Source organism: Verrucomicrobiota bacterium, assembly GCA_016871535.1.
Classification (GTDB): domain Bacteria; phylum Verrucomicrobiota; class Verrucomicrobiia; order Limisphaerales; family SIBE01; genus VHCZ01.
Window position 1 is genome coordinate 1 of record VHCZ01000002.1, and the last position, 93,139, is coordinate 93,139.

Annotated in this window: 75 protein-coding genes and 4 pseudogenes; 36 read left to right on the forward strand and 43 right to left on the reverse strand. The window is 59.2% G+C overall.

Annotated features, from left to right (window positions below; translation table 11 throughout):
- The first annotated feature begins 828 nt into the window (after positions 1–828).
- The 3 genes from FJ398_00405 to FJ398_00415 are packed head-to-tail and all read left to right on the forward strand — an operon-like array spanning position 829 to position 6,880.
- On the forward strand, positions 829–4,029 hold the full coding sequence (locus tag FJ398_00405) for an efflux RND transporter permease subunit (protein MBM3836418.1): 3,201 nt from the start codon (positions 829–831) through the stop codon (positions 4,027–4,029).
- Between the two features lie 17 nt (positions 4,030–4,046).
- The gene (locus FJ398_00410) at positions 4,047–5,498 is read left to right on the forward strand and encodes an efflux RND transporter periplasmic adaptor subunit (GenBank protein ID MBM3836419.1); all 1,452 of its coding nucleotides are present in this window, start codon (positions 4,047–4,049) and stop codon (positions 5,496–5,498) included.
- Positions 5,495–6,880 carry a TolC family protein gene (locus FJ398_00415; protein MBM3836420.1) on the forward strand — a complete coding sequence of 462 codons (1,386 nt, stop codon included), beginning with the start codon at positions 5,495–5,497 and terminating at the stop codon, positions 6,878–6,880. Before FJ398_00410 ends, FJ398_00415 begins: the two co-directional genes overlap by 4 nt.
- A gap of 3 nt (positions 6,881–6,883) precedes the next feature.
- Here the strand turns inward: FJ398_00415 and FJ398_00420 are convergent, their stop codons facing one another.
- Positions 6,884–7,276 (reverse strand): ACT domain-containing protein, encoded by a 393-nt coding sequence (locus tag FJ398_00420; protein ID MBM3836421.1) that lies wholly within the window; start codon positions 7,274–7,276, stop codon positions 6,884–6,886.
- 444 nt (positions 7,277–7,720) lie between these two features.
- On the opposite strand from FJ398_00420, the gene FJ398_00425 reads away from it, so the two are divergent.
- Positions 7,721–8,032 (forward strand): hypothetical protein, encoded by a 312-nt coding sequence (locus FJ398_00425; protein MBM3836422.1) that lies wholly within the window; start codon positions 7,721–7,723, stop codon positions 8,030–8,032.
- Between the two features lie 228 nt (positions 8,033–8,260).
- On the opposite strand, the gene FJ398_00430 is transcribed toward FJ398_00425, so the two are convergent.
- Complete coding sequence (locus FJ398_00430; GenBank protein MBM3836423.1) at positions 8,261–9,628, reverse strand: Gfo/Idh/MocA family oxidoreductase; 1,368 nt, start codon at positions 9,626–9,628, stop codon at positions 8,261–8,263.
- Between the two features lie 305 nt (positions 9,629–9,933).
- On the opposite strand from FJ398_00430, the gene FJ398_00435 reads away from it, so the two are divergent.
- The 15 genes from FJ398_00435 to FJ398_00505 all read left to right on the forward strand — a co-directional run bounded on the left by FJ398_00435 (position 9,934) and on the right by FJ398_00505 (position 24,156).
- On the forward strand, positions 9,934–10,689 hold the full coding sequence (locus FJ398_00435; GenBank protein ID MBM3836424.1) for a DUF1559 domain-containing protein: 756 nt from the start codon (positions 9,934–9,936) through the stop codon (positions 10,687–10,689).
- A 12-nt stretch (positions 10,690–10,701) separates the two neighbouring features.
- Positions 10,702–11,529 (forward strand): molybdate ABC transporter substrate-binding protein, encoded by an 828-nt coding sequence (gene modA, locus FJ398_00440; GenBank protein ID MBM3836425.1) that lies wholly within the window; start codon positions 10,702–10,704, stop codon positions 11,527–11,529.
- A gap of 9 nt (positions 11,530–11,538) precedes the next feature.
- Positions 11,539–12,216: a molybdate ABC transporter permease subunit gene (gene modB / locus FJ398_00445; protein MBM3836426.1), complete on the forward strand. Its 678-nt coding sequence runs from the start codon at positions 11,539–11,541 to the stop codon at positions 12,214–12,216.
- Positions 12,198–13,292, forward strand: coding sequence for an ABC transporter ATP-binding protein (locus FJ398_00450; protein MBM3836427.1), 1,095 nt, complete (start codon positions 12,198–12,200; stop codon positions 13,290–13,292). The genes modB and FJ398_00450 overlap by 19 nt, the downstream gene beginning before the upstream one ends.
- Before the next feature lie 94 nt (positions 13,293–13,386).
- Complete coding sequence (locus FJ398_00455; GenBank protein MBM3836428.1) at positions 13,387–13,941, forward strand: Rrf2 family transcriptional regulator; 555 nt, start codon at positions 13,387–13,389, stop codon at positions 13,939–13,941.
- Between the two features lie 2 nt (positions 13,942–13,943).
- Complete coding sequence (locus tag FJ398_00460) at positions 13,944–15,044, forward strand: ABC transporter substrate-binding protein (GenBank protein MBM3836429.1); 1,101 nt, start codon at positions 13,944–13,946, stop codon at positions 15,042–15,044.
- Entirely contained in the window at positions 15,041–15,853 is an 813-nt protein-coding gene (locus FJ398_00465; protein MBM3836430.1) for an ABC transporter ATP-binding protein, read from the forward strand. The genes FJ398_00460 and FJ398_00465 overlap by 4 nt, the downstream gene beginning before the upstream one ends.
- Positions 15,850–16,614, forward strand: a complete 765-nt coding sequence (locus tag FJ398_00470; GenBank protein MBM3836431.1) for an ABC transporter permease — start codon at positions 15,850–15,852, stop codon at positions 16,612–16,614. Before FJ398_00465 ends, FJ398_00470 begins: the two co-directional genes overlap by 4 nt.
- A gap of 28 nt (positions 16,615–16,642) precedes the next feature.
- Positions 16,643–17,227, forward strand: a complete 585-nt coding sequence (locus FJ398_00475; GenBank protein ID MBM3836432.1) for a TIGR00730 family Rossman fold protein — start codon at positions 16,643–16,645, stop codon at positions 17,225–17,227.
- An 86-nt stretch (positions 17,228–17,313) separates the two neighbouring features.
- Positions 17,314–17,643: a type II toxin-antitoxin system prevent-host-death family antitoxin gene (locus tag FJ398_00480; protein ID MBM3836433.1), complete on the forward strand. Its 330-nt coding sequence runs from the start codon at positions 17,314–17,316 to the stop codon at positions 17,641–17,643.
- Positions 17,644–17,648: 5 nt separating this feature from the next.
- Positions 17,649–18,083 (forward strand): type II toxin-antitoxin system VapC family toxin, encoded by a 435-nt coding sequence (locus FJ398_00485; GenBank protein ID MBM3836434.1) that lies wholly within the window; start codon positions 17,649–17,651, stop codon positions 18,081–18,083.
- Between the two features lie 441 nt (positions 18,084–18,524).
- Positions 18,525–21,371: a tetratricopeptide repeat protein gene (locus tag FJ398_00490; protein ID MBM3836435.1), complete on the forward strand. Its 2,847-nt coding sequence runs from the start codon at positions 18,525–18,527 to the stop codon at positions 21,369–21,371.
- Positions 21,372–21,625: 254 nt separating this feature from the next.
- Positions 21,626–22,249, forward strand: a complete 624-nt coding sequence (locus tag FJ398_00495; GenBank protein ID MBM3836436.1) for a response regulator — start codon at positions 21,626–21,628, stop codon at positions 22,247–22,249.
- A 6-nt stretch (positions 22,250–22,255) separates the two neighbouring features.
- Entirely contained in the window at positions 22,256–22,633 is a 378-nt protein-coding gene (locus FJ398_00500) for a response regulator (GenBank protein MBM3836437.1), read from the forward strand.
- Positions 22,630–24,156: a response regulator gene (locus tag FJ398_00505; protein MBM3836438.1), complete on the forward strand. Its 1,527-nt coding sequence runs from the start codon at positions 22,630–22,632 to the stop codon at positions 24,154–24,156. The genes FJ398_00500 and FJ398_00505 overlap by 4 nt, the downstream gene beginning before the upstream one ends.
- Positions 24,157–24,241: 85 nt before the next feature.
- Here the strand turns inward: FJ398_00505 and FJ398_00510 are convergent, their stop codons facing one another.
- On the reverse strand, positions 24,242–24,913 hold the full coding sequence (locus FJ398_00510) for a VCBS repeat-containing protein (protein MBM3836439.1): 672 nt from the start codon (positions 24,911–24,913) through the stop codon (positions 24,242–24,244).
- A 137-nt stretch (positions 24,914–25,050) separates the two neighbouring features.
- Positions 25,051–25,753: pseudogene (locus FJ398_00515) on the reverse strand (hypothetical protein).
- 234 nt (positions 25,754–25,987) lie between these two features.
- On the opposite strand from FJ398_00515, the gene FJ398_00520 reads away from it, so the two are divergent.
- Together FJ398_00520 and rnc are read left to right on the forward strand one after the other, a co-directional pair.
- Positions 25,988–26,632, forward strand: a complete 645-nt coding sequence (locus FJ398_00520; protein MBM3836440.1) for a hypothetical protein — start codon at positions 25,988–25,990, stop codon at positions 26,630–26,632.
- Positions 26,633–26,642: 10 nt separating this feature from the next.
- Positions 26,643–27,380 carry a ribonuclease III gene (gene rnc, locus FJ398_00525; protein MBM3836441.1) on the forward strand — a complete coding sequence of 246 codons (738 nt, stop codon included), beginning with the start codon at positions 26,643–26,645 and terminating at the stop codon, positions 27,378–27,380.
- Positions 27,381–27,794: 414 nt separating this feature from the next.
- On the opposite strand, the gene dgoD is transcribed toward rnc, so the two are convergent.
- From dgoD to FJ398_00550, 5 genes and pseudogenes are all read right to left on the reverse strand, one after another.
- Positions 27,795–28,973, reverse strand: a complete 1,179-nt coding sequence (gene dgoD, locus FJ398_00530; GenBank protein MBM3836442.1) for a galactonate dehydratase — start codon at positions 28,971–28,973, stop codon at positions 27,795–27,797.
- Complete coding sequence (locus tag FJ398_00535; GenBank protein MBM3836443.1) at positions 28,970–30,406, reverse strand: DUF1501 domain-containing protein; 1,437 nt, start codon at positions 30,404–30,406, stop codon at positions 28,970–28,972. The genes dgoD and FJ398_00535 overlap by 4 nt, the downstream gene beginning before the upstream one ends.
- Positions 30,407–30,459: 53 nt before the next feature.
- Entirely contained in the window at positions 30,460–32,598 is a 2,139-nt protein-coding gene (locus FJ398_00540; protein ID MBM3836444.1) for a DUF1553 domain-containing protein, read from the reverse strand.
- Positions 32,599–32,691: 93 nt separating this feature from the next.
- Positions 32,692–33,879, reverse strand: a pseudogene (locus tag FJ398_00545) (DUF1549 domain-containing protein).
- Positions 33,880–34,024: 145 nt separating this feature from the next.
- The gene (locus FJ398_00550; protein MBM3836445.1) at positions 34,025–34,684 is read right to left on the reverse strand and encodes an SAM-dependent methyltransferase; all 660 of its coding nucleotides are present in this window, start codon (positions 34,682–34,684) and stop codon (positions 34,025–34,027) included.
- A 399-nt stretch (positions 34,685–35,083) separates the two neighbouring features.
- On the opposite strand from FJ398_00550, the gene FJ398_00555 reads away from it, so the two are divergent.
- The gene (locus tag FJ398_00555; protein MBM3836446.1) at positions 35,084–35,701 is read left to right on the forward strand and encodes a hypothetical protein; all 618 of its coding nucleotides are present in this window, start codon (positions 35,084–35,086) and stop codon (positions 35,699–35,701) included.
- Between the two features lie 81 nt (positions 35,702–35,782).
- Here FJ398_00555 and FJ398_00560 read toward each other — a convergent pair whose 3' ends face one another.
- The 6 genes from FJ398_00560 to FJ398_00585 form a co-directional block, all read right to left on the reverse strand.
- Positions 35,783–37,342, reverse strand: a complete 1,560-nt coding sequence (locus FJ398_00560; protein ID MBM3836447.1) for an AAA family ATPase — start codon at positions 37,340–37,342, stop codon at positions 35,783–35,785.
- 70 nt (positions 37,343–37,412) lie between these two features.
- Complete coding sequence (locus FJ398_00565) at positions 37,413–38,033, reverse strand: dephospho-CoA kinase (protein MBM3836448.1); 621 nt, start codon at positions 38,031–38,033, stop codon at positions 37,413–37,415.
- A gap of 2 nt (positions 38,034–38,035) precedes the next feature.
- Positions 38,036–41,845: a hypothetical protein gene (locus tag FJ398_00570; protein ID MBM3836449.1), complete on the reverse strand. Its 3,810-nt coding sequence runs from the start codon at positions 41,843–41,845 to the stop codon at positions 38,036–38,038.
- Between the two features lie 2,771 nt (positions 41,846–44,616).
- Positions 44,617–46,176, reverse strand: coding sequence for a hypothetical protein (locus FJ398_00575; GenBank protein MBM3836450.1), 1,560 nt, complete (start codon positions 46,174–46,176; stop codon positions 44,617–44,619).
- A gap of 13 nt (positions 46,177–46,189) precedes the next feature.
- Positions 46,190–48,049 (reverse strand): hypothetical protein, encoded by a 1,860-nt coding sequence (locus tag FJ398_00580; protein MBM3836451.1) that lies wholly within the window; start codon positions 48,047–48,049, stop codon positions 46,190–46,192.
- 44 nt (positions 48,050–48,093) lie between these two features.
- Complete coding sequence (locus tag FJ398_00585) at positions 48,094–49,242, reverse strand: hypothetical protein (GenBank protein ID MBM3836452.1); 1,149 nt, start codon at positions 49,240–49,242, stop codon at positions 48,094–48,096.
- A gap of 106 nt (positions 49,243–49,348) precedes the next feature.
- Between FJ398_00585 and FJ398_00590 the strand changes: the two are divergent.
- A pseudogene (locus FJ398_00590) lies at positions 49,349–49,873 on the forward strand (hypothetical protein).
- A 1,258-nt stretch (positions 49,874–51,131) separates the two neighbouring features.
- Here FJ398_00590 and FJ398_00595 read toward each other — a convergent pair.
- From FJ398_00595 to FJ398_00625, 7 genes are all read right to left on the reverse strand, one after another.
- Complete coding sequence (locus FJ398_00595) at positions 51,132–51,938, reverse strand: hypothetical protein (protein ID MBM3836453.1); 807 nt, start codon at positions 51,936–51,938, stop codon at positions 51,132–51,134.
- A 6-nt stretch (positions 51,939–51,944) separates the two neighbouring features.
- Entirely contained in the window at positions 51,945–52,982 is a 1,038-nt protein-coding gene (locus FJ398_00600) for a hypothetical protein (GenBank protein MBM3836454.1), read from the reverse strand.
- A gap of 1 nt (position 52,983) precedes the next feature.
- Positions 52,984–54,870, reverse strand: a complete 1,887-nt coding sequence (gene pilM, locus FJ398_00605; protein MBM3836455.1) for a type IV pilus assembly protein PilM — start codon at positions 54,868–54,870, stop codon at positions 52,984–52,986.
- 128 nt (positions 54,871–54,998) lie between these two features.
- Entirely contained in the window at positions 54,999–56,006 is a 1,008-nt protein-coding gene (locus FJ398_00610; GenBank protein ID MBM3836456.1) for an SDR family oxidoreductase, read from the reverse strand.
- 326 nt (positions 56,007–56,332) lie between these two features.
- Positions 56,333–57,721, reverse strand: coding sequence for a sugar transferase (locus tag FJ398_00615; protein ID MBM3836457.1), 1,389 nt, complete (start codon positions 57,719–57,721; stop codon positions 56,333–56,335).
- Positions 57,722–57,796: 75 nt separating this feature from the next.
- On the reverse strand, positions 57,797–58,576 hold the full coding sequence (locus FJ398_00620) for an exosortase-associated EpsI family protein (GenBank protein ID MBM3836458.1): 780 nt from the start codon (positions 58,574–58,576) through the stop codon (positions 57,797–57,799).
- A 210-nt stretch (positions 58,577–58,786) separates the two neighbouring features.
- Positions 58,787–59,734 carry an exosortase/archaeosortase family protein gene (locus FJ398_00625; protein MBM3836459.1) on the reverse strand — a complete coding sequence of 316 codons (948 nt, stop codon included), beginning with the start codon at positions 59,732–59,734 and terminating at the stop codon, positions 58,787–58,789.
- A 53-nt stretch (positions 59,735–59,787) separates the two neighbouring features.
- On the opposite strand from FJ398_00625, the gene FJ398_00630 reads away from it, so the two are divergent.
- On the forward strand, positions 59,788–60,948 hold the full coding sequence (locus FJ398_00630) for a glycosyltransferase (GenBank protein ID MBM3836460.1): 1,161 nt from the start codon (positions 59,788–59,790) through the stop codon (positions 60,946–60,948).
- A 537-nt stretch (positions 60,949–61,485) separates the two neighbouring features.
- Positions 61,486–61,863, forward strand: a complete 378-nt coding sequence (locus tag FJ398_00635; protein MBM3836461.1) for a hypothetical protein — start codon at positions 61,486–61,488, stop codon at positions 61,861–61,863.
- A gap of 258 nt (positions 61,864–62,121) precedes the next feature.
- Here the strand turns inward: FJ398_00635 and FJ398_00640 are convergent, their stop codons facing one another.
- From FJ398_00640 to atpB, 10 genes are all read right to left on the reverse strand, one after another.
- Positions 62,122–63,168, reverse strand: coding sequence for a cobalamin-independent methionine synthase II family protein (locus FJ398_00640; GenBank protein MBM3836462.1), 1,047 nt, complete (start codon positions 63,166–63,168; stop codon positions 62,122–62,124).
- A 69-nt stretch (positions 63,169–63,237) separates the two neighbouring features.
- On the reverse strand, positions 63,238–63,492 hold the full coding sequence (locus FJ398_00645; GenBank protein ID MBM3836463.1) for a hypothetical protein: 255 nt from the start codon (positions 63,490–63,492) through the stop codon (positions 63,238–63,240).
- Positions 63,493–63,556: 64 nt separating this feature from the next.
- The gene (gene atpC / locus FJ398_00650; GenBank protein MBM3836464.1) at positions 63,557–63,970 is read right to left on the reverse strand and encodes an ATP synthase F1 subunit epsilon; all 414 of its coding nucleotides are present in this window, start codon (positions 63,968–63,970) and stop codon (positions 63,557–63,559) included.
- Entirely contained in the window at positions 63,970–65,379 is a 1,410-nt protein-coding gene (atpD, locus tag FJ398_00655; GenBank protein ID MBM3836465.1) for a F0F1 ATP synthase subunit beta, read from the reverse strand. Before atpD ends, atpC begins: the two co-directional genes overlap by 1 nt.
- Positions 65,380–65,392: 13 nt before the next feature.
- Positions 65,393–66,271: an ATP synthase F1 subunit gamma gene (atpG, locus tag FJ398_00660; GenBank protein ID MBM3836466.1), complete on the reverse strand. Its 879-nt coding sequence runs from the start codon at positions 66,269–66,271 to the stop codon at positions 65,393–65,395.
- Between the two features lie 3 nt (positions 66,272–66,274).
- Positions 66,275–67,807 carry a F0F1 ATP synthase subunit alpha gene (locus FJ398_00665; GenBank protein MBM3836467.1) on the reverse strand — a complete coding sequence of 511 codons (1,533 nt, stop codon included), beginning with the start codon at positions 67,805–67,807 and terminating at the stop codon, positions 66,275–66,277.
- A 140-nt stretch (positions 67,808–67,947) separates the two neighbouring features.
- Positions 67,948–68,340 carry a F0F1 ATP synthase subunit delta gene (locus FJ398_00670; protein ID MBM3836468.1) on the reverse strand — a complete coding sequence of 131 codons (393 nt, stop codon included), beginning with the start codon at positions 68,338–68,340 and terminating at the stop codon, positions 67,948–67,950.
- A gap of 227 nt (positions 68,341–68,567) precedes the next feature.
- A complete protein-coding gene (gene atpF / locus FJ398_00675) occupies positions 68,568–69,098 on the reverse strand; it encodes a F0F1 ATP synthase subunit B (GenBank protein ID MBM3836469.1) in 531 nt (176 codons plus the stop codon).
- 63 nt (positions 69,099–69,161) lie between these two features.
- Positions 69,162–69,395, reverse strand: a complete 234-nt coding sequence (locus FJ398_00680) for an ATP synthase F0 subunit C (protein MBM3836470.1) — start codon at positions 69,393–69,395, stop codon at positions 69,162–69,164.
- A gap of 113 nt (positions 69,396–69,508) precedes the next feature.
- Positions 69,509–70,450 carry a F0F1 ATP synthase subunit A gene (gene atpB / locus FJ398_00685; GenBank protein MBM3836471.1) on the reverse strand — a complete coding sequence of 314 codons (942 nt, stop codon included), beginning with the start codon at positions 70,448–70,450 and terminating at the stop codon, positions 69,509–69,511.
- A gap of 259 nt (positions 70,451–70,709) precedes the next feature.
- On the opposite strand from atpB, the gene mntR reads away from it, so the two are divergent.
- Positions 70,710–71,138: a transcriptional regulator MntR gene (gene mntR / locus FJ398_00690; protein MBM3836472.1), complete on the forward strand. Its 429-nt coding sequence runs from the start codon at positions 70,710–70,712 to the stop codon at positions 71,136–71,138.
- A gap of 45 nt (positions 71,139–71,183) precedes the next feature.
- Here mntR and FJ398_00695 read toward each other — a convergent pair whose 3' ends face one another.
- The 4 genes from FJ398_00695 to FJ398_00710 form a co-directional block, all read right to left on the reverse strand.
- Positions 71,184–72,056: a hypothetical protein gene (locus tag FJ398_00695; GenBank protein MBM3836473.1), complete on the reverse strand. Its 873-nt coding sequence runs from the start codon at positions 72,054–72,056 to the stop codon at positions 71,184–71,186.
- 263 nt (positions 72,057–72,319) lie between these two features.
- On the reverse strand, positions 72,320–74,074 hold the full coding sequence (locus FJ398_00700) for a formylglycine-generating enzyme family protein (protein MBM3836474.1): 1,755 nt from the start codon (positions 74,072–74,074) through the stop codon (positions 72,320–72,322).
- A gap of 428 nt (positions 74,075–74,502) precedes the next feature.
- The gene (locus tag FJ398_00705; protein ID MBM3836475.1) at positions 74,503–75,366 is read right to left on the reverse strand and encodes a type II secretion system protein; all 864 of its coding nucleotides are present in this window, start codon (positions 75,364–75,366) and stop codon (positions 74,503–74,505) included.
- A gap of 230 nt (positions 75,367–75,596) precedes the next feature.
- On the reverse strand, positions 75,597–75,896 hold the full coding sequence (locus tag FJ398_00710) for a hypothetical protein (GenBank protein ID MBM3836476.1): 300 nt from the start codon (positions 75,894–75,896) through the stop codon (positions 75,597–75,599).
- Positions 75,897–76,125: 229 nt separating this feature from the next.
- On the opposite strand from FJ398_00710, the gene FJ398_00715 reads away from it, so the two are divergent.
- The gene (locus FJ398_00715; GenBank protein ID MBM3836477.1) at positions 76,126–77,952 is read left to right on the forward strand and encodes a hypothetical protein; all 1,827 of its coding nucleotides are present in this window, start codon (positions 76,126–76,128) and stop codon (positions 77,950–77,952) included.
- A gap of 52 nt (positions 77,953–78,004) precedes the next feature.
- On the opposite strand, the gene FJ398_00720 is transcribed toward FJ398_00715, so the two are convergent.
- From FJ398_00720 to FJ398_00730, 3 genes are all read right to left on the reverse strand, one after another.
- Positions 78,005–80,659: a tetratricopeptide repeat protein gene (locus tag FJ398_00720; protein ID MBM3836478.1), complete on the reverse strand. Its 2,655-nt coding sequence runs from the start codon at positions 80,657–80,659 to the stop codon at positions 78,005–78,007.
- A 295-nt stretch (positions 80,660–80,954) separates the two neighbouring features.
- Positions 80,955–81,827 (reverse strand): hypothetical protein, encoded by an 873-nt coding sequence (locus FJ398_00725; protein MBM3836479.1) that lies wholly within the window; start codon positions 81,825–81,827, stop codon positions 80,955–80,957.
- A gap of 328 nt (positions 81,828–82,155) precedes the next feature.
- The gene (locus FJ398_00730; GenBank protein ID MBM3836480.1) at positions 82,156–82,356 is read right to left on the reverse strand and encodes a hypothetical protein; all 201 of its coding nucleotides are present in this window, start codon (positions 82,354–82,356) and stop codon (positions 82,156–82,158) included.
- A gap of 134 nt (positions 82,357–82,490) precedes the next feature.
- On the opposite strand from FJ398_00730, the gene FJ398_00735 reads away from it, so the two are divergent.
- Positions 82,491–83,273, forward strand: a complete 783-nt coding sequence (locus FJ398_00735) for a DUF4058 family protein (GenBank protein MBM3836481.1) — start codon at positions 82,491–82,493, stop codon at positions 83,271–83,273.
- A gap of 131 nt (positions 83,274–83,404) precedes the next feature.
- On the opposite strand, the gene FJ398_00740 is transcribed toward FJ398_00735, so the two are convergent.
- On the reverse strand, positions 83,405–84,268 hold the full coding sequence (locus FJ398_00740; protein MBM3836482.1) for a hypothetical protein: 864 nt from the start codon (positions 84,266–84,268) through the stop codon (positions 83,405–83,407).
- A gap of 81 nt (positions 84,269–84,349) precedes the next feature.
- On the opposite strand from FJ398_00740, the gene FJ398_00745 reads away from it, so the two are divergent.
- The 6 genes from FJ398_00745 (at position 84,350) to FJ398_00770 (ending at position 88,841) form a co-directional block, all read left to right on the forward strand.
- Entirely contained in the window at positions 84,350–84,961 is a 612-nt protein-coding gene (locus FJ398_00745) for a hypothetical protein (GenBank protein MBM3836483.1), read from the forward strand.
- A gap of 55 nt (positions 84,962–85,016) precedes the next feature.
- Positions 85,017–85,673 (forward strand): penicillin-binding protein activator LpoB, encoded by a 657-nt coding sequence (locus FJ398_00750; protein MBM3836484.1) that lies wholly within the window; start codon positions 85,017–85,019, stop codon positions 85,671–85,673.
- Positions 85,674–85,691: 18 nt separating this feature from the next.
- The gene (locus tag FJ398_00755; GenBank protein MBM3836485.1) at positions 85,692–86,126 is read left to right on the forward strand and encodes a hypothetical protein; all 435 of its coding nucleotides are present in this window, start codon (positions 85,692–85,694) and stop codon (positions 86,124–86,126) included.
- Entirely contained in the window at positions 86,056–87,189 is a 1,134-nt protein-coding gene (locus tag FJ398_00760) for a hypothetical protein (GenBank protein MBM3836486.1), read from the forward strand. Before FJ398_00755 ends, FJ398_00760 begins: the two co-directional genes overlap by 71 nt.
- A gap of 296 nt (positions 87,190–87,485) precedes the next feature.
- The gene (locus FJ398_00765) at positions 87,486–87,764 is read left to right on the forward strand and encodes a DUF1425 domain-containing protein (protein MBM3836487.1); all 279 of its coding nucleotides are present in this window, start codon (positions 87,486–87,488) and stop codon (positions 87,762–87,764) included.
- Between the two features lie 78 nt (positions 87,765–87,842).
- Complete coding sequence (locus FJ398_00770; GenBank protein MBM3836488.1) at positions 87,843–88,841, forward strand: hypothetical protein; 999 nt, start codon at positions 87,843–87,845, stop codon at positions 88,839–88,841.
- A gap of 152 nt (positions 88,842–88,993) precedes the next feature.
- On the opposite strand, the gene FJ398_00775 is transcribed toward FJ398_00770, so the two are convergent.
- A complete protein-coding gene (locus FJ398_00775; GenBank protein MBM3836489.1) occupies positions 88,994–89,245 on the reverse strand; it encodes a DUF4926 domain-containing protein in 252 nt (83 codons plus the stop codon).
- Positions 89,242–89,575: pseudogene (locus FJ398_00780) on the reverse strand (hypothetical protein). Before FJ398_00780 ends, FJ398_00775 begins: the two are co-directional and overlap by 4 nt.
- Positions 89,576–89,776: 201 nt before the next feature.
- Between FJ398_00780 and FJ398_00785 the strand changes: the two are divergent.
- On the forward strand, positions 89,777–91,045 hold the full coding sequence (locus FJ398_00785) for a serine/threonine protein kinase (protein MBM3836490.1): 1,269 nt from the start codon (positions 89,777–89,779) through the stop codon (positions 91,043–91,045).
- An 8-nt stretch (positions 91,046–91,053) separates the two neighbouring features.
- Here FJ398_00785 and FJ398_00790 read toward each other — a convergent pair whose 3' ends face one another.
- A complete protein-coding gene (locus tag FJ398_00790) occupies positions 91,054–91,941 on the reverse strand; it encodes a methyltransferase domain-containing protein (protein MBM3836491.1) in 888 nt (295 codons plus the stop codon).
- 369 nt (positions 91,942–92,310) lie between these two features.
- On the opposite strand from FJ398_00790, the gene FJ398_00795 reads away from it, so the two are divergent.
- Positions 92,311–93,139: hypothetical protein (locus FJ398_00795; protein MBM3836492.1), on the forward strand; the 829-nt coding region annotated here is incomplete at its 3' end.

Here is a 93,139-nt window from a genome sequence, read left to right on the forward strand (position 1 = left end):
GCGTAGTGCACCAGCGAGGCGCTGTCCTTCAAATCCAGTTTCCTTTTGATATTGGCGCGGTGGAATCGCTCCCGCCAAAACCGCAATTTATTTTTGCACAGACCCTAAGACCTCGGAAACCGAGTGCGCGCCAGGTCTTCCGCCAGCCCGCTGTAGGCGTTGTCGAAGGCGGAATAGGCGCTTTCCCAGGACGCGCTGATTCTACGGAGATGGCCCTTCATATCCTATACCTCGAAGAAGGCCAACCAGCTCCTGGGGCGCGCCGGGCACTTCTGGCAGGATGAATACTTCGACCGCTACATCCGCGACGAAGCGCATTTCCGCAAGACCGTCCGATACACCGAGAGTAATCCGGTTAAAGCGGGCCTTGCGCGCGAACCGGCCGAATGGCCATGGAGCAGCGCTCGTTGGGGAGACGAGTATTGCCGCTTGCGATTGGACGAAAGGAGCGCGGGCGGGCCGCCCGCGGGTCCCTGCTCAACGTGAAGATGTTCTTCGGAATCGGAATCACACGTTCTCGCGGGCGGGCCGCCCGCGCTCCTGGTGGCATGATTCACAGCACTTTTTCCAGGAATTTGACTGCGGTTGCGCCGCACTGCGAGAATTGCGGCCGAACTGAATGGTTGCAGCCCAGTTCAGCCAGTCGCGAGCTGCGTCGCATGCCGCACCAAACCCTGCTCGTCTTTGTCCAGGGACTGAACCGACAAGTTCTTTTCCGGAATTCCGTTGAGGCCCGTTGAGGCCCGTTGAGGCTTCGCCGCCGGATTATCCTTTGCCAGAAACCTCACGGGTTGAGACTCTGCCCGAAAGTTTTGTTCCGCCGTTGCCATGAATCTCGTTCAACCGGCCATGCGCCGACCGCTGACGGTCATCGTGCTCATCATTGCGGTGGTTCTGGGCGCAGGGCTGGCGCTGCAGAAGATGGCGCGGGACATCTTTCCGCCGCTGGGCATTCCCACGATTTATGTGGCGCAACCTTACGGCGGGATGGACCCGGCGCAGATGGAGGGTTACCTCACGTATTACTACGAGTACCACTTCCTCTACATCACGGGCATCGAGCACGTCGAATCGAAGTCCATTCAGGGCGCGTCCATCATCAAGCTGCAATTCCATCCGGGCACCGACATGTCGCAGGCGGTGTCCGAAACCGTGGCGCAGGTGAATCGTTCGCGCGCTTTCATGCCGCCGGGCACGGTGCCGCCGTTCGTCATGCGTTTCGATGCCGGAAGCGTGCCCGTGGGCAATCTGGTGTTCTCGACGGACAATCCAAACCACACCGTCGGCCAGATGCAGGACGCGGCGCTGAATTTGGTCCGGCCTTTGTTCGCCACGCTCCCAGGTGTCTCCGCGCCACCGCCCTTCGGCGGCAGCGCGCGCAGCATTGTCGTGAACGTCAAACCGGAACGCCTGCGCGCTTACAACATGTCGCCTGACGAAGTCGTCGGCGCCATCGCGGCCGCGAACACGATCAGCCCTTCGGGCAATATCATCCTGGGCGACAAATACCCGATGGTGCCGCTGAATTCAGTGGTGCGAAACATCAAGGACCTCGAAGCGGTGCCGGTGCGCACTGGCGTTTACCCCGCGATCTTTATCCGTGACGTGGCCGAAGTGCTGGACGCGTCGGACATCGTGACCTGTTTCGCGCTCGTGAATGGGCGCCGCACGGTCTATATCCCGGTCACCAAGCGCGCCGATGCTTCCACGCTTTCGGTGGTCAATCTTGTCAAAGCCAACATTCCAAAGTTCCAAAGCGTGCTGCCCGAAGACGTGAAGGTGAGCTATGAATTCGACCAATCGCCGTATGTGACGCGCGCTATCGCCGGACTGACGACGGAAGGCGCGCTGGGCGCGGTGCTGGCCGGCGCGATGGTGCTGCTGTTTCTTCGCGATTGGCGAAGCGCGGTGGTGGTGGTGGTCAACATTCCGCTGTCGCTCTTGGCCGCCGTGTTCGCGTTGTGGCTCACCGGCCAAACCATCAATCTCATGACGTTGGGCGGACTGGCCCTGGCGGTGGGCATTCTCGTCGATATGTCCACGGTGGCGATCGAAAACATCCACACGCACCTGGCTGGGCAAGGCATCCGTCCAAGACAACCAGTCAGTGTCGCGCGGGCTGTCGCCGACTCGGGAAAAGAAATCGCCTTGCCGTTGCTGATCGCGATGCTTTGCGTGCTGGCGGTGTTCATTCCCTCCTTTTTCATGGAAGGCGCGGCCAGGGCGTTGTTCACGCCGCTGTCGCTCGCAGTCGGTTTTTCGATGGTCGCGTCGTACCTCCTGGCGAGCACCTTCGTCCCGGTGATCGCGGTCTGGATTATCCGCGCTCATCGCCCCGAAGGAATCCGAACTGCCGCCACGACCTATTTTGCATTCCAGCGTTTTCAGGATTTCTACATCGCGTTGGGGAGAAAAGCAGTCGCGCTGCGCGGGATAATCACGGCCCTTTACCTGGTGATGGCGCTGGCCGCAATCAAAGTGGTGGGGGATCGCCTGGGAACGGAGATCTTCCCGAAAGTCGATGCCGGGCAGCTTCTGTTGCGGTTGCGCGCGCCCAGCGGAACACGCGTCGAGACGACCGAAGCTCTCGCGCTGGATGTGCTCAAGCTGATTGAAGACGAGGTCGGCAAAGAAAATGTGGCGCTGACGCTGGGGTTTGTGGGCGTTCACCCTCCGAGCTACCCGATCAACCTCGTCTATCATTGGAACGGCGGCCCCGAAGAAGGCGTCGTGCAGGTCCAGTTAAAGCGGGGCGCGCCGGTGCGGATCGATGACTTAAAGGAGCGCCTGCGCGAGAAGCTCCGGCAGCGGATGCCGGATGTGGGGTTCTCGTTCGAGCCCAGCGACATTGTCAGCCGCGTGATGAGCCTGGGTTCGCCCACACCGATTGAAGTGGCCGTGAGCGGCCCGAACCTCGCGGCCAACCAAGCCTTCGCCGAAAAGATTCGCGAAAAACTGGAAAAGATTCCGGCGCTCCGCGACATCCAGTACGGCCAGTCGCTCGATTACCCGACGGTCGATGTGGCGGTCAACCGCGAGCGCGCGGGATTGATGGGCGTCAAAACGATCGACGTGTCGCGTTCGCTTGTGGCGGCGACGGCTTCCAGCCGCTTCACGCAACCGGTGTATTGGGCGGACCCGAACAGCGGCGTGGCCTATCAAATCCAGGTGCAGATTCCCCAACTCCAACTGGCATCGGCGGAAGAACTGAAAAACGTCCCGGTCTTGCACCGGGACGGCAAGCCCATCCTGTTGCGCAACGTGGCCAGCGTCAACAACGGCACGGCTGTAGGCCAATACGAACGCTACAACATGGCGCGGCAGGTCACGTTGACCGCCAACATTCATGAGACGGATCTGGGCCGGGTCTCGACTGAGATCACGCGCGCGCTCAACGAAGTGGGCGATCCGCCGCCGCGCATCAACGTGGCGTTGCGCGGCCAGGTCAAGCCGATGGAACAGATGCTGAACGGGCTCCGCACGGGTCTGCTCCTCGCGGTGGTGGTGATCTTCCTTTTGCTCGCCGCCAACTTTCAGTCCTTCCAACTTTCCCTGGTCGTGGTTTCGACGGTGCCCGCAGTGATCGCCGGCGTCGTGCTCATGCTCTGGCTCACTGGCACCACGGCCAACCTGCAATCGTTCATGGGCGCCATCATGGCCATCGGCGTGGCGGTGGCGAACGCGATTCTGCTGGTGACTTTCGCCGAACGCAGCCGCATCGCCGGCATGACTGCGGTGGACGCCGCCCTGGACGGCGCGCGGAGCCGCTTGCGTCCGATCCTGATGACGAGCCTGGCCATGATGGCGGGCATGGTGCCGATGGCGCTGGGCCTGGGCGAAGGCGGCGAACAAACCGCGCCGCTAGGCCGGGCGGTGATTGGCGGGCTGGCGGCGGCGACGGTGGCGACCTTGCTGGTCTTGCCGTGGGTCTTCGCCATTGTGCGGGTGCGGTCGAGCACCAAATCCCGGTCGCTTGATCCCGACGATCCGCTCAGTGGCCATTACGTTTCGCCTGTGGGACACGATTAGTTGAAGAACTTTGATCTATGTTGAAAAAACTGTTTGCCCTCGCCGACGCCAATGCCAGGCGAGGCGGGAGGGGACTCTCCAACTTGGCCAAATTCCAGAGATTCCCCAGGGTAGCTCGCGCCTCGCAACTCTGGGCTTTGGGGCAGAATCTCGTTCGATGCATCCACAAGTTGGCGGTGAAGCGTAGCGCAGATTTTCAATCTGCCGTATCGCCGACTTGTAGTCGGCTGCGCGACCAACTCACCCGACCGCACCAGATTGGCCGGCGTGCCGCAGATTCCAAATCTGCGATACGGCAGAGTGCAACTCTGCGCCACGTGGACGGCGATCACCGACAACTCGTGGATGCACTGAATCCCGTTGGGATTCCATCCAGACTCGACGCGCACCAAGTGAGGCATCCTGCCTCTGCGCGGTCCTTCTGGTCATGCTGGATCGCGCTGCACATTGTCTGCGGTGTTGTTCCGCTTCACGGGGCCGAAAACAAACCCGCCCCGCCGCTGGAAGTCAAAGTGGTCCATCCGAAAACCGGCGAGATCACTCGCAGCATTACCTTGCCCGGCAACGTCAAGGCGTATCAGCACTCGACGCTTTATGCGAAAGTCGCGGGCTATCTCAAGACCATCCACGTGGACAAAGGCGACGCGGTCAAGGAAGGCGACCTGCTCGCGGACATCGAAGTGCCGGAGTTGATCGCGGACCTTGCCAGGTTCAAAACTGAAGTGGAGGTGGCGAAGCTTGATTTTGAACGCACGGTCGAGGCGCAGAAAAAGGCGCCGGATCTGGTCGTTCCGCAAACCGTGGATAATGCCCGAGGCAAATACGAAGTCGCCCGGGCGAACCTGGACCGAATCGAGAAACTGCTTGGCTTCGCCCGGATCACGGCGCCGTTTTCGGGCGTCATCACGACGCGTTACGTCGATCCCGGCGCGTTTATTCCAGCGGCGACTTCCGGAAGCGCCGCCAACACGGCCGCGATTCTCACGCTTATGGACTTCAGCAAAGTGCGGATCCAGGTGGCGGTCCCTGAACCTGAAGTGCCGCGCACCGCCAAAGGCCAGCCCGCCGCGGTCGCGGTCGAAGAACTTCCGGGACGCATTTTCCGCGGCGAAGTCACGCGGATTGCCTATGCGCTCGACGAAGCGAGCAAGACGATGCTGGTCGAAGCCGAGCTGCCGAATCCGAAATGGGAACTTCGTCCGGGCATGTTCGCGCAGGTGAAGATCGGCGTCGAAAAGAAGCATGGCGCGCTGTTGGTTCCGGTGGAGGCGTTGGTCGTCGAGCGTGGCGGCAATTCGGTCTTCACGGTCGTGGACGGCAAAGTGAAGAAGGTTGCGGTCAAGACCGGTTTCAATGACGGAACCAACGTGGAGATCGTGTCCGGCGCCAGCGCGGAAGACCAGGTGATTCTGGCCGGCAAACAGACATTCGCCGCGGGACAACCGGTGAACGCCGTGGAGGCCCGGTGAAATTGGCCATTGGCGATTGGCGATTGGCGATTGGGGCGGCGGCTTTAACCCGAATTGTGGTCCTGGGCTGGTCTCAAGAGCAACCTGTTCAGAAGACAGCAGAAGTGTCCGCGGTCCTGCGTGCTCCTGGCGTCGCGAACACCAGTATTCACGCGATCGACCTGGCGACCGTTTTGCGCCTGGCCGGGGCGCAAAATCTGGATGTCCAGATCGCGCGGGAACGCCTGGCGGAGGCGAAAGCAAATCACTCGATCGCGATGTCGCAGTTTTTTCCCTGGCTCGCGCCCGGGGTTGGATACCGGCGCCATGAAGACCGGCTTCAAGACGTGGTCGGGAACGTGTTCGACGCCGACAAGCAATCCTACGTGGCGGGCGGAACTCTTGCCGCGCAATGGGATTTTGGGGAAGCGCTCTACCGGACGCTGGCCGCGAAGCAACTGGCGAATGCTGCCGCCCACGGCCTGGATGCGCAACGGCAAGAAAGCGCGTTCGCCGCAGTCCAGGGCTACTTTGAATTGCTCTACGCCCAGGCGTCGGTCAGCGTGGCGGAAGACACGGTCCGAATCTCTGAGAATTATCTGGATCAGGTCCAGCGCGCGGTCGAGGCGGGTATCGCCTTCAAGGGAGACGAATTGAGAGTCCAGGTTCAGGCCGAGCGCAACCGGTTGATTCGCCAACAATCGCGGGAGCAACATCGATTCGCGGCCGCGCGCCTCGCGCAAATCTTGCACCTCGATCCGGCGGTCGAACTCCGCGGCGCCGATGGCGAACTTGTGCCGCTTGGACTCATCGCCACGAACACGGTTCTGAGCTCGCTGGTTCAGGAGGCCATCGTGAATCGACCGGACGCAAAGCAAAGCCAATCGCTGATCGCCGCGGCGGAGAAATCCCGGAGCGGAGTGACCTACGGTCCGTGGATTCCGTCGGTCGGCGCACAGGCTTTCGTGGGCGGGTTGGGCGGAGGACGCGGAAGCGGCTCCGGGAATTTCGGGGCCACGGAGGATTACGCGCTGACGCTCGGCTGGCGGATTGGCCCGGGCGGGCTTTTCGATCAGGGAAGGAAACGGTCGGCTGAATCGCGGTTGAACGTGGCCAAGCTTGGCCAGGAGAAACTCCGCGATGAAATCGTCCGGCAAGTCATCGAGGCGCACACCCGGTTCGTCTCGCTCGCCGACCAGATCGCGATCGTGGAGCGCGCTCTGAAAGCGGCTGAGAGGAGCCAGCAACTCGCGCAGGATCGAAAACAGTTCGGCGTCGGCGCGGTGTTGGAAACCATCCAGGCGGAACAGGACCTGACGCGCGCCCGGCTGGATTATGCCAAAGCGATTGCCGATTTCGACCGCGCGCAGTACGCGTTAAGCAAAGCGATCGGAAAGCTTTAGTGTTCAGCTATTCAGGATTTTCAACGCTTTGTGCGGATTCGACACGCGGAGGATCAGGAGCCCCTTTTTGGCGTCCGGAGTAGTGGCGCAGTAAGCGTATTCGATGTTCATGCCGGCGTCCGCCAGTTTGTGGGCCATGGCCGCCAGGGAACCGGGTTTATTGCTGCCTTCGATCATCAACACGTCGGTGGCAAGGACCAGCGAGCCGTGATCCTCGAAAATCCGGAGAGCCTCTTTGGGATCACTGAGCACCATCCGGACGACGATATGGTCCACGGTGTCGCTGGTTGAAATCGCGTAGATATTGATCTTTGCCGCTCCCAGGACGTCGCACACGCGGGCCAGCGTGCCGGGCCGATTAGCCAGGAATAAAACAAGTTGTTTGGCAATTTGCATGTTCGCTGGTATGCGGGCGGTTGTTAAGGCCGGGACAAAGTGGTCATGGACATAAATACGATGACGTTCGCGGCAAGGGATTTTGCGGCCAGACGAGGCGCGAGCGACGCGCATACCCCTCGGCGGTCTGCAAGGAGCGAGCCACGAAGTCTGGCTGCAAAAGACCTGCCGCCCTTCGGGTTTCGCCCCATTTGGCCTGTGGCTTCGTTGCGCCTCGGTCACAGAGCCGTGCGGCTATGCTCCCTCGTCGCGCCTGATACGCCAAATGGGGCGAAACGAACGTCATCGTATTTATGCCCATGACCACTAAGCATTGCGAGCAATTCCAAGAGAGCCTTTACCACCCGCACCACCGGATAGCAAGAGCCGCAAAAGCAAAGCCAAGCCGCGCCGTTCACTTCCCTTTCGACTGGCAGAGCGAGGCGATTCGGCTAATGTGCGAGCATGCTTGGCCCTGCCGATTCCCGCCGCCGATGGTTCGGCATGTTTTATTTGCTGGTCGCGGGCGGGCTGCTGATCTGGGGACAGACGATATTGGAGCCGCGCCTGGGCAAAGGGCTTGGATTCATCCTGTACTGGCTCATCTGTTTTCTGTTCACAGCGCTGGCGATACTGACCGCGTTGCTCGACCTCTGGATTGTGAGAACACGCGCCCGTGTTGAGAAGAAACGGCTCCTCCGGCAGTCCGGGATTGAACCCCAACCTCCCCCTGAAGAACCGGAGACACGGATTGGCGTGAAACGAAACGAAAGCTGAGCCGCCTCATTCATCCTGGAAAACTTCCCGGTACGGTCACCCTGCTCCGCCCCATGAACCAGGCAGGGCAAGTCCATCCCGACGAGCCGCTCAACCACGTTGCGTGGAACACGTCCGACTCGGCTGGCTGGGGACAGGCTCGCCCTACCTCCCATCTTCACCAGACAAAAAAAAGCCGCGCTCACCTGAGCGCGGCTGCAAGGAGAACCGATTTACCAAAGTGCGGACTTAAGCGGACACCGGCACCATGGAATCGTAGCTGATCGGCGATACGACTTTGCCGTCGCCCGTCTTGATGGTGCGCGCTTTCTCGTCGAAGAGCAGAGTCAAGCTCAAGCGTTCCGACATTTCCGACAGGCAAAGCACCACATGGGCCTTGATCGCGAGGTCGATATTCGCGAACGGAGTGGCGCCCGACCGGATGCAATCGAACCAGTTCTTCTCCAGCGTGGGCACGTCGCCTATTTTTTGAGGGTGGGTGAATTTGTCGGCTTCGACTTCCTCAGAGAATATGCGCTCCGGTTTCAGTTCCGCGTAGTTGCTGCTGGAAGAGAACTCGATGCGCGCCTTGCGGCCGCGCAGAACGTCCGGCAAGCCAAATTCGTTGCAGGTCGTTCCGGCAATGACGAGTGTCAACCCGCTCGGAAACTCGGTCAGCAAATGCGTGGTGTCGGTGATCTCACGATTTGTGGAAATCTTCCGTGTGCCAGTGCACACGACGCGCCGCGGGAATTCCGGATTCCCCGTCGCCAGCATCAGCGGCAGGAATTTATGCGGGAGCAAATTGCCGACGATCCCCGAATTGTAGGTGTAGTATTTGTGCCATGAGAAGTAATGCTGGGGATTGAAGGGGATTTTCGGGGCTTTGCCGAGCCAACGGTTCCAGTCGAGGTTGCTTTCATTCGCATCCGCATCGATCGGGTATTGCCATTCGTCGTTCTTGGGATTGTTGCGGCAGTAAGAGCCTTGCCCCCAGACCAACGGGCCGAGCTTGCCTTCTTTGATCCATGTTGCAGCCTGGTGGATCATGGGATCGGCGCAGTACTGCGATCCGATCTGGAAAACCTTTTTGGTGCGCCGGACCGTGTCGTAAATCGCGAATCCTTCTTCCAGGTAGCGGGCAAGCGGTTTTTCGCCGTACACGTGCTTGCCGGCTTCCATGGCGTCAATCGCCACCTGCGCATGCCAGTTGTCCACTGTAGCAACGACAATGGCATCGATATCCTTTCGTTCGAGCAGCTTTCGGTGGTCGGCATATGCGTTCGAATCTGGCAAGCCAATGTACTTCTGGGCGGCTTGGAGGCGTTTCTGATAAAGGTCGCAAACGGCGGCCTGGACGATGTTGTTGGCCTGGGCGTGCGTTTTTTGGTGTCGCACGTGCGCCATACCCTGGCTGCCGACTCCGATATATCCGACAGCAATGCGATCGTTCGCGCCAATCACTTTCCCGGTGGAAGGAGCCTGGTTCTGTCCGTAAACCGGGGTTTTCAGGACGTTGGAGGCTGCCACGGCCGCCGCGGTCGCGGTCGCAGTTTTCTTGATGAATGAACGGCGCGATGCGTTGTCGGCCGAGAGGATATCAGAGTTTTCGTTCATAGACTTTAGCTCAGTTTGTCTTCAAGACGGTGCCATACCCTAACTTAGTCACCGGAGGCAGGCAAGCTTCTTGGCCGAACTAATCAAGCAACGGGGAGAGGGAGCCGGGCTGGCGAGTTGCACGAAGCCAGCAATTCTTCCCATCAACCGGAGCGCCGGTCTCCGATCCGGAGCGATTCTGAAGCCGCACCGATGCCCGTCGGGTCGGAGACCGGCGCTCCGATATACTTGACGGAATATATCGATTGAACTAGAAGCTCGCCTAGCCGGGGCCGACAGCGCCCCTGGGAGCAGAGTCCCATCGCATGAAGCCATCGAACACCTCAGCCTTCACGCTCGTCGAGCTACTGGTCGCGCTGGCGATCATCGCGGTGCTTGCCGGATTGCTCTTGCCCGCGCTGGCCAAGGCCAAGTCAAAGGCCAGGCAGACGCAATGCCTGAACAACCTCAAACAAATCGGGCTGGCCTACACGATGTATCGAGGCGATTACGCGGACCTCAACATTCCCTACCGCTCGTGCCCGGATACCCCCAAGGATCGCAACGGTCTGGCTGCGGGCGTGCCCAGCGGGAACGGCCCCAACAACCGGCCGCCAACCGGACCCAACGAGCAGTGGTGGGCACCGTACGATCCAACGCAAGCGCCCGACGGTCCACCGGGAGCGGGGTTCAAGCAGGGCCTTCTCTACGGCTATTGTGGAACCACGAACCTTTTCAAGTGCCCAGTTGAAACGCAGTGGCAATGCGGCTACGGCATGAATTATTCCACGGGGAGCCCGATGCTCCAGCGGGATTCCTTCGTCACCGAATCGAGCGACCGCCTCATCATTTGGGATCACCGGCGCAGTCCAGGTTGTTCGGACTCGCGTGTGCTCGCGCCGCCGAGGCCGCCGTGGCTCCCTTTCGGCGCGGCCAGCCATTACCCGCCACGCCACCATGGACGTTTCAACGGCCTTTTCTACGATGCGCACGCGACGCCGCTCAACCCCTCGTCGCTGCGCGTGCGTAACTTTCGCGAACCGGGTTCTGGCCCGCCTGTCGCCGGTTACTCTGGAGAGTGAGAGGCGAAACAAATGGCAACGAGGCGAACAAAGGCCCGCGAACCCGGAACGTTCCTGGCTTTGCTCGCATCGCTGATATTCGCAATGTTGCCTGCCTGCCGCCAAACCGGGTCTGATGAGTCGAAGGCGCGGCAAACCGTGACCATTGCCGCGGCAGCGGACTTGAAGTTCGCGTTGGACGAGATCGCGCTCGAGTTCAAGCGTGCCAGGCCGGATATTAAAGTTCGAATCAGCTACGGCTCGTCCGGCAACTTTTACTCGCAACTCGCCCAGCGAGCGCCATTCGACATTTTCTTCTCGGCGGACGTCTCTTATCCGATGCGTCTCATCGAGGCAGGGCTGGCGGACGCGAGCACCCAGTTCACTTATGCCACGGGACGAATTGTTGTCTGGACATTGAAGAGTTCACCGCTTGATCTACCCAGGATGGGCCTCGAAGCGTTCAAACACTCCTCCGTGCGAAAGATCGCGGTCGCCAATCCGGAACACGCGCCTTATGGGAAGGCCGCCATCGACGCGCTGCAGAAACTTGGAATCTATGGCTCGGTCAGGGAACGATTGGTGTATGGAGAGAATGTCGCGCAAACGGCTCAGTTCATCGAAAGTGGGGCGGCCGACATCGGCATCATCGCTCTGAGTCTGGCCTTGGGGCCAAGTTTGAAAGAGAAAGGGCGCTTCTGGGAAATCCCGCTCGACGCGTATCCCCGCATGCAACAAGGCGGTGTCATCCTGACATGGGCCAAACACCGGAAAGCCGCGCAGGAATTGCGGGCCTTCGTCTTGAGTCCCGCTGGCCAAAGCACGTTGCGGCGCTACGGGTTTTCTCCACCGAACGAATAGGCGGTCAGCATGGACTGGAACGCCATCATCCTTTCGCTCCGGCTCGCTTCGCTGACGACGCTGATTCTCTTCCTGGCGGGCCTGCCCGCGGCCTACTGGCTGGCGACTTCAAGATGGCGGTGGAAATTTCTTGTCGAGGCCGTCGTGGCGCTGCCGTTGGTGCTGCCGCCGACCGTGCTCGGCTTCTACCTCCTGCTTGCCATGGGGCCACGCAGTCCCTTCGGCCGATTTTATGAGAGCCTCACGGGTCAATTGCTGCCGTTCTCCTTCGAAGGCCTGCTGGTCGCATCCGTGCTCTACAGCATGCCATTCACGGTCCAGCCGTTTGCGGCGGCCTTCGCGGCGGTTGACCGCAAATTCATCGAAGCTTCCTGGTGCTTGGGGGAAACACGAGCGGGGACGTTCTTCCGCGTCATTCTGCCGCTGTCCTGGCCTGGTGTGCTCACGGGAATGATCCTCAGCTTCGCCCACACGATTGGCGAATTTGGCGTCGTGCTCATGGTGGGTGGCAATTTGCCCGGCGCCACGCGAACGGTTTCGATTTCCATCTACGACGCGATGCAGAGTCTCGACTACTCAGCGGCGGGCAAGACATCGCTCCTGTTGCTCGTCCTGTCGTTTGCTGTCCTCGCCGTCACCTACACGTTGCAACGGAATGTCTGGGCAGTATGGCCGAAAAAATCGTAGCGCAATTTGCCAGGCGATTTCCCGGCGGGCCGCTCCTCAACGTGGACGCGTTAAGCATCGCCTGCGGCCAACCATCGATCACGGTCCTTTTCGGCGCTTCCGGGGCAGGGAAGACTACGGTTCTCCGATGTCTGGCCGGGCTCGAACGGCCCGATTCCGGCGTGATCCGGTGCGGCGAGGAACTCTGGTTTGACGCCTCGACATCTGTCTTCCTGCCACCGCAAAAGCGAAACATCGGCTCGCTTTCCCAGGACTACGCGCTGTTCCCGCACCTGACCGTCGAAGCCAATATCGCCTACGGTCTGCGTGGCCTCGCGGCAAACGAACATTGCGCGCGGATCGGCGAAGTTGTGCACCTGCTCGATCTGGCCGGACTGGAACGCCGTCTTCCCGCGCAGCTTTCCGGAGGCCAGCAACAACGCGTCGCCCTCGCCAGAGCCGTCGTGCGCCGGCCGCGCTTGCTCCTGCTCGACGAACCGCTGTCCGCGCTCGATTCGCCCACGCGCCTCCGCCTGCGCCGTGAACTGCGCCGTTTGCTCCTGCACCTGGGGATTCCCACTTTGCTCGTGACTCACGACCGACTCGAAGCGCTTTCGCTGGGCGACGATCTCGTGGTGATCGACAACGGAATGCTCGTGCAACGGGGCCCGGTGCAAGTGGTGTTCAGCCGTCCCGCAAACTTGGCGGTCGCATCCATCGTCGGCATTGAAACCGTGCTACCGGGTCACGTCGAAAGCGCCGCCGAAGGGCTGCTCGTGGTGTCCGTCGGCGAAGCCAAACTGGCCGCACTCGCATCGGACTTTCCCGCGCAGACGCGCGACGTATTCGTCTGTATCCGGGCCGAGGACGTCATGATTCAAAAGGGCGAGGATCGACCGAGCAGCGCGCGCAATCATCTGGCCGCGACGGTTGGATCTTTGACCCGAGAAGGTCCCATGGTGCGAATCGAGCTCGACTGCGGATTCCCGCTCGCGGCCTGGCTCACCAAACAGGCGTGCGAGGAACTCGCCTTGAATTCCGGAGACCGGGTCGTGGCGTTGGTGAAGGCGCCCAACGTTCACATTATACCCCGCTAACCTCTCGCGCCGCTCCAGTCTGGTCCGGCATGGTCCGGCTGGTTTCGGATTTAATCGGTTGCATTTGTCCACTTACGCTCTAGACTTTGCAGGCATGCGACTGACAAAACGTGGCGAATACGCACTTCGAGCGATGATCGACCTGGGCATGGCTCAGGAAACGGGCCGGCCCATGCTGCAGATCGCCGAAGTGGCCAACAAAGAGAATATCCCGATCAAATTCCTGGAAGCCATCCTGGTCGAATTGAAGGAAGCCGGATATCTGGACAGCAAGCGGGGCAAACACGGGGGCTATTTCCTGGCCAAACCGATGGATGCCATCCGCATCGGCGACGTCGTGAGAAAACTGGAAGGGCCCCTGGCGCCCATTGCCTGCGTCAGCCAGAACTTCTACGAACGCTGTTCGTGTCCGGACGAGGCGCATTGCGGCTTGCGAATGCTGATGCTCGATGTGCGCAACGCCATCGCGAATATTCTGGATCGCTACACCCTCGCCCAGACGGTCCAGGTAGCCTTGCAGAAAATCCGGCGCGATGGATTGCCGGTCCCTTTCGCCAAACAGAACAGACCCAAGGACGCACGGCGCGACGGATTCGCGCGCTCAGGAAAGAGCAAGCCCGGAAAGGATCGGGCAATCCGACGAGGTTAGACATGTTAAATGAGTTAAATGGATTAAGAGGGTTGGCCTGGACAGCAAGCGTTTTGAGAGCCGGCTTCACGAAACTGCTCGGCATATTTGTAGGTCTCGGACTGACGGCAGCACAGACGGTCGAGGCAGAAAAGATCGTGGTTCGCGTAGGGCACTTCCCCAACTTGACTCACGCGCAGGCGGTGATTGCCCACGGGTTGTCGCGTCAAGGCAAGGGCTGGTTTGAACAGCGCTTAGGGCCCGGCATCGAAATTCAATGGTTTGTCTATAACGCAGGCCCGTCCGCGATGGAGGCGATCTTCACCAAGGCCATCGATCTCACCTACGTTGGCCCAAGCCCCGCGATCAACGCCCATCTCAAAGCGCGCGGGGAAGAAATCCGGATCGTGGCCGGAGCGTGCAGCGGCGGCGCGGCGCTCGTTGTCCAACCGGACGGACGCATCAACGCCGACGAAGATTTCAAGGGAAAGAAAGTGGCGACGCCTCAGTTTGGCAACACGCAAGACGTCGCGGCACGCTCGTGGCTGCGATCCAGGGGGCATCGAGTCACCATGACCGGGGGCGACGTTTTGGTCGTCCCGACGTCCAACCCGGACCAGCTCGCGCTCTTCCAAAAAGGCGAGTTGGATGCGGTATGGACGGTTGAACCCTGGGTGACCCGACTGATGCTTGAAGCCAAGGGCAAGGTCTATTTCGAGGAAAGCAAGCTTTGGCCGGAAACCAGGGGGCAATACGTCACGACCCATTTGGTCAGCAGCGTGCGGTTTCTCAAGGAGCGGCCTGACCTTCTCAAAAAGTGGATCGCCGCGCACGTTGAACTGACGGATTGGATCAATCGGAATCCTGACGACGCCAAAAGGGCGCTTAACGAGGAAATCAAAGCGGAAACCACGCGCGCCCTCCCGCAGACCATACTCGACAGCGCGTGGAAGCGCCTGGAACTTACGCCGGATCCGATTCGTGCGTCGCTCTTAAAGTCCGCCGAAGACGCGCATCGAATCGGCTTCCTCCGCCAGAAACCCGACCTTTCGCGCATTTACGAATTGAGGCTGCTGAACGAAGTGCTCAGAGAAAAAGGCCCGCAGCAGGAAGTGCTTCCATGAGCGTCGATACCGAACTGCTCAACGTCCCTCCCGAAAAACTGGTCGTGGAAGGAGTGTCCAAAACCTTCCGGACCCAGCGCGGCTCGGTGCATGCGCTGGACAACGTCACTTTGCACGTGCGTGAGGGCGAATTCGTCTGCCTGGTCGGCCCGAGCGGTTGCGGCAAATCGACTTTGCTCAACATCATCGCTGGCCTGGAGATGCCAGATACCGGCAAAGTCCTGGCTGACGGCAAAGCGGTGACCGGCGCCGGCAGCGACCGGATGATGATGTTCCAAGAATCGGCGCTCTTTCCCTGGCTGGATGTGATGGGCAACGTTCTTTTTGGCCTGAAGCTCAAGCCCAATCTGGGGAACAAAGAGCGCCGCGAGGTCGCCAGATTTTACCTGCATCTGGTCGGGTTGGACAAATTCATGCGCTCGAACATTCATGAATTGTCGGGGGGCATGAAACAACGCGTGGCTCTGGCTCGGGCTCTGGCGCCGAACCCTCGCGTCCTGTTAATGGACGAACCGTTCGCTTCCCTTGACGCTTTGACGCGCGAACAACTTTACGGCGATATCCAGGGAATCTGGGCGAAACGCCAGAAAACAATTGTCTTCGTGACTCACAACGTCCGGGAAGCCGCCTGTCTGGGCGATCGGGTGGTTTTATTCTCGCCGCATCCCGGACGCATCCAGGAGCAGTTCACGGTCGATCTCCCAAGGCCGCGCGACATCAGCAGCGTCGATCTGGCCAAATATTCCACGGAGATCACGCGCGCGTTGAAGCGCCATTTGAAGACCGAGACGTTGGAGGTGACCGAATGAAGCGATGGATGGTTTTCGCGCTCTTTTTCGCGGTGGTGGTTGGCATCTGGGAAATCTTGGTGCGCGAAGGGATCTGGCCGCCGGTGATGGCCCCATCGCCGCTGGGGATTGGGAAATATTTTTTTGAATCCATCAAAGACCGCTCTCTGCTGGACGCCAGCTTCATCACTTTGAAACGGCTCCTGCTCGGATATGCCATTGGCCTGGGAGCCGGCCTGCCCTTGGGATTGCTGAACGCGCGATTCAAATTCTGTGAAGATACCATCGGACTGCTAGCTCTGGGTTTGCAGACGTTGCCTAGCGTTTGTTGGGCGCCGCTGGCGTTGCTCTGGTTTGGCCAGACCGAAGCTGCCATTTTCTTCATCGTTATCATGGGATCCGTTTGGTCCATCATCCTGGCCACGGACGCGGGAGTTCGCAACGTGCCCCCTATTTACGCTCGCGCGGCACGGACCATGGGTTCGTCCGGTCTTCACACGTGGTTCAAGGTCATTTTCCCGGCCTCGCTACCTTTCATCGTCAGCGGTATGAAGCAGGGCTGGGCCTTTTCCTGGCGTTCCTTGATGGCGGCGGAGATTTACGTGACCATCATGACCGGAATTGGGCTCGGCCAAGTCCTGCACTATGGTCGCGAACTGCATGAAATGGACCAGGTCCTCGGCATTATGATCGTGATTGTTCTCATCGGGTTGTTGGCAGACAAAATCCTGTTCTCGCCGATGGAGCGTTTCTTGCATCGGCGCTGGGGAACGGCGAAGTAGAGTTTTTCTCAACTAACGCCTTGACCCAATGACCATTCAACGTGTCTGCGTTTACTGCGCGTCGAGCCGCCAAATTGACGCCGCGTATCTGAAAGCTGCGAATCGGCTTGGCCAGGTGCTTGCGCAGCATTCCGTGACCATCGTGTATGGCGGTGGAGCGGTGGGTTCGATGGGCCAGCTCGCAGACGGCGCCCTCGCCGAGGGCGGAAAGGTGATCGGCATTCTGCCGCGCTTCATGAACGACCTGGAATGGGGGCACAAAGGTCTGACGGAACTGCGGTTGGTCCACGATCTCCATGAACGCAAGCGCCTCATGATCGGAGGCGCCGATGCGGTCATCGCGCTGCCGGGCGGTTGCGGAACGCTGGAAGAACTGTTCGAGGCTATCACATGGAAACGCCTGGGGCTCTACTTCAATCCTATCGTGATCGTGAACACGCGCGATTTCTTCCGGCCCGCCTTGGAGTTGCTTGAGCGCTGCATCCAGGAGCGCTTCATGGATCCAAGGCATCGGGAGTTGTGGAGCGCGGCTGAACTGCCGGAGGATGTGATTCCCGCGATTCAAAATGCGCCACGCTGGCCAGCCGAAGCCCGCGAATTCGCGGCGATTTGAAAACGCCGGCATCCCATATCCCAATCTCCAGAAAGAATTTTGAAGAAAAGAGTTGAAATGTGGTTACATGTGACTACATTGGGCGCGTGAAGAGAAAAAAGACATTCCAATTCCCGGAGCATGTGCCATCAGCCATGATCTTGAAAGAGACCGTGGCTCTGCCTGGGGTAGGCCTTTCGATTCCAGTGCGGGCCGCGAAGGCCAAGCTTTCGGCGCTCCTGGAGCTGGTGGCAAGCGGACGCGAGATCACCATCACCAGCGATGGCAACCCGAAGGCGGTGCTTTCGCCAGTGCACAAACCGGCTCGCAAAAAATTCACCGGCACCTGGGAACATCTCAAGACGATGCCCGTGCAAACCGCGGGTCCGTTCGCGGAGGAAATCATTCGCGCTGATCGTGATGGTCGAGGCTGGTAAGGTCCATGTACCTCGACTCGTGCGTCATTGTCAAACTGGTCAGTCGCGAACCGGAAAGCGAAGCGTATCACCGCCTGGTGATCGGCCAATTCCTTGTTACATCGGAACTGGCCGTGGCGGAGGTTCGATCCGCCCTGCTCAGCAAAGAGCGGGCAGGGCGGATTTCCCGTCGCGACCGCCTTACTGGTTGGGCCTTGTTTCAGGAGAAGGTCCGCGATCAAGAGTTCTTGTTGCTTCCTCTGGATCGCCATGTGATCGAGCGGGCGGGCGCTGTCATTGAACAATGCCATCCGCAAGTGCCGCTCCGAACTTTCGATGCGATTCATGTTGCAACTGCGGAATTACATGGTGGCGATCAAATGTGCAGCAGTGACCAGCGTGTCTGCGACGCGTCGGATTTGATCGGGCTCTCGCTTATTCGGCTCCCGCAAGCAGAATAGCTCCGGGAGAAATTCTTCGTCCTGAGTTCGCCAGAACGGTCTCCCAAAACGAGAAAGCATCGAAACGGCTGTTTGCTCCAAGTTCGATCCGGCAAAAGGTGGATTCGATCCCAAAACGAGCCTGCTGGAATTCCACACTTTGGCATTTCACCCCCTGATCCCTCAGACTGCCCCTCGCCGAACGCCTGTCGCCCCTCGGCGGTTTCGATCCCTCGGTTCCTGGGAGAAAAATATCTCACTGGCGCGCCATGTCAGTGCCGGAACAGATTGCCAATAACGCTGGCCTCGGGACCGTAAGTTGCGAGCCTGGTCTTGCGGTCTATGGAGCAGGAATGCCTCGATGTCTGTTTGCCGGCAGGTTTTCCAGTGTCGCCATGCGCTGCTTGCCGCAGACGGAAAAGAATAGCATGATTCCTTTGCTGGCCTTCAAGGCCATGACTCATGACTGCTGAGAATACTCCACCGATCGGCAATGGGCCGAAAAGAAAATACTTCCGCGCGGTTGGCCCGCGCCTGCGAGTTTTGCTGTTCTTTGTCTTTGGACTGGTCGCAATCCTTGGCGCCAATTCCGCCTATCTTCTCAGCGTTACGATTCTGGAATGGGCCACGAAGCTGACTTACCAGAATTATTTCTATCAGTACATGTTCCTCGCCCACCTCGTGTTGGGCCTGGTTTTGATTGTGCCTTTTCTAGTTTTTGCCGCGGTTCACATCAAGAACTCCTATCATCGCCCGAATCGGCGAGCCGTGCGGGTGGGGCTTGGTTTGTTCGGAGTGTGTCTCGTGCTCCTCTTTTCCGGAGTGGCGTTGACCCGGCTGGATTTCTTTGAAATCAAGAACCCGAATGTCCGGTCGATGGCTTACTGGGCGCACGTCATCACGCCGGTGCTTGCGGTCTGGCTTTACATCCTTCATCGGCTGGCGGGACCCCGAATCAAATGGCGCGTCGGCTTGGCCTGGGCCGGCGTCGTGGGCGTGGTCGTGGCCGCGATGGTCCTGTTGCATGCGCAGGATCCGCGGAAGTGGAACGTGCAAGGGCCAAAGGAAGGGGAAAAATATTTTCTGCCCTCGCTGGCGCGGACTGCATCCGGAAATTTCATCCCCGCCCGGACGCTGATGATGGACGATTACTGTCTAAAATGCCATCAGGACGCTTACGCCGGCTGGTTTCACAGCGCGCATCACTTCAGTTCCTTCAACAACAAGCCGTACCTGTTCAGCGTCCGCGAGACGCGCCAGGTGTCACTGAAACGGGATGGCTCGGTGAAGGCGTCGCGGTGGTGCGCGGGTTGCCACGACGTGGTGCCGTTCTTCAGCGGCGCGTTTGACGATCCCGATTTCGACCTGGAGAAGCATCCGACCTCGCAGGCGGGCATCACGTGCACGGCCTGCCACGCGATCGTCAATGTCAACAGCACGCAAGGCAACGCGGACTACACGATCGAGGAGCCGATTCACTACCCGTTCGCTTTCAGCACGAACGGATTCCTTCAGTTCATCAACCAGCAACTCGTCAAAGCCAAACCGGAGTTTCACAAGAAAACCTTCCTGAAGCCGCTGCACAAGAACGCGGAGTTCTGCTCGACCTGCCACAAGGTCAGCCTTCCCTACGAACTGAATCACTACAAGGAATTCCTTCGCGGCCAGAATCACTACGACACCTTTCTGTTAAGCGGCGTGTCCGGTCACAACGCCAAAAGCTTTTACTATCCGCCGAAGGCCAAGGAGAATTGCGCGAGCTGCCACATGCCGCTGAAGGCGTCGGAAGATTTCGGCGCGAACTTCTTCAATCCGACGAACCGCTCCACGCGGTTCATCCACGATCATCTGTTTCCGGCGGCGAACACGGGCGTGGCTCACCTCCGCAACCAGCCGGACATCGTGAAGGCGCATCAGGATTTTCTGAAGGACTGCGCGCGGGTCGATATTTTCGGGGTCAAGGAAGGCGGCACGATTGACAGCCCCCTCATTGCGCCGCTGCGGCCCAACGTGCCGGCATTGAAACGCGGCCAAACTTACCTGTTGGAAGTGGTTTTGCGGACTCTGACCGTGGGGCACCCCCTGACGCAAGGCACCGCCGATTCAAACGAACTTTGGACCGACGTGAAAGTCAGCAGCGGTGGACGGGTGATCGGCCGCAACGGGGGTCTCGGCCCGTTCAACGAAGTCGATCCCTGGTCGCACTTCGTCAACGTGTACATGCTCGACAAGGACGGGAATCGGATCGACCGCCGGAATCCGCAGGACATTTTCACGCCGCTCTACAATAACCAGATTCCGCCAGGCGCCGCGCAGGTCGTGCACTATGCGCTCACGGTTCCGGAGGATGCGACGGAGCCGCTCACGGTCGAGGTGAAATTCCAATATCGGAAGTTCGACACGATTTACATGAACTACGTCCTGGGGCAGGGCTACACCAACGGGGCGCCACTCCAGGTGATCAACGACCTCCCAATAACAACGATCGCCTCGGACAAAGTGACGTTCCAGGTCGAAGGTGGCCAGGCGCTGCCCTCAACTCTCAACTCCCAACTCTCAACCATTCCCGAATGGCAGCGCTGGAATGACTACGGCATCGGCCTCTTGCTCAAAGGCGACAAAGGCAGCGAAAAAGGCGAATTGATCCAGGCGGCCCAGGCCTTTTCCGAAGTGGAAAAACTGGGCCACGCGGACGGCCCGCTCAACCAGGCCCGTGTTTTCTTCAAAGAAGGCCGCCTGGACGACGCCGTGACCGCCCTGCAGCGCGCAGTCAAATTCAACCCGCCCGCCCCGCGCTGGACGGTGGCGTGGTTCAACGGACTGGTGAACAAACAGAACGGATTTCTGGACAAAGCGATCACGGAATTCCGCAGCATCCTGGAAGACCGCTATCCGGAGTTGGAGAAGCGCGGATTCGATTTCAGCAAGGATTACGAAGTCATCAACGAACTCGGCCAGACGCTGGTCGAGCGCGCCAAACTGGAGCAAGGCGAAGAAAACAAGGAACGCCGGCGCGAGTTCCTGCTCCAGGCCCAAGCTCAATTTGAAAGAACACTCGCGCTCGACAGCGAGAATCTCACGGCTCACTACAATCTGATGCTGATCCACACCCAGCTTGGCGACGACGCCAAGGCCGCCGAGCATCGGAAGCTTCACGAGCGGTACCGCCCCGACGACAACGCGCGCGACCGCGCCATCGCGATCCATCGCCGCGCCAACGCCGCCGCCGATCACGCCGCGCAGGCGATCGTGATTTATCCGCTCCAACGGCCACAGGCGCTCGGATTGTCCAGTGCAGGGAAGCCATGAGCCAGAACAAGACCACCGCCCGTCAAGCTCCGGCTCGACGAGAACGATTTGGTGCAGTGGCAATCATTCTCTAGGCCAGCGGATGATCTGCGGCGAAGTGTTGGTGTGATTCGCCCTACGCTGGCCATCCATCCAGATGGATGGCACGGTCGGGGGGGGCGCACAGAAATCCCAATTGTTGCCACCATCAGCTTCAACGCATTCAGTGAGCATGAGTGCAAACGTGTTCGACCGGGAAGGCACAGTAAATCCGCTTGGCTGCTCGGACTGGATTGGTGAAACTTGCGCTCGGCCCTAAAGTGCCGCACGGTTTCCGACCCAAGATGAACATCGTTATTTGCCCGACTCTGGATGGCCTCGCACGAATATGGCGACAGGGCTCGACCTTCACCGTGACTCTCCCGGCCGAGGCGCCCCGTCTCCCGGACAACGAAACGAGCAAGGCCGCGCCGGCCGATCCGTCCAACCTGTTGCCATCCGCGAGCACGACGGTGTTGGTCGTGGACGACGATCCCGCGGTGCTCGACTTGATGAGCCGCGTCCTCGCCAAAGAGGGGTGGCGCGTGGCGACGGCCAACAACGGCCCGGCGGGACTGGACCTCGCGCGGAAGCTGCAACCCGACGTCATCACGCTCGACGTGATGATGCCGGAGATGGACGGCTTCGAGTTCGTCCGGGAATTTCGCCGACAGCCGGAGGGCCAGGCTGTGCCGATCATCGTCATCACGGCCAAAGACCTCACGGAAGATGATCGCCGCCGGCTCAACGGCTACGTCACGCAAGTCCTCGAAAAGGGCGCTTACCGTCTCGATCAACTCCTCCATGAAATCCGGCGCTTGGTCATGGCCCACGCCCCGCACCGACGCAAAGAAAGGTAACCTCCTATGGCCCGCATCCTCCTCGTCGAAGATAACGAAATGAACCGCGACATGCTTTCACGGCGGTTGGAACGCCGCGGCCATCAGGTCGTCCTCGCGCTCGACGGCCAGCAAGGCCTGGACGCCGCCCGTCAACAGCAGCCCGACGTGATCCTCATGGACATGAGCCTGCCCGTCGTGGATGGCTGGGAAGCCACGCGCCAGTTGAAGAAGGACGCCGCCACTCAAGCCATTCCCATCATTGCCCTGACCGCGCATGCCATGTCGAGTGACGAACAGAAAGCGCGCGAAGCCGGGTGCGACGATTTCGACACCAAGCCCATCGAACTGGACCGGCTCTTGGGGAAGATTCAGGCGCAACTGGACCGGCGCCCGCGCGCATGAGTTCGACCGCTTCACCTGGAACTCCGGCAGCCGAGGTTCGCCGTTCCAAGCCCGAGTCGGCCCGCGCGCGGAGTTTGCATTTGGCCAAAGTGCGGCACGACCTGCGCACGCCCATCAACCATGTCTTGGGTTATTGCGAAATGCTGCAAGACGAGCCCGAGGATCCGGCCTGGCCCAACCTCGCGGAGGATCTCCAGAGAATTCTCACCGGCGGAAAGCAGGTTTTGTCGCTGGTCAATTACTACTTCGACCCCGAGCAAGTAAAGCCGGCCAATCCCGATCTTCGTCAAGTGCAGCACGAGTTGCGCACGCCGTTGAACCACATCATCGGCTACAGCGAAATTCTCCAAGAGCAAGCGCTCGAGCTCGGCCGCGCCATGGTGCACGCTGACCTCGGCAAAATCCGCGCCGCCGCGTTCCTCCTGCTGGACCTCTTGGAGATGTATCTGATCCGCGGTCAAGGCGCGCCGTCGGCCGACCCGGGCCTTCTCGAATCCATCTGGCCCGCGCCGCCCGCCCAGGCCGCGGCGCTGCCCGATACCACCCTTTCCCCGGTTTGGGCCGACGCCGCCATTTTGGTTGTGGATGACGATCCGTTGAACCGGGAAATGCTGGAGCGGCGGTTGCGGCGGCAAGGCTGCAAAGTCTTTTTGGCCGAGAATGGCGACCAAGCGTTGACGGCGCTGCGCGGCCGGTCCGTCGATCTCATCCTCTTGGACATGGTCATGCCGGGACTGGACGGCTTCCAAGTCATTGCTCAGTTGAAAGCCGACGCCGCGCTCGCCCCCATCCCGGTCATCATGCTCTCGGCTTCCGACGAAGCCGCCACGGCCGTGCATTGCATCAAAATGGGGGCCGACGATTTCCTGCCCAAACCCTGCAACACGACGCTCCTGCTGGCGCGCATCGAGTCTTCCCTGGCCAAGAAACGGCTGCAGGAATTGCACCGCGCCGGCGCCGGCTATTTCCACGACAAAGGCACGCTGCGTCCGGATTCGCCTTCCTACGTGGAGCGGCAGGCGGATCGAGAACTGTTCGAGGGCCTGCTCCGCGGCGAATTGTGCTACGTCCTTACTTCGCGGCAAATGGGCAAATCCTCGCTCATGGTCCGCACCGCGCACAAACTGCGCGAGCGCGGCGTCAGTGTCGTCGCCCTCGATTTGACCGCCATCGGCCAGAACGTGACCCCGGAGCAATGGTACGACGGGTTGCTCAGCCGCATCGGACGCGCGTTGCGATTGGAAGATGAGTTCGAGGATTTTTGGCTGCGGCATGAGCGACTCGGCCCCGTGCAGCGCTTGTTCACGGCCCTCCGCGAGGTCGAACTAAAACGCCACGCCCGGTCGCTCGTCATCTTCGTGGATGAAGTCGATGCCGTGCGGAACCTGCCGTTCAACACCGATGAATTCTTTGCCGCCGTGCGCAATCGCATCTACGCGCGCGTCTTCGATGACGCCTGGGTTGCGGAACAACTCGGCCTGATTTCAACCGCGGACCATTCGACGCGATCGGAGCGCGAATGAAACCGGGCCAAATCGCAATTCCTGGCCAGCAGAACGCGAACCAGCTGGAGGTCGATTGCCGGGCGGACATCGGCATTCCTGCGCTTTACGGCGACACAACCCGCCAGGTTCCGCCGGGGCGGTGCGGGGTCAGGAATTCGGTTCGAGTCAGCCTGATGCCGTGGAGATACCAAACGGCCAGTGTTCCCTCGGTTCGATGCTGAAAGAGAAAATCCGTGTTCCCGTCCGAATCCCAATCTGCCGTCGCAACCAATCGCCATTCTGCGTCGCCGGTCTCCGCGGGATGAGGAATACCTACGCCGATGAGTTTTTTGCCTTGCAGATACCACACAGCGAGCGCGCCGTCTGAGAATTGCAGCGCCAGGTCCACATAGCCATCTGCGTTGAAGTCGCCGCTGCCCACGATGAGGAAGTCCCGGTCCCCGACGTTGCTCGGAACGAGAAATTCGACCGCTTTCATGGTTTGCAGGTTCACCAACCAGGCCGCCAGAAATCCGTCCGCATCCTGGAAGATGAGATCCGGCAATCCGTCGCCATTGAAATCGCCCTTCTGCGCCGGCGCGTCTTCGACCCGCACCTGAAAAGAAGCGGTTGCCGCCCGGCCTTCGGAATCCATGACCGAAAGCGTGATGCGCGCCCCACCGACCTGATCTGTCGCCGGCGTGATCACGAGCGTTCGATCCGCCCCGTCGCCGCCGAAGACGAAACTGGAGTCCCGCAGCAACGCCGGATTGTCGGAGGTGGCCGAAACCGTCAAGAACTCCGGCGCGGTCTCGGCATCGGCGATCTCTGTCGGGCAGTGCAGCCAAGTGGGATGACTACCGCACGCTCGAAGGAGATGTGCCGGAGTCGGTCACGATTCCGGCCGGGGCAACCACCGCGAGGATTTCTTTATCAGCGCCGGCGACGGTGACCATCCAGATTACGCGGCATAACGAGCCGCCGAGCCTTTCGTTCCTTGGCGATCTGATAGGAGCCGTGCTTGCCGTGCTTAGCGATGGCGCTCGCCAGGAATTCCCAAGCCTTTTTGGCCTTCTCCAGATACGCTCGCGCCGCTTCAGGGTAACTTCGTTGAAACCGGCGACGAAGCGCATTGAGCCAGCGCCGCCGCCGCGGCCGCCGTCACTGAGGTCGTTTTCGGCCAGACAATTTGCGGATCGCCCCGGTCCGGCAGCACGTCGGTCTCATACGCGCGGTTGCGGGGATAAACCAGGAAATACAACCCGCCGTCCGCGTCCTGCATTTTGGCGAGGAAATCGGCCTCCCATTTCGCTTCCTGAATCAGGTCGCTGATTCCATCCCCGCTTTCGGGAATCCCCAAATTGTCCAGCTCCGCGACTCCGGTGAACGCGTCCGCGGCGAAGACCAGCGTGTGAATCAAGGCCGCGGAATTGATCGTGTATTTGCTGTAATCGCCCGCGTCGTGGTGGCCGCCGGAAACATCGATGCGCCCCCGGTTGACGAAAGCGAACAGGCTGGATTCAAAATCCTTCAGGCGCGGCGCGGTGTGGCGCAAAATAATTGAGAAATTAATCCGCGTCAGTTCCAGCACCGCAGGGGAAAGAATTCGCAACTGGTGCGACCCCGGCTCGGGCAAGAATCAGACAAGCGTCATTCTCTCCTACTCTTAATCCTAATCCGTGTGTCCGCTGGGGAGAGATGAAGATTATGAGTAAGATTAGGAGCAGGAGACCCTGACAGACGTCTGCCGCGCACCGTGGCCTATTCAGCGAGATTCTCGGACGCCCCTCCGTGGAATGAGATTGCAGGGACCGGCCGAGTTGACAATAATCCAATTGAACCAAATGGTTAACGCATCAGCGCCTGTCCAATGATCGAGTGGAACATTCAGAGCCGCGCGCATGCCTGTCAGGCGTGCCACAAGCCGTTCGCCGACAAGGAACCTTTTCACACCTTGCTGTTCGATCACAAAAGCGCTTACGAGCGGCTGGATGTCTGCGAGAACTGCTGGAGCACCCAATACAGCCAGGGCGCGACGGACCGCAAAGGTTTCATTTCCTACTGGCAGAGCATCTATACCGTGCCTCCCGCGGCGCCGCCGGATCCGATCCAGAAGGAAACGGCCGAGTCACTGTTGCGCAAACTCATCGAGCAGAATGATCCGAGCCATGCGGCGGCCCGGTTTATCCTCGCCGTCATGCTCGAACGGAAGCGTCTGCTGAAGGTCAAAGCCCAGCTTTTGGAGCATCAGCAAAGGATTTTTGTTTACGAGCACGCGGGCACCGGCGACCTGTTCCAAATTCCCGATCCGAACCTGAAGTTGGATAAACTCGAGGAGGTGCAGCGTGAAGTCGCCCGGTTGCTCGAGCATGGCGTGAACCCGCGTGCCCCCGCGGCGTCGGGAACCGAGGCGCAAAAGGAGAGCGGTTCCGGCCCCGGAGGAACCGAGAACAAGACGGACGGATCGCAATCGACTGAAGAATCTATCGCGGTGGCGCAATCCTCTACCGTTTGAACTTTGGACTGTGTCGGACCTTGGCCCACTTCAGAGTCGTTTAGGCTACGCCTTTCGAGATGTCGAACTGCTGCGTCTGGCGGTGACGCATCCGTCGGTCGCGCACGAGCACGGCAACAACGTCCACCACAACCAGCGGCTCGAATTTCTGGGGGATGCGGTTCTGCAGTTGGTTCTGACGCGCGTGTTGTATGAAAGATTCCCGGACTTCGGCGAAGGGCCGTTGACCAAAGCCCGCGCGCAATTGGTCAACCGCCGTTCGCTGGCCGAACATGGCCGCCGCCTCGAACTGGGACAGCACCTGATCCTCAGCCGCGGCGAGGAACTCAACGGAGGACGAGATCGTCCGTCCACGCTTGCCGACGCGTTTGAAGCGTTGCTGGGCGCGATCTTCATGGACGGCGGATTTGAATCGGCTCAGGAATTTATTCTCCGCCAGTTTCGCGATGTGTTCGGCGATCTGGAAGTGTTGCCCAATCTGGAAAACCCGAAAGGCGAACTCCAGGAGGTCCTGCAAGCCCGCTCGCCTGAGCCGCCACGTTATATCATGTTGTCCGTGTCTGGCCCGGACCACGATCGCGTCTTCGAGTGCGCCGTGTTTTATCGAAAGGAAGAACTCGGCCGGGGAAGCGGCAAGAGCAAGAAGGAGGCGGAATCTCAAGCCGCGCTCAACGCTCTGGTGGCGCTCCACCAGTCCACGACAGAAGCGAATGAACCGGAGGAATCAGAGGCCGGTGATAATCCGTGAGCCGCGTTTGTATGCCTTAGAGCGTGTCCGAAAATTGCGCGGGGTCCTGCGGCGAGGGATTTTGGCTGTGGCCAAGGCGGCGAGGTCCGAGCATCCCCAACGCGGGCTGTAAGGACCGAGCCAACGCAGGCCACGGACAAAAGACCCGCCGCCCGGAGGGTTTTCGCGCCAAAGGCCGCCTGGCTTCGTTGCTCCTCAGTCGAAGATCCAGGGAGGATATTCTCCTTCGTCGCGCCTCGCCATCCGGCCTTTGGCGCGAAAACAGGACCCCGCGGAATTTTCGGACACGCTCTTAAATAAGTTGAATGGTTGAATGGTCAAATCAGTAGCCCAGTTCCAGTTCATTTCACCTATTTAACCCATTTAACTCGTTTAACCGCTCTATACGCTGTAACGCTCCCACGCTCTCGCGAATTACCAATCCCCCGCAGCGCCATCTTTGTAGAACGTCCGCTGCACAATCTCTTGCTGGAACGGATGCTTCGCCACTACTTTCTCGTCGATCTCAATGCCCAGCCCGGGTTTGATGTTCGGACGAACGATGCGTCCCGTCTTTTCCACGGTGAAACCTTCGCGAACGATGTCCTGCCGCCAGGGCACGTCACTGTGCACCGTCTCGCAGATGATGTAGGACGGCGTGGCGAAGCCGAATTCCAGCGAGGCCGCAGTGCTGACCGGCCCCTGCGGATTGTGCGGGGCCATCGCCACCCGATACGCCTCGGCCATCGCCGCGATGCGCCGCGCTTCGCTTAAGCCGCCGCAATGGGTGATGTCCGGCTGGATTACGCTCGCGGCGCGCTTTTCGAGCAACTCTCGGAAGGCGTGAATTCCGATGAGCCGTTCGCCCGTGGCAATCGGTGTTTTGACGGAGCGCTGGATGAGCGCGATGTCGTCCATCACTTCCGGCCAGCACGGCTCCTCGAACCAGTAAAGGTTGTAAGGTTCAAGCGCCTGGGCGAACAGCATCCCCATGCGCGGACTGGGCCGGGCGTGACAATCAACCATGATGTCAATACCGTCGCCCACGGCTTCGCGCATCGCGCGCACGCAGGCCTCCGCATAACGGATCGGCTGCAAACCCTCCAGCGGCATTGTCTCCGGCACAGCCATGGATTTGAAAGCGGTGAAACCTTCCTCCACCGCCTTCTTCGCCAGGTCCGCGAAGCGCGACGCGTCCGCCGGGCTGGTGCAATAAAAGTCTTCCATCTTTCCGCCGCCCAAATGGCAGTAGAGGCGGATGTAATCGCGCACGGGACCACCCCAAAGTTTGTGGCACGGCACGCCGTGAATTTTGCCGGCGATATCCCAAAGCGCGAGATCGATGCCGCTGATGGCTGTGCCGCGGATCGCGCCGTTGCCGTGCCAGAAATGCTGGCGATACATGATTTGCCAAAGATGCTCGATGCGCGTCGGGTCCTGGCCAATCAGCAAATGAGAGATGTCCTCGACGGCGCCGATGACCGAGCGGGTGTGCCATTCCAGCGTGGCTTCGCCCCAGCCCCACAGGCCGTCCTGGTCCGTGAGCACTTTGACAAAAACCCAATTGCGCATGCGCGCGTGACAAACGAGCGTCTGGATGGCGGTGATCTTCATGGAAATGCCGAGGAAAGAGGAAGTGGAGAAATCGCAGAGGCGATAACCTCATGCACGACCTCGCCGTGAACGTCCGTCAACCGCATGTCGCGACCGGAGAATCGGAAGGTAAGTTGCGTGTGGTCGACCCCCAGCAGGTGCAGCATGGTGGCGTGAAGATCGTGGATGTGGACTTTGTTCTCGATCACCTTGTAGCCGTATTCGTCGGTGGCGCCATAGATCATGCCGCCTTTGACTCCGCCGCCGGCCAGCCAGATGGAGAAACCGAAAGGATTGTGATCGCGGCCGTCCGAGCCTTGGGCAAACGGAGTTCGGCCGAATTCGCCGGCCCAGATCACGAGGGTCTCGTCCAACAGCCCGCGAGCCTTCAGATCCTTCAGCAAAGCGGCGATCGGTTGATCGACGGCGCGAGCGTTGTTTTCGTGTCCGACCTTCAATTGCCCATGCTGGTCCCAGCGGTCTCCGCCGACGACAGGGCAGGTGAGTTCGACGAAGCGCACACCACGTTCGATCAGGCGCCGCGCGATCAAGCATTCGGCGCCAAAGATGCGGGTCGGTTCGTAGGCCGCGTCCAGCGCGTAGAGCTTTTGGGTGGCTTCGGATTCGCCTTTGATCTCCATCAGTTCGGGCACCGCAGCTTGCATCCGGAAAGCCAGTTCGTAATTGGCGATGGCCGATTCGAGCTGATCCACGGGGCCGGCACGATCCAGGAGCCGGCGATCCAGCGACCGCATGAGAGCCAGTTTGTTTTGCTGCAATTCCGGTCCGGCTTCGGCGGGTTTGATGTTCGCCAGCGGATTTGGCCCGGCGCGAAAAATCGAAGCTTGAAAGGTCGCCGGCAAAAAGCCGCTGCCGAAATTCTCCAGGCCGCCCGGCGGAATCAGACCTCCATTCAGGACGACGAATCCCGGAAGATTCTGGTTTTCCGTTCCGAGGCCATAGCCCACCCAGGCGCCCATGCTCGGCCTTCCGGAAAGGCCGAGTCCCGTGTGAAGAAAGTAATTCGCATTCGTGTGCTCCGAGAAATTCGAGACCATCGACCGGATCACGCAGAGGTCATCGGCGCATTCGGCGACGTGTGGGAAAAGACTGCTGACAGGAATCCCGCCGGCGCCGTGTTGCCGGAACGTCCACGGACTCGCGAAGGTGCTGCCGTTGTTGTTGAACTGCGTGGGTTCGACCTTCATTTTGAACGGCTGCCCATGCTCGGACGTGAGCCGAGGTTTGGGATCGAACGTGTCCACTTGCGAAGGGCCGCCGTCCATGTAGAGAAAAATGACGTTGCGAGCTCTGGCAGGAAACTGAGGCGGGCGGGGCAAGAGCGGGTTGGATTTTCCGGGAAGCCCTGGAGCCGACGTTGTGCCAAACGCCTTGCTGCTCAACAAACCAAGTAGAGCCACCATTCCGAAGCCGTCAGCGCATTGGCCAAGCATTTCGCGCCGGGTCAACGGGCGATTCAGAAATCTGCCGCAATGGCGCAGAGGCTTCACTCGATGAAGATAAATTCCTTCGCGTTAAAAATCACGTGGCACAAATCGGCCCAGGGCTGTTCTCTGTCCTCCAGCGACGGGCCGCTCAAAGCATAGGATTCGGTCTGACGCTTGAGAAAATCCAGCGCGTCGGAAAGTTCCGCCGGCGACGGCGGACGGCCAAAAGCGGCGTAGAACATGTCCGCGATGCGTGCCTCCGATTTCTGTTCCGGATGGCGAAGCAACCGCCTGGCCCAGGTGCGCGCCTGCTCCGCAACGAAAGGATCGTTCATCAGGATCAAGGATTGGGCCGGGACGTTCGACACCGTGCGTCTGCCCACGGTCGTGAAGGGAACCGGCGCATCGAAGGTGCGCATCATCGGCGAAAGAAAATTACGCCGAACTTCGAGATAAATGCTGCGCCGTCCGGCGCCATCGGGCGGTCCGCTTTTCGCCGGGCGGCCTCGGCCATCCATGAACTCATTCAAATGCACGGGCACGGAGGGACCGAACATCGTCGGATCCAATCGTCCAGAGACGGCGAGCACGGCGTCGCGGATGACCTCGCCTTCGAGACGGCGGACGCGCATACGATGGAGCAAGGCGTTGTCCGGGTCCTTCGCTTCGAGCGCGGCGTCTGACGGCTTGCTGGACATCCGATACGCGCTCGAAGTCACCAGCAGATGGATCAGCTTCTTCATCGACCAACGGGCTTCGTCGCGAAAATAGGCCGCGAGCCAGTCGAGAAGTTCCGGATGGGTCGGAGGTTGGCCCAGGACACCAAAATCGTCCGGCGTAGCGACGAGGCCGCGACCGAAGAGGTGATGCCAAACACGGTTGACCATGACTCGCGCCAGGAAAGGGTTTGCGGGATCGGTGATTCGACGCGCGAGTTCGAGCCGCCCGCTGCCTTCTCTGAAAATTGGTTGATCGGCCCCGCCAATCGCTTCCAGGAAACGGCGCGGGACTGCCTCGCCCAGGTTCTTCGGATTGCCGCGGATGAAGACGTGTTCGTCAAGACCAGTCCCATCGGCCATGCCGGGCGTGCGCGCCGGAACGGGAAGAGCGGACTCCAACTGATGAAAGTCGTTCCAGAGTTTTCCGAGTCGCGCGACTTGTTCTGCCGTCACGCCTGGGGGCGACGCGTCGAGCAGGCGATGTTGAATGAGCCAATTCAGCAAAGCGATTTGCGCGCGTCCCTTTTCCGATTTGGCGAGAGTCGCCGACGTCCAGGCATCCACCGCGTCGCTAACCGCCTGTTGGTAGCGTTCGGCGAGGGCCTCAATGGAATCAACCGGGGCCTCGCCCAGCAACGGCAATGCGGTGTTCGAAGTTGGCTCCGTCGGCGGAGATTTGTCGTCCGAAAAAAGAATCCGGCTGACTGCCACGAAGCCTTTTGGGCTGTAACCTTCCGTTTTCCCGCCGCCGGCCAAGTCGGGAGTCGAGATGTCGCTGAATTCGAGGTAGGCGCGGTGGCCTATCCACATGCTCACATCAATCGTCAGCCAGCGGAAATTGTCATGATTCAAGACCTGGCGCAGCGCGCCGTAGATCGGGCTTTGAATCAGCCCGAAATTATCGACGAACAGGTTTATCCGGGCGTCGCGACCGCTTGCGAGCAGGTGGAGGAACCGGTTCGTAATCGTGAAGGTTGAAGACCGGAGTGTGCCTTGCAGGCGCAACGAAACCACGCCGCTGTGCGCGGAGGGTTCGGCCAGGATCTTCACCACGGGCTGGTTGGTGGTGCCGGTGATCCACTCTCCAGCAGGACTAGGCGCATGCCCGAACCCTTCTCCATCGAGACACCAGCCGCTGTAGTCCTGGGAGCGGAAATCAGCAAACACGCTAAGCGCGCTCGGACTTGCGGAGCTGGTCTCAGCCGGCGGCTTCGATTCGGATCGCAGCGCGCTCCATTGCTCCGCAAATGCCTCTGGATTTTCAGCGACTGCGCAAGCGCTGAAGCGCTTCCAGATTTGCAGGGGATGGGCTTGCGCCGAATTTGTTGTTTGCTGGAGCGCCGTGCGCCAACGCGAAAGGCGGCCTGCATCGAGCCGCAATTCACGGGCAACCTGCTCGCACGATTCTCCGGAAGGTGCCTGCAGCGCTCGTTCAGCCAAAAGATATTGAGCGACATTCTTGGTCTGCCGGGCCCACATGCCTGAAAGCGCGCTTCTGATCTCGACCTTGAGCCACTTCAATCTATCGACAACCTCTGCTGTTGCCTCGACCGGTTCGATTGAGCGCTGGGCATATCGCGAGCTCGCGAAAACGCCGTACAGAGCGTAAAAGTCACGCGTTGAGATGGCGTCGAATTTGTGGTCGTGGCAACGCGCGCAGGCCACGGTCACGCCGAGGAAAGTTTTCGCGAGCACGTCGATCTGGTTTTCGATCACCTCCGCCTGGTGCTGCCGGACATCGACCGGTGAGTGCGTCTGTTGGGCGAACCAGAAGAATGCCGTGCCGATGATGGATTCGTTGAAGCCATCGGTGGGATGCCGCCGAGGGACTGGGACCAAATCGCCGGCAATATGCTCCATCACGAATTCGTCGTAAGGCACATCAGCATTGAACGCGCGGATGACATAATCGCGATAGCGCCAGGCGTTGTGAATCGGGTAGTCAAACTCGTGACCCAGGGTCTCGGCGTAACGGACCAAATCCAGCCAATGCCGTGCCCAGCGCTCGCCAAAGTGGGGCGAAGCAAGGAGCCGGCCCACGAGTTGGTCATAGGCGCCGGGTGAACGGTCTTGAAGAAAGGACTCCACCTCCTGACGCAGAGGGGGAAGACCAACCAAATCAAAATAGAGCCGACGGATCAGGGTCCTCTTATCTGCCACAGCCGCAAATCGGGCTCCGGATTTCTCCAGAGTCGCCAGAAGGAATTGATCAACGGGACTGCGAACCCAGCCGGTGTCGATCACGGGCGGCGGTCGCGTCGATTCGATCGGACGCCAGGCCCAATGTGAGCGACGCCGTTGGTTCAGATCGACCGCTCCGGTTTGCACCGTTTGCCGGGCGGCGGCCTCCGCTGGCCAGACGGCGCCCTGCTGAATCCATTCGACAAAGTCCGCGACTTGCTGATTCGGCAACCGGCTCTTGGGCGGCATCTGAAGGTCCGGTTTGGAATAACGTATCGCTTGGATCAGCAGGCTTTTTTCAGGATCGCCAGGAACAACAGCCGGACCGGTATCGCCTCCGCGAAGCATGCCCGCGCGCGAATCCAGGCGGAGATTCCCTTTGAGCTTTTCGCTGGCCGCACTGTGACACTTGACGCATTGCTCAACCAGGACGGGCCGGATCTTCTTCTCGAAGAATTCAACGTCCTCAGAGATCGTGGCCCCTTGGAGTCCGATCGACCCTGTCACCGAAGCGAGCCAGGCAACGCTTGCCAAAGCCGCTGGACGCAACAGGAAAGGCACGTGGCTGGCGGTGTTCATTGCGGTGCGACTCCACGCAGCATAGGCTATCCGCCATCTTCCATCAAGGAAGGTTGAAGCCAGCCCGCGGGGGCCTGTGGGACCTGGTCTGAGCTGTCTTGAGGTTCGTGACCTGTGCCGAGGCAAGTATCCGCCTCACGGACCTTCACAGCTTCCGGCAAAACTGGATGCCGTCCGCGATGGGTAGCAACACCGTTTCGACGCGCCGGTCACTGGACAGTTTGCGATTCAACGCGTCTATGGCGCGACCCTCCGGGTCCTCCGCGGATTGCGCGCCGAGTCTCCCGCCCCAGAGCATATTGTCGAACAAGACCAAACCGTTTCGTTTCAGGCGCGGCAGAATCAGTTCGTAATAGGCGTCATACTCAGTTTTGTCACCGTCGATAAACGCAAGGTCGAACACCAGATTGGGGTCGATCCCTTCGAGCACCGAGATCGCCTCTCCCAAACGGAGATCTATTTTGGCTTCCACGCCAGCCTGAATCCAAAACCTCCTCGCAATCGCGGTCCACTCCGGGCTCCGGTCGATCGCAATTATCTGTCCCCCATCTGCCAATCCACGCGCAATGCAGAGGGCGCTGTAACCAGTAAAAGTGCCGATCTCTATGGCAAGTCGAGCCCCAACCGCCGTCGTGAGGATAGTAAGAAAACTGCCTTGTTCACGGCTGATTTGCATCCGGCTGACATCCCCCAGGGCTTCAGTCTGCGTCCGCAAAGACTCCAGAACGGGATCACCAGCGGCGCTTCGGCATTCAGCCAGATAGGCGTAAAGCGCGTCGGTCAGCCGTGTGTATTTTGCTTTCATGGCCTTTGCGAATTATCATTGCGAACCGCACCAATTGGTGGGCGGCAAAGAAAAGTTGCAAGAGGATTTGGTCGCGTGGCGACATCCTATTGGCGGCTCTAGCGCCTAAATCTAGCCCGCCAAAAGTGACGCGACTTCGTGACGCATCGCGCCAGGAATGCCTCCATGAGAATCATTCTAAGCAGAAATAGCCAAAGCACTTCCGCAGCCAATTTGGCATTTGAATCAGCGCCGAAAATCGCAAGAAATCACTTGACTTGACCGCCTGAAACGAATAAAAGCCTGACCAGATAAGCAATTAATGCCGCGAGTTCTGGAGTATAGAAAACGCGTAGAATTTTGAAAAACTCTCAGGGAACTATGACTAATACTAAAGCTCACCTATCGAAGTCGGTTGTCTTGGCGGCCTCCTTACTGTTTTGTGCGAACGGTTTTGGGGCAACAGTTTTTGACAATACGGCGTCCACGAACTACCTGGATCGAACGTTTTTTCCAGGCAATGCCATTGAGTTCGGCGACCAAGTGTTCCTGGCTGGAAACGAGCGGCGCATTACTGACTTCCAGTTTGAGTACTTTCTTGGCGCAAATGCCAACGGCAATGAGCAAGCCGAGCTGTTCTTCTATCAGAATAACGGCGCGGGTGGAACGGCACCAGGAACTCGGCTCTATAGCAGCGGTGCTTTCCCGCTGGACAAGGGTTTCCAAACAGTCCTCGCGCAAGGCCTTTCCGTGACGGTCGGCAACACATTTACCTGGGCGGTGCGGTTTGCGGGTATTGATCTCGGCGAGCAGGCTGGTCTGTTAGTGTTTGACCCCCCGATCGTTGGCGCAAGCTTTGATGATTTCTGGGTGAGGGACACGGCAGGCAATTGGACGACGTTTCTGATCGACGGTGGTGCTGTCCCGGCCAATTTCTCAGCGCGTGTCATCGCCGTGCCGGAACCTACGACCCTTGCGTTCGCGATTTCAATGGGGCTCGTTTGGCTTGGATTCAGGGCCTATAGGAAACGCGCATAAGGATCGGCTTCTTCTGAAAGGCGCAGCCTGGGCTGCGCCTTTTTTGTTGGAACTGGTTCCCCGGACAAAGACTCAACGGCCCTATGCTTTAGCCGCCTCCTCTGCTCCGCGGTAGCTCTTCACGACCCAATCGCTCAGAACCTTGTCTGGAGCTTCCACCGCGTCCCGGTCAATTGTGAATTCGCGCTGCCCGGTGTTCTGCGCGATAAGTTTCAAACCGAACTGGAAGTCCTTGAACTTGGAGGAACAGTGATCTCGCACTGAAAGGCCTTGCGCCAGCGCCGTGGCCACAAGCAGATCGGCGGCTCCTTCTGTGAAGCGGATTCTCAAACCGTGGTTCTCAGTAAACCGGGCTGCAAAATCATTCACCAACTGGTGGCCGACGGCGTTTTCCTCCATCGCTTGCTGAGCGAGCACGCTTTCCAGTCCGGCGCTTGGATTCTCAATCAACGCACGGTTCACAACGAACCGCTTGACCTTCGTCGAAGGCAGTTCGTATTTGAAACCCCGAAAGACGCGTTCACACACCGTCATCAAGCCGCGGGCTCCGGTTTGCTCGTCGCCCGCGAGCCGGGCGATTTCTCGCAAGCCGTCGTCGCGGAACAGAACTTCAATCCCGTAAGCCGCGAAAGTCTGTTCGTATTGTTTGATGAGACTGCCTTCGGATTGTTTCAGGATCGTGAACAAATCGTCCACCGCCAGGGCTTGGCATACGACTCGGACGGGCAAACGCCCGATGAATTCCGGCTCGAATCCAAACTCAATAAAATCACGGGTGGTCACATGCTCCAGGCATGATTGGTCCTCGATCGTCTGATTGCGCGCCGCGAAACCGATCGTCGCCTCCCGCAAACGTCGGCGCACGATCTTCTCCAGCCCGTCGAATGCGCCGCTGACAATGAACAGAATGTGCTTTGTGTTGATGGCGGCCGGTGACCGTTTGCCGCGTTGCTGCATTTCGAGCAAAGCCTGCACCTGACCGGCAATGTCTTGTGGGGATCGCGCCGGAACCTCCGTTTCTTCCATCAATTTGAGCAGATTCGTCTGCACACCGCGTCCGCTGACGTCCCGGCCCGTCAGATTGCTCGCGGCCGCGATTTTGTCGATCTCATCGACGTAGATGATTCCATATTGCGCCCGCTCGACGTCTCCGTCGGCGCGACGCACCAACTCCCGAACCAGGTCTTCAACATCCCCGCCGACGTAGCCGGTTTCAGAGAATTTCGTGGCATCCCCCTTTACGAATGGGACGCCGATCAACTCGGCGGCGCTTCGGATCAAATACGTTTTGCCTACCCCGGTCGGACCAATCAGAATGATATTCTGCTTGGTGTAGTTCGGCTGTTCTTGACCCTGGATGGCGAGCCGCACGTGGTGATAGTGATCGCACAAGGCCACGCTCAACACCTTCTTGGCCTCCTCTTGTTTAATCACGAATCGATCCAGGTAAGCCTTGACGTCGCGCGGTTTCTTGTCGAATTGCAATTCCTGCTCAGCCGGCTTTGAAGGCGGGTCCTCGGCCGAGCCGGCCTCTTCCGCTTGAGGGGCGGGCTTGACGCCCATCGTCTGAAATTGCTGGCGCATGAAATCCGCGAATTGCCGTTGAAATTCCTCCGGTGAAGGCGGGAGATTGGAAGCCATATCGCGCATATCAGTTCAAATGGAAGCGGTCTCGCCGCTCGCGGCTAATATGCACCAGGCGCACCGGGGGTCAATCTGCGCCCAGTCCGCCAGCCAGCGAACAAGGAAACCGGTGTTCGATGATCCGCTGAAGCTGCGTAGCATGGACCTCGATGGCGCCCTCGGTCCAGACCACGTAATCGGCAGCTCTCATCTTGTTCTCTGTCGGCCATTGGGCTCGGCAGCGCTGCTTGATCTGTTCGATAGTCCAACCCCGATTCTTCAGCCGTTCGGCCTGGGTTTTCGCGGAGCAAGCCACGCAGATCGTGGCGTCAAAATGAGCGGCCGCGTTCGTCTCGAACAACAACGGGATGACCACCACCACCGCGGGCAGCCCGTCGGAGCGGCGCAATTCCAGTTGATGCAGCCAGGCCGCGCGGATTCGGGGATGCAAAATTGCCTCAAGTTTGCGGCGTGATTCCGGATCGGTAAACACGATTTCGGCGAGCTTCTCCCGAATGAGTCTGCCATCCTGGCCAATGATCTCTCCGCCAAATACCGATTCCAATTCACCGAGGGCCGGCTGACCGGGTTCCACCACTTGGCGGGCAATCAAGTCCGTATCGATGACCGCAACGCCGCGCTCCATCAACAGGGTCGCGGCTGCGGATTTTCCCATGCCGATCCCACCAGTAAGGCCGTATATCTTCATGTTCAGGGTGTGACCGCGCGATAAAACCTCGCGGGCGTATTGGAGGCAGCCGTCTCAATAAGCCGAAAAGTCCCATTGGTCGCAACGAGGGTCGAGAGCGTGGTCCAGGTTCTCAGATCGCCAGAGCTTTGAATTCGATACGCCTGCTGGATTTGGCCACCCCCGCGGATCAAGAACCTATCCGCTGCCACGGGGTCGATTCGGAGATTCGCAGGAGTTGTCGCATCCCTTGGAACATAGAGCGGAAGCTCCAAATTATCCAAAAACGCGGCATCAAGCCCCCCGCTTCGCCCACCCGCGTCCTTGGAGTAGCGCCACTCGAAAGTATTGACTCCATCTCGCACCGGGAACTCGAAGGTCGTCCAAGAGACTTCCCCGGACCAGCGCTGGATTTGGAGTCCGTTCAAATGAAACTCCAGGAAATCCCACCCGGACTCGGAACTGACTTGCACCATGAACGAGCCGATCCCCGATCGGCAGGTCTCGACAACGGTGAGCGTGGTAGATTGCCCGTCTCCGACCGCGCCCGACCGCGCGGCGAATCGCCCAAAAGAAACGTGCTGATCCTGAACAATCCAAGGCGAATCACCCGAACCTTGCCACTTCAGCTTCTTCAGATCCCCACTTTCGAAGCCGTCGCTGAAATCATAAGGTCGAAAGCGCGCCGTCAATTCAACATCGTTCGTCATCACCAGCAGAAGCGTATCCTCAATGGCGCTCAGGCTGCCATCCCAACGGTCGAATTGATGGTTCGGCAACGGGACCGCAGTGACAAGAACAGGCGCGCGATCAACGTGCCATCCCGACTCCGGCGTCGCTATGCCCCCCGCGCTTGCGCTGACTTGAAGGCGATGCACCTTGGCGGGCGTGAACGTGTAGGCCAGGTTGATTGTTCCCGAGGCGCCGCCTCGTCCATCCACTGCGATCCGGTACGTCTCGAACGCTTTGACCGCCTGCCGAACCTCGCTGAAGGTGGCGCTTTCATTGGCGTCGTCGTTTTCCGCAACCCCGATCAGGTTCGTGGCGCGGTTCCCGACATAAAGCCCCAGGATCGTGTCGAAGCTCGATCCTTCAGTGCTCAGAGTCAGAAGCCCGTCTGAAGTGGGTTGGTAGCTCCACCAGACAGACTTGCCTCCACCAAGGCGTCCGCGGACGGGTTCGCCGAATTCGGCCGTCGCGCCGGTATTGTCTGCCTTCACAGCACCCTTGCGCCCCAGCAATTCGATGGCATTGGCCAGAAGATCATTCGGGGACAAGAGTGGACGATAAAAAAGCGTCAACGAGGGAGTGGAGGATACGTTATGAGCAAAATCAACTGCGGCAATCTGGATGGAGTTCTCACCCAAGTCGAGAACGTTGGTGCTCGACCAGTTCGTCGTCCCAAATGCCCGGCTGGCCAGATTGCCGTTTACCCGCACCAACACTTCCTCTACACCGGAAGCGTTTGGCTCCGGATCAAACGCGATCCCGGTGAGGATGACGCGATTGATCGCTGGATCCGACAACGTCAATCCGCTCAATGGGCTGAGAATCCGAACTTCAGGCGGTCGATCGTCGGGAGCGCCAAAAGGCTGGACTCGCAAACGAACCGATCCCCGGTCGCGCGCCGAATAGCCAGCCACCGCGATGAAATAGGTCACTCCGGGTGCCGCCTCAAAGATAACATGTCCCTGCTTCTTCACGTCGGAATCGTCCACCGAAGCAACCTCCCGCAAACTCTGAAGCGTCGCGTTCGTATAAACTGCCAGGACCGTGTCGAAAGAACTGCCTGCCAAGTCCACAATCACGGGCGTGCGCCTGTGCGGAGTCCATTCCCACCACACCGAGCCAGCCGGCGTTGGCGCGCGGGCGTGCATTGGCTCGCCCGGTTCGAGCGTAGCCAGCTTGTTGGAGGCAAGAAATACGCCGCCAGACGCTGGCAAGCGGATCGCACTGGCAAAGTAGTCATTGTCCGGAGGGGCGCTCACCGAATAAGCCAGAACTTCCTCCAACGGGTTCTTTCCCGGCACGGCCACACGAAGGCGCAAAGTGAAGGGGCCGGCGCCATTCGGAGCAACCAGCAGCGCACGGTAGTTTGCTTCGGTTGCGCCACCGTTGCTGCGAAAAATCAGATCCTCGTTCGTGCCCTCAATTCGAGCGCTCACCGCCGCATTGGACACTGCCGCCAGATCGGTAACGGTCACCAGGATCTCCAGTGTCGCGCCGGCCCGCACTTCGGCGCCATTCTGCGGGGTGATAGTCAGCTCCAGGTTGCCGTCCGGCCGGGCCGTTAAGGCGTTGAAAGCATTCAATCGGCCTCCCGTTTGGGTCTTGTCGCGCAGGATTTCGACGGGCACCACGGTCCTCAGAATGCGATTTCGAATCTCCGGGAGAAGCGCATGGCTGGATCTGGCCAGGATCAAGGCCGCAACTCCGCTCACATATGGCGCAGCAGTGCTCGTCCCGTTCAAGATCCAGTACGCAGAGTCCGAGTGAGCGTAAGAGGAATAAATCTCGTGGCCTGGTGCAGCCAGGTGGACATGGCGCCGGCCAAAATTCGAGAACGCTGCAATCTGATTTCGACGATCCAACGCGGCCACGGCAATGATATTGTCCGCGTCGTAGCAAGCCGGGTATGCCGGTGACATATCCAGATCGCCGCGCTCATTGCCCGCCGCGGTCACGAACAAGACTCCTCGGTTCCTGGCCTCGACGATGGCATCGAAAAGAGATTGAGAAAAAGCCCCGCTCTCCCAACTGGCATTGATGATTCTTGCGCCGTTGCGAACCGCGAAGTTGATGCAGCGAATCGCGTCCGAGGTGACCCCAAAACCATCCGCAGCCATGAATTTGCAGGCCATCAATCGAACTTGCCAGGCGACCCCAACGAGCGGATTCCCGTCGTTCGCGGCGGCCCCGATGGTTCCGGCGGCGTGGGTCCCGTGACCGACATCATCGAACGGATCTCCCGAACCGTTCAGCGCGTTGATCCCAAAAATATTGTCGATGAATCCATCGCGGTCGTCGTCGATGCCGTTGGCCGGAATCTCACCGGGATTCCGCCACATCTGTGAGACCAGATCTCTGTGAGTGTAACGAATCCCGCTGTCGATCACGGCGACAATCACATTCGTCGAGCCAGTCGTGATCTCCCAGGCGCGGGGAGCATCGATGTCCGCGCCGCTCACGCCACCATCAAATCCGCGATTGCGGAGGCCCCAGAGCGTGTCGTCGCTGTATCGATCGTCGCCGGGTTCACGACACGCCCTTTGAACAAAGTCAGGTTCGACGTAATCAAACAGCCCCGAGGCCCTCAAGTAGCGGAGGCGCCCGAACAATTCGGCTTGCAAAGAACCGGCTTCCTCCTCGGGGCTGGATCGCTTGAGCTGGGGACCGCCAGGCCCCAACACCACGAGGCCGGGCACGAACTTGAGTTCCTCCTCTACGCGCAGCCCCAGCGAACTGAGTCTCGCCTTGTTCGCCGGATGAGCAGAATGATCGGAAAAGCGAGCGAGCAGCCGCGTCGGATGCGCCTTGGATTTGCCAAGCACGGCAAACTGCCGCTCAGAAGAAAAACCGTCGGAAGAAATCAGGAACAGGCAGAAAAGAGCGACTGCCGCCAGGCGAAACGCGCTGTCTCTACCGCAAAGGCCGGACGCGATAGAAGCGCTGGCCAGCCGCTGCGGGAATGGGTTCCTCAATAATCTTGGGCTGGGCGGTTTGATCGGAGTTCGTAACCGTTGAGAGACGCTGCCAGCTTCCTGATCCGAGATCCGTCGTGTATTCGACAACGTACGATTCACCAGCCTGCGCAATCCACGAGATCGACACATTCGACGAGCGTTTCTCAAAGGTCAGCTTGTAGGTTGAAGCCCCGCGTGTATCGGCGTCCAGCGGAAAGTTGTCCAGGTTATTGGGAATGCCGTCTCCATCCGTGTCCAGTTTGGCGCTGGCGCGCAGAGCGCGATTCATTTTGATGGTCTTGTTCTCAGAGCGCTTGATCACATCCACGGAACTGCTCGGACCGGCAAACTCCGACGCCCAACGCAGGCGGCCCTCAAACATTCCATCGAGCTGGTCCACGGGGAGGTTCGAATCCGCAAAATAAACGACCACGTTTGGATCGATCAGGATTGAATTCGGAATGTCGTTCGTGACGAGCGGCCCCAGTTGCAGGAAATCCACATAAAGCGCGCGCTTCCCGCTTCCTGAAGGCACGAAAGCGAACAGGCTCTCCAGGTCGCCTCTCAACAAAAGTCTTCCAAGGGCGAGATTGTCCTTGAAGCCGGCCGCAGTCGGTCCGCGATCTTCGCTCACGACCGCGTGAGGAATCGCCAGGAACCGAGGCGCGATCGATTCGATCTTGGTCCCGAGCAAATCGCCCACACGCGGCTTAACCACAAAATTAAATCCTTCCGTGCTGATGACGTTATTGGTCAGCGGGGCGGCGTCACCAATGGAATTGGTCACGGCCAGCGTGAACGTCTGTCGGTTGGTGATGGCATAGTTCTGTATCTTGAGATCGTTGGCGGCGAGACGGATGTCTCCCCCGGCCTCAAACCGGCCATTCTCAAGTTTGACGGAGCCGGCCTCCACGGTGATCGTGCCCACTCCGGGCGGGAACGTTCCGCGCTCGCTCTGGATCGCCCCGGTATTCTCGAAATAAGCGGCTCGGAAGGACTGGTTGAAGGCTGAGATTGTGCCGCTGTTGAGAACATTGACGTAGGGCGCGTCAGTGGGACTCTGGGTTCCCACCGCCATCGTGCCAGAGAGCGTAATCCGGCCTTCATTGGTGAAGTTCCTCAGTGTCGGGAAGATGCTTCGGTTCCAATCCGGGATGTTGGATGGCAACAGAATCTGGCCGGTCCTACCCACAGTCAGGTTCTCGGCCTCTACGAGGATTGATTCCCGAATTCTGAGCGTATCGGCGATCACGACGTTCGTGCCGCGCGCGGCAAAAGACGCCGTGAAAACCGGCTGAAGAACACGCACCCGCGTCGCATCCACGACCAACGCGTGAAAACCGATTTCGATGACGTTGGTGACCGGCTCCATCGTGACCTGGGTTGGATCGGAAGGATTGGTAACGGTGTTCGTTGTGACAGTCCCGGTCTGGTTCGTCCACATGCCAGTCCAGGCGAAGATGTCTCCCGTCGTGCGCTCGATCATGTCCTTTGCCAGGCCACGGACCAGCACGTTTCCACTCGCAGACTTCAGGTCGAAAGAAAGGTTCGGCACATCGATAACCGAGTTGGTGTTGATGACATTCCCGGAATGGACCGTAACAATTCCTTCCCCCCGGATTCGAGTTCGGGTGAGGTTGAGCTCGTCGCCGACGAGCTCAACGCGCCCGGGCAGATTCGTCAGTGACGCGCCGGGGACATTCGGAACCGTGAAGGCAAGGTTGGTGACATTGAAGCCATAGGCCGAGTAAATGTTCGTCACCAGCGCATTGCTGTAAGTCTGGCTGAAGATAATCGCGCCCACATTATTCGTGCCGGGCACGTTGGGCCTCTGGCCGGACAAATACTCGAACGGCGTCGCGCGGGTCACTTCGTAATTCGCCGGACGGTAGGTCGTTTGGGTGGTCAAGTTGGTGGCCAGGATGAAGTTTGTTTCGGCAGCGACGCGGTCGATCAGGTAGATCAAGTTGGTGAAGTTTCCCCCGTCCAGAACGTTCGTCTCCAGTTTGAAGAATTCCACTACCGCTGCGCGATAGGGGTTCGTTGCAATCGAACTGGGAGTGAACTTCACGTTGAAAGCGATATTGGTATCTGACGTTTGGACAAACACGGATTGAACGACCCAATTGGAAGGCGTCACCGCGTTGGTTAGCGTGAAGGCCGAAGCGTTGGTCAAGCGCAAAGAAGTCCTGAATCCATTGAGTTCATTGGTCACGGCGTGCTGGGGGGATCCGACCGTGTAATTGGTCGATCCGCGGTTAGGCTGAGCGAGGCTTCCCGGCTGGAGCTGCGGCGGTCCACCCGGACCTGGACTTGAGCCGTCGTCCATGCCCCAGTAGCGATCCGATATCCCCACGTCTGGAATGAAGTTCGTGGGTGTGACAAAGCCCTGGCCTCCCACAAACGGCAGGATGCCGACGCTGCTGCGCGTCAGGTCCACTTTGCTTCCGGCGATGCGAACGCGGCCGCGCGTATCAGCCAGCAGTTGGCCTTTGTTCACCACGTTCGATGCGGAAATGAAGACCTGCGAGTTCTCAAAGCCAAGGCCGAAATTGGTCAGGACCGTTCCGGGCAAAAAGCGTCCGGCGTCGTTGGCGACGATGCGGGCGTCCAAGCCATTGAAAAAGCTGACGGCCGGGGACCGAACGCTGTTCGCCGTGATCGTCTCGAATCGGAAGCCGGGGTTGCCAATCATCCGGCCCGTGTTTGTGAAGTAACGGGTGTTTTGAGTTTCGTACGGGACCAGCGTATTGACGTTGAAGTCGCCGTAATTCGCGAACGCGGCGGCATCGAGCTGCGGCACGTTGGTGAGCGTTCCGAAATTCTCAAACAGCGGCGTTGAAGCGCCAAAGACCGCTGAGGCGCTCCCCGCCAGCGTTCCCACCAGCACGAATCTCCTGAGTTTCATCATAACCAAATTCCTACGGCACTTGCCACGGGCTCGTCCCTCCGCTCTGAGTCAGGATGAGCCTTTCGAGGTCACGAATGCTGGTTCCCGACGGGAACACGATTGGCGCATTGGTCGAAGAATCGTACGATCCCCAAGCCAATCCTCGGCTGGCCAGCGTTTCGCCGCCTCCGCCGATATTCAGGAACCATGGGCCAATCTTGCTGAAAGTGATCTCCACGGGCGAATTCACGACTCCAGGGCCGCCCAGCGCGGTTCCTCCGGGCGCCCTGTTCTGCGCTTCGTTGTTCTGAAAAGTTAAAACCCGGTTGAACAGGTAAGGTGTCCCTGCCGGATCAAGGCCCAAATCCGCAGCCGAGAAGAGAATGTCCGGCTGCGTCACTGTCCGCTGAACCAGTTGGCTCCGCAATGCGCCGTTCGTAGCGTAGCTGTCTGCATACACGACGTTGTTCGTGAAGAACTGGCCAAGGAACGAGTCGAAGTTAGCCTTTTTGAATGAAAGCTTGTCCACTCCCGGCCGCAACGCCAGATCGACCAACGTATTCGTACCGGTCACGCCACCCGCGCCGGCTCCCGGAACTCCACCGCCCGCCGCCCCACCAACACCCGTCGCTCCACCGCCTGTCGGCTGCGTAACGACACCGCCCACGATAGCCCAGGGCACACTGGTCGATCTCGATCCGATTCCCGGGTCAGCCAACCCACCACTGCTGAAGGCGACGATCGCGTTGGTCGGAACGTTCTCGACGTTCAGATTGTTTCTGCTGAGCAAATAGCGGATTCCGCCGGCGTCATCGCGGCTCAGACCCGTATAAAAAATACCGGGATTGAAAAAAATCGCCGTGCCTCTCGGATCGGACGCTCCGCCAAACATTCCAACATATGCCGCGACGGTGCTGGGGCTGGCCTGATAAGGGTCAACCGAGATTGGTATCGGCTCCCACGCATCGAACGGGTCAGCCGGCGTGGCTCGTGTTTGAACGATTGTATAAGTGTAAAGCGTGCCGTTGATGTAACTCGATGGCTCAAACGTCACAGGATCGAAATGGCGTTTGAGCGTGACATACACCGGGATCGGTCCGATGAGAGTCCGCCCGCGCAACGTGAAAGCATACCGCTCTGGGACACTGAGGCCCATCGCTTCCAGAAGGATGGAAAGCGTCCAGGTCTTCATGTCCCGGATGCGCAGAGCCGCGGCTTGATAATTGTATCGGCGGGTGTCGAGCGGGAACTCGCGCAAATCCGGACTCATCTGAGAAGCGGGCGGCAGATCATTCAGTATCTTGATGGCTGCATCCACCGCCTCGACTCCCTTCTCGCCGAAATAGGCCAGAAAAGACGGATCGAAACTGTAAACCAGGAACGGAGTGTTCCAGCGATACTCTTCGCCGAGGTTCTTGGGGCCGGTGGTTTCAGTGCCGCCATTGTCCGAAACCACCGTCGTGTTGAGTCCGTACCCGAGCGCCTGCGTTTGCCACGTCTCCAGAGGTCCCGTCAGCGAAAAGGCTCCTGCCTCCTGTGCGGCGGCAACGGCAAACAGAATCCAGAGAATTTTCTTTGCGGACTGCAACATAAAAGCCAATGCGTTAACGAAGCCGTTTCACACGATAATAGACCGAGTCGCCTGTCTGCTGGATCAACATCGAATCGGTCGATCCTGCTGAAAAACGCGGGCCCCCGACGTCCAGCCAGTCTTGTTCCAGTTTCGTGCTGAGCTGCACCTGATAAACGAAACCCGCCTGAGTATTCCAGTTCAGGAAGCTGCCCTGGGGCGTGGAAACGATCTCGGTGCGCAGAACGCTCTTCGAATCGATCGGATTGGTCCCTGCCAGGAATTCGTGCAGATTGCTCGAACCGTCGCCATCACTGTCTGCTCTTGGCTCCGGCCATTTGTTCAGGTCGCTCCCCCAATACGTGGTTTGCCAGTCATCCGGCAGACCATCCAGGTTCTCGTCGCTTCCCCAGGTCACACCAATGGCCGCGGCCGAAAAGGCAGAGCGCCCGCCATTGGCAAAGCGGTAGCTCATCTTGACAGTATGGCTGCTGCCGGGAGCGAACGGTCCAAGGGTCGAAATGTTCCCCGTCACCACGGCCGGCACCGGGTTGTCGTCCACGTATAATTCATAGCCGCTGACCGTATTCGTGCCGGCATCGGGCCAGGTCACACTCAGGCGAGTCGAACTCAACGCAGAAACAAAAGGTGCGGCAGGTTTCAGAACAGAATGAGCGTAGCGCTGGCTAAAGAGATCAAAACTGGTCCGGCCCCCAATAAAACTCGACCAGACCACAAGGAACTGAGAATTCCCGTCCCCGGCAACCGACGGATAAATCTGCGGCCCAGACGTCGATGAGTTCACGCGGAACTCAGCCCCGACAGAATTTGCCTCTGGCGTAAGGAATCTTCCATAGATCCCTTCAAACGAGCCGTCCTGTCCAGAACTGATCCAAACCACGAGCTGCGACTCGCCGTTGCCAGCAATCTGCGGCGCATAGTGATTCCCGTTCGCATGGCTGTTTACTTTGGCCGAAGCGCCTCTGGGCTGAGCGTTCGGGCCGTAACTCCGCACCTTGACATCCCAGGCGTTGGCAAGGTTGCCAATGTCCCGTTCACTCCACCCGACCATAAAGCCACCGTCGGGCAGGGCGCTGATGGTGGGGTTCGCGCAAATGTTCGTCCCTGGGTTCACCAAGAACTCGGCTCCGCTCTGGGGCGCGTCAACGTTCATCACTCTCCCATAGACGTCAATGCTGTTCTCGAAGCGGGCCTGTTCGGAAATCCAAACGACTGCGAACCGCCCGTTCAGCAAGCCAACCACAGACGGGGTTCGCTGGTTGTATCGGGTGTATTGATTGATGGCAAATTCACTCCCCAGTTTCGCGCCGGAGCCAGAGAGGCGCTGGCCGAAAACCCCCTGCATGCTTCCGTCCTGGCCGAAGCTCGACCAAGTCACGACAACGGAGCCGTCGGACAACACGGCCAACGCCGGGTTCATCTGCTGATTGTCCTCATAAGTGTTGACGCGGACATCCCCGGTGATGAACGTGCCGTCGGGGCCAACGAACCGAGCAAAAACATCCTGACTGCCCAACGGCCCTCCTTGCCAGACAATCACGGCCCCGCCATCCTTTAGCCGGCGAACTTTGGGGTTTTGCTGGTCGCCGGCGCCCTGCTCGTTGACTTTGAAAACGCTCAGAGAGCCGAGCATGTTTCCCGTGAGCCGGCGCGCGCTGATGCCAAACCCATCGCCATCCGTCGCGTTGTCTTGCCAGACCAGGAATCCGCCGGAATCGCCGACGCTCACATCTGAAAACACCTGGTCTCCGGCGAGCAACCCGGCATTGGGATATTCCCCGCCCTGGACGGTGAATTCGGTTTGTCCAAAAGCCATTCCGGGAAGCAAGCAAACGGCGGTGAGCAAGCTGGCGGCAAACCAACTCTTCGGCATTCTTGGCGACATATGCTTCGAGACTCTAATCGAACCGGACCTCGTTACTGGGTTTGCGTGGGTGCATCCGCGGCACGAGCGGCTTTCGGGGTCAGGTTAGGATCGTAAGGCAGGTTCTCCTCGGTGTGAACGCGATTACCGGCTGGATCAATGATCGTGGGAGTGACAAAGATGACAAGGTTCTTCTTGGAAGTAGTTCTGGATTCGCTTCGGAACAAACGGCCCAGAATCGGGATGTCTCCAAGAACAGGCACTTTGTCCTTCATCTTGGTGACGTCCTCCGCGATCAACCCGCCCAGAACGATGGTTTGTCCGTCCCAGACGTTGGCGCTTGTGATCACCTGTCGGAGCCGGAATTTGGGCAGGGGAAGAATCGCGGTCAGCGGCTGGCCCAGCGTATTACCCGCCGCGGACTGAGCTTGAGGAATGAAGGGACCTGGATCGTCGTAACCCAGAAACTCCACAAACGTCGGCATGAGAGTCATCTGAATCGAATAGCCATCTGCTGACACGGTTGGGAGAACGTCCAGTTGAGGACCGAGCGGAACCGGTTGAGGCGTGAAGTTTGAAGCCGCAGCAACGGCGCCACCGCCTCCTCCACCGAGTCCGCCGACACCGCCTGCGCCACCTCCGAAACCGCCACCGCCGGCGGCGGCCGCACCAAAGTTCTGGCTCGCGACAATGGATCTCAACTCAGTGACGTCCAGCTTCGCCTGGCGCCCGCTGAGAGTCGTGACACTGGGAGCCGCCAGCACATCAACACCGCCACGTTGTTCCAATGCTCGCAGCACAACTCGGAACTGCGGGTCGGTCAAAATGCCCGTGATCGTTCCCACAGAGGGCAACCGCAGACGGTCGCTGCCAAACACATTGCCCAGACCGGTCGTCAAGTTTTGATCAGATGGCTGAGACGGGATAGCTGTCGCCGTCGGGTTATTCGGATTGAGGCCCGGAACCCGCGGAAAGGTTCCCTCGGGGTTCGCACGGGAAGGTCCACCGGCAAACGAAGGCGCCGTTCCTCCCTGGAATCCAACCTTGCCATCCGCCAACAGGGTGTTGCCCAAAAACCAATCGAATCCCAAACCTTTGCTGTCGGTCTGCGTGATCTCCGTGAACCGTGCCTCGATTGTGAGCTGCGGCGGAGTGACATTCAAAGTTTGAATCGCTTGCTCCATGATGTCCAGGTCTTCCATGGTCGCGCGGGCAAAGATGATTCCAGTGCGGTCGTTGAAAAACAGCGCCTTGCGGATTCCAACAGGCTGACCCGTGGTCGGATCGATCCCAGCGCCGCCGGGAGCACCAAACCCACCGGCACCGCCGCCAAACCCGGCGCCTCCGCCAAAACCCGCGCCCCCGGTTAACCCGCCGCCGCCCGCTCCTCCAATCCCGAGGGTCTGAGGCTGTGGAAAATCAATCCCGGCCGAAATGAAGAACTGCCGCACCAACTCCTGGACTGTCACCATGAGCGTGGCCGTCGTTACACCGCGAAGTCCACCCGTTCCCAAACCGCCGCCGCCGCCACCCCCCAACCCACCACCCCCCAACCCACCACCCCCCAACCCACCACCACCCAGACCACCTCCGCCGCCGCCGAATCCGCCGCCACCACCACCAAGGCCACCGCCGCCAAATCCACCTAACGCCCCGGCCCCGGTCACATCGACGCGCGGATAAATGTATCCTCCACCCAAGCCGCCGCCACCACCACCGAAGCCGCCACCACCACCACCGAAGCCGCCGCCGCCGCCGCCGAGGCCGCCGCCAGCAGCACCACCAGCACCGCCAGCTCCAAGCGTGCCGATGGACACGGCTTCGATGCCTTGAACGAACGTATTCGGATCAACCCGGAACGTTCGCGTAAACAACTGCGGATTCTCCGGCCCTTTCTGGGTGAAGACTACGGCGTAATCTTCCACCGAATACTTCATGCGCCGGTCGGCGACCTTTGTCACCGCGTCCAGGATGTGGATCAATTTCACATTTCGCAAAGGGGGATTGAGCCGAATGATGACGTTGTTGAGATCGACTTGCTCCGGGGGTGGCGCAGCCGGAAGCGGCTGGCCGGTGACAGGATCGACTCCGCCCAATTGCAGCGGCGGCGCCGGGATGTCGATTTGCGAATTGATGATGAAATTGATGCCCGGAGGCGAAATCTTCCGCGCCTGTTCATTCAAGTCCTTGACGACCTCGCTCAACGGGATCCCGTCGTATAGAACTTCTGCCAGCACGATCTTCTCCAGCTTCTGATAGATCTGCTGCCGCTCGGGACTGGTATGAACCAGATTGGTGCGCGCGAACGGATTCGAGACCGGCAGTCTGTCGCGTTGGATTGGGAGGTTCCACGCTTGCTCGACCTGGAGCATTTTATCTTTCGAGATAATCTCGCGCCGGCGGGATTCCTGGGCGTGTTTGGCCTCGTCAATGTAGCTAAGGTAGTAGAAAGCGGCCTGGTTTTCGGGATCCTGTTTGACCGCCTGCCGGAGCTTGGCATCGGCCTCGTCAAGTTTGCCCATTTCCACCAGCAAACGCGCGTCCTGCACGAGGGTCGAAGTGGCGATTCGTTCGGCGCGCACCTCCGGGAGGCGCGCCTGGATTTCGCGGCTGGGGATGCGGCCCTTTTGCTCTGCCAGCAACCCATCATTGACGCGCTTGAAGTTGATGGCGGAGATGCTGTTGGGATCGGCCCGGAGGACGCGGCTGACCTGTTTGTCCGCTTCGATAAAATCCTGTTTCTTTTGGGCGGCCTTGGCCAGCTCCAGGCAAACGGTCGATAGACCGGTCAGCGTATCGGCCCGTTCTTTCTCGATGCCGACGCCGATGCTTTCCACCAAATCCCCGGCTTCCTGATATTGCCGGGACGCGTTGAGCAAGTCGCCTTGCGCTTCCGCCTTCTGCGCTTCTTCAAGGACCTTGCGGAGTTTGATGATATTGGCCTGGCGCCGAACGGCCTCGTCCGCCGCAAGCTGAGCCGGCGAAGGCTGCGCGGCAAGCGGAGAGACGGCCCCCAGCAGGAGGACGCAAGTAAGGATTTGGATCAGTGCTCGACTCGTCATGTTTGGTTTCCTTTGCGAAAAAGGCTCGTTCACTTCGGCGAAGGATGATACGCGATTGTGGTCCGTTTCCCGGTTGACTCAGCGGACAATACAACCTCGTTCTTGGTAATAGCAACGATTTTGTATTTCTCCGGATCGCGGGGCAGATTCAGGATGCTGTTTCTCCGCACGCGCTGAAAGGGCTTGCTATCGCGAGGATACAGCATGTCGGCGGCATGGCCGATGACGGCGACAAAAGGCTTCTCCTTCGTCACGACCACCTGGAATTTCGGCTCCTTGAATTCGAGGTGCAAAGCCGTAGGATCACCAACTGGCCCCTCCACCCTGGTCAATTGAAACATATCATTCTGCTGCCCCAGCATGGCCGTCTTAGACTTCCGCGGAGCAGGATCAGTGTCTTTGATAATCGTGAAGAAGTAGCGAAACTGGTCCGGGTTGCCTGTCACGGGCTCCGCCTTGTCAAACTGAATGACAAGACGCAATTCGTCGATGTTGGTCACGACGAGAGCGGTCGGCCCTTCGGTGCCCATCAAAATCTTGTCGATGCGGCCATTGGGCGCTTTGCGCCAGGTGACGGGATTGAAAACGTTATGGGGCGAAGAGAAATTGAATTCCACCGACCCCTCGAACTGCTTAACGACCATTTCGTTGGTTTTCAGGTATTCGTCGAGCGGTTTGAACGGCTTGGGGTCCCGGCGCACTTCTCGGGTGACGGTTTCGTCCAGGAACTGCCGGACATGTGAGACCTGCAAAGGCAACGCCGCCGCCGCGACAGCCAGGCCCAGCAAGACCACGCTCAACAGAATCTTCTCGTAATGTTTCTTGAGGAACAGCATTGGAAATCACTTCCCGGGGGAGGGCTTCAGACGGACCGAATTGATGGAGAGAGTAAACCTGAGCGCCTTCTCCTCGAGCAGGACACCGGGACGCGAAGGCTTGGGGGCGGTGGGGGGGGGCGCCATTGGCGCTCCCATGCCATATCGCCGCATCATTTCCGGCGACATCCCTCTCATCATGGGCATGCCCGGCCGAATCCCGTATCTGGCATAGGGATTAAACGCGGGCTGCGTCTCTGTGGATGAGGTTCCGGATGGAAGCCCGGTCGTTGGATCGATGGCCGGCTCCGCATCGGCGCGCTCAACCGTCAGATTCTTGACCACAAAACACTGCCGGGACCGAATGAGCCCCTCCAGAACGTCCGCCAACTCCGAACTGAAAGCTTGAAAAGTGACTTCATAAGGCATGACCACAGCCCATTGGTTGGTCGCCGCTTTTGCATCCACATAATCATCGCTCGCCCCCACCATACTCGTGAGGCTCGACCCGCCGCCGCCATCATCCTGGCCCGCGGAAACACGCTTCACCTTCTCCAGGGAAACGATCCGGGAGTCGAAGAGAATGTTGCACAGATCATAGACATCCATGAGCTGCGCAGCCAGAGTCCCAACGATATTTGTCGAAAAAGCCGTGGAAGCTTTTTGGGCGTTAAAGCTGAACCAATAATCTTCAGACAGCTTCACGCCGGACCGTTCCGCCCCGGATTGCAATGCCGCGATGGCGGTGTCCAGCATCCGCCGGAAGTCACGGCTCGTAGGCTGGTTCGTCGAAGGGATCTGGAAGTAGCGTTTGATCTGGCCTATCGAGGCTTGCAGCTTTTTGTGTTCCGCTTTGGCTGCCCCAATATTGTCCACCTTGTCGGTGCCGGGATGCGGGTCGCGATTGACCAGAGTCTTGAGATCGGTGGTGCTTTGATTGAGTTGCTCGGTGACGGCCTGGTCTTCGCTGTATTTTGTATAAAGAAAATAACCGGCGAAACCCAGCAGCGCCAACGCCACTACGCCTCCGACGACCAACAACAAATTACGCTTGAGCCACGCCATATTAATCTTTGATCGGCTGTTTCAACTTGAGCGTCATGCCGAATGTGAACGTGGACGTCGTATCATCAACGTCGGATTTGTCCCCGTGCAGCTTCGTCCCCTCTTTGTCCAGGAGCGAACTGCCCTGAATGGCATTCTCCACGGCGAAGATGACATCGCCATTGGCCGCCGGATTGCCGCCGCGCGTCAAATCTACGGCCCGGAATGTCACGTAAACAATCCCCACCTGGTTGGTGCTTTTGGTCGTTGTTCCATCCCCACCTTCAGCCGGCGCGCCCTCGGTTGACTCCGCCGGTTGCTCGGAGGAGGGCCGCAACATGCCGGGACGGATCAGTCCGTAACGCTCCAGAAGTTTGGGATCCATCTTGAAAAGATAACTCCTGGAATCGCCCTCTTCTGAGGCTTGAGACGTTGCCAGCGTGGTGCCTGGCGCATTGGTCGCAAACCTTTCGATCCAGATCCCCACGTCCTGGCCGCGAGTGCGCTCCTTTTCAACCGAAATCAGAATGCTACGGAGTTCCGTTAGAAGATCGGGCCAGTAAAATCGCTGCTTCAGCCAGCCGGTGAACGCTTCGATTTCCTCTTTGGTTCGCCTGATGACATTCTCCTGCGCAACCAGGTCCGTCTCCTTCTGCTTGAGCGGCATCAGCTCTTGTTGGATTTCCTCAAGTGACGCCCTCTTTACAGCGGCAACACGGTCAAAGAACCAGCCATACGCAAGAATAGCGACGATCAAGCCAAAGAAGGATGCGATGAAGTATGGCTTCTTCTGGTCGAGTTGCTGACGCTTGAGAATGCTCTTCGGCACCAAATTCAGTTCCACTGGGCACTGCGCGGCGTTCCGCAAGCCCAGGCCGACGACTTCGCCGAAGGAATGGGCCACGCGGGCCAGTTCCTCCAGATTGATCTCCGGATTAATCTGGATGTTGCGGAACGGGTTGAAGTACTCCACGGGGACATTGAGCTTCTCAGCGAAGAATTGCGCCGTGTAGGGCATGATCGACGCTCCGCCGGCCAGGAAGAGGCGCTGGGGTGCGGAACCTCCCTGCTGGCCGCGATAAAACTGGATCGTCTGGTTGACCTGGATGTGCAGCCGCGTCATGACTTGCCGCGCGATCTTCGAGATCGCGGCCTGGTGCGGATTCTCCGGTTCCTCGTACGCTCCGCCCAAACTCACGAATCCTTCGGCGATCTTGGTTTTCTCCGCTTCAGGGAAGCGAAGTTTGGACTCGGCGGCAAACTCCTGCGTGATGGAATTCGCGCCAATATTGATGCCGCGGGAATAAACTTTGCCCTTCTCAAAGAAGAGCAGGTTGCTTGTCTTGGCTCCGATGTCCAGGAGCATCGTGCAACCTTCGAGATCGCCATAATTGTACCGAAAGGCATTGCACAGCGCCGCGGGAGAAACATCGACCAGTTGCAGACGAAGCCCTGTGGCCTCAGCCGTGCGGAACAACCCTTCCACGATGTCCGCCTTGATCGCGACCAGCAGCACTTCGAGTTCGCCCGTGGGCGTGCCGCCGAGAATCTGGTAGTCCCAGACGACTTCCTCCAGAGGAAACGGGACGTTTTGCTGCGCTTCGTACTGAATGATCTGCGTGACCTTGGAGGTATCGACCGGCGGCAGTTTGACGAACTTGGAAAAAACGTGAAAACCCGGCGCGCAAACGTTGGTCCTGCGGGAACCGAACCCGCGTTCTGCGAACAGATCCTGAACCGCTTTCCGCAGAACATTCTCGCGCGCGGCGTCTTGAGATCCCTCCAAACCCAGGGCCCGGATTCCGTATTGTTTGAGGACCAGATTGCCGCCTTCGTCCAACTCGAATTCCGCCACCTTCAGAGTGCCGGCTCCAAAGTCAACGCCGAGGAATGATTTTGTGTTAAGCATTTATCTATACTGACACCAAATTTGCAAAATCGTTCTACGTCGGGCTGGACCAAAGTCCAGCGCAATCGGAGAAATTAGGCGTGCTGGTTACTGAAAATCCACGGCAGGGTCAAACCTAAAAATCGAATTCATGCGGATTTCTCGCGGCGCGCATGGCCTCGCAGACCGAACAGCTTGTGCCGGAAGTACGCAATCGTTTGCTCCAGCCCTTTCGCCAGCGGGACGCGCGGTTCCCATCCCAGCAACCGCCGCGCGCGATCGATGTTCGGACGCCGCTGCTTCGGATCATCTTGCGGCAGCGGTTTGAAAACGATTCGGCTTTTCGACCGCGTGGCGCGGATGATTTCCTGAGCGAATTCCAGCACCGTCATTTCGTTCGGATTGCCGATGTTCATCGGGTCGCTCGCAGAACTCATCATCAGCCGGTAAACTCCCTCGATCAGATCGGCGCAGTAACAAAAGCTCCGCGTCTGTGCTCCCCGGCCAAAAACGGTCAACGGTTTGTTCTTCAACGCCTGGCTGACAAAGGCCGGGACGACGCGGCCATCGTTCATCCGCATGCGCGGACCATACGTGTTGAAAATCCGCACAATCCGCGTGTCCAGGTGATGCTCGTTGCGGTAGGCCACGGTCAGCGCTTCGGCGAATCGCTTGGCCTCGTCGTAACAACCGCGGGGACCGATCGGGTTCACGTTCCCCCAATAATCTTCGGTCTGCGGGTGAACCAGCGGATCGCCGTAGATTTCCGACGTGGATGCGAGCAGGAAGCGGGCGCCCTTGTGCTTGGCCAGTCCGAGCGCCTTGTGCGTGCCGAGCGATCCGACTTTGAGCGTCTGGATCGGCAATTCGAGATAATCCACCGGGCTGGCAGGCGAAGCAAAGTGCCACACGTAATCGACCGGCATGCCCAGAAAGATGAACTCCGTCACGTCTTGCTGGATGAACTTGAAGCTCGGGTTCCCGCCCAGGTGCGCGATGTTGTCGATCGATCCTGTGATCAGGTTGTCGATCACCACAACTTTGTGGCCGCGGGCGATGAGCAAATCGGTGAGGTGCGATCCCAGAAACCCCGCCCCTCCCGTTACCACGGAAACGGGCTGGTTCTGGCGGGTCCGGCGGAGATTCGGTCGGGTCATGTGTCAGGGGTCAGGGGTCAGTTATCAGTTGTCAGTTGCCAGTGGCGAGTCACGCGCTGCGCTACGCATTACCCTTACGTTTTACGGATTACGTTTACGTGTGACGCGCCTGTCGAATCGATGAGTTTCTGGCGAAGTGCGCCATTTCTACCGTGGCACGTTGGGGCGCATCGCGGGAGTAGGGTTCTCACCCCAAACACGGCTCGCGCCCTCCTGTAGAACAGCGGACATCGCTCGCCAGGGGCGACCCAGTCGAACCGCTTTAACGATTTAACGGCTTAGGTTGCGCCTCCGCAACGCGTCGTGCCGGGTTGATGATGGGCCGGCTACTTCGCTCCCGTCCCGGAAAAGACAACCGGAATGGTCCGGACCAGAATCTTGAAATCGAGCCAGAGCGACCAGTTGTCTATGTACTCCAGGTCCAGGCGCACCCAATCTTTGAAATCCTTGACGTTGTTGCGCCCGCTGACTTGCCAGAGGCACGTCATGCCCGGCTTGACGCTCAATCGCCGCCGATGCGCGAGGTCATCGAACCGCCGCACTTCATCGACCGGCAACGGCCGTGGCCCCACCAGACTCATTTCACCCCGCAGCACATTGATGAGTTGCGGCAACTCATCGACGCTGTGACGGCGGAGGAATCGACCGATCGGCGTGACCCGCGGATCGTCCGTCACCTTGAATACGGGGCCGTCCATTTCATTCAACGCCTCCAGTTCATGCCGCCGCTGTTCGGCGTCGCTCACCATGGAACGGAATTTCAACATGGTGAAAGGCCGGCCGTTCAATCCGCTCCGCTGCTGGCGAAACAAAACCGGACCGGGCGAACTCAGCTTGATCAGCGCAACGGCGGCCAAAAAGAGCGGCAACAGGAACATCAACAGGACGAAGGCTGCGACCACGTCGAACGCTTCCTTCACCAGCGCCTGCCACGAATGCTCCGGCGTCGATCGGAAAATCAACATCGGACGGCCATGGAGATCATCCAGGAGCGTCTGCGAGAGTTGCGTGTTGAAAAAGTCCGCCAAAAGCCAGGCTTCCACGCCCTCCAACTCGCAAGCTTGAATCGCTTTCTCGACCTGGCCGAAGAACGTGTGTTTGGCGCTCAGGATCACGCCGTTGGCCGAGTGCTCGTGCAACAGATCGACCAGCCGTTCGATCTTCGTTTCATTCAGATTGAGTTGATTGACCACTTCGATTCCGTCCGTCGCCGCGAGCTGCGTCTTCAGACGCACGGTGTCCTCCAGCGTTCCCACCAGAATAAAACGCTTCTTGAATTTCGCGCGCGCGGCTTTGGCTTCCATCTCGCGGCGCACCAATTCTTCCTTGGCGAGGATCAAACAGAAACTGATGCCTCCAAACAAAAGAGGCACCCAGCGCGCCAGTTCCTCCTTCGTCAGGTACATGAATGAGATCACCGCGATCACCGCCAGCGTGCACGCCTTGAAAAGCTGCCAGACGATCCGGCGGCGCGATGGGATCAAGGGCCGGTTGTAGAATCCTTGAATCTCCAGCAAAAACGGAGTCACCAGCATGATCACCACGACCAGCCAGAGGTAGTCCCAGAATTCCTTGATTTCCGGCGTGCCGCCAAACGTGGCCAGCGTGGGATTATTGGAGCGGATGACGTGCGCCAGCCAGAAACTCACCGCAAACAATAACGCGTCCACCACTTTCTGGAATTGAGTGCGAATCTGACGCTGTCGGCGTAGCATGTGAACCGGGCTATTGAGCGGAGAATCCTGGCTTAAGTAAACACAATAATGGCGTTCGGCACCTTCGTCAGCGCGTTACGGCTGGTCGCGAGTCTCTGCGTGCAGTGAAGATTCACCGGCGCCATGCACCAATTGGAATTCGGGAACAGACGCGGCCATGAATTTTTTCATTTGCTCAAAAGCGGCTTCTTCCTCCCCGGGCCGGCAAATCGTGAAATAGGCAATGTAAGCCCACCGGGAGAGCACGCCGGTCGTCAGCAGGTCCTTCGTCATCCACCACATCCGTTCGTCGTGCCGCGCCGTGATGCGCCGGTCGGAAACGAACCAGTAAACGAACAACGCGCGGTACTGCTCAATCCTCCCGTCCCTGAATTCAACGGATTTTCCCGCAGTCAATCTCAGGACCGGAAGATCGTAGGGGGCAGGTTTCGGAATTCGCATTGTCTTCAACTCCGAGCTCTCAATCTTCCAGCCTTGCCCCGAAAGGCAAATCTCTGGTTTGTGAATGCTCGTTCGATCGCGGCCCATCAAGACGATGCTGATGTCGATCCAGGACCCGTTCCTGGCCTTGTAGCGGCGCCGGCCGTACGTCGTGTCGATAGGCAAGTAATCCCACTCTTCAAACGTCACTTCCAGCGGTTCGGACATGTAGTCCAGAACGCGCTCCGGCAAATCAATCGTGTTGGTGCAAACCAACCATTCGGCAACACCGTCCGTGACATAGATAGGTTCATCCACCATTTTCAGCCCCGGCTGGCTCAAACGATAGCTGGCTTGAAGCTTGTTCAGGAATGCGCCGGAACCTCCCACCAGCAGAAGCACGGTCAAAAACACAAGCCACTGTTGTCGTTTCATAACTTCCACATCTCTAAGCCGTATCTATTCAGTTTCGACGGGGAGCGCACGCGCCCTCGCGTGCCGTGGTCGGCGCCCTCGCCGACCACAAAGGTGCCATCGAACCAATCACCATTCAGTGGCCGTCTGGCGCCTCCCTTCAGACCGGCGAGGCGCCGGTCAGAACACGCGAGGGCGCGTGTGCTCCCCGATTTCGAGTGCATAGATACGCTAAGCAACGGCGGGGCCTTGCGCCTCCTGGTCCCGTAGAAAATGGCCGAGCGCCAGCACGCACGCAATGGCCACCACGAACGTCACAAATCCAAGCTTCTGTTCCACCAACGCCCCGGCGTTTTGCCCGAACGCATCTCCCGTCACGATCACCCCGGTGATGCGCACCACGTTCCCGATCACGGCCAGCGGCGCAGCCACGAGCACCATGAGCATCCGCTTCCACGCGGGCCGGAAGCTGATGAATCCGTAAATGGTCGTCATCGCCAGCAGCGCGATCAGGCTTCGGATTCCGCTGCACGCCGGCGCCACATCGTATTGGAAGCCGCCCGCTCCGACTATTTGTGAGCCAACGTGAGACACCGGAATGCCCAGGACAGTATTCGAGAACCCCACCGAAACCGTTGTCACGAGCATTCTCAAGGGGAACGTGATCGCGTCGCTCATCGTTCCCATCGGCACGCAAAAAACGAAAAGGATCATCGGAAAAACTGTGGCCCGCAGCCAATGCTTGCCCCAAACTAATCCCGTCAAACCGAATAGCCCGGTGAAGAAGCCCACGATTGAAACGCGTGATTGCTGGATCATGTAGCCCGCGATGTGCAGCAGCAGCCCGAGCACGACGAAACCCAGAGCCGGCCACCAGATGCCTTTGGGAACCTTCAACAGTTCCTCCCGTTTCCACCACAGCAAGCCGAGCACCACAAACGGAATCAGCGAGCAATGCCCGTCATCCGGCCAGGTCGTGAACGCCCAGTACATCCACCCAAAAAGCGACGGCGTGTCCACCCAGCCAAACATCGCATTGCCCCGCCAATGAAACAGCGCGCACCACACGGCCAGGAGCGCGAGGAACAGAGTCTTGTCCGGCAACTGCCGCCAGACGTGAGGGAACTCCTCTCGAAACGTTTCCAGGGCGTTCTTGGGTTGCGTCTTCACTTCGGCCATAGGGCGACTAAACAAATCTGACACCAGTTTGCAGATTTGATTCAATCAAAGCAATGCCGATCCGGATTCTTTACGTCCACCATAACGCCGACGCCTACGGCGCGAGCCGCTCGCTGCTTCGCCTGCTCGCTCAGTTGCCGCGGGACCAATTTCAACCTCTGGTTCTCCTCGCCGAAGACGGGCCGTTGCGCTCCAAGCTCGAAGCCCTGAACATCGAAGTGGTCCTGGGCCCTGTGAGCGTCATCACACGACCGGTGTTTCATTCGTGGCGCGTCATTCCTTTCCTCGCCGGACTGCCACTCTCGGTTCTGTTCATCTGGCGGCTGATCCGAGCGAAGCGAATCGACCTCGTGCACACGAACACCGGCGTCATCCTCACTTCTGGTCTGGCCGCGAAACTGGCCGGTGTTCCCCATGTCTGGCATATCCGCGACTGGTTTCAGGAGTTCAGAAGCGTTTGGTGGCTTTATTCTCGCTACATCACGGGCGCATCCAGCCGGGTTCTGGCCGTTTCGCGCGCTGTCGCCGAGCAATTCCAGGCCAGCCCCAAAGTCGAGGTGATCCACAACGGCTTTTCTCTGGAAGAATTCGCTGTGCCCAAGGCCAAGCTGGCGCGAGCTTTCCGAGACCAATTCAATCTGGGCAACGAATTCGTCGTCGGCTGCGTGGGCCGCATCAAATGGGTCCGCAAAGGCCAGGAGATTCTCGTGCAAGCGGCAGCTCTTCTGGAAGCGAAGGGCCTTCGCGCCAAATATGTACTCGTCGGAGCGCCCTTCCCGGGCAATGAAGACCATCTCCATCGATTGCGCGGGTTGATTCAGGAGTTGAAACTGGAGTCGTCCGTCGTGCTGACCGGCGAGTTGGAGGATACCCGCCTCGCCTATGCGGCGATGGATGTGTTCGTCCTGCCGTCCGCGCAACCTGAACCCTTCGGTGGCGTGGTCATGGAAGCGATGTCCATGGGCGTCCCGGTGATTGCCACCGCGATCGGCGGCTCCCTCGATCAGGTCGCAGACGGAGTCACCGGATTCCTCATCCCGCCGTCCGATCCGCAAGCGTTGGCCGAGAAGATCGAGTTGCTCATCCGCGACCCTGCCTTGCGTTCGCGCATGGCCCAGGCTGGTCCGGAACGAATCGGCCAGACTTTTTCATTGGAGGGCATGGTCCAGCGGCTCGAACGGCTTTACAGGGAAATCCTCCCTGCGCTCAGGTAGTTAGTTTGAGCTTGTGGTTGGCCTCATCTCACGGCTGTCCTTGCGAACTGAGGATGAATGGGCCGGCCAGGGTTACGGCGGTCTGCAGATTATGGGCCTTCCGCAGCTTCACCAGCCAATCGCGCTGCACGTCAGCCAGGGCTTGCGGCGCGTTGCGTGGTAACGCTCGTAGAAATCGGCCATGATTCTCGCTGTGCCGCGCTTATACTCAAACGGTCTGTGGAGGTATTCGCTGAAGGGGTGGTCGTTCTTTCAACCAACCCCGAGATCTTTGCTTTGACCAATCCAAAAACTTTTTGACAAAACCGCGTTCTTCGTGTTTCTTCCCCGCGCCAGAATGAACAAAGCAATGTCCAACCAGTGCCTGGGCCAATCCTGCGCGACGGCGATGCCGATTGCCTGGAAGCGCGGGCACGTCGTCCCCGGCAACGTGGGGGGAGGATTCTGACCAGATAACCAGAACTTTCACCAACCCACGATTGCCAGGCAATCGTGGGTTTTTTGTTTTTGGAACCCGTCTAACTAACTCGTGAATTTATGAAAACAACGCAGAGAAACACGGACCGCCAGCAACAGTTATCCGCCCGGTTCGCGCCGGAGGTGGAGTTTGAACTCTCACCCGTGCCCGGCGCGGTGCCTCCGGAAACCGTCCGGATCAAGTTCGACGAACTCCAGAGCCGCCTGGTGGAGGCCACGCTGGGCGAGTCGAACAGCCGGTTTATCCGCGGCCGAATTGATCAAGCCGCCCGCGAAGCCGCGGCGCTGGCCTGGACGACTCCCTACCCGTTGCTGGTCTTGCCGGAGCTATTTCTCGAAAAAGCGCGTGAGGCCGGCCAGCGGTTGGACAAGCAACGCCGCGTGCTCCAGCGAAGCGAGCGGTTGGTTGAAGCGATCCACAACTGGGATGCAGGCTAAGTGGTCCATTTCATAAATACGCTCACGTTCGCGGCAAGGGATTTTTCGGCCAGACGAGGCGCGAGCGACGAGCATATCCCGAAGTGGATCTGTAAGGAGCAAGCAACGAAGTCTGGCGAAAAAGAACTGCCGCCCTTCGGGTTGCGCCCAATTTTGCCTGGGGCTGCGTTGCTCCTCGGTCACAGCCCCACTGGCGGGGGATGCTCGCTCGTCGCGCCTTGCCCCAGGCCAAATTGGGCGCAACGAACGTGAGCGTATTTACGAAACGGACCACTCTTCTTGTGCGTAGGCGGGCAAGCCGAGATACCGGTTTCGGCCCGCGACGAGAGCCCGCATCTTCCGGTCCGCGACGCTGCGTTTCAACATCCAGAAGCCGCAGTCCGGGTGCACGTACCGGACGCGGCCTTCCCCAAGAATCTTCTCCGCTGTTTCAATCCGGCGCGCCACGGTATCCGCGCTCTCCACCACGGTGGATTTGATGTCGATGACGCCAAGCCCAATCCCAATCCGGGGATCCAGCTCTCGCAACGATTCAATCTCTTGGGGTTCGCGCCGCGCCATTTCGAGGACGACGTGATCGACGCGAAGCTGGTTCATGAATTGAATCAAGCGCTTCCAACTTCCCTGCTGGATCGTTTGGCCGCCGTAGTTACCGAAACACAGGTGCAACGCTTTCTCTCCGCGAATCGAATCGAACACGTGATTCAACGCCGGGACGGCCCAGGCAGCGTCTTCAGGCGAACCGGTGATGTTCGCTTCATCCAGTTGAATCACGCCGGCGTCGATCTGAGCAATCTGCGCGGCTAGCACGCGCGCCAGCGCCAGGGCGAGTTCACCTGGACTCTTGAAATGCCGGTCCAACAAAGTCTTGCTCAGCATGTGCGGTCCCGTGACGGTGAATTTCATGCGCCGTCGCGTGAGCGCGCGCGCGCGCTGGAAATCGCTGACCAGGTCGAGCGGGCCGGGCGCGATCGGTCCTTCAACCACCGCGGCGGGCCGGCTTCGGAATTTCATCGCCGCGATTTTGGAAAACGCTTCGATGTCCTCCCGGCCAATCTGCGACCGAACGCCGCCCAGCGGACGCACAAAATACTCGATCATCCCGTTCGTGTCCGGATGATTGATGTCGAAGCGATAAAGCTCGCCATCGGCCACCACGTCAATTCCCGCCAGTTCCTGGATCTTGAACACGACCGAAGTCGCATCAACGAGCGCCTGCTGGCTGGGAAGAGCGGCGAGCCAATCGGGGACCGGATAACTCCCGACGACCGTCGTCAGGATGCGAGGAGGAGCGCAGGCATTCATCGGAACCTCCCATAGACCGGATCTCGGTACGCACGCGCACAGCCCTTTTGAGAATTCCCCTCTCCTGTCCTACGGACATCCTCTCCCCATCGGATGGGAAGAGGGACGGGTGACGGCGGTCGGTTCATGGGAAGCTCCCTCGGTTTCAAAACCTCGAACTCGGCCCATGAACCGGTCGCCGGTAGGGCGAGTCCGTCCCGGCGAGCCGCTCCACGCGCTTGGAACACGTCCGACTCCGCTCGCTGCGGACAGGCTCGCCCTACCGTCAGGTTCATGGGATGGGATAAGATGAGGGGAACGAACACGCCGCGCCGCCCGTCGCAATGGAATCTTGGCAACACGCGATACAGATACGCAACTCTGCCCCCAACCCGACGGCCGGGGGGCGTTACGATTTGCGATGGCGGCGCTTGACTTCGAGCTGCGTGAGCGAGTGGGCCAAGGAGGCTGTCACCGACGCCATTTCTTCTTCGGTGAGTTTTTCTTGCTGACGAGCCTCAGCGCGCTTTCGGGCTTCCTCGGCTTTGGCTTCATCGATGTTGTCCGAGTCGATGGCCATGTCCGTCAAGATCGCGACGCGTCCGCCCGTGATCTCCGCGAAGCCATCTCCGACCGCGAAGAAATGCGGTTGGCCGTCTTTGAGCGCGCACAACTCGCCGGCGACAATCTGCGTCATCAGCGGCTCGTGCAAGGGATAGATGCCCATCTCGCCTTCCGTGCCGGGCAGCGTGACCATCTCGACGTCCTCCGAGTATGTCTTTGCCTCGGGCGTCACAATTTCGAGTCTGAGGGTATTGGCCATTACTTCTCGCCTTCCCGGATTTCTTCGATCTTGCCCTTCATGTAGAAGTTCCCCTCCGGCACGTCATCGTGCTTGCCGTCGAGAATCTCCTTGAAAGCACAAACCGTGTCCGCCACTGGGACCTGCTTTCCCGCATGGCCTGTGAACACCTCCGCCACGGAGAAGGGCTGGCTCAGGAACTTTTGAATCTTGCGGGCCCGATAAACCGTCAGCTTGTCATCCGGGGAAAGTTCGTCCATGCCCAGGATGGCGATGATGTCCTGCAAGTCCTTGTAGCGTTGGAGCACCCGCTGCACGCCGCGCGCCACGTCATAGTGGTCCTGCCCGACAATTTCGGGAGCCAGCGCCCGTGACGTCGAAGCCAGCGGATCGACGGCCGGATAAATGCCCAGCTCGGCGATGGAACGTTCCAGCACGATGGTCGCGTCCAGGTGCGTGAACGTCGTGGCGGGCGCCGGATCCGTGATATCGTCAGCCGGCACGTAGATCGCCTGGAAGGACGTGATCGAGCCTTTCTTCGTGGAGGTGATCCGTTCCTGCAACTCGCCCATTTCCGCCGCCAGAGTAGGCTGGTAACCGACAGCGCTGGGCGTGCGTCCGAGCAACGCCGAGACCTCGGAACCCGCCTGGGAGAAACGGAAAATATTGTCGATGAAAAGCAACACGTCTTGATTCTTCTCGTCGCGGAAATATTCCGTGATGGCCAGTCCGGAAAGGCCGACCCGAAGACGGGCGCCGGGTGGCTCGTTCATCTGTCCATACACGAGCGCAATCTTGGACTTGTTGAGGTCTTTCTGGTTGATCACGCCGGCTTCGGACATTTCGTGATACAGGTCATTGCCTTCGCGCGTGCGCTCGCCCACGCCGGCAAACACCGAATAGCCGCCGTGCAGTTTGGCAATGTTGTTGATCAGTTCCATGATCACGACGGTCTTGCCAACGCCTGCGCCCCCGAACGCGCCGACTTTGCCGCCTTTCAAGAACGGACAGATCAAGTCAATGACTTTGATTCCCGTCACGAGCAACTGGGGCGAAGTCGTTTGATCGACCAGCGCCGGCGCGACGCGATGAATCGGATAATGTTTGTCCGCGTTCACGGGACCGCGCTCATCGACCGGTTCGCCAATGACGTTGAACACGCGCCCCATCACGGCTTCGCCCACGGGCATCGAGATGGGTTTTCCGGTGTCCACGACTTCGTAGCCGCGCTTGAGACCCTCGGTCGAGGACATGGCCACGGCGCGCACCCAGTTGTCACCGAGGTGTTGCTGCACTTCGAGGACGAGTTTGTTGGGTTTGTTTTCCACCGTGAACTCGACCGTCAACGCGTTGTAGATCGCGGGCAGAGCGCCGGCGAACTCGACGTCCACGACCGGACCGATGACTTGAACGATTTTGCCTTTATTCATGCGATTAAGATTTTTATCCCAGCGCCATCTGTGCGGTGGCGATTTCCAGGAGTTCCTTCGTGATGCTGGCCTGCCGCATCTTGTTGTATTCGAGCGTCAGATCTTTGATCAGTTGCTGGGCGTTGTCCGTGGCGTTCTTCATCGCCACCATGCGGGCGCTTTGCTCGCTCGCCTTGGCTTCCAGCAGAAACTGGTAAACCTGGAAGTTCAAGTAGTGCGGAAGCAAACTCCCCAGCACCTGGTCGGGGCCGGGTTCAAACAGGAACTCCGTCGCGCCCTTGAGCAGCTCGATGTGCGGGTCTTGGCCTTCGACACCGGCGACGATGCCCTTGATCTCGGCGACGGGCAGCAGCGAGCGCGTTTCGGGCTTCTGCGACAGGATCGAAATGAAATTCGTGAAGAGCACATCGACGTGATCCACTTGCCCGGTCAGGAATAACTCCTGAACAAACTTTGAAATGGCCCGCGCTTCGCTGAAGAGCGGAGTATCCTTGTAGCTGAACTCCGCCGCGAGTTGCCGTTTGGTGCGAGCGACGAACTGCGCCGCCTTGCGCCCGGCGGCGACAAAGAGGGTCGTGTCCTTGTCGAACTTCAATGCTTCCCGCAGCAAGTTGCTGTTCAGCGCGCCGCACAAGCCGCGGTCGGTGCTGATGAGGAGCAAGCCCCGTTTCTTGATTTCGCGGCTCTCCAGCAGCGGATGCGTGAAGTCGCCCGCGTGAAAGGTCACTTCGGAGAGCATGCTGTTCATGAGCGCGGCATAGGGCCGGCCGGCCAGGGCAGCCTGCTGCGCCTTGCGCATCTTCGACGCCGCCACCATTTGCATGGCTTTGGTGATCTGCGCCGTGTTCTTGATCGACTTGATGCGGCGGCGTAAATCGCGGGTGCTGGCCATGAGCTATTTGTAAGTGGACTTGAATTCAGTCACCGCGGCTTTCACTTCCGCAGTTAAGGCATCGTTCAGCGCCTTTTCCTTGAGAATCTTCGCCAGCAAGTCGGGTTTGCGGTTCACCAGGTAGTCCGTCAGTTTCGTCTGGCAATCTTTCACCTTCTCGACCGGCACATTATCGATGTGGCCATTTTGCGCGGCCCAGAGAATCACCACTTGGATCTCGACCGGCACGGGCTTGTACTGGGGCTGCTTGAAGATTTCGACGATCCGTTTGCCGCGCTCAAGTTTCGCCTGGGTCTGGGCGTCCAGATCGGAACCGAACTGGGCGAAGGCCGCCAGTTCGCGGAATTGAGCCAGCTCCAGCTTCACGCGGCCCGCCACTTGTTTCATGGCTTTGACCTGAGCGGCCGAGCCGACGCGCGAAACTGACAAACCGACGGAAATCGCAGGCCGAATGCCCTGATAGAACAAGTCCGTTTCCAGGTAGATCTGGCCGTCCGTGATGGAAATCACGTTTGTGGGGATGTAAGCGGAAACGTCGCCCAGTTGCGTCTCAATGATCGGCAGAGCGGTGAGCGAACCGTTGCCGTACTTTTCGCTCAACCGGGCCGCGCGTTCGAGCAACCGGCTGTGCAAGTAGAAGACGTCGCCGGGATACGCCTCGCGTCCGGAAGGACGCTTCAGCACCAGCGACACCTGGCGATACGCGGTCGCGTGCTTGGACAGATCGTCATAGATGATCAGCGCGTCCATGCCGTTGTCCATGAACCATTCGCCCATGGCCGCGCCGGCGAAGGGCGCGAGGTACTGGTTGGTCGCGGAATCCGAAGCGGAAGCCACGACGACGATGGCATAATCCATCGCGCCTTCCTGTTCGAGCACGCTGATGACGCGAGCAATATTCGACTGCTTCTGTCCCACCGCGACGTAAATCGAGTAGAGCGGGCGATAATCCTTGTCGCCCTTTTCCTGGGCCGCTTTGTTCAGCCGGGCGTTGTTGATCATCGTATCCACGCAGATGGTGGTTTTGCCCGTCGAACGGTCGCCGATGATAAGTTCGCGCTGCCCGCGGCCCACGGGAATCATGGCGTCGATCGGCATGATGCCTGTCTGCACCGGCTGGCTCACGGAACGCCGCCGGATGATGCCGGGGGCAATTTTTTCGACCGGGTAAGACGTCTCGTTCTTGACCGGCCCTTTGCCATCGACCGGCTGGCCCAGCGAATTGACGACGCGGCCGAGCAGCCCTTTGCCCACGGGCACTTGCAGCAGCTTTCCGGTAGTCCGCACTTCCTGGCCTTCCTTGACCTCGGTGTATTCGCCGAGAATGATCGCGCCGACTTCCGTCTCTTCGAGGTTCAGCGCGATGCCGGTCACGCCGTGCCCGAAGTCGAGCATCTCGTTCAGCATCGCGCCGGTCAGCCCTTCGATTTTGGCGACGCCGTCGCCGATTTCGCGGACGACGCCGACGTTTTGTTTGCCCACGGCCGTTTTGATTCCGGAGATCTGACTCTCAATTTCCTGCAGTAACGTGCTCATAAACGCTTAAATTCCGCTCGAATTGATCAATGGTTTGCTGTGCCGGTGTAACGGGGTGTCGGAGTGTCGGAGTTACGATGCCATGTTGCAACATTTTAACGATTTAACCTTTTAACTCATTTAACCCACTCAGCATTGGCTCAAAGCCCTTCGGTCAACCCCGCCAACCGCGCCTGAACACTTCCGTCATACACGTCGCTCCCAACCTGAACGCGCATGCCGCCGATCAGCGCCGGACGTTCCGAAAAACTGATGCTCAGCCCGGCGCCGTAAATCCGATTCAGATTCGCCCGAACGCTTGCCTGCAAGGATTCCGGCAAAGCGACTGCGCTTTCCACTCGAGCCGTGCGCCGCGCCACGTCGAGCTTCACCAACCGCTGGAAGTGCGAGAGGATGTTGAAGTAGCCGCGGGGCTTGCGCTGGATCACTTGCTGCACGGCCTGCTGCACCTTGGTCTCGTCGAGCAACCCGTTCGTCAGGCAGCTTCGGAACAGCTCTTTGGCATCGCGGCGCGCTTGTTTTGAAATCTTCATGCCTCGCTTCGCTCAAACGCTGCTGGTTTCGAGAAGGGGAGCGCACGCGCCTCGCGTGCAGTGGCCGGCGCCCTCGCCGTCCACACCTCTACGATAGAGAAGCTCGTCATTGCTGAACTCCCGACGCGGCCATTTCGGCCGGCGAGGCGCCGGTCGATACACGCGCGGGCGCGTGTGTTCCCCGATTCTGAGTGCATTCTCACGATTTACTTTGAAATATCAAATCTTCACGCCGCCAATTGTCGGTTCGTTTCCTCCGCCAGGCGCCGTTGATCGTCCACGGTCAGAATCTTGCCGGTGACCTTGGCTGTCGTTTCCGCGACCAGACGGATCATCTCGCGGCGAAGCTCCGCTTTCATGCGAGCCAGTTCCGCTTCGCTCGATTCTTTGGCCTTGGCCAGGATCTGATTCACCTGGGCGATGGTTTCCTGATTCTTTTGCTCGCGGAGCCGTTCGGCGGCGGCGCGCGCCTCTTCAATCAGGCGATTGGCCTGAAGGTTGGCCTGGTTCAAGACCTCCTGGCGCGCGGCCTCGGTCTTGGCCAGTTCGGCTCTGATTTTCTCCGCATTGGCCAATCCTTCCGCGATGCGTTGCCGGCGTTCTTCGAGCACTTGCAGAATGGGTTTGTACGCGAATCGGTGCAGCAGAAACGCGACAATCCCAAAACTGATCACCTGGGAAATGAAGTGCGGCCAATCCACGCCGAATTGCTTGGCCGTGTCAGCGATGATGCCCGCCGCGAAAAAGTAAGGATCCATAAAACGATTTTCAAAGGCGGGCGCGAAACGGGAAGTTCCGCGCCCGCACTGTTGATCCAGTGGTTACTGGCCGGCAGGCCACTTGGCGGTCGCCAGGAAGATCGCGAAGAACACGATGCCTTCCGCGAACGCGATCGCGAGGATGGATTGCACGAGGATCTTCGTGGCGGCGCCGGGATTGCGCCCGACCGCTTCCGAAGCCTTGGCACCAATGAAGCCCACGCCGATCGCGGCTCCGAGAGCCGCCAACCCAACGTGGATGTTGCCGGTTACTTGCGCCAACAGGGGCACTAACATACTTGTCCTTTCCTTTGCTCAGCGGCCTCCGCGATTGGTCACGGTCCGGCCGCCGAAATTGTTTGGTTTCTTGTGCAACGCTTTGCCCGCAATCGATTCTGTCCTGCCTCAACCTAGTGATGGCCCTCTTCGTGGCCTTCCTCGTGTGTGCAAATCAAAAGCGTGAACACGGACGTCAGCAGCATGAACACCAGCGCCTGCACGAGGCCCACGAGAACTTCCAAAAAGTAAAAAGGAATCGGGATCACCACGCTCGCCAGATGCTTGAGCCAGGCCGGTTCCTGAATCAGCGCCGCCATGGCCTCCAGCATATTCTCCCCCGCGAAGATGTTTCCGTAGAGACGAAAGCTGAGCGACACCGGCCGAAACAAGATGGAGACGACCTCCAGCACACCGACCGCGATGAACACCAGGATCATGAGCACTTTCAAGGCACCGGTCGTGTCGCCTTTCGGCCCGAACAGGTGGAGGATGAACCCGCCCGGCCCATTCACCTGGAGCGCCCAGATCGTCCAGCACACGAAGAACACCATCGCCATGGCCAGGGTCATGTTCAAATCCGCATTGGCGCCCCGCAAAAGCGGCTCTTGCACGCGAAACCCGCCTTCCTTCGGCGTTCCCCAACCAATCGTGCCGACACCAGGAATCAGACTGAGCCAATTACAGAAAAGGATGAAAATGAAGATGCTGGCGAAAAACCAGAATGTTCGCTTCACCAAATCCGAGCCGATAATGCCTTCGAGGAATTCGTGAAGGCTTTCAACCAGCCACTCCCAAAAATTCTGCGGGCCTTCCGGCACCTCGCGCATCTTTCGGGTGGCGAACTGAGCGAAAACGATCACTGCCACCGCCACGCACCATGTGACCACCATGGAATTGGTGACCTTCAAGCCCAGGAGATTTCCCACCTCCACAGCGCCGGCTGGCAGCCCATGGTGTTCGCCGTGATCGCCAGCGGCATTTGCTCCCGCGGCGTGCCCGGTGTCTGCGCCCAGCGCAGCACCGGCCGCGAGCAGCCACAGCCACCCGGCCAGGAGTGTTTTCATCAAAGCCATATCACGATGCAAAGGCTGCGTCTCGGGGACGGCGCCCCAGGAGAACTTCCAAACCGTTTCGTCGAAATGCAGACGTCAAATTGCCTGATCCTGAAATTTTCCACAAGTCTTTTTCTTTTGGCTTTCCCTCTCCTGGCAAAAGCCCACCCTCCGTTGCGCTGGGGAAGACAATTTGACCGAATGGCTGGAATGGCTGGAATGGCTGGCGAGGAACTTGCCTTCACCGAGAAACCTGTGCTTAACTCTCCGAGTCAATTCTATGGCCTCGGCTCCCAGTCAAAGCGCAGAAGATTACCTCGAACGGATTCACGAGCTGATCGAGGAAAAGGGCTATGCCCGTGTGGTCGATATCGCCTCCTCGCTGCGCGTCAAGCAAGCCTCCGTGACCAGTATGGTCCAGAAGCTGGGTGAACTGGGCTACCTGAATTACGAGAAATACCGCGGCTTGATTCTCACGGAGAAGGGGCGAACCGTCGCCTGCAACATCCAGAAACGCCACGAAACGCTCTCCCGGTTCTTCTCGCTGCTGGATTTGGACTCGGACACGCAAAAGCGCGACATCGAAGGGATCGAACATCACCTCAGCCCGGCGACCGTCGAGGTGCTGGCCGATCTGGCGGAGTTCTTCGAGAAGAATCCCGAGACGCTGAAGCTCTTCCTCAAGTCGCGCAAATCGCCCAAACCCTGACTGCCGACTTCAAACAGAGGCAACGGAGCGGAAGGTTTCTCATTCCTACACCCAACGCCGCAGCCATTCCCACGCTTCCGCCTGCATTTCCGTGTTGAATTCATGAGGCGTGTCGTAAAGGCGGGTGCGGCATTTCTCTGGCGCGCCGGCTTTCTTGTAACAAGCGTTGAGTTTGTCGAAGCAAGCCCGGACCCCATCCAGATCGAACAGCCCGTCCTTGCTTCCGTTGATCACCAGCAGCGCCCGCGGCATCGCGAGCGAAGCGACGTCGGGATAATCGAGATGGCGATAGAGCCCGGGAACCACCTTGGTGTGGCCAATGGTGTTCCGGATGTGGCGGCGCAACTGGCGCGGGAATGACGCCATCCAGCCGACCACAACCGCCGCTTTGATGCGTTCGTCCAAAGCGGCCAGGTGACACGACCACAATCCACCCACGGACAGGCCGACGCAGCCGATGCGTTTCTTGTCCACCTCGGGCCGCGTCAGCAAGTAATCCACCGTGCGCACGTCGTCCCAAAACATCACGCCCGGCCAGGTGAAACCCGCCGAGTAGTGGAGCAGTTCCAGCAACTTCCCGCGCGTTTTCCTTTTCCACCTCGGCAGGCTCTTGAATTCGGGCTGCAGCCACGAAAGCGGAAACTCGCCCCGCACAGCCTGGGCTTGAATGAACGGCCAAAGCGAACCCAGGTCAGACTGCGTGCGCGCCAGGGCCGGCGACTCGCCAGCCGTCCCCGCTTGAGCGAAAAGGACTGGAGATTCCGGACCGACTTCAGACGATGCGTTTTTTGTGGACGCAAAGGGCAGACACAAACCGGCGGCCAGCCAGCGAACAAAATCCCGGCGGCCCGGATCGCGGATGGAGTTCTCGGATTGCGATTTCCGGAATGATTGCGCAGAGGGCAGCGGAGTTTTCATGCCGCAATTCAACCAAGCTCCGCACGGGAAAGGGAGGAGAATTTGCCTTGCCCGCGCGGTGGTACGGCAAGATTTTTGAAAAACTCGCGGGCAATCTGCCCGCGCTCCTTTGACTCGATTCTTGAATCATCCGTGGTGCGTTGGTGCGCGGTTGAACATCCGGGTTAAGACAAAGTTTGAGACAAAGGGGGGTTCGCGAGGTGGCTGAAAATGTCCAAACTCCAGACTCGAAGGCTGTGGAGATTTCCTGGCCGCGCGCGGACTCACGGCAGACTTGCGGGCAGAACACACCGAAAACTAACGATGTTAGCAAGATTCGCGAAACCAGAAGTCGGGGACCAGTTTATACGCCGAGCGACCCGCGCCACGCCGCTGGGAAAATACCAATCGCCGCCGCGAATCGTGCGATCGTAAAAAAGTGGAACACGAAAATCCTTATACGAGCCTTCAACAGGACCGCGTGGGTCCGCCGGGGGAGATGAATCGTAATAGAACCGGCCGAAGCGGTCCCAAACCCAGTTGTTCATATTGCCTGACATATCGTGCAAGCCATACCCATTGGGAGGAAACGCATCCACGGGGCTGGTATAAGGCTGCGCGCCGGTGGCATACTTCGGATGAAATCCGCGAGTCTTGCTGATGTCCCAATAGCCCCCGTTCCGGTCGTCCGACGGGCTGCTCCGGTAATTGGCTTGATCGTGCGTGATCGTGTCTCCCCAGGGAAATCGCTGGCCTTCCAAGCCTCCGCGCGCCGCCTTTTCCCACTCCGCCTCGGTCGGCAAACGGTATCCGGCATTCCATTTGACCATCTCTTCTTCGAGATCGATGCGGCCACTGCGATAAACTTCTGTCTGCGCCGCACTCGTATAATAAGCAGGAACACGGCCCTCCATCTCTGAACGCGCGTTACACCACTTGACCGCGTCGAACCAGTTGATGGCATAGACCGGGTGATTCGCCGCCTTGCCCATTCCAGCGTTCTCGAAACTGTAGCCGTGGTTGAGGGCCCATTGATGAACCGTTCTCCAAGCATCCCTCGTGACGGCAAACTGGTCCATGAAGAACGCGCTCACGTTCACCGGATGCACGGGTATTTCGCCGTTCAGATTCCAATTGTCGTCGTCAAAGGCATTGCCCATCTGGAAAGGTCCGGCGGGAATGAGCGACATCCCACGAGGCGCCGCTGATGTGGCTTCGGGTTGCACCACGCGGAAAAATCCGCGCGCCTGCAAGGGGCCCGGAATCTCGTAGGATTCGATTCTCAACGTCGCCGTCCGCGGCGTGGGCAACAACGGCGTCCAGGACTGACCGAGATCGGAGGCGGTCTCGATTTGATATTTCCAGCCAGGCACGGCGTTCCAAGAGAGGGTCAAAGGCTGACCGGGGCGGTTGCGGTTATGAACGATGTTCATGAACGGCGCGCCGGGCCGAATCGTGACGCGCGCAATGTTCGGGGACGGTTTTCCTCCGGCAGTCGTAAATTTGCCGCCCACGTAGAGATTCGTGCCTGAAATCGCGAGAGCGAATACCGAAACCGCGAGAGGATTCGGGGAAATCTCCTCGGTGCCGGTGATTCCGGATCCCAGCGCCGACCAGGCTGTACCGTCCCATTTCGCAATGCGATTCACCGTTGCGCCACCCGCATGTTTGAAAATCCCACCCGCGTAGAGTTCGGTCCCAGACAGGGCCAGTGCAATGACCCAGTGATCCAAGCCTGAGCCGAGAGGCGACCAGGAGTTGCCATTCCATCGGGCGATGTAAGTGGCCGGCTGTCCTCCGGTAGCGGTGAATTCCCCTCCCACATAGAGATTGTTGCCTTGAGACGCAAAGGCGTTGACAGCGCCGCTCATTCCGGCGCCGAGCGAGGACCACGAGTTCCCATCCCATCGGGCGATGTAAGTGGGCGCTTTGGTCTCGGGATGAAGTTCGCTTTCATAATGGTTGTCTTTTCTGAGGTGATGAGGGCTCGGAGCAACGTTCTGTCCATTCATGCGAAAAACGCGCAGCAAAAGGGACATCCGTTTTGGACTGCGGCGCCGCAGCGCAACGCAGTCGCCCTTTGGATTGTCAGCACGCACCCGCCCAAGTTTGGAACTCGACACTCATCCGCACTGATATGGCCGGACGATTCCGCAGCTCGGCCAAAGGCTGAGCTGCTTTGGATTTCTACAGCGGAAATGGATGGACGACAAATTTAGCCGCAAAAGAACCCAAAGAGCGCAAAGCAATGGCTGATTTCCTTGAGTTCTTTGCGTTCTCTCGTGGCTGCTCCGGATTCGGTCTGTCAAGTCGAGGGTATGGGCTTGGCAGTCACTCTGGTGGAATGAGTGTTGATCAATGTCGATTAGTGGTTACCCGCCCTTTCAAGGTTCACTCCCGCCTTCGGCCAACAGCGCCGGGTTGATCGACGGGTTTGCCTCCAGCCATTGCCAGTACGGCCACCGTTTCAGCAGCCAGATCGCATCCCGTCGGTCGTCGGCATTGGCTGGGGTTCAGGGCCGGAAACTTTCTTAATCTTCGGCACAAAACGCCACCGATGGTACTCGACTCGACCATCGAGGTAACTCAGGTTCGCCCCCCTGGCATGCCGCTGGCCTGGCAAATGGTACCACCCCCAGGTAGAGGACGAGGGACCGCCAAGGAACAGAAAAAAGAATGACCCCGAGTCGATCGAATCTTCGGACACGTCGATGAAGCCAAACAGCCGCGAGGAATCCGCCGCGACCCGCGTCTCCTGCCCTTGCAAGTCGAACCACCACGCGACTCCGATGGCCGAACCTGGGACGACTTCGCCATTCAAGTTGAAGTTCAATCCATAGCTTCGGAAACGCCGCAAGGCGGGTTGGCCAGTCACCGTGGAACGATCCACCGGGCATTGATAGACCCGGGCCGCGCCGACGTAGGGCCAGAGCGTTCCCCGCCGGAGATTCTCGTCGGTCAGATCCCGCTTCGCATTCCCGACCACCCATGCGCCATGGACGCTTTGCCAGTATCCGGACGGCATTCCATCCTTATTCAGTGGCATTCGATCGCCGTTGTCGTCTGTGTAGAGTTGGAAGGCGAGCTGAAGTTGGCGCAGGTTGTTCGCGCAGGCAATCGAGTGCGCCCTGCTCTTGGCTTGTGACATCGCCGGCAAAAGTAAGCCCGTCAGGATCGCGATGACGGCGATCACCACCAACAGTTCGATCAAAGTGAACCCGGCGAAAGATTCCACTTCGATGCCGCCGTGGCCCCTCTCGGCAACCGGCAGCGCCGTGTCGTGCTGTGGATGACGACCGTTGCTCGGGCAAGGCAAGTCATTCGAGCGCATCGCTGTCATTTTCCGCTGCCGGTTGATGGTTGAGCGTTTTGGACTGCGGCGACGCAGCCAAGCGCAGTCGCCGCTGTGGAATGACTGCACCCGCCCGCCAAGTTTGGACCTTCGAATTCCCGAAGCCAAAGCGGTAACTCCGCAGACTTCGTTACCGCAGTCCAAAGCAGTGACTGGCTCCGCTCGTCCCCGCACCTTGGCCCGTCGAAGCATTGCGAATGCGGCTTCAATTAGTTGGTTGACGTGCGTGTCGGGAGCTTCTCTTGGCTTTTGCTTTCGATCAGCTTCGTGACCTCTCCGGCCAGGTAATTTCGTCTCAAAACATCCCCCGCATCCACCCACGGACCTTGAGCCTTCAATGCCTTATCCGAGGCTGCGACTGCTTCGATTGCTTTCTCATGATTGCCGGACGCGGCGTGGCACAAGGCCCTCACCACCAGCACCTGTGCACAATCAATACCCCGATCTGATTCTGAGATCGGCGCCTTGTTCAAGTGTTCCAAGGAGCCAGCAACACGGAAGTCACCCATCTAAAATTTGTCCCGTGTCCCTTTTGCCTCCGATTTTTCGCACTTTCATTTGAAAGCACTAATTCAAATGGAATCCAATATGCAAAACCCAAGTCACCTTGTCCTTGCGCTCATCTGGAGTTGTTCGATCGTCTTCGGCCCCGGGCCGCGTTTGCTGGCCGCGAATTGGCCGCCACCGGAACCTTTAAACACGTGGTACTGGCGGAACCCATCGCCGGGCGGATTTAATTTGAGTTCAGTAACATGGGCGAACGGACGATACATCGCCGTCGGGTTTAATCAATTGATGCTCACGAGTCCTGACGCGATCAATTGGACCTCGGTTCCGTCGCCAGCTTCCGTTTGGCTGACTGATCTCATTTGGGCCGGCGGCCAATATGTTGCAATCGGAGTGGACAGCACGATATCCACCAGTCCGGACGGGATCACATGGACGCAGCGGAACAGTGGCGAAGAATGGCTCGACGCGATTATCTGGACCGGGAAGCAGTACGTGGTGGTTGGCTCCACTGGCACGATTCTCACCAGCCCGGATGGAATTACCTGGACAGCGCGTGATTCAGGCGGGATTGCAGATTTGACCGGTATCGCCTGGACCGGCAGCCAATTCGTCGCCGTGGGCTGGGAAGGTGTCGTGCTGACAAGTCCGGACGCCATCACCTGGACGCAACACGATTTAGGTTCTTATTTGTACTTCGAGGATCTTCTGTGGGACGGAACCAAACTTATCGCCGTCGGATGGAACGGCGTGATCATGACAAGTCCCGATGGGGTCAAATGGACCTCTCACAAGGTTAACACGACAGAATGGTTCTTTGCCCTTATCCACGAAGGAGGTCGTTACCTCGCAGCCGGCAGCGGGAATCTCCTCTTCACCAGCAACGATGGAATCACTTGGAAAGCGGGTGCCATCCCGACGCACGGGAGCACTCAAGGCCTTCTCTGGGATGGAAAACAGTATGTCGCGGTGGGCCGGGCGGGCGGGATTTTCACCAGCCCAGACGGAACGAAATGGACGGATCATACCACGGGAACCAGGAAGACGCTTTGGCATGTAACTCGAAATGACAATCTATTTGTCATCGCCGCCAGCCAAGGGACGGCTTTCACCAGTTCGGATGGAGTTAAATGGACTGAGCGGTCTGTCGGAATTTCCGAGGACCTGAGAGGTTTAACGTGGACCGGCAAACTTTTCGTGGCCGTCGGAGACAAAGGCGTCGTTGTGACGAGCCCTGATGGGGTGAATTGGACGCCGCAGAGTTCGGGCATCACTGACCGACTCAACTGGGTTACGTGGACCGGCGACCAACTCATCGCCGTCGGAACCCGTGGTGTGGTGCTGACCAGTCCCGATGCGTCGAGATGGACGGCGCATACCTCGGGTGTTTCTGTTTCCTTGAATGGCGTCACCTGGACGGGCAGCCAATTCTTCGCTGTTGGGGATGGAGGCACAATCCTCGCCAGTCCGAACGCCAGTGATTGGACGGAGCGCGATTCCTCCGTCACCACTAGATTGGATGTCGTTATTTCTAACGGAACCCAATTCGTAGCGGCCGGTCCGATCGTTGTAAAAAGTCCCGACGGAATTCAGTGGACCCCCACAACCCCAAACGGATTGGAAGTATTCGATATTGTTTGGAACGGGGATTTCTTTCTTGCTTGCGGCCAGAACGGCGGAGTTTGGACGAGTAGCGATGGAACGGATTGGGCGCCCCGTCAATGGTACATTGACGGTGCGGGGCGAGTCTTCCACGGCGCGGTCTGGGACGGAACACGATTTTTAGTGGTTGGCTCGGACCGATCAATTATCCAATCGGAGGCAATTGTCTCGCCAGTCGCGCCCAAGTTAGCTCTGCGACTGAACAGCGATCGCACTCGAGTCTTGGAAATCAGTTACACACCGAACAGGAAGGTGATTGTAGAATCCTCGCGGGACCTTAAACAGTGGACCTCGGAGCCTGCGACAGTCATTCCCGCGGGCGGCATTCTGCAGGTCAACGCGCCGAACCTGTTTCAGACGCCGCACCGGTTCTTCCGTGCGCGGACACTTGATTGACCTAGTCAACAGATCAGCGAACACCTGATTGAAGTCTGGAACTCGCTGACGGTCAGGGTGGAAGCTGCTCTTGGGTTTTGCTTTCGATGAGCTTCGCGGCCTCTTTGGCCAGATAATTTCGTCTCAAAACGTCCCCCAAATCCACCCTGGGACCCTGAGCCTTCAACGCCTTATCCGAGGCTGCCACTGCTTCGATTGCTTTCTCATAATTCCCCGACGCGGCATGGCACAAGGCGCTCACCGCCAGCACCTGTGCACAATCAATGCCCCAACCGGGTTCTGAGATCGGCTCTCTCTTCAACTGTTCCAACGCGCTCTGGACCTTCCCCATTCGGTAATCCGCAAGGGCAAGCGCGGCGCGGCTCAAAGCCCGGAGACCTTTAAGTCCACCGTCTGCCATCGAATTGAGGCGAGCGTAAACGCGCTCAATGCTTGCGAGTTCGTCAGGAGACCACCGATCAGGCGCCAGAAAAAAAACACTCAAGACACGTTCGAGAGTTTCCATATTTTTCTCTTCACTGCCGAAGCGTTTCAAGACTTCGTTGCGGCACGCGCGCGAGTCTTCTACCTCGCCGATCTCGAGGGCTGTGGTTGCTCGGTCGTACCAATCGCCTAACCTTTCGGGGAAAGCTGTCACGAGCGCCTGGTAGGCTTTCTGGCACGCTGGCCAGTCATGGGCCGCGCGGTAGTATTCCGCCTGCGCCCTGAGAGCGTCAGCCTTGTTTGGAACAGTCCGACAGATCGCGCCAAACAGGTCCAAATGCTTTTCCTTATTTGGAGACAAGCGAATGGCCTTGATCACGTTCCTGAGCGAACTCCAGTCCTCATCTGTTTTCGGCGGCGCTTTGGCGAACTCGGCGGTGGCTTGCCCAATCCATTCGTCCGCTTCGTTCGCCTTCCCTTCCGGAATCAGGTTTTCGGCCAGCAACCACATTTGCCAAGTCGTGCTCCCATGTCGGATTCCCAGACGTTCCATGAGCGCCTGAATGGTTTTCCAATGGTCTGGTCCAAAGACGCGCCGTGCGAATTCGAGATTCTCCTGCGCCAAACGACGTTGTTCCGCCTGGTGTCCTCCGGAATAGCTGTGGGCCACGGCCAGTTGCCGCTTGACCGCATAACGAAGAGAACGATCCTGATCCAGGGTTTCGCTTCGTCGTACGGCCTCTTTCGCCAGCTCCACCGCTTTGTCGAACTGGGCCGACAACGAGATATAATTCCCCGACAAATCACAGAGCAAATCGATCGTTCGGGGATGATTTTTCCCCGAAACTTTTTCGCTGAGTAGAAGAGCTCGTTCGAGAAGCGACTTCTGCTCCTTGTAACGATTCGCGGCGGCCAAGGCTTGCTCGAGCTCCCGCATGGCATTGAGGGTAATTTCGTGTTCCTCCCCAAGAACCCGCCGCGCGATTTCCAGTGCTTCGGACCCGAGCTTACATGCTTCGGCGATCTGGAACTCGAACCTCAACTGGCTCGCCACATTAACCAGCGTTCTCAATGTCTCCGGATGCTCTTTGCCCAACTCGCGCTCGAGAATTTGACGTGCCCGGTCAAGGTGACGTTTGGCCGCCGGCAAATCATCCAGGCTCCGATAAATTCCACTCAACGTGCGCCGGAGGGAAGCTTCGACCAAAGGCTGGTCTTTGAACTTGCCTTCGATCGCCTTGTCCGCCCGCTCGACCACCGTCCGCAGTTTGATGTCCGGAGCCGCTCCACTCCAAGCCTCCGCCTGCTTGAGCAAATCATCGTTGAGGAACTTGTTGACCGCTTCGGCAATGGCAGCTTGCGTCAGAGCTTTCTTCTCGGCTTGAACCGCTCCTTGGCGAAGCGCGCTCATGCGGAGGGCCATCCAGAGACTGACCACCGTCGCCAACATCAGCGTCAGGCCAACCGCCGCGACCGCGTGGACCAGGGCGCGCTTTCGTCCGTAGAATTTTTGGAATTGGTAGCGGAGTGTGGGTGGTGCCGCCGAAACCGGTTCGTGATTCAAGTGCCGTTTGAGATCGGCCACCAGTTCGTTGGGGGTGTCGTAGCGCCGCCGGCGGTCTTTCTCAAGGCACTTCATCGCGATGCAATCGAGATCCCCTTTGAGCAATTGAAGCAGGGCCGGCGCTTCGAGGCCTCGGCTTTTGGCGACAGCGGTCCTCTTTTCCGCCGCCAACGTGCTCATGCGCAACGACGGTCTTTGGGGTTCCTGTTCGGCGATGATGCGCTGCATTTCCCCATAGCCCTGGCTCAAGAGTTCCTTTTGGTCGAAGGGAGTCGTTCCCGTCAGCAACTCGTAAAGCAGAACGCCCAACGAATACACATCCGTGCGCGCGTCCACGTCCGTGCTGCTCATCTCGGCCTGCTCCGGACTCATGTAAGCCGGTGTGCCGATCATCGTCCCGAAATTCGTGAATAGCGTTTTCTCTGTCAGCTTTTGATTCGTGGCTTTGGCCACGCCGAAATCGATCACCTTCGCCAGCGGTTCGCCGTGATGCAGCGTCACCAAGGGTTTCAATTCTGCGCGTGTGCCGTCGGTCGTCTGCGTCTCCGAGCCAAACAAAGAGTCGGAATTGGCATACGCCTGCAGGAGCGCTTCGATCCGCTGGCGGCGCTGTGCATCACCGGGGCAAGCTTCATCCAGATATCGTTGGCGGTCCGGTTCGGAGTCGATGGCCAAAGCGGCGTTGAAAATTTCGATTTCGATTTTGCGATCAGGATTCATGACACGTGGTGGATTGGGGATTGGGCCAGGAGAGGTTTCCGGTAAATACTCTGGTGTTTAACCGCTAATGGACGCGAATCAACGCGAATTGGGGGCATAATCTCCGGTTGGAACAAAGTTCGAAGCGTTCCATTTGCGTGGATTGGCGTTCATTCGCGGTTGACCTGAACAATGACGATTTGCACGTCTCGGTTCGGATTCGTGTCGAGAGCAGTATCATGTTTTCTTACGAAAGCCGAACATCAAAGCACCGCCTCTCCTGCCTGGAGAGGCGGTGTCGCTGAGTCGGATGCCGTTAACGCGAGGGCAAGGTGGTGCATTCCAACGTGCCATCTCCGGGATCATATCCTGTGCTGTTCGCCGGCGTCGGCTCGTCGCTGAGCGATTCAATCGTGCCGCTGAACGGCAGATCGACGAGGCCCACGAGAATCAGGGGATCGGTCGGATTCTCCGGATACGTGTAGAGATAACCGATGTGCTGATCAACCATCCCGACTTGCTCATCGGTGATTGGTTCGGTCCAAAAGCGCCACCGGGATTTTCTGCCGTTGGCCGCCAGTCGTTCGACGGATACGCAACTGCCCTGCGGCGCGTACCAATACGGCTTGGTGGGATCGTTGTTATAGTACAACGGGTGCCGGCCGAGTTCGATTCTCCACGCTCGGCCCGCTTGATCCTGGAAATTGAGGAACGCGTCCACATGGCGTATGACGCCTTGCGGTGTGTCGTCGAAGTTAAAGCCGTACATCGCCCCCATAGTTTTGGGGAGCATCGTGCTCGTGAGCGTTGGCCGCAGGCCCGGATTGTAAGTATAAGGCGCTACGGGCTCCCATCCGGGTGGGACAGGCTGGACTTTGAGAGCCCCGTTCATGTCGAAAGCAGCGCCACCCAAGTAGCAATGCCGCACGGCTGGTTTCTTGAGCGAGCCACCGCCCAAGTTGAAGTTGATGTTCTGGTCCCGGCCGACTTTCGCGGTCACGTAATTGATGCCGTCTATGTAAGCTTCGGTGGCGGGCAGCGTTGGATAGCTTGTCTCGTCGGCGCTATCGTCCAGCAGCAGATTCGAGCGACCGTCTATCGGATGCAGATAATCGAGCCAGAACTGGACCGCGATCGGTTGGGTTTTGCCGCTGCCTCCTCCGGCGGCGGCTTCAGTGTTCCAGCTCAAGGCCATTAGCACGCCAGCCGCAAGAATAGAAACCCGAGAGGCCGAAAGTCGGACCGGGATTGTGTTTGAATGAGGTTCTGTTTGCATAAACGGATCGTTGGTCTTTTGGGTTAAACGTTAACGACGAATCCGCCGCCAGGCTGTCGAATCGCCTTTCAGGTGTAAGTGCGAAAAACCTGGGGAGAAAGGGACAAAGGATTTTTGCCGACCAGAAACCTTTGCGATCTATGCGCTCTATTGCGGCTAAGAGCCTGTCTGAATCGCTCGGTTGCGGTAACCAGCAGGGGCTACCCTGTCAAGGTCCAGAGTCGAGAGAATCGAGAATGGATTAAAGGTTCTCCTTGATTCGTTGGCAGAGCCAGGCCTCGTGAACGAGGGCAGTCGCTTGCAAGGTGTGGCCAGGACGTTCGTAGGCCATCCGGTGTTTGGCCAGGCGACGCAGTTCCGAGTAAACGAGCGGCAAAAGTTGATCGGCGCGTTCCCCTTGGCCAGTAGCGGCGGAATTGAGCATCCGCGTGAGATCACTCATTTGTCGGCCATTCAAACCGGATCGGAAGGTACTGGCAACTTCCGAAATCGCTTTTGGCAGGGCCGCAGGGCCATGCTTGTTAGAGGCCGAACACCAAGGTTGCGCGGAGCAGGTTCAGACGGTTAGGTTACGCCATGCCTGTGCATGACTGGAAACGCGTCACGGCGGGAACGTTTCACGCCTTCCACGTGGCTTGGATTGCCGAAATCCAACGCACGTTGAATGGCGGGCTCCTGCCGCAGGGCTATTACGCGCTCGCCGAACAAGTCGCCGGCGAAATCGTGCCCGATGTCCTCACTCTCCAGCAGACCGGGAGCGCTTTCCAGCCGGACGTCCTCCGGGATGAATTCCGCGGCTGCGCCGGCGCCGCCGTGCTGACGGCAACCAAAGCGCCGCCGCGCGTCAGTGTGACGGCGACGACCACCGAAGCCATCCCTCTGGCGCGGCTCCGGCGAAGAATCACGATCCGCCACGCGAGCGGCGACGGCATTGTTGCGCTGATTGAAATCGTTTCGCCGGGCAACAAAGAGAGCAAGCCGATGTTCGTCGCGTTCATCGAGAAAGCCGCCGCCGCGTTGCAGCAAGGGTATCACTTGCTCATTCTCGACCTGTGGCCGCCCGGGCCGTTCGATGCTTCAGGCATTCACGGCGCGCTCTGGCCGTTGGTTGGCGGGAGCGACTATTGTGCGCGAGCCGATCGGCCGCTGACCCTGGCCGCCTACGAGGTGCGCGCGCCTGGATTTGTCACCGCTTATGTCGAGCCGATCGGTGTCGGCGCGCAACTGCCCGAGATGCCGTTGTTCCTCGCGCCGGAGCATTACATCAATGCGCCCCTGGAGCGCACCTACACCTTGGCCTGGGAAGGGGTTCCCGAACGCTGGCGGCGCGTGATTGAGTCTTCGGCCCCCTCCTCATAAACCTGGTAGGGCTGCGTTGCCGCGCAGCCGTCTTCTGTCGATACTGCGGCGCGGCAGCACCGCCCTACCGGCGACTGGCAGAGAAAGTCGGGTGAACGCCGCGCGCCGAACAAGAGGCAGCAGATTCGCCGCTACGAACTGGCGCTGGTGTAATGCCGCAGGGAGAACCTCCACACGCATTCCGAAGCGGCAAAGCAAAGAAGGCTCATGACCAGCAGCAGGGCCATCTCCAGAGGTTGTTCCAGACGCTCGACCAGCAGTTTCACCGGCACGTTCGAAACCAGCAGCATCGGGAGCGCGAACGTGAAGAAGACTTTGAAGAATCCCTGAAACGCCGCGTCCGGGAGCCGCGCGATCTGGAACAGATTGTAGTAGCCCCAGACCATGCCCTGCGCCCGCACCGTCCAAAAACTCGCGCACGCCAGGGTCAGCATCAGGGAGTAATGGATGAGCAGCCCGCACAGGCAAAGCAGGAAAAAGCCCAGCACCTGGGCCGCGCTCGGCGCGAGCTGCAATTGCCAGCCCGCGTAACCCATCACGGCCAGCGCCGAAGCCGCGTTCACGAAACCGCCCAGATCCACGTGGCGAAGCGAAATGAGGAACCGCGTGTTGATCGGCAGCAGCAGCAGGAAATCCAGCCGGCCCGTGCGGATGTAATCGGAAAGCTGGACGCAGTTGGTGAGAAAAAGCGCCGTGAAAAGCTGCTGAATGAAATGGCTCGCGCCCATCAGCATCACCACTTGCCACTTCGTCCACGTGCCGATGCGATCCGTGTGCTGATAGATCACGGCGATGAAGCAAAGCTGCAGCGAAAACCAGAGCAGTTCGACGACGATCCAGAGCACGAAGTTCGCTTTGAACGACATCTCTCGCACCACGGAGTTTTTCCAGAGAGCAGAGTAAATGCGCAGATAGCGTTTCACGGACACACGTGAGCGCTGATCTTTAGCCTGAAATCCAAAATCCGAATATCGAAATCCGAAACAATTCGCCATCACAGGATTTACCGTCTCGGCGGGCCGTGCTACCGTGTGCTGAATACAAATTGGGTGGACGCGTCCAACTGAACAACAGGTATGAAAAAAGTGATTTTTGCAGCGCTGGCCTCCCTGGCGATCCTTCCGGCCAACGCCCAATTGTTCTCGCGTGAATCCCTGGGAAGCGCGGCAGTCGGAGGCGTAATTGGCGGCATTATTGGCCATAACAACGGCCGGAAAACGGCCGAAGGAATCGGGATTGGCGCAGGGGCGGGCCTTCTGTTCGGCGCTCTGGCAGAGAATTCCCGGCGCGAAGCCTACGCGTATTCGCCGGCTCCGGTCGTGGCGGCCCCGGTTTATCCGTATGATGCGGTTCGCCCGAATTACACTGTGACCGGCGCCGCGCTGGGCGGATTGGCGGGCGGAATTATCGGCCACAATCACGGGCGAAAAACTGCGGAAGGAATTGCCATCGGCGCAGGCGCGGGCGTGGTTCTGGGCGCGGTCGCGGAACAAAATGTGCGCCGGCGTGAGGCTTACGCCGTGGCCCCTTCGGCGTACGTTCCTGCTCCCATCCCGGCTGGTCCGGCTGCTCCCTCGACCCCTGCTTCGGCTGCGATGGCTCCGGCTTCTCAGCCCGTGCCGCTCATCAGTCCTTCCTTTGCCACTCCGAGTCCGATGAGCGGCGCGAACGCGCTCTTCGGACGCTAATCTCCTGGCGGGGATTCTGCTCGCTGAACTTCCACCACACTGCAATTCTCTGACTATGAAAAATCCTGGCTTTCTTCAAATCTGCTCGGTCGCGGTTCTCTGCAGCCTGCTCCCGGGCTGCGCTTCGACCGGCGTTAAAAATCCTTCCGGCGTTCCCGTCACGGAAATGAAGGGCGATGAACGTGGTTTTGTCGCCGGCACGGGAGTCGAGTCGCAAGATTTGGTGTCGGTCACGGACCAAATGGCCCGCAAGATTCTGAGCATCGACCAGATTGTGAAAGCCCAGGCTACGCCCAAGGTTTATCTCCTCCCGGTCGAAAACAACACTCGGTTCCCAATCAACCGTGACGTTTTCCTCGATCGCATCCGAGCCCAACTCAATGCGAAGGCGACCGGCAAAGTGCGGTTCTTGGCCCGTGCCGCCAGTCCCGACGGGAGCCCGCAAAGGATCATGCAAGCCCTGGAACGCGAGCGCGACTTAAAGGAATCCGGGGCCGTGACCAGCAACGCCAACCAACCGGCGGCTCAATTCAGCGGCGCAGATTTTTTGCTCACGGGCAAACTCGGGAGTTTGACCACGCGCACCAGCAAGGGGGTCAGCGACTACATCCTTTACACCTTTCAACTCGTTGATGTGCGCACCACAGAGATCGTTTGGGAGGACTCGGCCGAGATCAAGAAACAAGGACTCGAGGACGCCGCGTATCGTTGAGGGCGAACGTGAGTTGAGTTGCGGACCAACCTTGACGTTCACTTCTTAAGGTTCGATGCCAATCGACGCCACATTTCCCCTTCCCATGAACCGTTCCTCCGGACCGTGGCCTTTAGGCCGCTTCCACGCTCGACTGCGGAGAGCGCGCGGAAGCAGCCTAAAGGCTGCGGTCCGCCCGGTTTTAGGTTCAAGGGCCATGTGCATGGCCCTGAGGCCAAGAAAACTTCCCATGAACCCGGTAGGGCGAGCCTGTCCCCAGCGAGCCGAGTCGGACGTGTTCCAAGCACGTCCAGCGGCTCGCCGGAACGGACTCGCCCTGCCGGGGTGGTCGGGCAGAACCGGACGGTCCTTCAGACTCTCGCTGCTCGGAGTCGCGGCCGCCTTGCTCGCGTGTGCCGGTTGCGCCACTCCAAAAAAATCCTCCTGGGTCCGCACCGGCGATCCGATCGTTGATGGCCACACGGCCATCGCGCAAGGCCCGGCCAAGGACAAAGTCTTGTGGCAGTACCGGACTGCGTTGGAAGCGTTGCGGCGGGGACAATTCAGCGAAGCGAAAACGCTGCTCGACGACGCGTTCCTGACCATTGGATCGGTCAGCGCCGGCGACAAAGAGGCTAAGAAATCGCGCGGCTACTTTTCCGAAGAAGCGCGCAAGACTTTCCGCGGCGAACCATACGAACGGTCCATGGCTTATTTCTATCGCGGCATTCTTTATTGGATGGACGGGGAACCGGACAACGCCCGCGCCTGTTTCCGCAGCGCGCAATTTCAAGACAGTGACACCGAGAACAAAGAATACGCCGGCGACTATACGTTGTTCGACTATCTGGATGGATTCGCCACGGTCAAATTATCCGGCGACGGCTCGGACGCTTTCAAACGCGCGGAAGCTCTGAGCAAGTCGGGCAAGCCCGCGCCCTACGACGCCAACGCCAACACGCTCTTCTTCATTGAATTTGGCCCCGGACCGAGCAAATACGCGACTGGCGAGTACCGCGAGCAGCTTCGCGTGCGCACGGTTCCATCTCCCGTTCGCGGCGCGCGCATCAAGATTGGCGATCAAGCGATCGAAGCCGGCGTGTACGACGACCTCAACTTTCAAGCCACGACGCGCGGCGGTCGCGTCATGGATCACGTCCTGGGCAACAAGGCCGTGTTCAAAGCCACGACCGATACCGTGGGCGACGTGGCGCTGATCGGAGGCATGGTGGCGGCGAGCAATCGGCGCAGTCAAGACGTCGGGCTGGGGCTGATTGCGGCGGGGCTTCTCAGCAAAATCGTTTCCGCGGCCACGACACCCGCGGCCGACACACGGGCCTGGGATAACCTGCCGCACTATTTGAGTTTTGCCGCAGTCCGGTTGCCTCCGGGACCGCAGACCGCGGTCGTCGAGTTTCTGAACGAACAACAGCAACCCATCGCGGCTCTGACGAAAGCGATCACGATCAACGTGGCCGAAACTCGGGACACCGTCGTGTTCGTCAGCGACCGATCACACACGACTAAGAACCTATGAAGACACATTTCGTTTGCCCATTTGCCGGTTCAAACAAGGAAGATTCTGTGAACCTGGATTCTCCCCTCACCCCGTCCCTCTCCCCCTCCGAGGGGGAGAAGGTGTCCGTAGGACGGGAGAGGGGGCCGTTGGCGGAGAGGGCTGGGAGACAGAGGCCTGCTCCATCAAGGCTGAACTGGCTCGTCGTTGTTTGCGCCCTGGCCGCAAGCCTGCTCGCAGCCTGCGCCACCGGCGGGGCCAAACCGCCTGTCAACACGACCAAATACGATCTGGAGAACAAAGCGCCCTTCGTGCCGATGGATTCCCGCGCGCAACGGTCAGTGACATGCTCCGGAATCCAGGAGCGGAAACTGGATGACGGGCGCATCGAGGTTGCCGCCAATGTTCGGAACCGCGAGAACCGGCGCATCCAGGTTCAGATCAATTGCGAGTTCAAAGACGAGCAAGGATTCGTCGTGGATTCAACGCCGTGGGAGACGCTCATTCTCACCGAGAACGGCCAGGAAAGCGCTCGCTTCACTTCCATGAACGACAAAGCGCGCAAATACACCATCCGCGTCCGCCAGGCGCGGTAGTGCCCCGCAAATCCGTGTGCATCCGTGGTTAGCCATTTTCAAAATCAGAGTCACACCTACTCTAGAACCTAGACCGCTATGAAATTACTGATTCTTCTCATGACGATCACTGTGGTCTCCACAAGCGCAATCTTCGCGCAGAAACAGCCGCCGAAAGCAGTTTCGCCAAACCCACCTCCGTCGCCACCCGTGGTGACAGCTCAGCCCGCGCCACCGCCACTTTCCTCCGGGCCATATGTCTATGAACACAAATTCAGCCCGGAACGGCCTTACCTGGTGTCCCCGGAACAGGCGCAAACGATCATCAATCGGTTCAAAGAGGCCTATGCCAAAATGGGCGGCCCGCGTGTGCTGATTTACGTCAACCGCGAATTGGTGGACGAAGAGTCGGGCCTGAAGCTTTCCGCGCGCAGCGAGCAGATCGAGACCTCGCGCGGGCACGTGGACAAGCGCTCCGGTTCAGTGACCGCGGCTTCTCCAGCCGCCGCTCCCAAAACACCGGACCCGGCCGGAGCAGTCGTCGCCGGCGACCTCAAGAAAGCGCTCACGGACTCAGCCACCGAGCCAGGAACCGTCTCCGGACAAACCGAGAAGGTCACGAGCAAAAACACCTATCGCGTTCGCGAAAGAAAAGAAGCGGCGCTGGCGGACAAGCAGACCGCCCGCGATGTCGAGCGGCTGTTTGGCCGGCCTTTGCGCATGGCGGGCGCGACCCTGGTGGACCAGCGCGTCGCAGCGCATTTGATCGGCGACAGGCCTCTGACGAACTTTGCCGTGCCCACGGAAGGCGAGCAGGCGCGGAAAGATCGTGAAGCGCTGATCAAGAATGCCGATGCCGTTTTGGAAATCCTGATTTCGTCGCGCCAGATCACAGTTCCGACGGCATCCGGGGACCGGACTTTCGCCGTGCCCGACATTCAAGCGACGGCGATCCGGTTGAAGGACGCGAAGATCATTGGCCAGGCATCGTCCTCAGATCTGATCGGGCAGGGATCCTCCAAAGTCGCGCGCAACTTTGGCGTGCGCGAAATCAGCGAAGGCACCGCGCTGGCGCTGATGGAGGACATGACGCAGTAGGACTAGACCGAAGGCATGTCCTTTCCTTCAGCCGAGCGCGTTCACGCCTCATCGCGGAAGTCGTCGTAAGCACTTTCAACTACGCTCGGGTTTGAGCGATGATCAGGGACAGGTGTCGGCGCGTCAGTTCTTCGGCCTTGCTCGCGTTTCGTTCAAGGAGCCGCCGGTTCGAGCGAGCGGACGGTTAGCAATTCATCTGCGGTCAACGGCTCGATTTGAGACTCGCGGACGGTCACGACGTCAACGGTCTCACCGACGGCATTGAACACTTCAAGCGAGTAGCCTGGTTCTTCTCCCGGTCGACCGGCGTGGTGTTCAACTACTGTGGCCACGTCGCCACGGCGCAGCCGGCGTTGCGGCAGGTCTTGCGCAAGCGCCACGCGAATGAACAGGTCATATTTCATAGCTTGTCCGGCAGCAACGTAACAAATTTCGTCTGGCCTGTCGCGACTTCTTTCATCCAGATGGTCAACGCGCAGCACGCGCAAGACGCGTCCGTTCGGCCCCGTCAGCGTCCCTCGAATCCTGTATTTCGTGCCGTATTCCGTTTCGTCAAACAACTGGGCGTCTAAGGGCAATAGTTGCGCGCGGAGATCACTCATCAGACGGTCCGCGTTTTCCAGAGTGTAGCCCGCGAGCGCGAGGAAACCTGACTTGTCATCTTCTTCTCTGCGGTGCAGCAGATACTCGTCAATTTTTCTTCGTGCGATGATCGCGTTGGCGGGCAGTTTCATTCCGGAGCACAACACGCAACATCGTGGCGGCGCGCTTGATAACGTGCAACACGTCTTTGATTGGCCAAGTCATTCACGCCTAAACAGGTCAGCCGCGCCATTCATAAGGGATGTCGGTTCTCATCCCCCCGTTCACTCGCAATCTTCTGTTCACATCCCCCTTGCCGGGCACGTCCGATTTGGAGAGAGTCTGGCGCGCTTATGACGAACCGCCTTCTTTTTGCAGCCTTTATGTTCATCGGAACCGCCGCTTTGTTCCCTTCGTCCACGGCCTTAGCCGCCGTGAACCCGGACAAAGATTGGCCGACCTGGCGCGGCCCGGCAGGCAACGGCCTCGCGTCGCCCAACCAGAGTCCGCCCGTCCGGTGGAGCGAAACGGAGAACGTTCTTTGGAAAGCAGTGATCCCTGGCCGCGGGCACGGTTCGCCGACGGTAGTGGGGGAGCGCGTTTATCTGGCGACGGCCGATCCGGAGCGACAAACGCAATCGGTGCTCGCGCTGGATCGTCAAAGCGGGAAGGAAGTCTGGCAGACGATCGTTCACCAGGGCACCCTGGATACCGGCGGACATCGGAACAGTTCGCTGGCATCCTCCACCGTGGCCTGCGACGGCGAAAGGCTTTTCATCAATTTCCTCCACGCCGGCGCCGTGCAGACCACGGCCCTGGACCTGAACGGCAAAAAGATTTGGCAGTGGAAAATCTGTGACTTCGTCCGGCATCAGGGTTTCGGTTCGTCCCCGTTCATTCATGGATCGTTGGTGCTGGTGACGGCGGATCACCGGGGCGGCGGAACGGTCGCGGGCTTGGATCGCCGCACGGGGCAGGTGGTTTGGAGTCAGTCGCGGCCGAAGATTCCCAACTACACTTCACCCACCGTCGTCCGCGCGCAGGGCCGCGAACAGATGGTCATGGCCGGCTGCAACTTGATTTCCAGTTTCGATCCGCAAACGGGAAAGAAGCTCTGGGAGATCGATGGTTCTACGGAAGAATGCGTGGTGTCGATGGTGACGGATGGAGAGCGCGTGTTCGCGAGCGGCGGTTATCCGCGAAATCACACCGTGGCCGTGCTCGCGGACGGTTCCGGCAAGGTGGCGTGGCAAAACGCTTCCCGCCTTTATGTGCCGTCGCCGATCGTGAAAGACGGACACCTGTATGGTGTGTTGGACGCCGGGTTCGCTGTTTGCTGGAAATCAGACTCCGGCGAGGAACTTTGGAAGACGCGCCTGGGCGGCGACTTCTTTGCGTCGCCCGTGATGGTGGGCGACCGCATCTTCGCTTCGAACGTGGCTGGAAAAACTTTTGTCTTCGACGCCACGCCGCAGTCGTTCAAGAGCGTGGCCGAGAATCAGCTTGGCGACGAAGCGTATGCTTCACCGGCGATTTGCGGCGACCGCATTTATCTGCGCGTGGCCAAGAACAGCGGCGCCCGACAGGAGTTCCTTTACTGCATCGGCGAGGCGAAGCATTAGCGCCGCGATCAAGCCGCGGCTTTCGTGCCGCAGTTGATGCTCATGATGCCGCCCAAAAGATTAATCACGCGCACGTGGGAATAATTCTCGCGCGCCATCAAATCGGCGATGCCCCGCTGGCCCGGATAGTGGAGCAGTGATTCGAGAATGTAAGCGTACGTCTCCCGATCTCCGCAGAAGAGTCGGCCGAACCACGGGACACACCAGCGAAGGTAACCGAAGTAGATTTTCCGCCAGACGGCGTTGTCTGGTTTGCCAAAGTCGAGCACGAGCAAACGACCACCCAGTTTTAGCACGCGGCCCATTTCGTCCAGCCCCGCTTGGAAGTTCTCCAGATTTCGCAGCCCGTAGCTGATGGTCACCACGTCGAATTGGGCGTCCTGACAAGGAATGCGAAGCGCGTCGCTTCGCAGGAAATGGGTGCGAACCGGCCTCTCTCCCTCTCTTCCCTGCGAAGGGAGGAGAGGGCTGGGGAGAGGAGGGTCGTCCTTATGGGCTTTCCCTTCTCCTCGATCCTCTCCCCACTCGTCCCTCGCGAGGAGAGGAAGATGGCGCTCAGCCCAAGGCCGCCGCGCCCGTTCTTGGGCGACCTTCAACATCGGCAGGCTGAAATCCAGACCGACCACAAAGCCAGCCGATTTCGCCAGTTGAAAAACGACGTCGCCGGTCCCGCAGCACAGGTCCAGGGCGCGTTCGCTTCTTTGCACGTTTGCCAGCTTCCCGAGCCGCCGCTTCCAGAGGCGGTGCAGGCCGAAACTTTGCAGATCATTGATGAGATCGTAGCGTGGGGCGATGGCGCCGAAGAGTTCGCGCACTTTGTCCGCCCGCCGCTCGTCCGCGGCATAGTACCGATTGGCCATCGCGCCCGCGACGTTAGCACAGGCGCCCGCCAGCATCCAGCGCCGGAGTGGCGCAGTGTATCCACAAGTTTATCAGTGATTCTGTCCTCGTAGCGCAGAGTTGCACTCCGCCGCATCGCAGAATTGCATTCTGCGAACCGCCGACCAGTCCACGGACCTGGGAGCTTGCCGACGCCATGCCGATTACAAATCGGCGATACCGCGGATTGGAAATCTGCGCTACGTCAACCGACAACTTGTGGATGCACGGATGCACCGGGAGTGGCGTGTTGACGAAGTGGAGGATTGCTTTGGGCGGTGGCTCTATTTAAGGTCAGGTTGGACCGGGACAGAATCGATCTCCGAGGCGTGTCGTTCGGCACGTTCCCGGATGCATGACGCGACGAAGAACCAGATGAGGCATTCATGGCCGCACCCTTGACGCCGAGCGAAGAAGCTCAAACGCTGCATACGATTGAGATGTTCGAGGTCATCGCTCAATCGAATCCGGCGGACTATGAATCGCTGGAGATTCTGAAGGAGGCGTATCACAAGCTGGCCCGGCCGTCCGACGTGCTCAACGCTTCCAAACGCATCGCGCAAGCTTACGTCCTTTCCGGGAAGCTTTCCTCCGCCATCCTCGAATTCGAGAGCATCCTTCAGGTTTTTCCGGACGACCGGGAAGTTCAAAATGCTCTCGCGGAAATTGAGAATCGCGCCACGAATTTTCCGGCGGCGCCCGCGCCCGCGCCCGTGGAAGTCACGGCCAAAGCCGCTCCCGCCTCGGCCAAAGCCAAATCGCCGGAGGAAGCCGGCGCAGCGGACGGGGACGACGGACGCCAGGCCATGCGGAAGATTCTGGTGGACGGCAAGCATGTGTCGCCGACCGATTTCGATCTTTACTGGAGCGCGCCCGACGGCAAAGAACCGGCCAGGCAAGTCGTCGAGCCTTTCCTGCAAATTCTCGCGGACAAACAAGTGCTGCCCCTGGATCGGTCGTTGTCCCTGGTCTGTGCGAAATCGCGGCTGAGCTATCTGCCATTGGAGAAGTACGATGTCGATGTGGAGCTGGTCCGTACGTTTCCGCGGGAGACTTGTTTGCGCTGGTGCGTGCTGCCGTTTGACCGTCTCAGAGCGTGTCCGAAAATTGCGCGGGGTCCTGCGGCGAGGGATTTTGGCTGTGGCCAAGGCGGCGAGGTCCGAGCATCCCCAACGCGGGCTGTAAGGACCGAGCCAACGCAGGCCACGGACAAAA

Bases quoted from the DNA above. Each gene is read 5' to 3' on its own strand.
- FJ398_00520 (MBM3836440.1), top strand. From the start codon at position 25,988: ATGATCGAGTGGAACATTCAGAGCCGCGCGCATGCCTGTCAGGCGTGC.
- FJ398_00630 (MBM3836460.1), top strand. From the start codon at position 59,788: ATGCCGATCCGGATTCTTTACGTCCACCATAACGCCGACGCCTACGGC.
- FJ398_00700 (MBM3836474.1), bottom strand. From the start codon at position 74,074: ATGTCCCTTTTGCTGCGCGTTTTTCGCATGAATGGACAGAACGTTGCT.
- FJ398_00460 (MBM3836429.1), top strand. From the start codon at position 13,944: ATGTTAAATGAGTTAAATGGATTAAGAGGGTTGGCCTGGACAGCAAGC.
- FJ398_00540 (MBM3836444.1), bottom strand. From the start codon at position 32,598: ATGTGGGCCCGGCAGACCAAGAATGTCGCTCAATATCTTTTGGCTGAA.
- FJ398_00490 (MBM3836435.1), top strand. From the start codon at position 18,525: ATGACTGCTGAGAATACTCCACCGATCGGCAATGGGCCGAAAAGAAAA.
- FJ398_00670 (MBM3836468.1), bottom strand. From the start codon at position 68,340: ATGAAGATTTCAAAACAAGCGCGCCGCGATGCCAAAGAGCTGTTCCGA.
- FJ398_00550 (MBM3836445.1), bottom strand. From the start codon at position 34,684: ATGAAAGCAAAATACACACGGCTGACCGACGCGCTTTACGCCTATCTG.
- FJ398_00455 (MBM3836428.1), top strand. From the start codon at position 13,387: ATGCGACTGACAAAACGTGGCGAATACGCACTTCGAGCGATGATCGAC.
- FJ398_00405 (MBM3836418.1), top strand. From the start codon at position 829: ATGAATCTCGTTCAACCGGCCATGCGCCGACCGCTGACGGTCATCGTG.
- FJ398_00575 (MBM3836450.1), bottom strand. From the start codon at position 46,176: ATGTTGCAGTCCGCAAAGAAAATTCTCTGGATTCTGTTTGCCGTTGCC.
- FJ398_00485 (MBM3836434.1), top strand. From the start codon at position 17,649: ATGTACCTCGACTCGTGCGTCATTGTCAAACTGGTCAGTCGCGAACCG.
- modA (MBM3836425.1), top strand. From the start codon at position 10,702: ATGGCAACGAGGCGAACAAAGGCCCGCGAACCCGGAACGTTCCTGGCT.
- FJ398_00750 (MBM3836484.1), top strand. From the start codon at position 85,017: ATGAAAAATCCTGGCTTTCTTCAAATCTGCTCGGTCGCGGTTCTCTGC.
- FJ398_00410 (MBM3836419.1), top strand. From the start codon at position 4,047: ATGTTGAAAAAACTGTTTGCCCTCGCCGACGCCAATGCCAGGCGAGGC.
- FJ398_00785 (MBM3836490.1), top strand. From the start codon at position 89,777: ATGACGAACCGCCTTCTTTTTGCAGCCTTTATGTTCATCGGAACCGCC.
- FJ398_00595 (MBM3836453.1), bottom strand. From the start codon at position 51,938: ATGCTGTTCCTCAAGAAACATTACGAGAAGATTCTGTTGAGCGTGGTC.
- FJ398_00790 (MBM3836491.1), bottom strand. From the start codon at position 91,941: ATGCTGGCGGGCGCCTGTGCTAACGTCGCGGGCGCGATGGCCAATCGG.
- FJ398_00775 (MBM3836489.1), bottom strand. From the start codon at position 89,245: ATGAAATATGACCTGTTCATTCGCGTGGCGCTTGCGCAAGACCTGCCG.
- FJ398_00535 (MBM3836443.1), bottom strand. From the start codon at position 30,406: ATGCTTGGCCAATGCGCTGACGGCTTCGGAATGGTGGCTCTACTTGGT.
- atpF (MBM3836469.1), bottom strand. From the start codon at position 69,098: ATGGATCCTTACTTTTTCGCGGCGGGCATCATCGCTGACACGGCCAAG.
- atpC (MBM3836464.1), bottom strand. From the start codon at position 63,970: ATGGCCAATACCCTCAGACTCGAAATTGTGACGCCCGAGGCAAAGACA.
- FJ398_00470 (MBM3836431.1), top strand. From the start codon at position 15,850: ATGAAGCGATGGATGGTTTTCGCGCTCTTTTTCGCGGTGGTGGTTGGC.
- FJ398_00600 (MBM3836454.1), bottom strand. From the start codon at position 52,982: ATGGCGTGGCTCAAGCGTAATTTGTTGTTGGTCGTCGGAGGCGTAGTG.
- FJ398_00635 (MBM3836461.1), top strand. From the start codon at position 61,486: ATGAAAACAACGCAGAGAAACACGGACCGCCAGCAACAGTTATCCGCC.
- FJ398_00610 (MBM3836456.1), bottom strand. From the start codon at position 56,006: ATGACCCGACCGAATCTCCGCCGGACCCGCCAGAACCAGCCCGTTTCC.
- FJ398_00770 (MBM3836488.1), top strand. From the start codon at position 87,843: ATGAAATTACTGATTCTTCTCATGACGATCACTGTGGTCTCCACAAGC.
- atpD (MBM3836465.1), bottom strand. From the start codon at position 65,379: ATGAATAAAGGCAAAATCGTTCAAGTCATCGGTCCGGTCGTGGACGTC.
- FJ398_00680 (MBM3836470.1), bottom strand. From the start codon at position 69,395: ATGTTAGTGCCCCTGTTGGCGCAAGTAACCGGCAACATCCACGTTGGG.
- FJ398_00430 (MBM3836423.1), bottom strand. From the start codon at position 9,628: ATGAACGAAAACTCTGATATCCTCTCGGCCGACAACGCATCGCGCCGT.
- FJ398_00420 (MBM3836421.1), bottom strand. From the start codon at position 7,276: ATGCAAATTGCCAAACAACTTGTTTTATTCCTGGCTAATCGGCCCGGC.
- FJ398_00745 (MBM3836483.1), top strand. From the start codon at position 84,350: ATGAAAAAAGTGATTTTTGCAGCGCTGGCCTCCCTGGCGATCCTTCCG.
- mntR (MBM3836472.1), top strand. From the start codon at position 70,710: ATGGCCTCGGCTCCCAGTCAAAGCGCAGAAGATTACCTCGAACGGATT.
- FJ398_00505 (MBM3836438.1), top strand. From the start codon at position 22,630: ATGAGTTCGACCGCTTCACCTGGAACTCCGGCAGCCGAGGTTCGCCGT.
- FJ398_00625 (MBM3836459.1), bottom strand. From the start codon at position 59,734: ATGGCCGAAGTGAAGACGCAACCCAAGAACGCCCTGGAAACGTTTCGA.
- FJ398_00570 (MBM3836449.1), bottom strand. From the start codon at position 41,845: ATGTGTCGATCTCGTGGATTGCGCAGGCTGGTGAATCGTACGTTGTCG.
- FJ398_00705 (MBM3836475.1), bottom strand. From the start codon at position 75,366: ATGCGCTCGAATGACTTGCCTTGCCCGAGCAACGGTCGTCATCCACAG.
- pilM (MBM3836455.1), bottom strand. From the start codon at position 54,870: ATGCTTAACACAAAATCATTCCTCGGCGTTGACTTTGGAGCCGGCACT.
- FJ398_00710 (MBM3836476.1), bottom strand. From the start codon at position 75,896: ATGGGTGACTTCCGTGTTGCTGGCTCCTTGGAACACTTGAACAAGGCG.
- atpB (MBM3836471.1), bottom strand. From the start codon at position 70,450: ATGGCTTTGATGAAAACACTCCTGGCCGGGTGGCTGTGGCTGCTCGCG.
- FJ398_00615 (MBM3836457.1), bottom strand. From the start codon at position 57,721: ATGCTACGCCGACAGCGTCAGATTCGCACTCAATTCCAGAAAGTGGTG.
- FJ398_00435 (MBM3836424.1), top strand. From the start codon at position 9,934: ATGAAGCCATCGAACACCTCAGCCTTCACGCTCGTCGAGCTACTGGTC.
- FJ398_00500 (MBM3836437.1), top strand. From the start codon at position 22,256: ATGGCCCGCATCCTCCTCGTCGAAGATAACGAAATGAACCGCGACATG.
- FJ398_00720 (MBM3836478.1), bottom strand. From the start codon at position 80,659: ATGAATCCTGATCGCAAAATCGAAATCGAAATTTTCAACGCCGCTTTG.
- dgoD (MBM3836442.1), bottom strand. From the start codon at position 28,973: ATGAAGATCACCGCCATCCAGACGCTCGTTTGTCACGCGCGCATGCGC.
- FJ398_00665 (MBM3836467.1), bottom strand. From the start codon at position 67,807: ATGAGCACGTTACTGCAGGAAATTGAGAGTCAGATCTCCGGAATCAAA.
- FJ398_00740 (MBM3836482.1), bottom strand. From the start codon at position 84,268: ATGGCGAATTGTTTCGGATTTCGATATTCGGATTTTGGATTTCAGGCT.
- FJ398_00640 (MBM3836462.1), bottom strand. From the start codon at position 63,168: ATGAATGCCTGCGCTCCTCCTCGCATCCTGACGACGGTCGTCGGGAGT.
- FJ398_00585 (MBM3836452.1), bottom strand. From the start codon at position 49,242: ATGGAAGACCTGGACATCATGGAGCAAGCGATTCAAACTTTGAATGTC.
- FJ398_00475 (MBM3836432.1), top strand. From the start codon at position 16,643: ATGACCATTCAACGTGTCTGCGTTTACTGCGCGTCGAGCCGCCAAATT.
- FJ398_00695 (MBM3836473.1), bottom strand. From the start codon at position 72,056: ATGAAAACTCCGCTGCCCTCTGCGCAATCATTCCGGAAATCGCAATCC.
- FJ398_00450 (MBM3836427.1), top strand. From the start codon at position 12,198: ATGGCCGAAAAAATCGTAGCGCAATTTGCCAGGCGATTTCCCGGCGGG.
- atpG (MBM3836466.1), bottom strand. From the start codon at position 66,271: ATGGCCAGCACCCGCGATTTACGCCGCCGCATCAAGTCGATCAAGAAC.
- FJ398_00730 (MBM3836480.1), bottom strand. From the start codon at position 82,356: ATGAGTGATCTCACGCGGATGCTCAATTCCGCCGCTACTGGCCAAGGG.
- FJ398_00560 (MBM3836447.1), bottom strand. From the start codon at position 37,342: ATGGCTTCCAATCTCCCGCCTTCACCGGAGGAATTTCAACGGCAATTC.
- FJ398_00465 (MBM3836430.1), top strand. From the start codon at position 15,041: ATGAGCGTCGATACCGAACTGCTCAACGTCCCTCCCGAAAAACTGGTC.
- FJ398_00735 (MBM3836481.1), top strand. From the start codon at position 82,491: ATGCCTGTGCATGACTGGAAACGCGTCACGGCGGGAACGTTTCACGCC.
- FJ398_00565 (MBM3836448.1), bottom strand. From the start codon at position 38,033: ATGAAGATATACGGCCTTACTGGTGGGATCGGCATGGGAAAATCCGCA.
- FJ398_00425 (MBM3836422.1), top strand. From the start codon at position 7,721: ATGCTTGGCCCTGCCGATTCCCGCCGCCGATGGTTCGGCATGTTTTAT.
- FJ398_00580 (MBM3836451.1), bottom strand. From the start codon at position 48,049: ATGCCGAAGAGTTGGTTTGCCGCCAGCTTGCTCACCGCCGTTTGCTTG.
- FJ398_00765 (MBM3836487.1), top strand. From the start codon at position 87,486: ATGGATTCCCGCGCGCAACGGTCAGTGACATGCTCCGGAATCCAGGAG.
- FJ398_00620 (MBM3836458.1), bottom strand. From the start codon at position 58,576: ATGAAACGACAACAGTGGCTTGTGTTTTTGACCGTGCTTCTGCTGGTG.
- modB (MBM3836426.1), top strand. From the start codon at position 11,539: ATGGACTGGAACGCCATCATCCTTTCGCTCCGGCTCGCTTCGCTGACG.